Source organism: Streptomyces sp. DSM 118878, assembly GCF_052936595.1.
This window is the reverse complement of record NZ_CP193622.1, coordinates 1605166-1715688: the sequence shown is the minus strand read 5'-3', so window position 1 is coordinate 1715688 and position 110523 is coordinate 1605166. Positions and strand designations below refer to the sequence as shown.

Annotated in this window: 108 protein-coding genes and 3 pseudogenes (1 of these 111 only partly in view); 57 read left to right on the top strand and 54 right to left on the bottom strand. The window is 72.6% G+C overall.

Translation table 11 applies throughout. The features are described from left to right. A protein-coding gene (locus ACRAKF_RS07190) for an FUSC family protein (RefSeq protein ID WP_447036076.1) crosses the window boundary here: on the top strand, positions 1–1104 show its 3' portion. It extends 405 nt beyond the left edge of the window; the window shows 1104 of its 1509 coding nt (coding positions 406–1509); its start codon lies off the left edge, out of view; it ends in the stop codon at positions 1102–1104. Between the two features lie 319 nt (positions 1105–1423). After that, complete coding sequence (locus ACRAKF_RS07185) at positions 1424–2464, top strand: lactonase family protein (protein ID WP_447036074.1); 1041 nt, start codon at positions 1424–1426, stop codon at positions 2462–2464. A gap of 84 nt (positions 2465–2548) precedes the next feature. Here ACRAKF_RS07185 and ACRAKF_RS07180 read toward each other — a convergent pair whose 3' ends face one another. The 6 genes from ACRAKF_RS07180 to ACRAKF_RS07155 all read right to left on the bottom strand — a co-directional run bounded on the left by ACRAKF_RS07180 (position 2549) and on the right by ACRAKF_RS07155 (position 8430). Then, positions 2549–3493: a sirohydrochlorin chelatase gene (locus ACRAKF_RS07180; RefSeq protein WP_447036073.1), complete on the bottom strand. Its 945-nt coding sequence runs from the start codon at positions 3491–3493 to the stop codon at positions 2549–2551. An 84-nt stretch (positions 3494–3577) separates the two neighbouring features. Further along, entirely contained in the window at positions 3578–4579 is a 1002-nt protein-coding gene (locus ACRAKF_RS07175; RefSeq protein ID WP_447036072.1) for an N-acetylglucosamine kinase, read from the bottom strand. After that, positions 4576–5253, bottom strand: a complete 678-nt coding sequence (locus ACRAKF_RS07170; RefSeq protein WP_447036071.1) for a uracil-DNA glycosylase — start codon at positions 5251–5253, stop codon at positions 4576–4578. The genes ACRAKF_RS07175 and ACRAKF_RS07170 overlap by 4 nt, the downstream gene beginning before the upstream one ends. A gap of 33 nt (positions 5254–5286) precedes the next feature. Next, positions 5287–6372 carry a WD40/YVTN/BNR-like repeat-containing protein gene (locus tag ACRAKF_RS07165; RefSeq protein ID WP_447036070.1) on the bottom strand — a complete coding sequence of 362 codons (1086 nt, stop codon included), beginning with the start codon at positions 6370–6372 and terminating at the stop codon, positions 5287–5289. 134 nt (positions 6373–6506) lie between these two features. Then, positions 6507–7427 (bottom strand): homocysteine S-methyltransferase, encoded by a 921-nt coding sequence (gene mmuM / locus ACRAKF_RS07160; protein ID WP_447036068.1) that lies wholly within the window; start codon positions 7425–7427, stop codon positions 6507–6509. A 73-nt stretch (positions 7428–7500) separates the two neighbouring features. Further along, positions 7501–8430, bottom strand: coding sequence for an alpha/beta fold hydrolase (locus ACRAKF_RS07155; RefSeq protein ID WP_447036066.1), 930 nt, complete (start codon positions 8428–8430; stop codon positions 7501–7503). A gap of 156 nt (positions 8431–8586) precedes the next feature. On the opposite strand from ACRAKF_RS07155, the gene ACRAKF_RS07150 reads away from it, so the two are divergent. Further along, positions 8587–9354, top strand: a complete 768-nt coding sequence (locus ACRAKF_RS07150; protein WP_447036064.1) for an IclR family transcriptional regulator — start codon at positions 8587–8589, stop codon at positions 9352–9354. A 66-nt stretch (positions 9355–9420) separates the two neighbouring features. Here the strand turns inward: ACRAKF_RS07150 and ACRAKF_RS07145 are convergent, their stop codons facing one another. Then, positions 9421–10146: an SDR family NAD(P)-dependent oxidoreductase gene (locus tag ACRAKF_RS07145; protein ID WP_447036062.1), complete on the bottom strand. Its 726-nt coding sequence runs from the start codon at positions 10144–10146 to the stop codon at positions 9421–9423. Between the two features lie 141 nt (positions 10147–10287). Between ACRAKF_RS07145 and ACRAKF_RS07140 the strand changes: the two genes are divergently transcribed. Both ACRAKF_RS07140 and ACRAKF_RS07135 read left to right on the top strand, forming a co-directional pair. Next, a complete protein-coding gene (locus ACRAKF_RS07140; RefSeq protein WP_447036061.1) occupies positions 10288–11229 on the top strand; it encodes a helix-turn-helix domain-containing protein in 942 nt (313 codons plus the stop codon). A gap of 89 nt (positions 11230–11318) precedes the next feature. Next, complete coding sequence (locus tag ACRAKF_RS07135; RefSeq protein WP_447036059.1) at positions 11319–12134, top strand: transporter substrate-binding domain-containing protein; 816 nt, start codon at positions 11319–11321, stop codon at positions 12132–12134. A gap of 1 nt (position 12135) precedes the next feature. Here the strand turns inward: ACRAKF_RS07135 and ACRAKF_RS07130 are convergent, their stop codons facing one another. Beyond that, positions 12136–12414 (bottom strand): WhiB family transcriptional regulator, encoded by a 279-nt coding sequence (locus ACRAKF_RS07130; RefSeq protein WP_447036057.1) that lies wholly within the window; start codon positions 12412–12414, stop codon positions 12136–12138. A gap of 93 nt (positions 12415–12507) precedes the next feature. On the opposite strand from ACRAKF_RS07130, the gene ACRAKF_RS07125 reads away from it, so the two are divergent. Next, positions 12508–12891, top strand: a complete 384-nt coding sequence (locus tag ACRAKF_RS07125; RefSeq protein ID WP_447036055.1) for a VOC family protein — start codon at positions 12508–12510, stop codon at positions 12889–12891. 17 nt (positions 12892–12908) lie between these two features. On the opposite strand, the gene ACRAKF_RS07120 is transcribed toward ACRAKF_RS07125, so the two are convergent. Beyond that, entirely contained in the window at positions 12909–13988 is a 1080-nt protein-coding gene (locus ACRAKF_RS07120) for an NADH:flavin oxidoreductase/NADH oxidase (RefSeq protein ID WP_447036054.1), read from the bottom strand. A gap of 137 nt (positions 13989–14125) precedes the next feature. Here ACRAKF_RS07120 and ACRAKF_RS07115 point away from each other — a divergent pair, with 137 nt between their 5' ends. Then, complete coding sequence (locus tag ACRAKF_RS07115; RefSeq protein ID WP_447036053.1) at positions 14126–14506, top strand: ArsR/SmtB family transcription factor; 381 nt, start codon at positions 14126–14128, stop codon at positions 14504–14506. 24 nt (positions 14507–14530) lie between these two features. Here the strand turns inward: ACRAKF_RS07115 and ACRAKF_RS07110 are convergent, their stop codons facing one another. Next, the gene (locus ACRAKF_RS07110; protein ID WP_447036052.1) at positions 14531–15913 is read right to left on the bottom strand and encodes an FAD-dependent oxidoreductase; all 1383 of its coding nucleotides are present in this window, start codon (positions 15911–15913) and stop codon (positions 14531–14533) included. A gap of 108 nt (positions 15914–16021) precedes the next feature. Beyond that, positions 16022–16690: a DUF305 domain-containing protein gene (locus tag ACRAKF_RS07105; protein ID WP_447036050.1), complete on the bottom strand. Its 669-nt coding sequence runs from the start codon at positions 16688–16690 to the stop codon at positions 16022–16024. 157 nt (positions 16691–16847) lie between these two features. On the opposite strand from ACRAKF_RS07105, the gene ACRAKF_RS07100 reads away from it, so the two are divergent. Next, positions 16848–18350, top strand: a complete 1503-nt coding sequence (locus tag ACRAKF_RS07100) for an LVIVD repeat-containing protein (RefSeq protein WP_447036049.1) — start codon at positions 16848–16850, stop codon at positions 18348–18350. On the opposite strand, the gene ACRAKF_RS07095 is transcribed toward ACRAKF_RS07100, so the two are convergent. From ACRAKF_RS07095 to ACRAKF_RS07080, 4 genes and pseudogenes are all read right to left on the bottom strand, one after another. Continuing rightward, a complete protein-coding gene (locus ACRAKF_RS07095) occupies positions 18338–19003 on the bottom strand; it encodes a TetR/AcrR family transcriptional regulator (protein ID WP_447036048.1) in 666 nt (221 codons plus the stop codon). The genes ACRAKF_RS07100 and ACRAKF_RS07095 overlap by 13 nt on opposite strands. Positions 19004–19168: 165 nt before the next feature. Next, positions 19169–19861 (bottom strand): annotated as a pseudogene (locus tag ACRAKF_RS07090) (HAD family hydrolase); the annotation flags it as partial. 33 nt (positions 19862–19894) lie between these two features. Then, complete coding sequence (locus tag ACRAKF_RS07085; RefSeq protein ID WP_447036047.1) at positions 19895–20605, bottom strand: phosphatase PAP2 family protein; 711 nt, start codon at positions 20603–20605, stop codon at positions 19895–19897. A 54-nt stretch (positions 20606–20659) separates the two neighbouring features. Then, positions 20660–21595: a M56 family metallopeptidase gene (locus tag ACRAKF_RS07080; protein ID WP_447036046.1), complete on the bottom strand. Its 936-nt coding sequence runs from the start codon at positions 21593–21595 to the stop codon at positions 20660–20662. Positions 21596–21803: 208 nt separating this feature from the next. Here ACRAKF_RS07080 and ACRAKF_RS07075 point away from each other — a divergent pair, with 208 nt between their 5' ends. Further along, complete coding sequence (locus ACRAKF_RS07075) at positions 21804–22466, top strand: HAD family hydrolase (protein ID WP_447036045.1); 663 nt, start codon at positions 21804–21806, stop codon at positions 22464–22466. Here the strand turns inward: ACRAKF_RS07075 and ACRAKF_RS07070 are convergent. After that, positions 22456–23034 carry a DUF5134 domain-containing protein gene (locus ACRAKF_RS07070; RefSeq protein ID WP_447036043.1) on the bottom strand — a complete coding sequence of 193 codons (579 nt, stop codon included), beginning with the start codon at positions 23032–23034 and terminating at the stop codon, positions 22456–22458. The two genes, ACRAKF_RS07075 and ACRAKF_RS07070, sit on opposite strands and share 11 nt — an antisense overlap. Before the next feature lie 189 nt (positions 23035–23223). Here ACRAKF_RS07070 and ACRAKF_RS07065 point away from each other — a divergent pair, with 189 nt between their 5' ends. Together ACRAKF_RS07065 and ACRAKF_RS07060 are read left to right on the top strand one after the other, a co-directional pair. Continuing rightward, complete coding sequence (locus tag ACRAKF_RS07065) at positions 23224–24966, top strand: FUSC family protein (protein WP_447036042.1); 1743 nt, start codon at positions 23224–23226, stop codon at positions 24964–24966. Further along, on the top strand, positions 24963–25499 hold the full coding sequence (locus ACRAKF_RS07060) for a MarR family winged helix-turn-helix transcriptional regulator (protein WP_447036041.1): 537 nt from the start codon (positions 24963–24965) through the stop codon (positions 25497–25499). The genes ACRAKF_RS07065 and ACRAKF_RS07060 overlap by 4 nt, the downstream gene beginning before the upstream one ends. 31 nt (positions 25500–25530) lie before the next feature. On the opposite strand, the gene ACRAKF_RS07055 is transcribed toward ACRAKF_RS07060, so the two are convergent. Beyond that, positions 25531–26877 (bottom strand): NAD(P)/FAD-dependent oxidoreductase, encoded by a 1347-nt coding sequence (locus ACRAKF_RS07055; RefSeq protein ID WP_447036040.1) that lies wholly within the window; start codon positions 26875–26877, stop codon positions 25531–25533. 163 nt (positions 26878–27040) lie between these two features. Beyond that, entirely contained in the window at positions 27041–27433 is a 393-nt protein-coding gene (locus ACRAKF_RS07050; RefSeq protein ID WP_447036039.1) for a VOC family protein, read from the bottom strand. 69 nt (positions 27434–27502) lie between these two features. Between ACRAKF_RS07050 and ACRAKF_RS07045 the strand changes: the two genes are divergently transcribed. Beyond that, a complete protein-coding gene (locus tag ACRAKF_RS07045) occupies positions 27503–28084 on the top strand; it encodes a GNAT family N-acetyltransferase (protein ID WP_447036038.1) in 582 nt (193 codons plus the stop codon). Here the strand turns inward: ACRAKF_RS07045 and ACRAKF_RS07040 are convergent. The 3 genes from ACRAKF_RS07040 to ACRAKF_RS07030 all read right to left on the bottom strand — a co-directional run bounded on the left by ACRAKF_RS07040 (position 28074) and on the right by ACRAKF_RS07030 (position 30618). Next, the gene (locus ACRAKF_RS07040) at positions 28074–28757 is read right to left on the bottom strand and encodes a glycerophosphodiester phosphodiesterase (protein ID WP_447036037.1); all 684 of its coding nucleotides are present in this window, start codon (positions 28755–28757) and stop codon (positions 28074–28076) included. The genes ACRAKF_RS07045 and ACRAKF_RS07040 overlap by 11 nt on opposite strands. A 74-nt stretch (positions 28758–28831) precedes the next feature. Beyond that, positions 28832–28957 carry a hypothetical protein gene (locus ACRAKF_RS07035; RefSeq protein ID WP_447036036.1) on the bottom strand — a complete coding sequence of 42 codons (126 nt, stop codon included), beginning with the start codon at positions 28955–28957 and terminating at the stop codon, positions 28832–28834. 77 nt (positions 28958–29034) lie between these two features. Further along, positions 29035–30618 (bottom strand): phosphatase PAP2 family protein, encoded by a 1584-nt coding sequence (locus ACRAKF_RS07030; protein WP_447036035.1) that lies wholly within the window; start codon positions 30616–30618, stop codon positions 29035–29037. A gap of 139 nt (positions 30619–30757) precedes the next feature. Between ACRAKF_RS07030 and ACRAKF_RS07025 the strand changes: the two genes are divergently transcribed. The 3 genes from ACRAKF_RS07025 (at position 30758) to ACRAKF_RS07015 (ending at position 33814) form a co-directional block, all read left to right on the top strand. Further along, on the top strand, positions 30758–31129 hold the full coding sequence (locus ACRAKF_RS07025; RefSeq protein ID WP_447036034.1) for a DUF488 domain-containing protein: 372 nt from the start codon (positions 30758–30760) through the stop codon (positions 31127–31129). A gap of 160 nt (positions 31130–31289) precedes the next feature. Further along, entirely contained in the window at positions 31290–32294 is a 1005-nt protein-coding gene (locus tag ACRAKF_RS07020; protein ID WP_447036033.1) for an alpha/beta fold hydrolase, read from the top strand. An 80-nt stretch (positions 32295–32374) separates the two neighbouring features. Further along, a complete protein-coding gene (locus ACRAKF_RS07015) occupies positions 32375–33814 on the top strand; it encodes a diacylglycerol kinase family protein (protein WP_447036032.1) in 1440 nt (479 codons plus the stop codon). 20 nt (positions 33815–33834) lie between these two features. Here the strand turns inward: ACRAKF_RS07015 and ACRAKF_RS07010 are convergent, their stop codons facing one another. Further along, complete coding sequence (locus ACRAKF_RS07010; protein WP_447036031.1) at positions 33835–34629, bottom strand: MmyB family transcriptional regulator; 795 nt, start codon at positions 34627–34629, stop codon at positions 33835–33837. Positions 34630–34919: 290 nt separating this feature from the next. Here ACRAKF_RS07010 and ACRAKF_RS07005 point away from each other — a divergent pair, with 290 nt between their 5' ends. Next, a complete protein-coding gene (locus tag ACRAKF_RS07005; protein WP_447036030.1) occupies positions 34920–36641 on the top strand; it encodes a dihydroxyacetone kinase family protein in 1722 nt (573 codons plus the stop codon). Positions 36642–36686: 45 nt separating this feature from the next. Beyond that, entirely contained in the window at positions 36687–37583 is an 897-nt protein-coding gene (locus tag ACRAKF_RS07000) for a bifunctional helix-turn-helix transcriptional regulator/GNAT family N-acetyltransferase (protein ID WP_447036029.1), read from the top strand. A gap of 6 nt (positions 37584–37589) precedes the next feature. Here ACRAKF_RS07000 and ACRAKF_RS06995 read toward each other — a convergent pair whose 3' ends face one another. The 3 genes from ACRAKF_RS06995 to ACRAKF_RS06985 form a co-directional block, all read right to left on the bottom strand. After that, positions 37590–39185, bottom strand: a complete 1596-nt coding sequence (locus ACRAKF_RS06995) for an ABC transporter substrate-binding protein (protein ID WP_447036028.1) — start codon at positions 39183–39185, stop codon at positions 37590–37592. 6 nt (positions 39186–39191) lie between these two features. After that, positions 39192–41234: an ATP-binding protein gene (locus tag ACRAKF_RS06990; RefSeq protein WP_447036026.1), complete on the bottom strand. Its 2043-nt coding sequence runs from the start codon at positions 41232–41234 to the stop codon at positions 39192–39194. A gap of 97 nt (positions 41235–41331) precedes the next feature. Then, positions 41332–44553, bottom strand: a complete 3222-nt coding sequence (locus tag ACRAKF_RS06985) for an NACHT domain-containing protein (protein ID WP_447036025.1) — start codon at positions 44551–44553, stop codon at positions 41332–41334. A 255-nt stretch (positions 44554–44808) separates the two neighbouring features. Here ACRAKF_RS06985 and ACRAKF_RS06980 point away from each other — a divergent pair, with 255 nt between their 5' ends. The 3 genes from ACRAKF_RS06980 (at position 44809) to ACRAKF_RS06970 (ending at position 47029) form a co-directional block, all read left to right on the top strand. Then, positions 44809–45216, top strand: a complete 408-nt coding sequence (locus tag ACRAKF_RS06980) for an STAS domain-containing protein (RefSeq protein WP_447036024.1) — start codon at positions 44809–44811, stop codon at positions 45214–45216. A 115-nt stretch (positions 45217–45331) separates the two neighbouring features. Next, entirely contained in the window at positions 45332–46207 is an 876-nt protein-coding gene (locus ACRAKF_RS06975) for a SigB/SigF/SigG family RNA polymerase sigma factor (RefSeq protein WP_447036023.1), read from the top strand. 78 nt (positions 46208–46285) lie between these two features. Continuing rightward, on the top strand, positions 46286–47029 hold the full coding sequence (locus ACRAKF_RS06970) for a helix-turn-helix domain-containing protein (RefSeq protein WP_447036022.1): 744 nt from the start codon (positions 46286–46288) through the stop codon (positions 47027–47029). A gap of 32 nt (positions 47030–47061) precedes the next feature. Here the strand turns inward: ACRAKF_RS06970 and ACRAKF_RS06965 are convergent, their stop codons facing one another. Next, entirely contained in the window at positions 47062–47562 is a 501-nt protein-coding gene (locus ACRAKF_RS06965) for a hemerythrin domain-containing protein (protein ID WP_447036021.1), read from the bottom strand. Positions 47563–47718: 156 nt separating this feature from the next. On the opposite strand from ACRAKF_RS06965, the gene ACRAKF_RS06960 reads away from it, so the two are divergent. Continuing rightward, positions 47719–48291, top strand: coding sequence for an FABP family protein (locus ACRAKF_RS06960; RefSeq protein WP_447036020.1), 573 nt, complete (start codon positions 47719–47721; stop codon positions 48289–48291). 18 nt (positions 48292–48309) lie between these two features. Here the strand turns inward: ACRAKF_RS06960 and ACRAKF_RS06955 are convergent, their stop codons facing one another. Beyond that, the gene (locus tag ACRAKF_RS06955) at positions 48310–49404 is read right to left on the bottom strand and encodes a baeRF3 domain-containing protein (RefSeq protein WP_447036019.1); all 1095 of its coding nucleotides are present in this window, start codon (positions 49402–49404) and stop codon (positions 48310–48312) included. 142 nt (positions 49405–49546) lie between these two features. After that, on the bottom strand, positions 49547–50410 hold the full coding sequence (locus tag ACRAKF_RS06950) for an RNA polymerase sigma factor SigF (protein WP_447036018.1): 864 nt from the start codon (positions 50408–50410) through the stop codon (positions 49547–49549). A 234-nt stretch (positions 50411–50644) separates the two neighbouring features. On the opposite strand from ACRAKF_RS06950, the gene ACRAKF_RS06945 reads away from it, so the two are divergent. The 6 genes from ACRAKF_RS06945 (at position 50645) to ACRAKF_RS06920 (ending at position 54365) form a co-directional block, all read left to right on the top strand. Then, positions 50645–51058: an ATP-binding protein gene (locus tag ACRAKF_RS06945; RefSeq protein WP_447036017.1), complete on the top strand. Its 414-nt coding sequence runs from the start codon at positions 50645–50647 to the stop codon at positions 51056–51058. A gap of 476 nt (positions 51059–51534) precedes the next feature. Continuing rightward, a complete protein-coding gene (locus ACRAKF_RS06940; protein WP_447041852.1) occupies positions 51535–51900 on the top strand; it encodes a type II toxin-antitoxin system RelE/ParE family toxin in 366 nt (121 codons plus the stop codon). Further along, on the top strand, positions 51897–52235 hold the full coding sequence (locus ACRAKF_RS06935) for a helix-turn-helix domain-containing protein (protein WP_447036016.1): 339 nt from the start codon (positions 51897–51899) through the stop codon (positions 52233–52235). Before ACRAKF_RS06940 ends, ACRAKF_RS06935 begins: the two co-directional genes overlap by 4 nt. A 14-nt stretch (positions 52236–52249) precedes the next feature. Further along, positions 52250–52486, top strand: a complete 237-nt coding sequence (locus ACRAKF_RS06930) for a helix-turn-helix domain-containing protein (RefSeq protein WP_447036015.1) — start codon at positions 52250–52252, stop codon at positions 52484–52486. Positions 52487–52730: 244 nt separating this feature from the next. Further along, positions 52731–53054 (top strand): hypothetical protein, encoded by a 324-nt coding sequence (locus ACRAKF_RS06925; protein WP_447036014.1) that lies wholly within the window; start codon positions 52731–52733, stop codon positions 53052–53054. Positions 53055–53537: 483 nt separating this feature from the next. Beyond that, positions 53538–54365 (top strand): IS5 family transposase, encoded by an 828-nt coding sequence (locus tag ACRAKF_RS06920; protein WP_447036013.1) that lies wholly within the window; start codon positions 53538–53540, stop codon positions 54363–54365. 81 nt (positions 54366–54446) lie between these two features. Here ACRAKF_RS06920 and ACRAKF_RS06915 read toward each other — a convergent pair whose 3' ends face one another. After that, positions 54447–55193 (bottom strand): phosphotransferase family protein, encoded by a 747-nt coding sequence (locus ACRAKF_RS06915; protein WP_447036012.1) that lies wholly within the window; start codon positions 55191–55193, stop codon positions 54447–54449. A gap of 205 nt (positions 55194–55398) precedes the next feature. Beyond that, a complete protein-coding gene (locus ACRAKF_RS06910; protein WP_447036011.1) occupies positions 55399–55554 on the bottom strand; it encodes an integrase in 156 nt (51 codons plus the stop codon). A 312-nt stretch (positions 55555–55866) separates the two neighbouring features. Here ACRAKF_RS06910 and ACRAKF_RS06905 point away from each other — a divergent pair, with 312 nt between their 5' ends. The 4 genes from ACRAKF_RS06905 to ACRAKF_RS06890 all read left to right on the top strand — a co-directional run bounded on the left by ACRAKF_RS06905 (position 55867) and on the right by ACRAKF_RS06890 (position 59930). Continuing rightward, positions 55867–57270 carry a DUF6421 family protein gene (locus ACRAKF_RS06905; protein ID WP_447036010.1) on the top strand — a complete coding sequence of 468 codons (1404 nt, stop codon included), beginning with the start codon at positions 55867–55869 and terminating at the stop codon, positions 57268–57270. Between the two features lie 26 nt (positions 57271–57296). Further along, complete coding sequence (locus ACRAKF_RS06900) at positions 57297–58037, top strand: SDR family NAD(P)-dependent oxidoreductase (protein ID WP_447036008.1); 741 nt, start codon at positions 57297–57299, stop codon at positions 58035–58037. 86 nt (positions 58038–58123) lie between these two features. Beyond that, complete coding sequence (locus tag ACRAKF_RS06895) at positions 58124–59194, top strand: threonine aldolase family protein (protein WP_447041850.1); 1071 nt, start codon at positions 58124–58126, stop codon at positions 59192–59194. A gap of 130 nt (positions 59195–59324) precedes the next feature. Then, the gene (locus ACRAKF_RS06890) at positions 59325–59930 is read left to right on the top strand and encodes a transglutaminase domain-containing protein (RefSeq protein WP_447036007.1); all 606 of its coding nucleotides are present in this window, start codon (positions 59325–59327) and stop codon (positions 59928–59930) included. Position 59931: 1 nt separating this feature from the next. On the opposite strand, the gene ACRAKF_RS06885 is transcribed toward ACRAKF_RS06890, so the two are convergent. Continuing rightward, positions 59932–60660 carry a lysophospholipid acyltransferase family protein gene (locus tag ACRAKF_RS06885; RefSeq protein ID WP_447036006.1) on the bottom strand — a complete coding sequence of 243 codons (729 nt, stop codon included), beginning with the start codon at positions 60658–60660 and terminating at the stop codon, positions 59932–59934. Between the two features lie 196 nt (positions 60661–60856). On the opposite strand from ACRAKF_RS06885, the gene ACRAKF_RS06880 reads away from it, so the two are divergent. The 4 genes from ACRAKF_RS06880 to ACRAKF_RS06865 all read left to right on the top strand — a co-directional run bounded on the left by ACRAKF_RS06880 (position 60857) and on the right by ACRAKF_RS06865 (position 63926). Then, positions 60857–61213 carry a TlpA family protein disulfide reductase gene (locus ACRAKF_RS06880; RefSeq protein WP_447041848.1) on the top strand — a complete coding sequence of 119 codons (357 nt, stop codon included), beginning with the start codon at positions 60857–60859 and terminating at the stop codon, positions 61211–61213. Positions 61214–61346: 133 nt separating this feature from the next. Continuing rightward, positions 61347–61853, top strand: coding sequence for a flavin reductase family protein (locus ACRAKF_RS06875; RefSeq protein WP_447036005.1), 507 nt, complete (start codon positions 61347–61349; stop codon positions 61851–61853). Between the two features lie 230 nt (positions 61854–62083). Further along, positions 62084–62869 (top strand): electron transfer flavoprotein subunit beta/FixA family protein, encoded by a 786-nt coding sequence (locus ACRAKF_RS06870; RefSeq protein WP_447036004.1) that lies wholly within the window; start codon positions 62084–62086, stop codon positions 62867–62869. Positions 62870–62963: 94 nt separating this feature from the next. After that, entirely contained in the window at positions 62964–63926 is a 963-nt protein-coding gene (locus tag ACRAKF_RS06865) for an electron transfer flavoprotein subunit alpha/FixB family protein (protein ID WP_447036003.1), read from the top strand. Between the two features lie 59 nt (positions 63927–63985). Here the strand turns inward: ACRAKF_RS06865 and ACRAKF_RS06860 are convergent, their stop codons facing one another. Continuing rightward, positions 63986–64903, bottom strand: coding sequence for an endonuclease/exonuclease/phosphatase family protein (locus tag ACRAKF_RS06860; RefSeq protein ID WP_447036002.1), 918 nt, complete (start codon positions 64901–64903; stop codon positions 63986–63988). A 242-nt stretch (positions 64904–65145) separates the two neighbouring features. Between ACRAKF_RS06860 and ACRAKF_RS06855 the strand changes: the two genes are divergently transcribed. After that, positions 65146–66432 carry a DUF6986 family protein gene (locus tag ACRAKF_RS06855; protein ID WP_447036000.1) on the top strand — a complete coding sequence of 429 codons (1287 nt, stop codon included), beginning with the start codon at positions 65146–65148 and terminating at the stop codon, positions 66430–66432. Here the strand turns inward: ACRAKF_RS06855 and ACRAKF_RS06850 are convergent. After that, positions 66385–67956 (bottom strand): MFS transporter, encoded by a 1572-nt coding sequence (locus ACRAKF_RS06850; RefSeq protein ID WP_447035999.1) that lies wholly within the window; start codon positions 67954–67956, stop codon positions 66385–66387. The two genes, ACRAKF_RS06855 and ACRAKF_RS06850, sit on opposite strands and share 48 nt — an antisense overlap. Before the next feature lie 137 nt (positions 67957–68093). Here ACRAKF_RS06850 and ACRAKF_RS06845 point away from each other — a divergent pair, with 137 nt between their 5' ends. Next, positions 68094–69077: a TetR/AcrR family transcriptional regulator C-terminal domain-containing protein gene (locus ACRAKF_RS06845; RefSeq protein WP_447035998.1), complete on the top strand. Its 984-nt coding sequence runs from the start codon at positions 68094–68096 to the stop codon at positions 69075–69077. Here the strand turns inward: ACRAKF_RS06845 and ACRAKF_RS06840 are convergent. Then, the gene (locus tag ACRAKF_RS06840) at positions 69037–70077 is read right to left on the bottom strand and encodes a LacI family DNA-binding transcriptional regulator (protein WP_447035997.1); all 1041 of its coding nucleotides are present in this window, start codon (positions 70075–70077) and stop codon (positions 69037–69039) included. The two genes, ACRAKF_RS06845 and ACRAKF_RS06840, sit on opposite strands and share 41 nt — an antisense overlap. Positions 70078–70273: 196 nt before the next feature. Between ACRAKF_RS06840 and ACRAKF_RS06835 the strand changes: the two genes are divergently transcribed. Next, a complete protein-coding gene (locus tag ACRAKF_RS06835) occupies positions 70274–71296 on the top strand; it encodes an ROK family protein (RefSeq protein WP_447035995.1) in 1023 nt (340 codons plus the stop codon). A gap of 107 nt (positions 71297–71403) precedes the next feature. On the opposite strand, the gene ACRAKF_RS06830 is transcribed toward ACRAKF_RS06835, so the two are convergent. Continuing rightward, positions 71404–73506 (bottom strand): NPCBM/NEW2 domain-containing protein, encoded by a 2103-nt coding sequence (locus tag ACRAKF_RS06830; protein WP_447035994.1) that lies wholly within the window; start codon positions 73504–73506, stop codon positions 71404–71406. A 115-nt stretch (positions 73507–73621) separates the two neighbouring features. On the opposite strand from ACRAKF_RS06830, the gene ACRAKF_RS06825 reads away from it, so the two are divergent. Beyond that, a complete protein-coding gene (locus tag ACRAKF_RS06825; RefSeq protein WP_447035993.1) occupies positions 73622–73840 on the top strand; it encodes a hypothetical protein in 219 nt (72 codons plus the stop codon). 2 nt (positions 73841–73842) lie between these two features. Here ACRAKF_RS06825 and ACRAKF_RS06820 read toward each other — a convergent pair whose 3' ends face one another. Then, the gene (locus ACRAKF_RS06820; protein WP_447035992.1) at positions 73843–74538 is read right to left on the bottom strand and encodes a GntR family transcriptional regulator; all 696 of its coding nucleotides are present in this window, start codon (positions 74536–74538) and stop codon (positions 73843–73845) included. A gap of 99 nt (positions 74539–74637) precedes the next feature. Between ACRAKF_RS06820 and ACRAKF_RS06815 the strand changes: the two genes are divergently transcribed. From ACRAKF_RS06815 to ACRAKF_RS06800, 4 genes and pseudogenes are all read left to right on the top strand, one after another. Continuing rightward, positions 74638–75171 (top strand): YbhB/YbcL family Raf kinase inhibitor-like protein, encoded by a 534-nt coding sequence (locus tag ACRAKF_RS06815; protein ID WP_447035990.1) that lies wholly within the window; start codon positions 74638–74640, stop codon positions 75169–75171. 50 nt (positions 75172–75221) lie between these two features. Beyond that, on the top strand, positions 75222–76118 hold the full coding sequence (locus ACRAKF_RS06810) for an SCO6745 family protein (RefSeq protein ID WP_447035989.1): 897 nt from the start codon (positions 75222–75224) through the stop codon (positions 76116–76118). 15 nt (positions 76119–76133) lie between these two features. Then, positions 76134–76217: pseudogene (locus ACRAKF_RS06805) on the top strand (hypothetical protein); the annotation flags it as partial. 198 nt (positions 76218–76415) lie between these two features. Beyond that, a pseudogene (locus tag ACRAKF_RS06800) lies at positions 76416–76652 on the top strand (carbohydrate ABC transporter permease); the annotation flags it as partial. A gap of 167 nt (positions 76653–76819) precedes the next feature. Here ACRAKF_RS06800 and ACRAKF_RS06795 read toward each other — a convergent pair. Next, on the bottom strand, positions 76820–77011 hold the full coding sequence (locus tag ACRAKF_RS06795; RefSeq protein WP_447035988.1) for a CsbD family protein: 192 nt from the start codon (positions 77009–77011) through the stop codon (positions 76820–76822). A 123-nt stretch (positions 77012–77134) separates the two neighbouring features. Next, the gene (locus ACRAKF_RS06790; RefSeq protein WP_447035987.1) at positions 77135–77482 is read right to left on the bottom strand and encodes an STAS domain-containing protein; all 348 of its coding nucleotides are present in this window, start codon (positions 77480–77482) and stop codon (positions 77135–77137) included. 327 nt (positions 77483–77809) lie between these two features. On the opposite strand from ACRAKF_RS06790, the gene ACRAKF_RS06785 reads away from it, so the two are divergent. Then, positions 77810–78850: an NUDIX hydrolase gene (locus tag ACRAKF_RS06785; protein ID WP_447035986.1), complete on the top strand. Its 1041-nt coding sequence runs from the start codon at positions 77810–77812 to the stop codon at positions 78848–78850. A gap of 28 nt (positions 78851–78878) precedes the next feature. On the opposite strand, the gene ACRAKF_RS06780 is transcribed toward ACRAKF_RS06785, so the two are convergent. Then, entirely contained in the window at positions 78879–80234 is a 1356-nt protein-coding gene (locus tag ACRAKF_RS06780) for a M20/M25/M40 family metallo-hydrolase (RefSeq protein ID WP_447035985.1), read from the bottom strand. A 135-nt stretch (positions 80235–80369) separates the two neighbouring features. Here ACRAKF_RS06780 and ACRAKF_RS06775 point away from each other — a divergent pair, with 135 nt between their 5' ends. From ACRAKF_RS06775 to ACRAKF_RS06760, 4 genes are all read left to right on the top strand, one after another. Next, positions 80370–81572 carry a geranylgeranyl reductase family protein gene (locus ACRAKF_RS06775; RefSeq protein ID WP_447035984.1) on the top strand — a complete coding sequence of 401 codons (1203 nt, stop codon included), beginning with the start codon at positions 80370–80372 and terminating at the stop codon, positions 81570–81572. A 167-nt stretch (positions 81573–81739) separates the two neighbouring features. Then, positions 81740–83035, top strand: a complete 1296-nt coding sequence (locus ACRAKF_RS06770) for a sensor histidine kinase (RefSeq protein ID WP_447035982.1) — start codon at positions 81740–81742, stop codon at positions 83033–83035. Then, a complete protein-coding gene (locus ACRAKF_RS06765) occupies positions 83010–83675 on the top strand; it encodes a response regulator (protein WP_447035981.1) in 666 nt (221 codons plus the stop codon). Before ACRAKF_RS06770 ends, ACRAKF_RS06765 begins: the two co-directional genes overlap by 26 nt. Positions 83676–83801: 126 nt before the next feature. After that, a complete protein-coding gene (locus ACRAKF_RS06760) occupies positions 83802–84212 on the top strand; it encodes a MarR family winged helix-turn-helix transcriptional regulator (protein ID WP_447035980.1) in 411 nt (136 codons plus the stop codon). A gap of 11 nt (positions 84213–84223) precedes the next feature. Here the strand turns inward: ACRAKF_RS06760 and ACRAKF_RS06755 are convergent, their stop codons facing one another. Beyond that, a complete protein-coding gene (locus ACRAKF_RS06755) occupies positions 84224–84973 on the bottom strand; it encodes a maleylpyruvate isomerase family mycothiol-dependent enzyme (protein WP_447035978.1) in 750 nt (249 codons plus the stop codon). A 58-nt stretch (positions 84974–85031) separates the two neighbouring features. Beyond that, entirely contained in the window at positions 85032–86234 is a 1203-nt protein-coding gene (locus ACRAKF_RS06750) for an MFS transporter (RefSeq protein ID WP_447035977.1), read from the bottom strand. A gap of 274 nt (positions 86235–86508) precedes the next feature. On the opposite strand from ACRAKF_RS06750, the gene ACRAKF_RS06745 reads away from it, so the two are divergent. After that, positions 86509–87741: an ROK family protein gene (locus ACRAKF_RS06745; protein ID WP_447035975.1), complete on the top strand. Its 1233-nt coding sequence runs from the start codon at positions 86509–86511 to the stop codon at positions 87739–87741. A 21-nt stretch (positions 87742–87762) separates the two neighbouring features. On the opposite strand, the gene ACRAKF_RS06740 is transcribed toward ACRAKF_RS06745, so the two are convergent. The 4 genes from ACRAKF_RS06740 to ACRAKF_RS06725 form a co-directional block, all read right to left on the bottom strand. Beyond that, positions 87763–88977 (bottom strand): MFS transporter, encoded by a 1215-nt coding sequence (locus ACRAKF_RS06740; RefSeq protein WP_447035974.1) that lies wholly within the window; start codon positions 88975–88977, stop codon positions 87763–87765. 148 nt (positions 88978–89125) lie between these two features. Continuing rightward, entirely contained in the window at positions 89126–89725 is a 600-nt protein-coding gene (locus tag ACRAKF_RS06735) for a TetR/AcrR family transcriptional regulator (protein WP_447035973.1), read from the bottom strand. Between the two features lie 167 nt (positions 89726–89892). Further along, positions 89893–90486: a DUF4865 family protein gene (locus ACRAKF_RS06730; protein WP_447035972.1), complete on the bottom strand. Its 594-nt coding sequence runs from the start codon at positions 90484–90486 to the stop codon at positions 89893–89895. 57 nt (positions 90487–90543) lie between these two features. Continuing rightward, on the bottom strand, positions 90544–91131 hold the full coding sequence (locus ACRAKF_RS06725) for a TetR/AcrR family transcriptional regulator (protein ID WP_447035971.1): 588 nt from the start codon (positions 91129–91131) through the stop codon (positions 90544–90546). Between the two features lie 172 nt (positions 91132–91303). Between ACRAKF_RS06725 and ACRAKF_RS06720 the strand changes: the two genes are divergently transcribed. Genes ACRAKF_RS06720 through ACRAKF_RS06710 form a run of 3 tightly spaced genes read left to right on the top strand, consistent with a single transcriptional unit; the run spans position 91304 to position 94988 of the window. Next, positions 91304–91597, top strand: a complete 294-nt coding sequence (locus ACRAKF_RS06720; protein ID WP_447035970.1) for an SHOCT domain-containing protein — start codon at positions 91304–91306, stop codon at positions 91595–91597. Continuing rightward, positions 91594–92421, top strand: a complete 828-nt coding sequence (locus tag ACRAKF_RS06715; RefSeq protein ID WP_447035969.1) for an ABC transporter ATP-binding protein — start codon at positions 91594–91596, stop codon at positions 92419–92421. The genes ACRAKF_RS06720 and ACRAKF_RS06715 overlap by 4 nt, the downstream gene beginning before the upstream one ends. Next, complete coding sequence (locus ACRAKF_RS06710; RefSeq protein ID WP_447035968.1) at positions 92418–94988, top strand: ABC transporter permease; 2571 nt, start codon at positions 92418–92420, stop codon at positions 94986–94988. Before ACRAKF_RS06715 ends, ACRAKF_RS06710 begins: the two co-directional genes overlap by 4 nt. 68 nt (positions 94989–95056) lie before the next feature. Here ACRAKF_RS06710 and ACRAKF_RS06705 read toward each other — a convergent pair whose 3' ends face one another. After that, positions 95057–95530 carry an ATP-binding protein gene (locus ACRAKF_RS06705; protein WP_447035967.1) on the bottom strand — a complete coding sequence of 158 codons (474 nt, stop codon included), beginning with the start codon at positions 95528–95530 and terminating at the stop codon, positions 95057–95059. A 213-nt stretch (positions 95531–95743) separates the two neighbouring features. Further along, the gene (locus ACRAKF_RS06700) at positions 95744–96073 is read right to left on the bottom strand and encodes a hypothetical protein (RefSeq protein ID WP_447035966.1); all 330 of its coding nucleotides are present in this window, start codon (positions 96071–96073) and stop codon (positions 95744–95746) included. Positions 96074–96451: 378 nt separating this feature from the next. Here ACRAKF_RS06700 and ACRAKF_RS06695 point away from each other — a divergent pair, with 378 nt between their 5' ends. Continuing rightward, entirely contained in the window at positions 96452–97546 is a 1095-nt protein-coding gene (locus tag ACRAKF_RS06695) for a PLP-dependent cysteine synthase family protein (RefSeq protein WP_447041847.1), read from the top strand. Between the two features lie 3 nt (positions 97547–97549). Here the strand turns inward: ACRAKF_RS06695 and ACRAKF_RS06690 are convergent, their stop codons facing one another. Beyond that, positions 97550–98041: an SRPBCC family protein gene (locus tag ACRAKF_RS06690; RefSeq protein WP_447035965.1), complete on the bottom strand. Its 492-nt coding sequence runs from the start codon at positions 98039–98041 to the stop codon at positions 97550–97552. Between the two features lie 63 nt (positions 98042–98104). After that, positions 98105–98959 (bottom strand): DeoR/GlpR family DNA-binding transcription regulator, encoded by an 855-nt coding sequence (locus tag ACRAKF_RS06685; RefSeq protein WP_447035964.1) that lies wholly within the window; start codon positions 98957–98959, stop codon positions 98105–98107. A gap of 287 nt (positions 98960–99246) precedes the next feature. On the opposite strand from ACRAKF_RS06685, the gene ACRAKF_RS06680 reads away from it, so the two are divergent. Continuing rightward, the gene (locus ACRAKF_RS06680; protein WP_447041845.1) at positions 99247–101511 is read left to right on the top strand and encodes a hypothetical protein; all 2265 of its coding nucleotides are present in this window, start codon (positions 99247–99249) and stop codon (positions 101509–101511) included. Here ACRAKF_RS06680 and ACRAKF_RS06675 read toward each other — a convergent pair. The 4 genes from ACRAKF_RS06675 to ACRAKF_RS06660 all read right to left on the bottom strand — a co-directional run bounded on the left by ACRAKF_RS06675 (position 101471) and on the right by ACRAKF_RS06660 (position 106113). Further along, a complete protein-coding gene (locus tag ACRAKF_RS06675) occupies positions 101471–103882 on the bottom strand; it encodes a right-handed parallel beta-helix repeat-containing protein (RefSeq protein ID WP_447035963.1) in 2412 nt (803 codons plus the stop codon). The genes ACRAKF_RS06680 and ACRAKF_RS06675 overlap by 41 nt on opposite strands. Positions 103883–104047: 165 nt before the next feature. Continuing rightward, a complete protein-coding gene (locus ACRAKF_RS06670; RefSeq protein ID WP_447035962.1) occupies positions 104048–104653 on the bottom strand; it encodes an Rv1733c family protein in 606 nt (201 codons plus the stop codon). Positions 104654–104808: 155 nt separating this feature from the next. After that, positions 104809–105633: an MOSC domain-containing protein gene (locus tag ACRAKF_RS06665; protein WP_447035961.1), complete on the bottom strand. Its 825-nt coding sequence runs from the start codon at positions 105631–105633 to the stop codon at positions 104809–104811. Positions 105634–105678: 45 nt separating this feature from the next. Continuing rightward, a complete protein-coding gene (locus tag ACRAKF_RS06660; protein WP_447035959.1) occupies positions 105679–106113 on the bottom strand; it encodes a DUF6643 family protein in 435 nt (144 codons plus the stop codon). 282 nt (positions 106114–106395) lie between these two features. Between ACRAKF_RS06660 and ACRAKF_RS06655 the strand changes: the two genes are divergently transcribed. Continuing rightward, the gene (locus ACRAKF_RS06655; RefSeq protein ID WP_447035958.1) at positions 106396–107694 is read left to right on the top strand and encodes a TerD family protein; all 1299 of its coding nucleotides are present in this window, start codon (positions 106396–106398) and stop codon (positions 107692–107694) included. Between the two features lie 28 nt (positions 107695–107722). Here the strand turns inward: ACRAKF_RS06655 and ACRAKF_RS06650 are convergent, their stop codons facing one another. Then, entirely contained in the window at positions 107723–108898 is a 1176-nt protein-coding gene (locus ACRAKF_RS06650; RefSeq protein ID WP_447035957.1) for a glycosyltransferase, read from the bottom strand. Positions 108899–108956: 58 nt separating this feature from the next. On the opposite strand from ACRAKF_RS06650, the gene ACRAKF_RS06645 reads away from it, so the two are divergent. Further along, entirely contained in the window at positions 108957–109754 is a 798-nt protein-coding gene (locus ACRAKF_RS06645) for a glutamate racemase (RefSeq protein WP_447035955.1), read from the top strand. A gap of 101 nt (positions 109755–109855) precedes the next feature. Further along, positions 109856–110413 (top strand): hypothetical protein, encoded by a 558-nt coding sequence (locus ACRAKF_RS06640; RefSeq protein ID WP_447035954.1) that lies wholly within the window; start codon positions 109856–109858, stop codon positions 110411–110413. The last annotated feature ends 110 nt before the right edge of the window (positions 110414–110523 follow it).

The following is a 110523-nucleotide window of genomic DNA, read 5'->3' as shown; positions in this document are numbered from 1 at the left end:
GGCCAGCTCCCCGAGCTGTTCGCCGCCGTCCTGCTCTCGCTCTGCACCGCGGCGGCCGTCCGGTTCGGCGCCTGGTGCTACGAACGCCGGCTGCCCCCGGCCGCCGCCCCGCCGCCCCACCCCGGCACCGGACTCGCCCGTACGACGACACGGCAGGCCGTGCAGGCCGTCGCGGGCGGCGCCTTCGCGCTCGCCGCGGGCCAGGTGCTCTCCGAACAGCGCTGGTACTGGGCCGTGGGCGCCACCTGGTGGGTCTTCGTCAACACCGCCTCCAGCGGGGAGACCCTCGTCCGCAGCTTCCGCCGGGTACTCGGCACGGTCATCGGCATCGCCCTCGGCCTGGTCGTCGCCGTGCCGCTGCACGGGGCGCCCGTTCCCTCGGCGGTCATCGTCGCCGTCAGCGTCTTCGGCATCTTCTACACGGCCGCCGTCTCCTACACCTGGATGATGCTCGCGGTGACCGTCATGGCCGGCGTGCTCTACGGCCTGCTCGGCGTGCTCGACCCGGCCCTGCTCGCCCTGCGGGTGGCCGAGACCGGGGCGGGAGCCCTCGGCGCCGCCCTCGCGGTGCTGCTCATCCTGCCCGTGACCACGCATGCCACCACCCACGCCTGGATCGAACGCGCCCTGCGCTGCGTGCACGCCTGCACCGCCGAGGCCGCGGCCCGGCTCGCCGGTTCGGGGACGGCCGACCCCGCGCCCCGCGTCGCCGAGCTGGAACAGCTCCTCGGCAAGGTGCGCCTCTCCCTCGCCCCGCTGGTCCACCCGCTCAGCCCGCTGCGGGCCCGCAAGGAACGCGCCCGGCGGGTCATCGCCCTGCTCGACGCCTGCGCCGACGAGGTGCGCGGCCTTGCCTCGATCGCCGCGGACCCCGAGGCGTCCCACGACGACCGGCTCGCCGCCGCCTGCTGGCGCGTGGAGGCCGCGGTGGAGGCGCTGACCGGGCCCGCCGGAAGCGCTCGCGGAGCGGCCGGACCCGCCGAAGTGCCGCACGGCTCCGTCGCCGAACCGGCCCTCGCCCATCTGCACGGCCTGGAGAAGGCCCTGGCCGAGCTGGCCGACCCCCTGCACAGCTCACCGCGGACACCGCTGCTCGGAGCCTGATCGCGGAGACATCGCGGACACATCGCGGAGACAAAAAAGAGCCCCGGCTGGACGGGGGAGACCAGCCGGGGCGGCAGAGGGGTGGCGGGCGGAGGACGGTCGCCTCTCGGTGAGGGGCTTCGCGGCTCCGTGGCCACATATGGATGAACGGTGAACCAGTCAGGAATGTTCCGCCGCCCGCCCGCGCGGGAGAGTGAGCTGCGACACACGCGATGACCTCCACGGGCTCGCCCCCGCCCACCTGGTCTAGACCCACTGCTAGCGTCGGCCGCACGAGCGGCGCCCGGCACGCGGCGCCCCGGTCGAGAGGGGACAGCCAGTGGTCGTGGGCAAGCAGGCCGGACGGGCCTACATCGGATCCTTCACCGCCGCCGGAGGCTTCGGGGTCATCACCGCGGCCGTCGACGCGGACACCGGCGCGCTGACCGTCCTCAGCACCACCGACGCGGTCCCCGACCCGTCCTACCTCGCCCTCTCGCCCGCCGGGAACGTCCTCTACGCGGTCAGCGAGACGTCCGACGGCGCCGTCGCCGCGTACCGCCTCGACGGGGACAAGCCGGAGCTCGACGGCGAGCCCGTACCGGTCGGCTCGGCCCCCACCCACCTCGACCTGTACGACGGTCACCTGCTCACCGCCAACTACCGGTCGGGCAGCGTCACCGCCGTACCGCTGCGCGAGGACGGCGGCCTCGCCGCCACCCCGTCCAGCGAACTGCGGCACACCGGCTCAGGACCGCACCCGCAGCGCCAGCAGGGCCCGCACGCCCACCAGGTCCTCGCCGACCCCAGCGGCCGCTGGGCCGTCAGCGTCGACCTGGGGACGGACTCCGTGCGCGTCTGCGCGTTCGGCGACGACGGTCTGACCCTCCACCGCGAGGTCGCCGTGCGCCCCGGCTCGGGGCCGCGGCACCTCGCCTTCCACCCGGACGGCGACCGCGCCTACCTCCTCAACGAACTGACGCCCACCCTCACCACCTGCTCCTGGGACGCCGGGACGGGCGCACTCAAGCCGCTCAGCGAGGTCACCGTCCTCGCCGACGCCCCCGAGGGCGACGTCTACCCCTCCGAGGTCGTCGTCGCCCCCGACGGACGGTTCCTGTGGACCGCCACGCGCGGCACGGACGTCATCTCCGTCCTCGCCCTCGGCGGCCCCGACGAGGCGCCCCGGCTCGCCGCCACGGTGCCGTGCGGCGGGCACTGGCCGCGTGACCTGGCCATCCACCCCTCGGGCCGCCACCTCTACGCGGCCAACGAGCGCTCCGGTGACGTCACCTGGTTCACGATCGACCAGGACACGGGCATCCCCCGCAAGGCGGGCACGATCGACGCGCCCGCCGCCTCCTGCGTGATCTTCGGCTGAGCCCGCCCCGCCCGCGTACGCGAAAGGGCCCGCCCCCACATCGGGGCGGACCCATCCGCGTACGTACGAGAAGCGCACAGGCTCTCAGTGCACCGGCGCGCCCGAGGCCTGCTGCGGGGCGATGCCCAGGGCCGTCGTGTACTTCGAGAGCGCCAGCTTGCCGATCGCCGGGTAGGGGCCGAGCGGATCGGCGGACGAGCAGCCCGCTTCCTTCGCGGCCGCGTCGAGCAGCCCCTCGTCGAGCTCGGGGCCGATCAGGTACGGGGCCAGGGCGAGCTGGGCCGAGCCCGAACCGCGTAGCTGCTCGGCGATCGCCGCGACGGCGCCCTCCTGGTCGAGCGCGGCAGCCATCACCGGCACCGCGAGGCGCGCGGCGAGCAGCATGCCGGTGATCCCGGCGGCCTGCACGGCCTCCTCGCCGCCGACCGTGGCCAGGATGATGCCGTCCGCCGCGGTCGCCACCGTGAACAGCCGGGCCCGGTCGGCGCGGGCGAGGCCCGCCTCCGACAGGCGCACGTGCAGCGCCTCGGCGAGCAGCGGGTGCGGGCCGAGCACATCGGTCAGCTCGGCGGGGGCGTGGCTGTCCGCGACGGACTGCCGGATGCGCCCCATCAGCGCGCTGTCGGGGCCCGCGAGCAGCGGCACGACGACCGCGACGGGGCCCTCCGGCTCGGCGACCTCGGCGCCGGCCTCGCGCGCGCGCTCGAAGCGGGCGGTGCGCTCGGCCGTCGCGTGCGCGAGCACGGAGTGCAGCGAGGGGAACTCGGGGAAGGACGTGACGGTGGCGTCCTGCGTGCCGTCGAGGTAGCCGATCCTGGCGTCGAGGCCGGGCAGCTCGGAGCGGGCGATGCTCACGACCTCTTCGGCGAGGCTGCGCGTGGTGGTGCTGGGGGCGCCCGGCACGGCGAGAACCAGTGCGGGCGCGCCCTCAGGAGCCGCGACGGGCTCCGGACGGCGGTGCCGGCCCGGCTGACGGGGGCGCGGCATTCGTACGGGCAGGCCGGATGCGGGCCCAGTGGGGGAGCTCATGCGCCCGCATGCTACTGGCTTGCGGCCTTACGCTGTTCGGGGAGGGTGCAGGTGGGCGGTATAAGTCCGTTTTTGTCTGATGAATTACGCAGAGGTCAACTCCCCGCCCCGCCCGGCCTGCCCATGGACGGAGAGCATGCGCGCGTCGTGCGGCAGCAGCAGCCGGTCCGCCGCCAGATCGCCCGCGATGCGCAGGGCGCCGTCCAGCGGATCGCCCGCGGCGGGGACCTGCCGTGCCCGCGGCAGCGACTCCGACAATTCCCCGCGCAACGGGCCGAGCAGCGGCTCGCCCATCGCGAAGAGACCGCCGGTGAGCGCCACTTCGCTCACCACGTCCTGCGGACAGACGGCCGCGGCGGCCTCGGCGATATGCCGCGCGGCATCCCGGAGGATGCCGCGCGCCACCACGTCATCCGCCGCGCAGGCCGCGACCTCGGGCGCGAAGGAGGCAAGGACCGCGGGCCGGTCCGCCCGCGGATAGAGCTGTCCCGGCAGCCCGGCCGGCGGACCGAAGACGGTCTCCGCACGGTCCCGCAGCGCCCGCGAGCCGCCCCGTCTGCCGTCGTGCGCCCGCATCGCCGCTTCGAGCCCCGCGCGCCCGATCCAGGCGCCGCCCCCGCAGTCGCCGAGGAGATGCCCCCAGCCGTCGGCGCGACGCCACGTGGCGAGATCCGTGCCGACCGCGACCAGCCCGGTGCCCGCGGCCACCACCGCGCCGGGGCGGTCGCCCAGGGCACCCGCGTACGCGGTCACCGCGTCCGTGGCCAGCGCGACCCGCTCCACGTCCAGCGCCCGGCCGAACGTGCCGGGCAGCCGCGCCCGCAGGTCGTCGCCGAGCGTCGCCATCCCGGCGGCGCCGACCGCGACCGCGGAGATCCGCACGCCGCCCGCCTCCGCCAGGAGGGCCCGCACCATGGGCAGCAGCAACTCCATGAAGTGCCCGGCGTCGATGCCGCGCGGCCCGGTGCGCACCGGCTCGGCCGAGCGCACCGGCTCCGGGCACGGCACCCCCTCCGGAGTCCCGAGAGCGGCCCGCAGACCGGAGCCTCCCGAGTCGACGCCCAGTACGCACCCGGCCGCGGTCACGGCAGCCGCCAGTCCACCGGCTGCGCGCCCTGCCGTACGAGGAGGTCGTTGACCCGGCTGAAGGGGCGCGAGCCGAAGAACCCGCGGTCCGCCGACATCGGGGAGGGGTGCGAGGACTCCACCGACGGCAACTGCCCGAGCAGCGGCCGCAGATTGCGCGCGTCCCGTCCCCAGAGGACCGACACCAGCGGCTTGCCGCGCGCGGCGAGGGACCTTATCGCCTGCTCGGTCACCTCTTCCCAGCCCTTGCCGCGGTGCGCGGCCGGCTTGCGCGGGGCCGTGGTCAGCGCCCTGTTGAGCAGGAGCACGCCCTGCCGCGTCCACGGCGTGAGGTCGCCGCTGGCCGGCGGCGGCAGGCCCAGGTCGTCGCCCAGCTCGCGGTAGATGTTGATGAGGCTGCCGGGCAGCGGACGCACCTCGGGCGCGACCGAGAACGAGAGCCCCACCGCGTGACCGGGCGTGGGGTAGGGGTCCTGTCCGACGATCAGGACGCGGACGTCGTCGAAGGGCTGCTGGAAGGCGCGCAGGACGTTCGGGCCCGCCGGGAGGTAGGTGCGCCCCGCGGCGATCTCCGCGCGCAGGAAGTCCCCCATCCCGGCGATCCGTTCGGCCACCGGCTCCAGGGCCTTGGCCCAGCCTGGTTCGACGATCTCATGCAAGGGTCGTGGTGCCACGCCGTCACCCTACTGCCGCCACACGGCCCTCGATCAACCGATGGCCGCGGCCCGCACACAGAGCACGTCCGGCAGATGCGAGGCGAGCAACTGCCAGGTGTCGCCGTCGTCGGCCGACGCGAACACCTCGCCGTTGCGATTGCCGAAGTAGATGCCCGCCGGGTCATTGCCGTCGGTGCACATCGCGTCCCTCAACACCGTGCCGTAGTGGTCCTCCTGGGGGAGTCCCGCGCTCAGCGGCTCCCAGCTCTGGCCCGCGTCCGCCGTGCGGAACACCCGGCAGCGGTGGTCCGCGGGGACCCGGTCCATGTCCGCGTTGATCGGGAACACATACGCCGTGCCGCCGCGGTGCGGGTGGGCCACCACGGCGAAGCCGAAGTCGGAGGGCAGACCGCCGCCGATGTCCGTCCAGCTCGCCCCCGCGTCGTCGCTGCGATACACCCCCCAGTGGTTCTGGAGATACAGCCGGTCCGGGTCGGCCGCGTCCCGCGCCACCTTGTGCACGCACTGCCCGAACTCCGGGTCCTCGTCCGGCAGGAACACCGCGGAGACGCCCTTGTTCGAGGGGGCCCAGCTCGCCCCGCCGTCCTCGGTGCGGAACACCCCCGCAGCGGAGACCGCGACGGTCACGGAACGGGCGTCGCGGGCGTCGGTCAGGACGGTGTGCAGGCCCTCGCCGCCGCCGCCCGGCACCCACTGGGAGCGGGTGGGATGCTCCCACAGCGGGCGCACCAGCTCGAAGCTCTCGCCGCGGTCCTCCGAGCGGTACAGCGCGGCGGGCTCCGTGCCGGCATAGACCACGTCCGGTTCGGCCGCCGAGGGGTGGAGCTGCCACACCCGCTCCAGCGACGCGCCCGTGTCCTTCGGGAACTTCACCGCGGGCTTCGTGGGCTCCATCCACGTCCGTCCGAGATCGTCGGAGTGGAAGACGGACGGGCCCCAGTGCGCGCTGTCACCCCCCACGAGCAGCCTGGGGCGCGGGCCACGGGTGTCGATCGCGACGGAGTACACCGCCTGCGCGTTGAAGTACGGACTGTCGTCGAACTCCCAGGCGCCACCGCGCCTGCGGCCGATGAACAGGCCCTTGCGGGTGCCTACGGACAGAAGAACCTCGGCCATGGCGGCCACCTCCGCGACGTCGTTGTCTCAGGTATCCGTCAGTCTGCACCCCACCACTGACAGTCCTCCCCTCGACCGGCGTTCCCGCAGGTCGGGCACCGTGTCCCCGGACGCCGTGCCTCGGACGCCCTGTCTCAGGCGCCATGTCCCCCGGCCGCGCGGTCCGGCGGCGACAGTTCGGCCGCCGCCTCCGCGATCGCCGCGGGGCCCACGCGGCAGCAGCCGCCGATCAGCCGCGCCCCCGCAGCCCGCCACCCCGCGACCATGCCGGGTTCGAACCGCGCCGGGCCGCGCCAGGCCCGCGCCCCGGCGTCCCAGGCCTCCCCGCTGTTCGGGTAGACGACCACCGGCAGCCCGGTGACGCGCCGGGCCACGGCGGCCGCCGCCTCGACGTCACGCGGATCGCAGCAGTTCACGCCCACCGCGATCACCTCCTCGGCGTCCGCGGCGAGCGCGAACGCCTCCTCCAGCGGCTGCCCCGCGCGCGTGCGCCCGCCCGCCACGCAGTACGACAGCCAGGCGGGCACCCCGAGGCCGCGCACCGCCCGCAGCAGGGCCCGCGCCTCGTCGGTGTCGGGCACCGTCTCCAGGGCCAGCACGTCGGGCTCCGCCGCGGCGAGCGTCTCCAGGCGCGGCCGGTGGAAGCGCTCCAGGTCCGCCACGGTGAGCCCGTACCGGCCGCGGTACTCGGAGCCGTCCGCGAGCATCGCGCCGTAGGGCCCCGCCGAAGCGGCCACCCACACCTCACGGCCGAGGCCCGCGCCGGCCCGCCGCGCCAGCTCCACGCTCAGCCGGAGCAGCTCGGCGGTGCGGCGGGCGTCGATGCCGTGCCGGGCGAACCCCTCGTACGTCGCCTGGTAGCTCGCGGTGATGGCGACCTCGGCGCCCGCCTCGTAGTAGGCGCGATGGGCGGCCTCGATCGCCGTCGGCTCGTCGGCGAGCAGCCGCGCCGACCACAGGGCGTCGCTCAGGTCGTGCCCGGCGGCCTCCAACTGGTTGGAGAGGCCGCCGTCGAGCACGACAGGGCGGCGGTTCAGGGCATCCGCGAGTCTCACACCTCCGACGCTAGCCGAGGCGCGGCGGCCATCGTGCCGGGAGCCCGACCGCGCCTGCCCGCACGACAGCCGGTCACCCGGTCAGCGTGGCCGCCCACCGCGTGAAGATCTCGACGTACCGCGCCGGGTCGGACTGGTGCATCATGTGCGTCGCGTCCGGCACCGACTCGTAGTCGACCGTCACCCCCGCCGACTTCATCAAACGCATGGCCTGCGCGGCTTGTTCGTCGGAGAGCGCCCCGAGCAGGTCCCCGGTCTCCGGGTCGGTGCCGTGCACGTGGTGCGTGAGGAGCACCGGCGTTTTGACCTGGCCCAGCATGCGCTCGTGCGGGCAGTTCAGCCCGACGGTCCCCTCGTAGAAGGCCCGGGCCCATTCCGGGTCGTACTCCTTGAGGTGCTGCGGGATCACGTCCGCCACGAAGGACCGCGCCATCGGCGACGACGAGACTCCGGCCGCGCGGCAGAACCCCTCCCAGTCACCCACGCTCCACTGGTCGCCGAGGAACGTGCGGAAGAGCTCGAACACCGGCCCCACCGCCTGCCGGATCGAGTGACCGTGCGCCGGGACGAGTTCGGACGCGAAGAGCGGCGGGTCCTCGCACAGGACGCCCCGGAGCTGACCGGGCATGGAGTACGCCGACAGCCACGCCGCGAGGACGCCGCCGGAGGAATTGCCCGCGACGACGACGGGCCGCTTCACCACCAGAGCGATGAACCGGACCAGGTCGTTGCCGAAGTTGTCGAGGCTGTAGCGCTTCGGGGTCCAACTGCTGCGCCCCTGGCCCCGCAGGTCGACGGCGTAGACGTGGAAGTGCTCCGCGAGGAGGCCCATCGCCTCCTCGTACGACCACCAGGATCCCGTCTGCTCGGGGATCAGCAGCACGGCGGGCCGGTCCGGGTCACCGGCCTCGGCATAGTTCATGGTGATCTCGCCGAGATCGATCTGCCGTTCGGGATAGAGGTGCGGGACGTGGACGTCGCGCGGCGCGGGGTCGGTCACCATGGTGGTCTCCTCGGTCTGTGCTGCCCGTCGTTACGGGCGGACGGCGCTTCCTGCGGCCCGGCGCCGGTGATCCAGGGCCGGCGCCCGCCCTCACCGGGCGGGCACGTCACGAGTTATTGTTCGAACCGTGGCAGATGACGCGCACCGAGGATTCCGATGAGTGGAACACCGGTACAAGTCCCGCGCTCGGGCAGGCCGTCGCACGGCGAACCGATCCTGGAGCGGGCCTTCCGGGTCCTGGGTGCCTTCACCGAGGCCGGCGTGGGCCTGGCACTTCACACCATCGCGGCCCGGGCGGGCCTTCCGAAGAGCACCACGTCCCGGATCGCGTCCCAGCTCACGGACGTGGGAGCCCTCGAACGCCTCGACAACGGCGACTTCGTCGTCGGCCTGCACCTGCTCGAGATCGCCTCGCTGGCGCCCCGCGGCCACGGACTGCGCGCCGCCGCGTTGCCGTTCATGCAGGAGCTGCACCGGGCCACCGGCCAGCACATCCTCCTCGCCGTGCGCGACGGTGACGAGGCCGTTCTGGTGGAGCGGCTGTCCGCACGGGACGCGGCGGCGGTCAAGTACCGGGTCGGCGGACGCCTTCCCCTCACCGGGACCGGCATCGGCATCGCCCTGCTGGCGCACGCTCCCGAGCGGATACGGAAGGAAGCGCTGGCCGGCGCGGACGACGCGGCCCGCGTCCGCCGACTCCTGGCCACCGTCCGCAGCGACGGCGTCTGCGCCGTGACGATACCCAACCCACTGCGCTCCGGGCCCACCGCCATGTCGACCGTCGCCGCCCCGATCCTGAGCCGTCGCGGCGCCGCGCTGGGCGCGTTGTCGCTGGTCGCACCCGACGAGGGCGGACCCCGTACCGCGGCCGTGACGGCGCTGCGCAGGGCGAGTCTGGCGATCTCCCGGGCCGCGAGGCCGTGAACCACGCCTGCGCCGGGCAGCGGACCGGCGCCCACCGCCTGGCCCGGCCGTGCGGCCGCCGACTGCTCAGGGCTCGACGAACTTGTCCGCCAAACCCCTTTCCAGGTAGTCGTCCGGCAGATCCTGGATGACGAGCTCGGCTTCGGTGCGCCCGGTGTGCAGCCGCCAGTAGGCGTCGGCGATCGTCTGCGGCTGGGAGTCGTGGCCCCCTTGGCCGATGAAGGCGGCGATCGCCACGTGCGCGGCGTAGACGCCGGTGCCGGAGAGCGCCGCGTGCAGGTTGAGGATCCAGTTGCGCATCCCGCCGGTGGCGATCTGGACGTTCGCCACGTGCGGGGCGATCACCGGCCCCGACCCCGCCCCGCTGCTGACCAGGATCGTCCCCGTGCCGCGCTCCAGCATGCCGGGCAGGACGTGCTGCACCGCCGCCACGCCCCCGAGCAGATAGAGGTCCAGTTGGGCCAGCACCGAGTCGACGGTGACCTTCGTGGCCTCGACCAGCGGCGCCCGGCGCAGGTCGGCCAGGGACGGCGCGGGCGAGTACTCGAGTATGTCGATCGGTCCCAGCCGCTCCTCGGCGGCCGTGAGCGCCGCGTGCAGAGCGGGACGGTCGGTCACGTCGGCGGGGAACGCCTCGACCCGCACGCCCGTGTCCGACAGGTCGTCGGCCACCGCCTCCAGCGTCGTACGGCTGCGGGCGATCAGCGCCACGTCGACCCCCTCGGCGGCGAACCGCCGGCCGATGGAGCGCCCCAGTTGCGGACCTGCGCCCACGATCGCGAGCGTGCTCAATGCGCCACCTCATTACCCTGGTATCGACATTCCGGACCGCGGATGTCGGATCTTCGATGCATGCCGGAACAACCGTAGGAAGCGTGGGACCTCGGCGTCTTGGACCGGCGCGTCAGCCCGAACGGGAGATTCGCGACAACGATGAGTGGCACTTTCTCGGCGGACGTGAGCGGCGCGAACGCCTTCAGCGACTTCGCACACGAGTGGCGGAGCCGGATGGGCGAGCCCTTCGCGCTGGCGCCCTTCCGCCGGACGACCGTGTCCGGCTTCTCGGCGCGGTCCCGCGGTTTCAGGGTGCGGGACATGATGTTCAACCGCTTCGAGACCGCGGCCGCCCTGCGGACGGCGGGCCGACGGGTCGGGGCCGACGATCACGTACGCCTGTGGATCGTCCACCGGGGCGCCTGGCGGTTCGAGGAAACGTCAGGAGCCGAGCACACGGCACCGGCCGGCCGCCTGCTGGTACAGAGGGGAAGGCTGTCCCACTTCTCCGCGGCGCCGCACACCGTCGTGCGGGTACTCGTCCTGCCCGCCGCAGAGGTGCGGTCCGGACGGGGCGGGCCGGCCTCCGGTCCGGCCGATACCGCCGAGGTGCGGCTGCTGACGGCGCACGCCGCCATGGTGGGCCGGACGCTGGACCGTCTCGGGCCGGCCGGGGTCGACGCCGCCCGCAGCACCCTGGCCGAGTTGGCCCGGGCCGCCGCCGGGGGCGGCCTGGACGACGTGGAGCCCCTGTTGTCGCCGGCCCTGGCCCAGGCCGCGCGGGACCTGGCCGACCGCCGGCTCACCGACCCCGCCCTGTCGCCCTCGGCTCTGGCCCGGGAGCTGAACGTCTCCCCGCGTACCCTCCAACGGGCCTTCGCCAGGGAGGGCCTGCCGCTGAGCACCTACATCCGGCGCCGCCGCGTCGAGGAGGCATGCCGCGCGCTCGTCGCGTCGCACCGGCGCATGACCGTCACGGAGATAGCCGCCCGCTGGCAGTTCGCCGACAGTGGCCACTTCGCCCGTGCCTTCCGCAAGTACTACGGCCGGACCCCGACCGACTACGCCGCGACCGCTGCTCGTGAAACGGATGCCCCATAGCCGGGCGGGGCCGGTGCCGCCACCCGCCCACGGCAGGGCGTCTGCGAAGGTGATCCCTTCGAGCCGCTCCGAGCGCTGAGGAGACCCCCGTGAAGCGTGCCGCCACCCTGTCCGCCCTGGTCTGTCTGCTGGCCGTCACGGCCGCCGCCCCCGCCTCGCCCGACGCGGCCCGGCGGCCGGACCGCCCGCACGGCAGCCTCCTCGACACGGTGCCGGAGCGGGGCGTCCTCAAGGTCTGCACGACCGGTGACTACGCCCCCTTCACCAAGCGGGACCCGAAGGACGGCACGTATAGCGGCATCGACATCTCCATGGCACGTGACCTGGCGAAAAGCCTCGACGCCAGGCCGGAGTTCACCGCCACGACCTGGGCGAACCTCACCAAGGACGTCGCCGCGCGCCGCTGCGACATCGGCGTCGGCGGGGTGTCGGTCACCCTGCCGCGCGCCCGGCAGGTCTCCTTCGGCGAGCCCACGCGCGAGGACGGCAAGACGCCGATCGTGCGGTGCGCGGACAAGGACGAGTTCGGTGCGGGCACCCTCGCCGACATCGACGAGCCGGGCAGGACCGTCATCGTCAACCCCGGCGGTACGAACGAGGAGTTCGCCCGGGCGAACATCAAGCGGGCGACGATCAAGCTGCACCCGGAGAACACCACGATCTTCGAGGAGATCGTGGCGGGCCGCGCCGACGTGATGATGACCGACGCGAGCGAGACGCTCTACCGGTCGAGGATCCACCCCGAACTCTGCGCCCTCCACCCGGAGAAGCCCTTCACCTTCTCGGAGAAGGCCTACGCGACACCGCGCGGCGACCAGGACTTCAAGGAGTACGTCGAGCAGTTCGTGCACCTGGCCAAGCACGACGGCACGTACGCGAAGTACGAGGCCGAGTGGATGAAGTAGGTCATCCGGCGAGCCGCGCCGACGAGATCGCCGCCGCGGTCCGCTCCGCTCTCAGCGCTCTCCTGCGCAGCGCCGCTCGTTCCTCCTCGCCCGTGCCGCCCCACACGCCCGACGCCTGGCCCGTCCTGATCGCCCAGGACAGGCACTGCCCGCGCACGGGGCAGCGGGCGCAGACGCGCTTGGCGGCGTCGACATCCCGTAATGAGGGTCCAGCGGTTCCGACGGGAAAGAACAGGTCGGGGTTCTCGTCGGCACACGCGGCCCGTTGCAACCACTCCATGGCGAGGCGGGTGCCCCTGCCCTACGGACGGAAACTCCGGCCTGATCGGCCGGTGCGCGGTTTGGCCGGGGTCCGCGGGGACATCCGGAGGGAATGACCGTACAGAAGAACACCGTGCTGGTATTGGACTGTTCGGAGCCCGAGGCGCTCGCCGAGTTCTACGCCGGACTGCTCGGTGCGGAGGTGCGGCTGAGCAAGGACCCCGAATACGTGGAGGTCACCGGCGACAACGGAGTCTGCATCGCCGTCCACCGCGAGCGGGACTACATCCCGCCGAGCTGGCCCCGCCCCGAGGACTCGCAGCAGGCGCACCTGCGCATCATGGTCGCCCGGCAGGACATGGACGAGGCGGAGCGCGAGGTGATCGGCCTCGGTGCGCGTCCCGTGGACACCAAGAACAACCACGGGCCCCGGGACTCGCGCACCTACTCCGACCCGGCGGGCCACTCCTTCACGCTCGCGGCGATTCCGGAGTAGCCCGCGGGTCGGCGGGGTCAGACCGAACGGTGGTACTGGTCGGGCACGTTGACCTCGGCGCCGAGTTCGCGTGCCGCGCGACGCGCCCACGACGGGTCGCGGAGCAGCTCGCGGCCGAGCAGGACGGCGTCGGCCTCGCCGTTGGCGAGGATCTTCTCGGCCTGTGCCACCTCGGTGATCAGACCGACCGCGGCGACGGCGAGCTCCGTCTCTGCCTTGACGCGGGCGGCGAAGGGGACCTGGTAGCCGGGCCCGACGGGGATGCGCACGCCCGCGGCGTTGCCGCCCGTGGAGACGTCGAGCAGGTCGACGCCGTGCGCCTTGAGCTCCGCGGCGAAGCGGACGGTGTCGTCCGCGGTCCAGCCCGCCTCCTCCAGCCAGTCGGTGGCGGAGATGCGGAAGAACAGCGGCTTGTCCTCGGGCCACACGGCGCGCACGGCGTCGACGACCTCAAGGGCGAAGCGGGTGCGGTTCTCGTAGGAGCCGCCGTACTCGTCGGTGCGCTTGTTGCTGTGCGGGGAGAGGAACTCGCCGATGAGGTAGCCGTGCGCGCCGTGCAGCTCGGCGATCTCGAAGCCGGCGTCCAGCGAGCGGCGGGCCGCGTCGGCGAACTGCGCCACGATCTCGCGGATCTCCTCGACGCCGAGCTCCGTCGGCACCGGGTGGTGCTCGTCGAAGGCGACCGGGCTGGGGGCGACGGCCTGCCAGCCGTACGCGTCCGGGCCCACCGGGGCGCCGCCGACCCAGGGGCGGTCGGTGGAGGCCTTGCGTCCGGCGTGCCCGAGCTGGATGCCCGGGACCGTGTTCTGGCCCTTGAGGAAGTCGGTGATCCGGCGGAAGGCGGCGACCTGCGTGTCGTTCCAGATGCCGAGGTCGTAGGGGCTGATGCGGCCCTCGGGGCTGACGGCGGTGGACTCGACGATGATCAGGCCCGTGCCTCCCGTGGCCCGCGCCGCGTAGTGCGCGAAGTGCCAGTCCTGGGGCGCGCCCGCCTCCGGGCCCTCCGGCAGCGCCGAGTACTGGCACATCGGAGGCATCCACACGCGGTTGGGGATGGTCAGGGATCGCAGGGTGTAAGGCTCGAACAGCGCGCTCACGGCGGCCTCCATTCGTCACGGCTGGTGTGCTGCTCGTACGATAGACCTCGTAGTACGGTGGATGTCAAACTACGAAGGTTCTCGTACAATGCCGCAAGGGAGTACCGCAAGGGAGTACCGGACGAAGGGGAGCCGTTATGACGACCGCCGCGAGCAGGACGCTCGCCCACCCCGAAACCGGGGAGATCACGCTCGAAGGCGTGCTGCACGCCCTCGCCGACCCCATGCGGATGCGGGTGGTCCGGGACCTGGCGCGCGAGCAGGGCGCGGAGCTCTCCTGCTCCTACTTCGCGCTGCCCGTCAGCAAGTCGACGAGCACGCACCACTTCCGGGTGCTGCGCGAGAGCGGAGTGATCCGGCAGATCTACCGCGGCACCGCCAAGCTGAGCGTGCTGCGCCGCGACGACCTGGACGCGCTCTTCCCCGGCCTCCTGGACACGGTCCTCGCGGCGGCGTCCCGCCAGGCCGAGCGCCACGCCGAGCGCCAGGCCGAGCGGCAGCCCGCCGCCCAAAGCTGACCCGCGCCCGTCGCGGGCCCCGCCTCAGCCGGGCGTGGCCCGCTCCGCCGCCCCGCGCAGGCCCTCCCAGTCCGGGATCTTCACCACGCCCCTGCCGAGCGAACGCCCCAGCTCGGCCTCGGCGCGCTCGATGGCCAGCCACCCCGGCCACTGGACCGGCCGCAGTCCCGCCGCGCGCAGCCCCGCCGGCGGATCTCCCGGCAGCTCCCTGCGTACGAGGTCCGGGGCGTCGTCCAGGAGGGACTGGACCGTCTCCTTGGCGCAGGGACGGTTGGTCCCGATGACGCCGGTGGGCCCGCGCTTGATCCACCCCGCGACGTACTCACCGGCCGACGGCACCCCCTCGCGCAGCACCCGCCCGGCCGCGTGCGGCACCGTGCCCCGCTCCGGGTCGAACGGCAGCCCTTCGAGCGGCACTCCGCGATAGCCCACCGAGCGCAGGACGAGCTGGGCCGGGATGTCCTCGTACCGCCCCGACCCCGTGACCCCGCCCCGGCCGTCCGGCAGCGTGCGCTCGAACCGCGCCCCGGCGACCCGGCCATCGGCCCCCGCCGTCAGAGCGAGTGGACGCAGGAAGAAACGCAGCCTGATCCGCCGCGCGGGGCCGCTCGCGAGGCCGCTCGCGGGGCGCTCCGCCCAGCCGCGCAGCACCTCGACGTTGCGACGGCTCGCCGCGGGGAGACCCGAGGGGTCGGCGTACGCGGGGTCGAGCGCCAGCTCCGCCGGGTCCACGACGACCTCGGCATCCGGCAGCGAGCCGAGCTCCCGCAGCTCCTTGGTGGTGAACCGGGCCTGCGAGGGCCCGCGCCGGCCCACCATGTGCACCTCGCGGACCCGGCTGTCCGCGAGGACGCCGAGGGCCGCGTCCGGCATGTCGGTGGGCAGCAGCTCGGCGACGCCGCGGGCGAGGATGCGGGCGACGTCCACCGCGACGTTCCCCACGCCGATGACGAGGGCGGACTCCACGCCCCGCACGAAGCCGTCCGGGGCGAACCCCTCCGGCAGAGCGTCCGGATGCGCGCTGTACCAGGAGACGAACTCCGTCGCGGAGTGACTGCCCGGCAGCTCCTCGCCCGGCACCCCCAGCCTGCGGTCCGCCGCCGCGCCGACGCAGTACACCACCGCGTGGTAGAGGCTCAGGAGCCGGGCCGGCGGCAGGGTGTCAGGGCCGATCTCGATGCCGCCCAGGAACCGGACGCGCTCGTGTTCGAGCACCGCGCGCAGGTTGTTCTGGAGGGACTTGATCTTCTCGTGGTCGGGCGCGACCCCGTACCGCACCAGGCCGTACGGGCAGGGCAACCGGTCGAGCACATCGACCCGCACGTCCGGCACCTGGTCCTGCTGGACGAGCGACTGCGCGGCGTACACCCCGCTGGGACCCGATCCGACGACGGCGACGTGCAGCACTGTGGTGCTCCCTCCGCGAGGCGACCCCGGGACGGTTTCAGGATCGCATCCGGGGTGCGCCCTGTCAGGAGCGTGCGCGGCGCGGCATGCGTTCGCCGGGCCCGGGGTTCAGTCCATCTCCCGCATCCGGCTGATCTCGCTCGTCTGCTGGGCGATCACGTCGTTCGCCATCTCCTCGACCTGGAGGTTGTTTCCCTCGGAGAGCGCGTCCGCGGCCATCGTGACGGCCCCCGTGTGATGCGTGATCATCAGCTTCAGGAAGAGCTGGTCGAACGCCTCGCCCTTCGCGGCGCGCAACTGCTTGAGCTGCGTCTCACTGGCCATCCCCGGCATCGTCGCGTGGTCGTGCCCGTGCTGCTCGCGCGGTCCGCCGTGGCTCTTCAGCCACCGCTCCATGGCGCCGATCTCCGGTCTCTGGGCGGCGCCGATGCGGGCCGCGAGCCGCTTCACCTTGGCCGACTCGGCCCGCTTGGGGACAAGCCCGGTCATCGTCAGCGCCTGGCCGTGGTGCTCGATCATCATCTGCGTGTACGTGAAGTCGGCCGAGTTGGGTGTGTCGTCGTCGGTCCGCCGCTCCGCCGCTTCCTCCGCCGACAGCGTGGCGGCGCGCTCGCCCGGCTTTCCGGGGGCTATCACCGACGGTCCCGCCGAGGCCTTGCCCCGGGTGTCCGGTTTTGGGGCGGAGTCGCAGCCCCCCAGCGTGAGGACCGCGGCGGCCGCGAGCGCGGCGAGGGCGTACGTACGGCGGTTGGGGAGCACGGCGACCTCCGGTGACATACGGGCGAGTTGGGTCCGTCCTAGCACGTCGACGGGTGCTCGTGATCAAAAAACCGTATGACGATCATGTTTCCCTCTATTGATCTGAGCATGATGAGAACGATACTGCGGGTGTCCGTGAACCGTTCGACTGCGAACGGCGACAAGGGAGGACGCAGTGACCCTGTTGAACAATTCCCGAACCCGGCGCAGACGCCTGGGAGTCGGTGCCGTGGCGGCCGGTCTCCTCGCCACGCTGCTCACCGTGGCGCCTGCCGGAGCGACACCCGACCCGGGTGACTCCGAAGCCGCCCCCAAGAGTGTCTCCAAGAGCGACGCCGCCGCGGCGCGCAAGGCCATCGAGCGCGGCGAGATACCGGGGCCGGGCGAGATCGTCCACTCGGCCAACATCGAGCACGTGGCCAACATCCCCAAGGACGCGCTGCCCGGGACGAACACGGACATCGCCTTCCAGGGCCGTTACGCGTTCGCGGGCAACTACGACGGCTTCCGCGTCTACGACATCAGCGACCCGAAGGCCCCGAAGGTGGTCTCCCAGGTCCTGTGCCCGGGCTCGCAGAACGACGTCTCCGTCTCGGGGAACCTGCTCTTCCTGTCCACCGACTCCTCGCGCAGCGACAACTCCTGCAGCAGCACCTCGCAGCCCGCGACGGAGAAGTCCTCCTGGGAGGGCATGAAGGTCTTCGACATCAGCGACAAGGCGAACCCCCGGTACGTCTCGGCCGTCGAGACCGCCTGCGGCTCCCACACCCACACGCTGGTGCCCAAGAAGCGCGACGTCTACGTGTACGTCTCCTCGTACTCCCCGAACGCGGCGTTCCCCGACTGCAAGCCGCCGCACGACGGGATCTCGGTCATCAAGGTGCCGCGCAAGGCCCCGCAGCAGGCCGCGGTCGTGAACTTCCCCGTGCTCTTCCCCGGTGAGGGCCCCGACGGCGGCGGCAACCCGGGCGGGCCCACCAACCCGGGCGTCAGCAAGACCACCGGCTGCCACGACCTCACGGTGCTGCCCTCCAAGGACCTCGCGGCGGGCGCCTGCATGGGCGACGGCCTGCTGTTCTCCATCAAGGACCCGGAGAACCCGAAGATCATCGACCAGGTCCAGGACAACGAGAACTTCGCGTTCTGGCACTCGGCGACCTTCAACCAGAAGGCCAACAAGATCGTCTTCACCGACGAGCTCGGCGGCGGCTCCGGCGCCACCTGCGACGAGGCCACCGGGCCGAAGCGCGGCGCCAACGGCATCTACGACATCACGGGCAAGGGTGACAAGCGCAAGCTCGTCTTCCGCAGCTACTTCAAGATCCCGCGCCACCAGGCGGCCACGGAGAACTGCGTGGCGCACAACGGCTCCCTGATCCCCGTCAAGGGCAAGGACCTCATGGTCCAGGCCTGGTACCAGGGCGGCGTCTCCGTCTGGGACTTCACGGACTCCTCGAAGCCCAAGGAGATCGGCTACTTCGAGCGCGGCCCGCAGACCACCGACAAGATCACCTTGGGTGGTTCGTGGTCGGCGTACTACTACAACGGCTGGGTCTACTCGAACGACATCACCAAGGGGCTCGACGTCCTGAAGATCAACGACAAGCGGGTCAAGGCCGCGGAGCGCGTCCGTCTCGGCGAGCTCAACGTCCAGACGCAGCCCGACTACTTCGACTGAGGCCCCGCGGGCCGCTGAGGACGGAACGACAGCACAGAAGGTGTCCCGCCGGGCGGCGGCCCGTCCGGCGGGACACCGAGCTCCCACTCCAGGCCGTACCGCTGGAAGAGCTCGGCCCGCAGTGTCGCGAGCGGCATCGGGGCGCCCGGCATGAGCAGGGCGAAGACCGCGCCCATCAGCAGGGCGCGCAGCAGGGGATAGTCGCGGTCGACGTCGCACGAGCCGTACCGCTCGACGGTGTCGCGGAGCAGCTCCGCGAGGCGCTGCTGCTCGGCGCACTGCACGAAGCCCTCCACCTGGAGGATCCCTGCCATGTGCGTGCGCATGAGGAGCGGTTCGTCCCGGGCGAGGCCGAGGATCGCGTCGACCGCGCGGGCGAGGCGGTCCCGGCCGTCGGGCGTGCCGGGCCCGCGCTCCAGGGCGGCCTCCAGCGTGCGGTGCATCAAGCGGTGCACGGCCGACTGGAGGAGCCGGCGCTTGCCGGGGAAGTAGTACGACACCAGGCCCCGGGCCGCGCCCGCGCGGTCGGCGATGTCGCCGAGCGTCGTGGCTTCGTACCCGCGCTCGGCCACCAGCTCCACCGTCGCCTGCAACAGCCGCTCCCGCGAACGCCTGCGGAGCTCTTCATTGACCGACGGACTCCGCGGGGACATCCTGTAACTCCTGCGTTGACTGGCTCTGAGCCAATATACTCAGCGCGGGCCGGCCACGGGACCTTCTTCTGTCCCCCGGGGGCCGGACGGGTCTGGGGCAGGCAACACCGCGGGGGAGTGTTGCCTGCTCGCAGGCGGTTTCACGGCCGTGCGGGGGGCGTCGTGGCCGACGAGGCCGAGCACCGCACGCAGCGCGTCGGGCCGCTCGGCCACCGGCAGATGGGCCACGAAGTGCACCGCGCACCCCAGGCTCGCGGCCCCGCCGTCGGCCCGCCGGTCGTCGCCGACCATGAGCACCTCGCGCGGATCGGCCCCCAGCGCGTCGCAGGCCACCGCGAAGAGGCGCGGGTCGGGCTTCTGGACGCCGTGCTCGTACGACAGGACGTACGCGTCGATGTGGCGGTCCAGGCCGTGGGCGCGGAAGACGGGCCGCAGGTCCCAGCCGATGTTGCTGACCACCGCGACGCCGACGCCCCGCTCGCGCAGCCCGGCGAGCACCTCGCCCGCGTCGCCGTACGGACGCCACGCCCGCGGGCTCATGTGCCGGGTGTAGAGCGCGTCGTACAGGCGTGGGTCGGGCAGTGGCACCTCGCGGGCGAGCGCCGTGAACGCGGCCCGGTGCTGCTCGGCGCTGCGGTCCCGCGTCGCCCACAGCGCGGCCAGGTGACCGGGCACCTCGGCCGGGTGGGCCCCGCCCGGCAGCGCGCCCGCCCGCTCAAGGGCCGCGGCGGTCCGCGCCGACTCGCCCTCGGCCCACGGCAGTCCGAGGCCGTCGAGCCCGGCGCGCAGCCAGTCCTCGGCGGACTCGACGCGGAAGAGGGTCCCGGAGAAGTCGAAGAGCACGCCCCTGATCGTCATGAGCGGGATCCTCGGGGAGCGGCCGACGGGCGGTCAAGAGCGCCCCCGGGGCGTCGGCCGGGCACCGGCCGCCTCCCGCCGCGCGGGCCCGTACGCGTACGTCGTGACGGTGAGGGCCACCACGAGGGCGCCGAGCAGCCAGCCGCCGATGACGTCCGTGGGCCAGTGGACGCCCAGCCAGACGCGGGTCAGGCCCACCCCGGCGACGGAGAGCACGGCCAGGGCGAGGGCCGTGCGCCACAGGGCGGGGCCCGCGCCGTGCAGGCGCAGGAGCCACAGGAGGAGGCCGCAGACGACGGCCGCGGTCATGGCGTGGCCCGAGGGGAACGCCGCGTAGTGCGCGGAGTCCACCGGGTCCGGCCACACCGGGCGCGGACGGTCGAGCGCCGCTTTCAGCCCCTGCTGCACCGCTGAGGCCAGCAGGCAGGCGCTCGCCAGCCAGAGCGCGAGCCACCGGGTGCCGCGGGCCACCAGCCAGATGACCGCCACCGCGCACAGGGCGCGCATCGTCCACGGGTCCCACACCCAGTCCGTCAGGACGCGGAAGACCTGCGTGGTGTCGGGGTCGGCCACCGCCCAGCGATGCGTCGTCCGCGCGATGTCCTCGTCCAGGGTGAGCAGCGGGCCCCACTCCAGCTCCACGAGGAGCAGCAGCAGGAGCGCGGGCACGCCGGACACGGCGGCGATGAGCGTGGCCCGGCGGCCGGGCGGGTGGGTCGGGGAGTCGGTCGGCGCGGAGTGCATACGGTGATCCTTGCCGACGAGGAGGGCCCCATGCCATCCCCGGGACGGCAGACCCTAGCTCAGGGCGCGCAGGCCGGGGCCGAAGGTCATCAGGACCGGGATCGCCGGTACGAGCGCCGCGGTCGCCGTCAGGCGGAGCCTGTGCCCCGCGGTGAGGCGCGGGCGGGCGGAGAGCAGCCGGTGCACGCGCTGCGGGACATGGGCCTGCGGGGTCGGGCAGGGGCCGAACACCCCGCGGTCCTCGTTCAGTTCGACCAGGGCGAGCGCGATGGTCAGGCGGCCGAAGCGGCGCGAGGCCACGTCGTCCGCCGCGAGCTCCACCAGGCGGTGCATCTCGTCACGGAACGCCGCGAACACCCGCATCCGCGGGAACCCGGCGGCCAGCGCGCCGGAGCAGTGCAGCAGCCAGTCGTGACGGGCCTGCGCGTGGCCCTGCTCATGGGCGAGCACGGCATCGAGCTGACGGCCCTTCAGGCGGCGCAGGGCGGCCGTCGTGACGACCAGTCGCGGGGCCTGGCCCGGCAGCCACCACGCGTCGGGGCGCTCACCCTCCAGGACGACGAGCCGATCCGCGCCCGGCTCCTCACCGGGCAACAGGGGGGCGCGGTCGCGCAGTTCGGTGCGGCGCGCCGAGCGCCGGAGCCGCGCGAGGGTGATCTCGCGGGTCAGCATCGCGGCGCTCCACACCCCGCCGCAGGCGAGCAGCACGGCGGTGGCCGCGGCCCAGGGGCCGGGAGCCTGGAGGGCGTAGGCCTCGACCACGGCGTGCGGCGCGGGGGCGAAGAGGTGGCCGCGCACGGCCTGCCACGCGGCGGCCGCGCTCAGGGCCATCGAGAGCGCGCAGCACAGGAGGACGGCGGCGATCACGCACTGCCAGGCCCACAGCGCGACCACGGGTTCGCGCTCCGGCCAGTCGGTCCGCGCGAGCATGCGCGGTGCGACGACGGCGGTCAGGGCGCCCAGCAGCAACAGCGCGACGGGGACCATCATGGCGTCAGCCTATGAGGGCGGGGCCCGTGGAGGGTATGGCTTTCCTCGGCAAGTGACGGACGCCACGGCGGACACATGGGGCGCCGGCGCCGGAAAGGGGCGGACAGACGTCCGAAAGCAGTAGCGCCGTTTCCCCGATCGGGTCGCCCGCCGGGAGCGTCGAGTGGCGTGCGTCCCGGTGGCCGAGGGGCGCCGTAGTGTCCGGACGATGATCGAGACCATTGTGTTCGACGTGGGGGAGACCCTCACCAAAGACGACCGCTACTGGACCTCCTGGGCCAACTGGCTGAAGGTCCCGAGCCATACCCTCTCCGTGCTCGTCGGCGCCGTAGTCGCGCAGGGCAGGGACGGCAGGGACGCCCTCAAGCTCGTCAGTCCCGACATGGACGTCGAGTCGGCGGAGGGTGCGCGCGAGGCCGCGGGCCGGGGCGAGCACATCGGCGAGGCCGATCTCTATCCGGACGTGCGGCCGGCCCTCGGCGCCCTGCACAAGCTCGGCATCCGCGTCGTCGTCGCGGGCAACGGGACCGCGCGCGCCGCCGAACTCCTGCGCGACCTCGATCTGCCCGCCGACGTGGTCGCCACCTCGGGGGAGTGGGGCGTGGCGAAGCCGGACCCCGCGTTCTTCTCGCGGGTGCTCGAAGTCGCCCAGGCGGGCCCCGCCGAGACGCTCTACGTGGGTGACCATCCGGCCCACGACGTCTTCCCCGCCCGGCAGGCGGGCATCCGCACCGCGCATCTCCGCCGGGGTCCCTGGGGGCACCTGTGGGCAAACGATCCTGCCGTGGCCGAAGCGGCGGACTGCCAGCTGGACAGCCTCACCGCGCTCGCCGCGATGATCGCCCAGAGGACCGCATCGGTCAGAGTGTGAGCAGCATCGCCAGCATGCCGATGCCCATCGAGAGCCGGCACGCGAGCGCCAGCTCGGGCCTGTCCCCCCACCCGAGCACCGGCGGCCCGCCGGCCGGGCCTTCCCCCGCCGCGACCGCCCGGGCGGGGGCGAGCCGTACGCCGGACCGCAGGACGTACACGGCGAAGTAGAGCAGGAGGACGCCGGTCAGCAGGGGCAGGCCCGCGCTGCCGTGGCCCGCGTGCCCGCCCGGCGTCGTGATCATCGCCACCGACATGTAGACCATGGCCGAGGCGCCGATCAGGTGGTGGACGTGGTGAGGGTCCCTGCGTGCCGCCGCCACGGAGTGCCACAGGCCGTGCAGCGACGCGGCGCCGAACACCGCCGCGCTGACGAGCCAGGTCCAGCGCGGCAGGGCGACCACCGCCGCGGGCACGGCCATCACCGCCATGCCGAAGCCCATGAGCGCCTCACCGCCCGCGGTGCGGCGCTGTTCCTCGATGCGGCTGCGCATCCGCAGCAGACAGTAGGCCCCGGTCGCCGCGCACAGCGCGACGAGCAGCCAGGCGGCCTGTGCCGGTCCGTGCACCGCGCACCTCCCCCGGTCGACGGTGTCGTCGGGTCGATGCCCAGGGCCGTGCAGGCGTATGCGGGCGCAGGGGGGTGCACGGGAAGCACACGGGAGGTGAGACGGGAGGTGAGGCTCCGGTTCAGCCGCTCGGGCGCCGGCCGCCTGGCGCGATCTTTTGCAAGTAAAACACTTGCTAAGGTTTTAGGTATGAGCAGTAGTACGCCGTCCTCCCCGCCCTCGCCCACCGCGCCGCACCCCTCCCACCGTCCCGCCCGCGTCCGGCGGCTGCCGCTCGCCGGGGTGCTCCGCGCGAACAAACCGTCCGACATCTGGTTCAAGCCGGCGTGCAGCGTCGTCGTCGCCACCGCGATCCCCAATCTGACGCTGCTGGCGCTCGGACGGCTCGACCTGGTGATGTTCACGATGGCCGGGTCGTTCTGCGCCCTGTACACCCACCACCTCCCGTACGCCGCCAGGGCGCGCGCCCTGGCCTGGGTCGTCGCCGGGATGGCGGCGGGCGTGGCCGTCGCCCTCGTCACCGCCTCGCTGACCGGCTCCGCCGTGGTCCTCGTCGCGGTCGGCGCGGTGCTCGCCGCCCTCCAGAAGACGCTGTGCGACGCGACCCGCATCGGACCGCCGGGGCACCTGATCTTCACCTTCATCAGCTCGGCGACGCTCTTCGCCCCCAGCACCCTCGGCCAGGTCCCCGCCCACCTCGCGCTCACCCTCGCCGGCGGCGCCGTGGCCTGGCTGGTCGGCATGGCGCCCGCACTGGTGCGCCCGCACGGCCCCGAGCGCCGGGCCACCGCCCGCGCCCTGCGCGCCGCCGCCGCGTACGCGGACGCCGCCGGGGCCGACGGTGAAGGACCCGCCGCCGAGCGGGCCCGCTCCGCCGCCGCGGGAGCCGTGCACGCCGCCTGGCAGTCGCTGCTCGCCACCGGCAGCCGCACCGCCGAGGCCCGCCGCGCCCTGGGCAGCCTCGTCGTCCGCGCCGAGGAGGCCCTCGCCGCGCCCGCCGCCGCGGACCCCGAAGCGCTGCGCACCTGGGCCGCGAAGCTGCGCGGGACGAGCGCCGTGCCGCGCCCCGGTGACATGCGCCCCGGTGAGCGGGACGAACTCCTCGGCGTCGAGGCCGAACTGGCGGGGCCCGCCGTGCCGCTGTGGCGCCGCCTCGGGCCCGGCTCCCCGCTGCTGCCCATCGCGCTGCGCACCGCGGTCGGCTGCGCGCTCGCCGGCTACGGATCACTCGCCCTCGGCATCGGCCGCCCCTACTGGGCCCTGGTCACCGCCGCCTCCCTCTACCAGGCGAACGTCACCCTCACCTGGAACCGCGGCGTGCAGCGCGTGGTCGGCAACCTCATCGGGGTGCTCGCCTTCGCCGCCATCGCGCCCTTCGCCCACCTCGGCCACGCGGAACTCATCGTGAGCTGCCTCGCGCTCGCCTTCGGCGCGGAGGCGCTGATCAGCCGGAACTACTGGATGGGCAGCGTCTGTGTGACGCCCATGGCGCTCCTGGTCACCGAGTTCGCGCGGTTCCAGCAGCCGGGCGAGCTGATCCTCGACCGCGTCGTGGACACCCTCGTCGGCGCCGTGCTCGGCGTCGCCGCCGCGGTCCTCGTCACCAACCGCCGCGCCACCGACCACATCGAACGCGCCCTCGCCACCGCCGAGCGGGCCAGGGAGCAGGCCGAGGCGGGCCTCGCGGCGGGCACGGGCCCGGTCGAGCCCGCGCGGCGCCGGCTCACCGCCGCCCTGGTCGAACTGCGTGCCGCCGCCGACGCCGCGGCGGGGGAGTGGTGGCAGCGCGCCCTGCCCGAACAGCGGGTGGTCGCCGCCGAGCGCGCCGGACACCGTACGCTCGCGGCGACAGTATGGCGAAGCCGCGGGAACGGTCCGGCGGCGCGGGTCGGCGAAGGGGCCCCCGACGCCTGGGAGGGCGCACCAGCATGAGAGCAGAGAACGACCCGGCGGCGCAGGTCGGCGGCGACACCGTGGCCGCGGTGGTGCGGCAGTGGCGGGCGGTGCGTCCCGACATCGACACCGCCCCGATGGAGGTCATCGGCCGCATCAACCGCTGCGCGGCCCTCCTCCAGCAGGCCGAGGACGCCCCGCTGCGCCGCGCGGGCCTGACGCGCGCGGAGTTCGACCTGCTCGGCGCGTTGCGCCGCACCGGGCACGAGCTGACGCCCGGCGAACTGGCCCGCGAGACGTTCTCCTCGGGGGCCGCGGTCACCAAGCGGCTCAAGCAGCTCCAGGAGCGTGAGCTCGTCGAGCGCAGGGCCGACGCGCGGGACCGCCGGGTCGCGCACGTCCGGCTCACCGACGAGGGGCGCGACCTCGTCGACACGATCCTGCCGGAGCAGCTCTCCTACGAGACGGTCGTGCTGTCCGTGCTCGACGGCGCCGACCAGGAGCGGCTGAGCGCACTGATGGGCGAGCTGCTCGCGCGGCTCGAAGGGCGGCTCGGGGTGTGGCGGGGCTGATCCGCCGGGCCCGGGGCCGCCGCCCGGGGCGTCAGGCCGCGGCCACCCGCTCCTTGATCTCCTCCGGCGACAGGTACGCGTCCGTCATCTCGAAGTCCTTCAGCGTGGCGGGGCGCTGCGCCTGGAAGCCGGTGCGGACGTAGTCGTCGCCCGCGAGCGCGTTGAGACCCCAGTTGGCGGCCGTACGGAAGCGGGCCGTCACGGTGCGCAGCGCGCCCAGGTGGTAGCCGCGCGCCACGATCTGCGCGGGCAGCCCGGAGAGCTGGACGCCCAGCGGCTTCGACACCGCCTGGATGCCGCCGAGGTCCACGACCAGGCCCATGTCCTTGTGCCGGTAGTCGGCGAGCGGGATGCCGCGCAGTGCGGCGACGACGTTCTTCGCGGCGGCCCAGCCCTGGCGCATGGCGTGCTGCGCGGTCGGCGGGCAGATCGCGTCGCCGCCCTTGGCGAGGTCGGGCACGGCCGCCGCGTCGCCGAGCGCGTAGACCCCGTCCAGGTCCGGCACCGTCAGGTCGGGCCGGACGACGAGCCGGCCGCGGTTGGTGTCGGCTCCGAGCGTCGCGATCAGCGGGCTCGGCGCGACCCCCGCGGTCCAGATCAGCGTGCGGCACGGCAGGACCCGGTCGTCGGTGAGCGTGACGGTGTCCTCGGTCACCTTGGCCACGGACACCCCGAGCGAGACGTTCACGCCCCTGCGCCGCATGATCTCCATGGCCTTGTCGCCGAGCGGCCCGCCCAGCTCGGGCATCAGCTTCGGCGCGATGTCCACCAGGTGCCACTTGATCTGGGAGACGTCCAGACGCGGGTAGCGCTTGACCGCCGCGCACGTCAGGCGCTGGAGGTAGGCGGCTGTCTCGGTGCCCGCGTAACCGCCGCCGACCACGACGAACTGGAGCCGCTGCGCGCGCTCCTCGCGGGACGAGCTGGCCGCGGCCAGGTCGAGCTGGGAGATGACGTGGTCGCGGATCCAGGCGGCCTCGGCGAGCGTCTTGACGCCCACCGCGTACCTGTCGACACCGGGGATGTCGAACTGCCGCGTGACACTGCCGGGCGTCAGGACCAGGTGGTCGTAGCGCTCCACGACCTCCTCGCCGTTGATCTTCCGTACGAACACCGTCTTGGTCTTCGGGTCGATGCCGATGGCGCCGCCCGGCACGATGACCGTGCGGCGCAGCATCCGGCGCAGCGGCACCGCCACCGACTGCGGGGTGAGCACGCCGGCGGCGACGTGCGGGAGGAGAGGGAGGTAGAGCTGATGATCCATGGGGCTGATCAGCCGCAGCTCGGCCTCGTGAGGGGCGAGCGTCTTCTCCAGCTTGTGAGCGCACTCCATGCCGGCGAAACCGCCGCCGACGATGAGGATCCGGGGAGCTGCCATGTGATGTCTCTCCAAGGGAGTGGGAGATCGTCTTCAGGGCCGTGGGGGGCGTCGAGGAGTCGTCATGGATCTTCTGGACCGTACCTGTGGCCGTGTACCCCTGCATCCCGGATGGATTGGTCGTGTGACGTGGCTCACGTCGACGACGTCATGACGCAGGCTCTCAGATCCCGGGGCGGTAGCGGATCGGGTGGTCGTGGGGGACCTCGACGAGGACGATCCTGAGCCCGTCGGGGTCGTCGATCCACATCTCGATCAGCCCCCACGGCTCCTTCACCGGCGGCCGGACCACCTCGACACCGCGCTCCACGAGCTCCGCGTGCGCCGCGTGGACGTCGGGGACCTGGAGCCAGAGCCGCAGCCCGGCGGGGAACGGCGCCCCGGAACGCCCGGAGAGCTCCAGGAAGCCGCCGCCGAGGAAGTAGACCGTGCCGCGCTCGGGGCCGGTGCCGAACTCGCGGTACACGGCGAGACCGAGCGCCTCGCCGTAGAACGCGCGCGAACGCTCGGGATCGGTGGGGTGGAGGAGGGTCCGACTGCTCAGTACATGCACCATGCGGCCGCACCCTAGCCGCGCGTTAGGCTCGGCGGTGCACCGTGCCGCGCCGAGATCGGAGAACAGTCGATGGACACCGCCCCGCGTCCGCGCACCGGAGAACTGACCTTCCGTGACGCGGAACCCGCCGACGCCGACGCCCTCGTGACGCTCATCGAGTCGGCGTACCGCGGCGACGCGAGCCGCGCCGGGTGGACCACAGAGGCGGACATCCTGGAGGGGCAGCGCACCGACCCCCAGGGCGTCATCGAGGTCATCGACTCGCCCCGGAGCCGTCTGCTGGCGGTCGAGCGGGACGGCGCGCTCATCGCCTGCTGCCAGCTCGAACACCGCGGCGAGCACGCCTACTTCGGCATGTTCGCGGTGAGCCCCGCCCAGCAGGGCGCGGGCCTGGGCAAGGTCATCATCGCCGAGGCGGAGCGCGTGGCCCGCGAGGAGTGGGACGCCCGCGAGATGCACATGACCGTGATCTCCGTACGCGACGACCTCATCGCCTGGTACGAACGGCGCGGCTACCGCCGTACGGGAAAGATGACGCCCTTCCCGTACGGCGACGAGCGCTTCGGCATCCCGCAACGCGCCGACCTGGAGTTCGAGCTGCTGGTCAAGGATCTGGTCCCGGACATGGGCGAGGCCGGGGCTAGGCCGTGAAGCGGCCCGTGCGCTTGATCTCGGGGTAGTCGGTGGTCGCGCCGTCGAGCTGGAGCGCGCGCACCAGACGCAGGTCGTCCTGGGTGTTCACGACCCAGCCGATGATCCGCAGGTCGGCCTTCCTGGCGCGCTCGACGATCTCCAGGGTGAGGCGCCGGATGTTGAGCACGAGGGTGGTGGCGCCGACGGCCGTGGCGCGCTCCACGACGTCGGTGCCGTAGCGGCTGGCGACGAGCGCGGTGCGCACCCCGGGCACCAGGCGCGCGATCTCGGCGATCGCCTCGTCGTGGAAGGAGATCACCTCCACCCGGGCGACCAGATCGCGGCGGTGCATGACCTCCGCGAGGGCGCGCGCGGCGGCCACGTCCTTGATCTCGGCCTGGAGCGGCGCACGCACCGCGTCGAGCACATCTTCGAAGACGGGCACGCGCTCGCCGCGGCCCGCGTCGAGCTCCCGCAGTTCGGCGAGCGTCTTCTCGGCGATCGGCCCCTTGCCGTCGGTCGTACGGGCCACGTCGGCGTCGTGCATGACGACGAGGGCTCCGTCCTTGCTCAGGTGCAGGTCGAGCTCGATGAGATCCAGGCCCGCGGCTTGCGCGGCGATGAAGGAGCGAAGGGTGTTCTCGGGTTCGACACCCATGACCCCGCGATGACCGATGGTGAGGAAGTTCAAGGTTCACTCGCTTCCGTCGACGGCGGCTTGGTGGCCGCGGGGCGGGGGGAAGTGCCGCGCGGCACTGCCGCAGCCTAACGGCCCGCCTCGGCGAGGGAACCGGTCGTACGAGGGTGTGTGGCGGCGTCCGCCCTGGTCCCCACGATGCCGAGGACGAGGCCCGTGACGAGGGCGGCGACAAGGACTGCACGGGTGCTCAACGGTGCGCTGCTCCCTGCGGCGGTGACGGCTGACCCCGCCCGTCCTACCGGTCGGGGGCCCGCCACCGCGAGCCGCTTCACTCGCGGGTGGGCGCGTCCTTTTGGGGTTGACCGGCGGGCGGGGGACGGCGTCTCGCCGCTGCCGCCCGGGAGGCGGTCCTGGCGAACAGGGTGATCTCGTCCGGCGGGGCGGCGGGGCTGTAGACCGTCAGCGCGCCCTGCCGCTTGTCCAGCAGCAGGGTGGCCGGCGCCGACGCGGTCTCGCCGTCGTACGCGAGGTCGGAGACGTCCTCAAGGCCGCTGATCCGCAGCCGCTCGACGCGCTCGGTGCGAAAGACCCGCGAGCGCCGCAGCGCCCCGCCGAGGGAGGAGAGGCTGAGCCGCGTACGGGCCAGCGGCGCCCGGGCGTCGACCGTGCGGATGTCGAGGAGCCCGTCGTCCAGATGAGGCCGGTGCGAAGGAGCGAGGCCGTCCGGGACGTAGCGGCCGTTGCCCGCGAAGAGCAGCCACAGGACGCGGTCGTGGCCGTCGAGCCTGACCCGCAGCGGTGTCGCCTCGCGCAGCACGGCGAGGAGGGACACGGCCGCCGCGGGCCACTTGCCGATGCGGCCCTCCAGCTTCTCGCGCCTGCGCACCAGTTCGGGGTAGAGGCCGATGCTGAAGGTGTTCACGAAGCCCGCGACGACCGTGCCGTCGCCGTCGTGGACCGTGGCCAGGTCCACCCGCACGGCCTCGCCGCGCTCCACGGCGTGCGCGGTGTCCTCGAACGTGGCCGTCCCCGCGTCGAGGGCGAAGTGGTTCAGGGTGCCCCCGGGAAAGACCGCCAGCGCGAGCCCCGCCGCCACGGCCCTGCGCGCGGCCGCGTTGACCGTGCCGTCACCGCCGCAGACGCCGAGCGCCCCGCCCGCCCCGGCGGCGAGCGCCACCCCCTCGTCCAGGGTCCTGCCCAGGTCGTCGCCCGGGCCGCAGCCGAGGATCTCGGCCTTCGGCAGCAGCAGTTCCAGATGCTGCCCGGCGGGCAGCCGGCCCGGCACGCCCTTGCCCGAGCCCGAGTTGAGGACGATCACCAGGCCCTCGCCCTCGGGCAGTGCGGGCGCCGTCACGCGGGTCCGCCCGTCCCGTTCGGGTCTCGGGCGCGGCGGCCACCAGTAGCAGGTCACCGCGGCGGCGGCGGCGCCGAGCGCACAGCCCGCGAGCACGTCCCCGGGGTAGTGGGCCCCCACGTAGACGCGGGAGAACGCCACGGCCGCGGCGACCGGCGCGACCACGGCGCCGTACCGCGACGACTCCAGGGCCACCCCCGTCGCGAAGGCGGCCGCCGATGCCGCGTGTCCCGAGGGGAACGACGACGTCCGCGGCGGCTTCGCCAGGCGCCGCACCAGCGGCACCGCGGCGGGCCCGGGGCGGCCGCGGCGCACGGCGCACTTGGCGACCACGTTGGTGGTCAGCGAGGCCAGGGCCAGCGCGCCCACGCCCCGGCGCGCGGCACGCCCGGCCACGGGACCGCCGATGAGCGCCAGTGCGGCGGCCGAGCCGAGCCACAGCCGTCCGCGGTTCGCGGCGGTGCTCAGCAGCGGCAGCACCCGGTCGGCGCCGGCCGGCCGCGCGGCCGCCACCCGGTCGAACCACCGCCGGTCGATCCTGCCGATGCGTCCGGTCATGGCCTCACTGCACCAGGGCATGGGGAACGGGGCCCGCGCTGCTGGCCCGAACGGGTCAGACGCGCGCGAGCCCACCGCCCGACGGAGAATGTCGCCATGGCGACAGAGCCGACATGGCGACAGAGGGGAGAACGCTGACATGACGAAGGGCCGCTCTCTCGACATCCAGGTCAAGCGGGTCTACGACGCCGCGGAACCGGACGACGGCTCCCGCGTCCTCGTCGACCGGCTGTGGCCGCGCGGAGTCTCCAAGGACCGCGCGGAACTCCAGGGCTGGGACAAGGAACTGGCGCCCTCCACCGAACTGCGCCACTGGTACGGCCACGACCCGGCCAAGTTCGACACGTTCGCCGAGCGCTACCGGCAGGAGCTCGACGACGCCGGCCGCGCCGCCGACCTGGAGCGCCTGCGCGGCCTCGCGCGCTCGGGCCGGCTGACCCTGCTCACGGCGACCAAGGACCTGCCGCACGGACATGTGCGGGTCCTGGCCGACGTCCTGCGGTCGGAATGAAACGCAGCCCCCGTAGCACCCGTAGCCACGTAGTCCCGTAGCCCGTGGCCCCGTGGAGTTTGCCGGGTCGGCAACAAACGTCGGTCGTGGCGTCGCGCCCGCCGCATGATCGTCGTGCACGCCACCGCTACCGGTTCGTCGAACGCCCCCGGGAGGGCCCATGCCGCAGACTCCGACCGCCGCTGCTGTCGCCGCCGAGCGCACGCACCGCCTCGTCCCCTCGCCCGCGGGCCGCGTCCACCTGGTGGAGCAGGGCTCGGGGCCGCTGGTCCTGCTGGTGCACGGCTTCCCCGAGTCCTGGTACTCCTGGCGGCACCAGTTGCCCGCCCTGGCCGCGGCGGGGTACCGGGCCGTCGCCGTCGACGTACGCGGATACGGGCGCTCCAGCCGGCCCGATGACGTGGCGGCGTACCGGATGCTCGAACTCGTCGAGGACAACGCCGCCGTGGTGCGCGCGCTCGGCGAGGAGAGCGCGGTGGTGGTCGGGCACGACTGGGGCGCGACCATCGCCGCCCACTCCGCGCTGGTCAGGCCGGACGTCTTTCGCGCGGCAGCCCTCATGAGCGTCCCGTACACGCCGCCCGGCGGCCCGCGCCCCAGCGAGGTGTTCGCGGGCATGGGCGGTGAGGGAGGGGACGAGTTCTACGTCTCGTACTTCCAGGAGCCCGGCCGGGCCGAGGCCGAGATCGAGCCGGACGTCCGCGGCTGGCTCGCGGGCTTCTACGCCGCGCTCTCCGCCGACACGATGCCCGCCCCCGGCGCCCCGGACCCGCACTTCACCGCGCCCGGCGGCACCCTGCGCGACCGCTTCCCCGCCGGAGCCATGCCCGGCTGGCTCAGTGAGGGCGAACTCGACGTGTACGCGGGGGAGTTCGAGCGTACCGGCCTGACCGGGGCGCTCAACCGCTACCGGAACATGGACAGGGACTGGGAGGACCTGGCCCGCTTCGCGGGGGCGCCCCTCACCGTGCCGAGCCTGTTCATCGGCGGCGCTCTCGACGCCACCACGACCTGGCTGGCGGACGCGATCAAGGCGTTCCCCGACACTCTGCCGGGGCTGAGCGGCGCGCACATCCTCGACGGCTGCGGCCACTGGGTGCAGCAGGAACGGCCCGCCGAGGTGAGCCGGCTCCTGACCGACTGGCTCGACTCCCTGCCGGCCTGAACCACCGCTTCCGATCGTGATTCCGCGCACTGCTCGGGCCCGTCCGGCCTTTCGGGCGGCAACCGGGGTAGACGGGGGTCATGAAAGATCTCCTGAGGCATCGCGCCCGACGTCTGCTCGACGCCGACCACCGGCTGCTGTTCTGCTCGGTCGCCGCCGGGATGTGGGCGTTCGGCGGGGTGCGGGGGCGGCGCGCGGCGGTGCGGGGCCTCACGTCCATGGGCCTGGCGACGGCCACCGTCAACACCCTGAGCAGGGGCGCGGTGGGCCGCTCACGCCCGGTCCACGAGGCGGCCCCCCTGCTCCGACGCCTGCCCCGCAAGCCGCTGACCGGCCCGTACCCCTCGGAACGCGCGGCCTCCGCGGCGGCCTTCGCGGCGGGCGCGGCCCTGGAGGCGCCCGGCTGGGGCGCGGCCCTGGCCCCGGTCGCGGCGTCCATGGCGTACGCCCGTGTCCACGGCGGCGCCCGCGCCCCGCGGGACGTCCTGGTGGGCGCGGCCCTCGGGATAGGCGCCGCCTACGCGGTGCGCGGCATGGTGCCCACCCGCGCCCAGCTTCCACCGCCCGCCCGGCCCCGCGTCGACGCGCCCGCGCTGCCGGAGGGCGAGGGCCTGATCGTGGTCGTCAACCCGTCATCGGGAGCGCAGCCCCAACTCGCCGACCCCGTACGGCAGATCAAGGGCGCCCTGCCGCGCGCCGAGGTGGTCCTCCACGACGAGGAGGCGGGCGCCCTGCCCAAGGTCCTTGAGGAGGCGGCCAGGGAGGCGGCCCGGCGCGGCGGCGTCCTCGGGGTGTGCGGCGGGGACGGCACGGTCAACGCCGCCGTCGCGCCCGCCCTGCGGTTCGACGTGCCGCTGATGGTGCTGCCCGGCGGCACGTTCAACCACTTCGCGGCGGACCTGGGCGTCGACACCATCGCGGACGCCTGTGTCGCCGTGGGCCGGGGCAGCGCGGTCCGCGCCGACGTGGGCCGCATCAAACCGCTGGCCGGGCTCGGCCCCGCGGGCAGGACCCACACCGAGGAGGCCCACTTTCTCAACACCTTCAGCCTCGGCAGCTACCCGGAGCTCGTCCGCAGCAGGGAACACTGGTCCCCGAAGATCGGCGGCCCGCCCGCCACGCTGCTCGGCGTCGTCCGCATCCTGCGTACGGGCCGGCCGCTGCGCGCCGTGGTGAACGGCCGCCGCCGCTCCATGTGGCTGCTCTTCGCGGGCAACGGCGCCTACCGCAGCGTCGGCATCGCCCCGGTGCGCCGGCACGACCTGGCCGACGGGCTGCTCGACGTCCGCATCGCGCACGCGGGCCGCTTCGCCCGCAGCAGGTTGCTCGCCGCCGCCCTCGCGGGCCAGCTCGCCCGCACCCGCGTCTACGCCGCCGCCAAGCCGCAGCGCCTGATCATCTCCGGGCTGCCCGAAGGCACCCACATGGCATACGACGGCGAGGTCACGCCCGCCCCGCCGGCGCTCCTGATCGACAAGCTCCCCGAGGCGCTCACCGTGTACCGCCCGACGGCCGACTGACCCGGCCGGGGCCCGCGCACTCAGGGGAAGGTGACCGCCGGGTCGACGGGCGTCAGGACGAGCCAGCGGTGCGCCGTGTCGTCGAAGCGCCCGTACGTCATGACGCGTACGTCGACCGGGTCGGGCGCGACCAGCGGAAAGTACACCGGCCGGGGCTCGGCGCCGAGCGGCGTGAGGTCGGTCGCGGCATCCCACAGCGCCGCGACGCCGGGCTCGGCGCGCACGGCCGTCACCACCTCGGCCAGACGCTCGTTCTCCGGCCAGCGCTGCCAGGCGAGGCGCAGCCGGCCGAGCAGCGGCCCCGCCCACTTCGTCTCCCACTCCCGGAGCTGATAGCGGGCCTGAGGCGAGAACGCCCAGGTCATGACGTTGGCGCCGGGGTGCATCAGCCAGGGGCAGTGCCGTGCGGCCACGATGTTGGCGGCGACCACGTCCCACGCCTGGTCGCAGATCCAGCTCACGCGCCGCTGCTGGTGCAGCAGGTCGAGCATCGCCTCGTCGGGCGGCGTCGAACCCGGCGGGCGCGTCGGCGGCCGGAGCCCCGCGCCGCGGTACAGGGCGTCCGCCTCGGCCGGACCGAGGGCGAGGAGGCGGGCCACACCGGCGACCATCCCGGGCGCGTAGGCGCGGTCCTCGCCGCGCTCCAGGGCGCGGTACCAGCGTTCGGAGACGCCGAGCAGCAGCGCCATGTCGAGCTGGGTGAGGTAGCTGCGGTGGCCCCGGAACGGCACGGGGCCCGGCAGTTCGGCGGGGTCCCGCGCCATCCGCCAGGCGCGCAGCATCCGGCCGAGGTCCTCGCGTCGCGGGTCGGGCACGGGTAAAGACCTCGCAAAGATGGGGTGGCCTGCCGGTGGCTGCCGCGTGCCCTGCGTGTTTCGTCGGCCGGGCGGGTGCAGGTTGACAGCGTCGCACAGGAGGCGACGGAGAGCGGAACCGCGGAGTGCCGGTACTCCGGAATGCCGTTCTTCGGAGGCGCTCGACGGCCAGGGTGAGCCACGGCCGCCGCGTCTCTCCGACCTGGCCGGACCATCCCGGCACCGCCGGCCCCGCAGCCCCGCACGCAAGAACCCCCAGACCGCAGCCCCGCACCCTACGGAGAACGCGCATGAGCTACTTCCTCCCGGAGAACGATCCCGTGCTGACCGCGGCCCGCGGCCTGGCGCTCGCCCATCCCGGCATGATCGAGGTGAACAGCGGGCCGCTGTACCTGCGTGCGCGCGACCCGCACCCCGACCGCACGGTCGCGCTGGTCTCCGGCGGTGGCTCCGGCCACGAACCCCTGCACACGGGGCTGCTCGGGCGCGGCGGCCTGGACGCCGTCTGTCCCGGCGAGGTCTTCGCCTCGCCGCACAACCGGCAGATCTACGAGGCCAGCGCCGCCGCGGCCAAGAGCGGCGGTGTCCTGCACATCGTCAAGAACTACACCGGCGACGTCATCAACTTCCAGATCGCCGCCGAGCGCCTGCGGCACGACGGCATCCCGGTGGCCACCGTCCTGGTCGAGGACGACCTGGCCACGGACAGCGCCGACAGCGCGACCGGCCGCAGGGGGACCGCCGCCACGGTGGTCGTCGAGAAGCTGCTCGGCGCGGCGGCCGACCGGGGCGCGTCCCTGGAGGAGCTGGCCGACCTGGGCCGGCGGATCGTGGCCCGCTCCCGCAGCATCGCGGTGGCCGCCCGCGCCCAGACCTCGCCCACGACGTTGGCCCCGGCGTTCACCCTGGACGAGGGGACGCTGGACTACGGCGTCGGCATCCACGGCGAGCGGGGCATCCGCACCATCGCCCGCCCCGCCGTCGGCGACCTCGTACGGCGGATGACCGACGACCTCCTCGACGCCCTGCCCGAGGGCCCCGGCGAGGTGCTCGCCCTGGTCAACGGCCTCGGCGCCACCACGGAACTGGAGCTGAACGCCATCGGCGTCCTGCTGCGCGACGAGCTGACCGGCCGCGGCCTGACCCCGGTCTTCGTCGTCCCCGGCACCTTCACCGCGGCCCTCGACATGGCGGGCTTCTCCCTCACCCTGACCCGCCTGGAGGACGGCTGGGCCGATCTCTGGACGGCCCCCACCCGCACCCCGCTCGTCCTGCCCCGCCCGCTCGGCGGCGCCCGGGCCGCCGAGGAGACGGCCGCGAGCACGCCGGTCCAGGCCGCGCAGGCCGCTCCCGCCGAGGGCGTCGGCGGCGACCGCGCCCTCCTCGACCGCTACGCGGCCACCGTCGCCCAGGTGCGCGACAACCTCACCAAGCTCGACCAGCTCGTGGGCGACGGGGACTTCGGCGACAACCTGACCGGCGGGGTGCGCCGCGCGGTGAAGCTCGCCGACGAGCGCGGCCTCGACGGCACGTCCGCCCTCGCCGAAGCCTTCCTCAACGATGTCGGCGGCACCAGCGGACCCCTCTTCGGGCTGCTCTTCCAGCACCTGGCGTCCGCCGTGCCCGCGGACGGCGGGGCGCCGGAAGCTGGTGCGCTGGCCGAGGCCGCGCAGGCGGGCTTCGCCGCCATCCACCGGGTCGGCGGCGCGAGCCCCGGCGACTGCACGCTGGTCGACGCCCTCGCGCCCGCCGCCGAGTCGCTCGCCGCGTCCGCCGAGGACGGCGCCGAGGCCCCCCTCACCGAGGCGGCCCAGGCGGCCATCCGCGGCGCCCTGGCCACCGCGGCCCTGCGGCCCCGGCGCGGCAGGGCCAGCTACGTGGGGGACCACGCCCTCGGCGTCCCGGACCCCGGCGCGCTCGCCGTGGCCCTGCTGTTCATGGCCCTGGCCGACATCCACGAGCCCGCCACGGCGCCCCGGCTGCCCGCGCCGGGCCACATCACCCAGCCCTGACCCGGGCTCTGTACGCCTCGTCCATTCTCTGACTACAGTCAGGGAATGGACGAAGCTCAGGTCGAGCAGGTACGGCGGTTCAACCGCACCGTCACCGAACGCGTGGGCGTGCTCCACGACCACTACCTCGGCGGTCACCGGCCCGTCGGCGAGGCCCGGCTGCTCTGGCAGATCGGCGAAGCGGGCCAGGACGTCCGCGAGCTGCGCGAGCGCCTGGGCCTCGACTCCGGGTACGTCAGCCGACTGCTGCGCGCCCTGGAGGCCGACGGCCTGGTGACGGTGGAACCGCTGCCGGAGGACCGGCGGGTGCGCACCGTCAGGCTCACCGAGGCGGGCCGCGCGGAGTGTGCGCTGCTCGACGCCCGCAGCGACGACCTCGCCGAAGCGCTCCTGGCCCCGCTCGACGAGGGCCGGCGGGCCAGGCTCGTCGAGGCCATGGCCGAGGTCGACCGGCTGCTGACCGTCGCGGCCGTCACGCTGGACGTCGTCGACCCCGGCCACCCCGACGCCCGGAGCTGCCTGCTCGCCTACTTCACCGAACTGCGGGGCGCCTTCGAGACCGGCTTCGACCCCGCGCGCAGCCTGCTGCCCGACGCGGGGGAACTCCGGGCGCCGCACGGCCTGTTCCTCGTGGCCCGCGCCCGGGGCGAGCCCGTCGGCTGCGCGGGCCTGAAGCTGCCGGCCGGCGCCCCGGCGGAGATCAAGCGCATGTGGATCGCGCCCCGGGTCCGGGGCCTCGGCCTCGCCCGCCGCTTCCTGACCGCACTGGAGGAACAGGCGGCAGAGCACGGCCGTGACGTCCTGCGCCTGGACACCAACAAGGCGCTCACCGCCGCGATCGGCCTCTACCGCTCCCACGGCTACCGGGAGGTCCCCGCCTTCAACGACGAGCCGTACGCACACCACTGGTTCGAGAAGCGCGTCGCACCAGAAGCCTCCTAGCCACCGTCAGGCCGGGCAGGCGGTCTTCCCGGCGCCGCGGAACGTCCGGTACAGGGGCAGGTCGCGGTCCCGCGCGGTGGCCGGGTACTCGACGACCGGCACCGGCTTGCACACCGCCCACTGGTCGTTCACCCCGGGCCCCTCGAACCCGTACGCGCCGGCCGCTCCCCGCAGGCAGTTGCTGCAACCGGACGCGGTGATGCTCGGCATGATCAGGGTGTTGTAGACGTCGTTCTTCGTCAGCTTCAGCGGGGCCTTGCCGCCCTTGCCGTCGTCGCCCTCGGCGTTCTCGCGGTCCTCGTTGAACTCGCTGTACGTGCGGTCGACGGCGTCGGCGAGGAGCGTGAACGCGTCGTAATACATCACCGCGTAACCGTCGTCCAGGAACTCGGCGTCGAAGCCGTGCTTCTTGTCGAGCGTCCTGTAGCGGTCCATGAAGCGGCCGAGCGCCCGCGGCGGATCGTGCTTGCCCTGCCACCAGGCGGGATCCACCGACGAGGCGGCGACGATCGTCGCCTCCGCCTCCTTGAGCCAGCGGCCGGTCCCGTACGTGGTGAGGGTCGGTTCGAGCCCGATGCCCACCTTGAGCAGCCGCAGCCGCCCGCTGCGTCCGCAGTCGCCCTCCTGCGCGAGACGCTTGACGAAGGCGGGCAGGTCCTGGTCGCGCCCGGCGAAGAAGACGGTGTCCGAGCGGGCCGCGCAGATCTTCTGCGCGGCGTCGGTGAACCGCCGGGGGATGCCCTTGTCCATGCCCGAGGAGCCGGTGAAGTTGGAGTTGTTGCCCTTGAAGTCGTACGCCTTGCCGAAGTGCTTCTCGAAGACCTCGCGCAGGTTCTGCGAGTAGACGTCCTCACTGCGGTTGTCCCAGACGAGGAACCCCTTCTTCGTCTGCGGCTCCTCCTTCAGGTACTGCTTCAGGGCACCGGCGAACTGCTCGTTGTTCGGCGAGGTCTTGAAGAACTGGTCGGAGTTCATGTCCGCCGCGGTGATGACGGGCCCGATGGTCGGAATGCCGGCCTTGCTGAGCGCGTCTATGGCCTGCCGGGTCTCGGGCGTGCTGCTGGGAATGCCGGTGACCCCGACCAGCGGGGCCTCCTTGGCCGCGGCCAGCTCACCGAGCCGCTTGACGACGGGATCCCACTGTTCGAGGTTGCGCCCGTCCGGCGCGAGCAGCAGCTGATAGTGCGGACCGCTGGCGCTGTTGGCCTCCTGCTGGGCGGCCAGCGCCCCGGCCAGCCCCCGGCGGATCATGTCCGTGGTCATCGCGCTGGACTCGTCCGCGGTAAAGGGCATCATCAGCGCGATGCGTACGTACGGGATCCGGGCGCCGTTGTCGGTGGGGGAATCGGCGTCCCTGCGTACCTTCTCGTTCTCGGCGGCGACCGCCTCGATCAGGCTCCGCAGGCGTGGATCGGCGTCGAAGGCGCGCGCGGTGACACCGATGCAGTCGTCGCCGATCTCGGCCAGGTCGTCACCGCACCTGCCGGGCCCGCGTGCCCCGAGGGCGAGAAGGACGGTCACCACTGCGGCGATCACGGCGAGGCCGAGGACACCGGCCCACTCGATCGGTCCCCACTCGCGGGGATGACGACGGAACAGCATGCTGCCTCACTGTCCTGGTATCGGAAGGGGGCGCTTGTCGCGGGCCGAGGCGGGCCACCTGCGGGCCGCCTGGCCGAGCGCGACGCGCCAGGAAGGGTGGCGCAGCGAGAGATAGGCCAGCTCGTGCTCGATGGCGGCGCACGTGTCGGGGTCCGGCTCGGTGTGCGGCTCCGAGAGATACCACAGGGCGTGCAGCAGGCGGTTGACGCAGCGTTCGACGTCGTCCAGGTGGGCGTAGCGGCCGTCGTGCGCGCCGAGTGCCGTCCGCAGGCGGTCGTCCTCCCAGTCGCGGGCGGGCGGCGTCGGCGCCGTGGCGGCGTACTTCAGGCACAGCAGCCAGTGCCCCGCGCCCCGCTCGTCCTGCTCGGACTGGAACTCCTCCGCGAGGGAGGCCACCACCGTCTCCACGCCTCCGGCGGCGAGCATGTGCCGCAGGGCGTCGGCCTCGCCGCCCTCACCGCGCTGGGCGTGGTGGTTCTGGAGGAAGCGGTGGATCTCCTGCCAGCCGCGGCTGTCCTCGGGCCCCGGCGAGAGCCTGCGGGCCTCGTGCACGAGGAGCGTCCGCAGCAGCGGATCCGTCACCAGCGGGCTCTCCGGAGGCGTCAGGCGCTGCCAGTGCTGCTGTTCCAGGTAGTCGGTGACGGCGTTCGCGGGCAGTTGCTCGGGCCCTTCGAGACGCAGCCGTGTCGCGAGGGCCTCGGCGGCCGTGCTGTCCCTGGCGAGGGAGAGGAGGGTGAGCCGGTCGCGCTGGCGGCGGTCGGGCAGCAGCCGTTCGAGCAGCACCTCGCCGACGGGGCGGCCGTCCTCGGCGCACAGCTCCAGGAGGTCCCGCGGGGCGACGGCGCGGCCCGCGTGGGTCGCGGCGCGGACCGCCGAGCACAGCGTGGTCGTGGCGGCGGGGTGGCCGCCGGTCAGGGTGTGCAGGGCCGAGGCGAGATACGGGTGGAGCGGGGCGCCCGCGGAGCCGGCCGCGAGCAGCGGCAGCACGTCGTCGCGGCTCAGCGGCGTCAGGGGGACGGTGAGCAGCCCCGCCGACGGCGAGGTGCCGAGGCGCTCCCAGCCGGAGGAGACGGTCAGGTCCGCCAGTTCGCGCCGGACGGGGCCGGGGTCGCTCCGCGGCGCCTCGCCGAGCCGGGTGGCCACCACGACCAGTTCCTCGCGCTCCGGGGACTCGGTGTGGGCGCGGTGTTCGAGGAGCAGGTCGAGGAAGCGCCGCCCCGCGGGCAGGTGCACGTCGTCCAGGAGCACCAGCGGCCAGGGCTCGCGGTTCCAGCGCTGCAACCGGCCGTACGAGCCCGCGACGTCGTGCCGCAGCGCCGCCATGAGCGTCTGCTCGACCGCGTGCCGGTAGTCGCCGCCCTGGTGGTACCAGTCGCCGAGCAGCTCCAGGGGGTCGGTGCCCTCGTCGAAGCGGGGGAAGCGCCCCCGGTACCAGTCGCGCTCCGCTCCGGCCCGGTGCTGGTCGGTGTAGGCGCCGTGCAGGGCGCGGGAGACGGCCGCCGGTCCCGCCGCCGGGTGCCCGGTCCGTGCCTCGGCCGCGCCGGCCCAGGTCTGCCGCAGCTCCTGCTCGGGCCCTTCGGCCAGCCGGCAGGCGATCAGGAGCCGGGCGAGGCGCAGACACACCGCGTCCCGCTCCGAGTCGTCCCCCGGCTCCCAGCTCGACACGGCGAACAGACCGGGGAGGAGGACGGGAAAGGGCCGCCGGTAGGACGGCGCGAGCTGCCGTGCCAGCTCGGTGAGGACGCCCACCAGATCGGTGGCGACGGCGGCGTCCCCGTCCGCTGCGGCCGCCGCGAACGCCGGGGGGCCGGGCGGAGCGACACCGACGTGGGCGAGAGGCAGCCGGTTGCGGTAGTGCGCCGCCAGTTCCCGCAGGACCGCGGTGCGCCCCATGCCGTGACGGCCCGTCACCAGGACGACGGGCAGGTCGTGCTGGAACTCCCTGGCGGTACGGGCCCGCTCGTCGTACTTCAGGCCGGTGAGCCGGGGGATGAGCGCGCGCAGGAGGGGGTCCCTGCCGTACAGCGGGGTGTCTTCCGCTCTGCTCATCCGACTGGTTCCCGCCTCCGTGGTGTCGATACCTGTGCCAACCGTGCTTGGGGGGTCAGAACTTACCGTGGGCGACAGACCGTTTCCAGTCCGTTGATCAGGCCTGTGGATAACGGGAGAGCTCGACGTGGCCGGGCAGCGTATCGGCGCCCCGCACGTCGCCGGGATAGGTCAGGCGGACCTTGCGCAGCCGGGGCAGCGAGGCGAGCGAGGCGAGGTCGACATCGGCGGCCTCCGCGATGTGGACCTCCTCGAGGCCCGGCAGCCGCAGGGCGATCTTGCGCAACGGCACGGCGGTTCCGGTCCCCGCGTGCACGTCCAGGCGGGTCACCTGGGGCAGCCGCGTGCGCGGCGCGAACAGCAGGGCGCTGAGCTGAGCCGCGGTCAGCGCGAGCGTACGCAGCTCGGCGAGCTCGCCGAGCAGGGCTCCCCAGGAGTCGGGCGCGAGCCGCTCGCTCGCCTCTTGCAGGCGCAGTTCCCTCAGGTCGCGGCAGGCCACGATGTCCGCGAGGCGCGTCGCGGTCGGCGGCAGCGACAGCACCCGCAGCCGGTCGGGACCCGGCAGGTCGGCGAGGCCGCGCCACGGCACGTCCGCGCCGATGAGCAGCGTGTCGAGCCGCGGGCACCCGGCCAGCGCGTGCAGCGGCTCGAAGCGCGGCAGGTCCCGCAGTTCGAGGCGCCGCAGGCGGGGGAGCCGGGTGAGCGCCACGGGGTCCTGGACGTTGCGGCACCCGCGCAGCCCCAGCGACTCCAGCTCCGCGAAGCCGTCGAGGACGTCGAGGGAGTCCAGGGAGAGCGCGTCGCGCAGCAGCAGTTCCCGCAGCCGTCGGGGGTCGAGCGCGGCGCGGATGTCGGCCGCCGAGAAGTCACCCTGAAGGCTGACGCGCCGACAGCTCCGCATGGACCCCAGCGCCTCGAGCTGCTCGCGCGAACGGACCGTCACCCGGTCGTCCGGCGCGATGTCCAGGAGCGGACCCACGACCTCCTCGGCGTATGTCGTGGTGTCGAACCGGTCCCAGTGGTTCAGCAGTTGCGCGCGTACGGCGGGCTGGCCCGTGTGCAGGAACTGCCGCAGGCGGGGAATGGCGGCGTCCCCGCCGATCTGGCAGATCGCGTGCACGGTGGCCAGCTCCTCGTCGCCCGTCACGGCGTCCGCGGCCGGCAGCAGGCCGAAGAGCAGCGGCCCCGTCCGGGCCAGCGCCCTGGCCTCGCGCAGGCTGCGGGGCGGCAGGAGCCGCGCGGCCTGGCTCTCGATCGCCTCGCGCACGGCGGGCGCGACGCTGGTGGCCTGCTCCAGCGAGGCGAGCGCGAGCAGCCGAAGCCGTGCCTGGACGGCCGGGTCCTTCTCCCGCTCGCCCCGCTCGCGCAGCCGGGTGAGCAGCTCGCCGCGCTCGTGGTGGCGGGCCTGGGCGACGACCATCTGCACGACGTCCTCCCACTGCTCCAGGTGCGCGTTGTTCACCAGCATCCCCATGTCGCGCTCTTCGAGCACGGCCTGGGCGCCCAGGAAGTCCTGGAAGGTGCGGTGGATGAAGTCGACGGCCCCCGGGCCCGGTTCGCGGAGCAGCCCCGAGCGTTCGAGGAGCAACTGGAGGACGTCCTCGGCCTCACCGAGTTCCGTCAGGCGCTCGACCGAGGGCATCAGGCGGCGTACGACGTCGACGGCGTCCGCACGGTCGAGCTGGGTCCGTTCGTTGCGGATCAGCCAGTAGGCGAGGCGCCGCAGCGGTTCCGTGGCGGACTTCTGGTCGAGCTGCGGGGTGTCGCCGCCGTTGCCGTAGACCTCGCGCTCGACGTCCCGCCGCTCCAGGAGCATGGCCAGGGCGGCTTCGTAGAGCGAGGCGCGGCCACGGGGCAGGAAGCCGCGGCGCTCCCGGTGCAGGGCGCAGATCAGCCCGCACATCAGCGGGTTCGTCGCGAGGCGGCTCAGCTCCGGCCTGCTGCGCAGGGCGAGGGTGAGCGATTCGCCGAGCCGGGCGGGCGCACCGGCCGCCGCGTGCCAGCGGTCGATGAAGAGCCGCATGTCGGCGGGGCGCATCTCGCTCAGCGCGAACTCCCGGAAACCCTCACGCTTCAGCCAGCCCTGTTCGAGGGCGGAGGGTCGCGAGGTCAGCAGCCACAGGTTGCCGGGGAAGACCGCGAGGAGTTTCTTCAGCCAGGCCTTGACCCGGTTGCGCTCGCCCTTGGGGATCTCGTCCGCCCCGTCGATGAGCATCACCGCGCGGCCGTGCCGCAGCACGCGCGCGGCCCAGCCGTCCGGCTCGGTGCCGACCAGGGGGCAGTCGATCCAGTGCAGGAAGTCCTGCGGCATCGGTAGCCCGGCGCCCTTGCGGGTCAGGGCGCGCAGCGGCATCACGAACGGCACGCGCCCCACGAGCTGGGACAGGCCGCCCGGCACCCGGTCCTGCCGTGCGGTGGTGAGGGCGAGCCACTGGACGAGCGTCGTCTTGCCGGTGCCCGCCACGCCGCGCAGCAGGACCCGGTCGTGGGTGGCGAGGGCGGCCTCCACCGGAGCCGGCGTGCGCTCGGGCGACTCGCGGTCCGTGCCCGGTTCGCCGTCGGCCGCCGCCGCACCCTCGCCGGGGCCACGGGCCGGGACGGCCTCCAGGCTGAGGTAGGCGCTCTCCAGCGGCCACTCCTGGCCCTCGGGCTCGCGCAGGTCGACGCCGTGGATGGTCAGCCTGCCGTGACTCTGGACCACGTAGCGCGCGTACTCCTCCTCGAAGCGGGTGTCCTGCACCGAGATGTCGGGGAGGCGCTCCAGAATCCGCTGGAGCCGTTCGCTCTGCTCGCGGATCTCCCGGCTCTGCTCGACCTGGGTGCGTGCCGCGAACCCGGGCTGCTCGCTGAAGAACCGCACCACGTGTACGCAGGACGTCTCCAGGAGCCGGTCGTGGAAACGGGCGGCGTCGTCGCTGAGGAGCGTGCGGGTCTCCGGGCCCGCCCGCCGCGACAGCTCCTCGGCCAGCTTCTCGGGTCCGAGCGCGAAGGCCTGTACGTCGCTCATGTCGAGGTCGCCGAGGGCGTGCAGCGTGCGGGTCAGCGCGAGGCCGACGGCGTCCTTCTCGTCGGCGCCGACCGGCGGGTCGTGCGGACCGGCCGACCGCACGGCCCTGCGCACCAGCTCGCGCGCGACGCGGTGCAGATCGTCCTCGGTGAGGGTGCGGTGCTCGCGGGAGAACGCCATGAGACGCCGTATGGGGACGGGGCGGTCCCCGAACTCCGCGCCGGGCACCTTCGCGGCCGGCAGCAGCAACCGTTTGAGCAGGGGGGCGATCACCGCCGAGGCGATGCGCAGCCCTACCGTGCCGCCGTCCACGCGCTCCCCTTCCACCGCTGTGCCCCCGAACTCCTCGCCGTCCGCGGGCCGATGACCGCACAAGCGTAGCCGCGGGAGCCGCCGGAGTATTCGAACGGCGTGATCGCTCAGCGCTGTTGGGGCGCCGCGGGCGGCGTGAGCGAGAAAACGCAATCGCTCCGCTGCCCGGCGAGATGCGGGGCACAATTCCCCGTAGGAGTGCCCATCACCGGACACCGCGAGCGGTGCGGCGCCGCGGGGAGCAGGGAGGCGCCGATGTCGACGCAGGCGCACCGTCTGATCATCACGCAGCTCGCGAGCTGCGACGACTGCGCTGTCCTGCGGGTCACCGGCGAACTCGACCGGGGCGCAGAGGAACTCTTCATGGGCACGCTGGGAGCGTGCGTCGACGCGGGCCACCGGCACCTGGTCCTGGACACCACCGCCCTGTCGTTCTGTGACTCGCGGGGCCTCAACTGCCTGCTCGCCATGCGGTGGCTGCTTCAGCGCCGCGGCGGCAAGCTGCTGCTCGCGGGCGCGGGGCGGCGGCTGACCGAACTCCTCTCCCGTACCGGCAGCACCGATCTGATCCCCAGTCACCGCACCGTCGGCCTCGCCCTGGGCGAGCTGCCGGAGGCGCACCGTCCGGTCTGGCCGCCGACCGCTCCGGCGCGCGAAGCGTGACGGCCTTCTCACAGAGCGTGAAAAACGAGTGAATGTGACGGAGGATCGGGGGTACCTGGCAGTCCACGACGTGCTTCCCGCCAGGGAAGTGTCCTGGATCGCCTCAGGAGCGAGGATGACGACAACGACCGGTGCGGGCGCAGGTGGCACGGCCTGCGCCGAACGCGGGACCGCCGCCCCGCGCGCGGACGGGGCGGCGCGGCCGCCCGAACTGCCCGCCCCCGCCGCCTCGGTGACCGCCGCCGACGCCAAGGAGCTCTCCAAGGCCCTCTTCGCGCGGCTCGGCGCTCTCCAGGAGGGCACGCCCGAGTACTCCTACGTGCGCAACTCGCTGGTGGAGCTCAACCTCGCCCTGGTGCGTTACGCCGTACGTCGCGTGGGGGCGCGCGGGGAGTCGTACGAGGACGTCGTGCAGGTCGGCACCATCGGGCTCATCAAGGCGATCAACCGGTTCGACCCGGGGCGCGGCATCGAGTTCCCGACCTTCGCCATGCCGACGGTCATGGGCGAGATCAAGAGGTACTTCCGCGACGCGACGTGGGCCGTCCACGTCCCGCGCCGCCTTCAGGAGCTCCGCTCCGACCTGAGCAGGGCCACCGCCGGCCTGGAACAGGAGTACGGGCGGACGCCGACCGCTGCCGAGATCGCCCGGTACCTGGACCTCGACGCGGAGACGGTGGCCGAGGGGCTGATCGCCGCCAACGGCTATGCCAGCACCTCCCTGGACCAGCCGGTCGACTTCGAGGGCGCCTTCTCCGACCACATCGGACGCCCGGACGCCGGCCTGGAGAGGGTCGAGGACCTGCACGCGCTCAAGCCGCTCATCGCCGAACTCCCCGATCGCGACCGGCACATCCTCGCCATGCGGTACTCGGCGGAGATGACCCAGAGCGCCATCGGCGAGGAGCTGGGCATCTCCCAGATGCACGTCTCCCGCATCCTGACCCGTACCCTCGCGAGGCTGCGGGCGAAGCTCACCACGCTCCGCTAGGGGGCCCCGCCGGCCGTCTCGCGAAGCACTTCCAAGATCCTCACCGGGCGTGGCCCGGGGCAATCGTGAGGAGAGATCTTGCAGGACTCGACGCGGAAGTCCCCTAACGGACCCACGCTCATCGGTTCGGTCCAGCGTGCCCTGCGCCTGCTCTCGGCGCTGGAGCACCACGGGGGCCGGGCGACGGCCAAACAGCTGGCCCGTGACACCCGGCTGCCCCTGGCCACCGCCTACCACCTGCTGCGCACGCTCCAGCACGAAGGGGCCGTGTTCAACGAGTACGGGCACTACCTCCTGCCCCCTCCGGTGGTCACGTCCGCCCCGAGCAGGGAGTTCGTGCAGACCTGGCTCGACAGCGTCGGCAGGGACCTGCACACCGTCACCTACCTCGTGGTGCACCGGGCCGGCGACATCGAGGTCACCGCGGTCTCCTGGCACCCGCTCTGCGGTTTACCCGCCGACCCGGAGCGGCTCTCCGCCACCGCCTACGCGCATGCCGCGGGGCAGAGTCTCCTCGCCCGCCTCGGGGAGGAGCAGCAGCGGGCGCACCTGGCGCGCCACCCCGTGGAGCCGCTCACCCCCCATACGGCGCCCGACACCGAGGCGGCCCTGCGCAAGCTGGCCCGGATTCCGCCGTTCTCCCCGGTGGTGGAGCTGGAGGAGCTCGCCACCGGCTACGCGTCCGCCGCGGTGCCGGTCTCCGTCGGAGCGGTCCACGCGGCGGTGGCCTTCTCGGTGCGCATGGACCGTTCCGGTGAACTGGGCAGCATGACGGCCTGGTTGAAAGCGCGCACGGAGGACGTGCTGCGCTCCCTCGCTTAGGACTTCACGACTGCTCAGGACGTCACGACTGCTCAGGACTTCACGACGCGGCGGACGTTCTCGACGCGACCGCAGTTCTGTTCGAGCTGCTTGGCGCGTTCCTCGGCGAAGGCGGCTCCCAGCTCCTCGCGGCGCTCCGCCGCGACGTTCTCACGCGCGCCGTTGAGGATCGTCCGCTCCTCCTCGTCGGCGTGGTGGGTCACCGCCTCGACGAGCTTCTCCAGCTTCTCGTCCCACTCCTCGGAGCCCACCTCGTCGACCTCCAGGAGGGCGAGCAGCGCCTCGTTGCCCTCCTCGTGCTCCTCGACTCCGTGCTCGACCTCGCCGTTCTCGATGTCCCGGTACCGCTTGAGCGCGGGGTAGACCTCGGCCTCCTCGGCGAGCGCGTGCGCGATGAGCAGGTCGGCGAACTCGCGCAGCGCCGCCGCCCGGTCCTCCTCGACGCTGCGCATGAGACGGAAGAGGTCCTCCATCCGCCGGTGGTCCCGGAGAATCAGGGCGACGACGTCACCCGACCCGGCCTTCTTCGCCATGGCTGTGCTCCTTCTCGGTTCACGCGGTGATGCGCCCGGTGCGCCCGATGGTGCGTGTGGTGCGCCCGTGCGGTGGTGCTCCGAGCGATGAGTACCCCGGACGCGGCCCTAGGCTTCCTGTCCTGCCCCCCACTACCCCGAATTCAGGAGCACACCGTGTTCGATCCCGCCCCCGGGCATCCCTACCCCGACGGCCTCCACGCGGACGAGGCGCCCACCGCGCACGCCCTGCTGGCGCCCGTGCTCGGCCTCCTCGGCACCTGGCGCGGCACGGGCCGCGGCGAGTACCCGACCCTCGACCAGGACTTCACCTACGAGCAGGAGGTCACCTTCAGCCATGACGGGCGCCCCTTCCTCCGCTACGACTCCCGGGCCTGGCTGACCGACGCCGAAGGACGGCCGCTGCGCCCCTCGGCCAGGGAGAGCGGCTGGTGGCGGCTACAGCCCGAGGGACGGGTGGAGGCGCTGATCACGCAGCCCACCGGCATCGCGGAGATCTGCGTCGGCCACGCCGCCGACGGCACGGTCGACCTCGCCACCCATGAGGTGGCCCTCACCCCCACGGCCAAACAGGTGGACGCCACGCGCCGCCGCTACACCCTGGCCGGGCCCGGCACGCTCACCTTCGAGCACGACCTCGCGGCGGTCGGGGTCGCGCTGCGCCACCACCTGGCGGCGCGGCTCACCCGCGGCGGCCACCCGGCGCCCACGCCCGGACCGAAGGGGTAGGCCGGGCCGCCGCCGTGTTCAGTAGCGCAGGGCGGCGACGATCCGGCCCTGGTCGGCGAGGGCGTCCGCCGGCACGAAGCGGACCTGCGCGCCCGTTTCCATGGCGTGCTCCACCACTTCGTCGACGATGTCGTCGTGGGCGTCCAGATCGTCCGCTTCGGCCGGTACGAGATGCCCGCCCGCCTCTCGTACGGTCGCCCGGTAGGTGTCCTCCACGGCGAGCAGCCGCACCCGTCCCTCCGTGGCGTGGTGCCAGACCTCGTCGAGCCCCGCGGCGAGCCGCTTGTGGTCGCGGGCGTCCTCCAGCTCGCGGAGCGTGGTGCCGAGCTCCGACTCGTCCCGCGCGGCGAGCAGGGGCGCCATCGCCTGCCGCACCTCCGCCGCCGTGCCCCCGGCGAGCCCGCTGTGCGGGACCGGTGTGGCCCCCTCGGTGAACATGCCGAGTTCGTCGAGGAGAGAGAGGGCGGCGGCCTCCCCGGCGACGTACACGGGACGGGGCCGGACGGCCAGGATGCCGCTCACCGCCCGGACCGCCCCGCGCAGGAAGCCGCGGGCGCGCTCGGAGCGGAAGGTGCTCGGCAAATCCCCGATCCGTTCCTTGCGCTCGGCGTCGGGGTCGGCGAGGTCACGGGTCAGCGGGAAGCCGTCGGCCGTGTGCTCGGTGACGTCCGCCGCCGAGCCGTCCCACAGCGTGACGCGGCCGGCGGCGACGGCGAGCAGCCAGTAGGCGCGCTCGGCGGCCTGGGCCGCCACGAGGTTGCGGGTCAGGAAGGTGTCCGAGAGCACCACGCGCGCGGGCACCGTGCGGGCCAGCGACCACACCTGGTGTTCGCCCGGCGCGGCGAAGAGCGCGAGGCCGTCCTCGGTGCGCACCGGGTCGATCTCGGCCACCGCGCGGTCCAGCGCCGTGGCGACCTCGGCCCGGCGTTCCCGGGTGACGGCGGGATCTTCCTGGAGCCGCTTCCCTGCCTCGGCCACCAGATTGCGCAGCCGCACGGCGTTCTGTGCCTTCTCCGGTCCCGCGCGGTGCGTGGGCAGCAGCACCGTGACCGCGGGATAGGCCCGCGGCCTGCGGAGGTCGGCGAGTACGTCCGGGGTGAGGGAGGGGTGCATGGCGGCCTTCCGGAAGGGGGCGGCGGCGACGAAAGCACCATATGCCGGACATGGGGCCCTCGCTTCCCGGATCGGCCCGCAGGGTGAGCGCTACGGCGGACGAGCGCTCACCCGGGCGATGGCCGACACGGGGCCGCCGCTCTCAACCGGCGGCGGGGAGCATGCCCTCGCGCAGGTTCGACAAGGTCCGGGAGAGCAGCCGGGACACCTGCATCTGGGAGACGCCGAGGTGCTCGCCGATCTGGGACTGGGTCAGCTCCTCCACGAAGCGCAGGTGCAGGATCTCCCGGTCGCGCTCGGGCAGCTCCGCGATGAGGGGCGCGAGCGCGTGGAAGTCCTCCACCAGCTCCAGGCCGGGATCGACCTCGCCTATGAAGTCGGCGAGCGGCGTCTCGTCGGTGGAGTCGCCGTGCAGGACCGCGTCGAGAGAGGAGGAGTTGTAACCGTTGGAGGCGAGGCGGGCCTCGATGACCTCTTCGGGGGTCAGGTTCATCAGCGCGGCCAGCTCGTCGACCGTGGGGGAGCGGCCGAGGCGGCTGCTGAGCTCCTCCGTGGCCTTGGCGAGTTCGACCCGGGCCTCCTGGAGGCGGCGGGGAACGTGCACGGCCCAGGACGTGTCACGGAAGAAGCGCTTGATCTCACCGACGATGTAAGGGACCGCGAACGTGGCGAACTGGACCTCGCGGGAGAGCTCGAAACGGTCGATGGCCTTGATGAGGCCGATCATGCCGACCTGGACGACGTCCTCCATCTCGTCGCTGCGGTTGCGGAACCGCCCGGCGGCGTAACGGACCAGGGACATGTTCAGTTCGATCAGCGTATTGCGGACGTACTGGTGCTGATGTGTCCCCTCCTCCAACACGGCGAGCTGGTCGAAGAACAACTGGGACAGGGCGCGGGCGTCCTTCGGCGACACCGCCTGGGGGTCGACGATCTCCGGCAGGTCCGTGACCGCCGGCACCTCCGCGACGCCGGTATCCGTCTTTGTTCCGATGGCCATCGTCATGTCAACCTCTCAGTTCGCCAGCCGACGTCCTCTCCTACGGGCTGGTGGCGCCCGGTTACCCCTCCTTCCGCGCTTCATGTCCCCGTCGACGGTGCGAAGTCGGGTGACGTGGGACACACGGTTCCCCTGCGGGGGTTACGGAGGGCCGACATGGGGCGGCCGTGCGCGTTAAGGACCCGGTTTCGGGGGCAAGAGGGCCTTTCGTACAGTCCACCCCTGAACGAGGAGGGGCGTATGCGGACGGACCATGCACGGCACAGTGTCAGGCCGTTGGACCGCGCGGTCTTCGGCAACCGGCCGGAAGTCGTGGCCCAGGCGCGGGATTTCGCCCGTGCCTTTCTCGGCGGACTCAGTCCGGCCCTGGAGGAGCAGGCGGCGGCGAGCGTCGAACTCACCGTCTCCGAACTCGTCACCAACTCGGTGCGGCACGCCCACGGCACCTCGTGCTCGCTGCGGCTGGCGGCCGACCGGGAGACGGTGACGGTAGCCGTCACCGACGCGGACCCCCGCCCCCCACGCGAGCGCACCCCGGACCTGGCGGGCGCCACGGGCGGCTTCGGCTGGCCCATGGTCCGCGGCCTGTCCAGGGCGGTAACGGTCAGCACGGGGCCCCAGGGCAAGACGGTACGGGCGCACTTGCCGCGGTAACTGAGGCGAGATATGCCCCTCTCCCGGGGGGACATATCGGTTGACGGGAGCGCTGTCCGCGGACATCACGAGCGTCGACGCGGTGACGTCCGACACCGACCACAGCTACGGCGTGTCCGGCAACGTCACCTCGATCTCCGACACCCCGACGGGCGGCCAGGCGGACGTCCAGTGCTTCCGCTACGACTGGCAGCGCCGCCTGACGCCGGCTTGGGCGACGGCCGACCCCGCCGATGAGGCCGCGGGCACCGACAAGCAGAACAAGGCGTGTGCGAGTGACGCCTCGGCCTCGACGCTGGGCGGCCCTGTCGCCTACTGGCAGGACTTCGACCCCGACGCGTCGGGCAACCGCAGCAAGCAGGAGCTGCACGGCGCGGGCGGCAAGCCGGACGTGACGCGGACGTACACGTACGGCAAGGACACCGACGGCAACGGAGGCCCGCACACCCTCACCAAAAGTGGTGCGCTCGGGCCCGATCCCGCCGGAAGAGGCAGACTCCGCGCCGCCCCGGCCGGTTGCCGCCGGTTTGCACTACAAGCAGGCCGAACGCGTCGCCGACCTGCTCGCCGAGCAGCCCACCACGCTCGACGAACCGCACTCCCGCCATCTGGGCGGCAAGCTCCGCGAGCTGTGCTTCCGCCTCGGCGATGCCCATCAGCGGATCACCTACTGGCTGGCGCCCGGCCGATGTGTCGTGCTGCTCACCGTGTTCCGCAAGACCAAGATGCGCGAGCAGGCCGAAGTGGACCGCGCCCACGCCGCACAGCGATTGTGCGAGGCAGAGCATGAAGCCGCCGCCGTACACGACCTCTACAGCCGCAACCTCAAGGAGAACCGATGAACCACAGCGAATGGAGGACCCGTCGCCACCGCCGGCTGCTGGGCGAGCACCTGGACGCCGACCCCGAGTACGACCGGGTCTACGAAGAGGCCGGTCTCGCCATGACGTTGGGCAAAGCCGTCTACAACCGGCGTAAGCAGTTGGGCCTGAGCGAGGCCGACCTCGCCGAGCGTATGCACGTCGACGTCGATGACATCGAAGGCATCGAGACAGCCACCGAGCTGCCGCCCATTGCGGTCATCATGCGCCTGGCCCGCGCGCTGGACCTCACGGTGGACGTGCACCTCGCCAGCGGAGACGAGCCCACCGTCACCATCGTCGCCCCAGCGGCCTGAGGCGGGGAGGAACCATGCAGGACCCGCCTTCCGCGCTCGCCCGTGAGCTCGGGCAACTCGTCCACGACCGGCGCATCGAGCTCGGGCTGTCCCAGGCCGAGCTGGCCGAGCGGTGCGGGATGAGGCAGCCGCAGATCTCCCGCTTCGAAGGCGGCGGGACCGTGCCCACGCTTCCCCTCCTGCGCCGTCTGGCTCAGGCTCTCGGCGCCGACCTGACCATCAGCCTCACCCCGCACGACAAAGCCGCTTGACAAGCGGTCATAATTCCTGGAATTCCCCAGGCGGCATAGACCACTGACGGCAGTAGTGACGGCAAAACCAGCAGACTCCAGCGCGCGAGCACGAACATCCGGTGACTGCCAAATGGCCTGCTGGCCAGCAAACTTGCGGGTAGGAGTGGCCTGGCCTGCACACGTACTATGTGCTCGCGGGGGCCACTCCGGTAGTCGTTCATAATTCCGGGGCTGTCCGACCGTTGGGTCCGTCGATGGTCTCATGAAGAATCTCGACGACGACGTGATCTTCCATTCCTCGGACCAGAAGGGCTACGAGGGGATCCTCGGATCTGGGACGATTCGAGCGGATCCAAAGGGGTGTGCGTACGTTACCCAGGAGATGGTGTCGCCTGGTGATATACGCAACGTTCTCTTAGCCGATAACCCTGCCTATGCAGGCAAGGGCGGCTTCGTGATCGCAATTCGAAGGCGGGAGGGTGTGTCTCTCCGAGTAGGAGAGCAGCCTAACGAGCTGATACACCAGGGGTCGTTGAGGTTTGACCGATCCGACGTGTTGTACGCCGGCCCGAACCCGTTTGGCTAGGAGAGGTTTATGCAGGTAGGGCTGGCACTTGAGGAGCTGGAGACGCTGGCTTCAGCGTTGGTGCGCTTGAGTTCGAAGACGAGGAACCTCCCGAACCGTATTTTGGTAGCCCCAGACTTGCGGCAGCACATCGCCGAATCGTCGATTCGATCATATTGGAAAGTGAGCGAATCCAGGATTCGCGTCGGGTGGCGCGCTGGGAATCCTGGCGAAGGTGGTCTACGAGAGAGTACGAGAGGGGCGTGATCGCTCGATGCGCCTCATCGTTGGAAGTATGGGATGAGTGGGGAGTCAGTCAGAAGATTGAGGTCTTGAAGACCTGCTCTGCGCCGTTCGAGCCAAACGAAGAGGAGCTGGAGGAGGTTCGCAACGAGATCGATGCGAGGCGTAAAGGTCAGTAACAAAAGGAGGCTTCTGAGCCTCCAGGAATGAGGGTGTGTCAGTCCTTGTTAATGCTGGCTGAAGGGGGGCGAGCCAGTCGAGATGAGGAAGACCGCTGCCAGACCGTGGGAAATCGACGACGAGTTGTGGGCGCGTATCGAGCCGTTGCTGCCGGTTGTCCCGCGTAATCCGTGGCGTCCTGGTCGTAAGCGTCTGGATAGTCGCAGGGTGCTGTGCGGGATCCTGTTCGTGCTGTACACCGGGATCCGCTGGGAGTTTCTGCCCCATGAGCTGGGCTTCGGCTCGGGGATGACCTGCTGGCGACGGCTGCGGGACTGGAACGAGGCCGGGGTCTGGCAGCGCCTGCACGAGTTGCTGCTCTCCGAGCTGCGGGCCGCAGACCTGCTGGACTTCTCCCGCGCCGCGGTCGACTCCAGCCACATCCGCGCGATGAAGGGCGGGCCGGCCACCGGCCCGTCTCCGGTGGACCTGGGCAAGGCCGGTAGCAAGCACCACCACCTGATCGTCGAGGCGCACGGCATCCCGGTCGCCGCGATCACTACCGGCGGCAACCGAAACGACGTCACCCAGCTGATCCCGCTGATCCAGGCCGTCCCGCCGATCCGCGGCAAACGCGGCCAGCCACTGCGCCGCCCCAAGCACCTGTACGCCGACCGCGGCTATGACCACGAGGTCTACCGGAACAAGGTCCGCCGGTTCCAGATCACCCCGCACATTGCCCGGCGCGGTACCGGGCACGGCTCTGGCCTGGGCGTGTACCGCTGGGTCGTGGAAGGAGCGATCGCGCTGCTGCACTGGTTCCGCCGCCTGCGTATCCGCTGGGAGATCCGCGACGACATCCACCACACGTTCGTCACCCTTGGCTGCGCCGTCATCTGCTGGCGACGACTGCGCACCACACTTTGTTGAGGGTGAGGGCGGGCGATCGCCCCAGGGGATAGCCCGCTCGATGCGTCAGAACGCATTCGTAGCAGCCGTACCCGCACAGCCTCACATCCGGGATCTCAGCACGTCGACCTCACAGCCCGGCGCGAAGGGGTCGAAGCCGTGCTCGATCAGCCAGCGAACTGCCAGCAGGCTTCGCAGCGACCACCACGCGTGGATCACGTTGAGGTCGACGTCGGTGCCGTAGCCGGCGAGGACGTCGTCGAGGTGTTCCTCGTGTCCGAGCGTGAAGGTGGCGAGGTCGTACAGGGCATCACCCTGGCCCGCCTCGGACCAGTCGATGATGCCCGTCACCTTGTCGCCGTCGACGAAGACGTGCGCGATCTGCAGGTCGCCGTGTGTGAACGCCGGGGTCCACGGCCGGAGCGCGGCCTCGGCGACCCGGCGGTTGCGGGTGACCAGGTCGGCGGGCAGGAGGCCGTTCGTCACGAGCAACTCGCACTCGTCGTCGAGTTCCTGCGCCAGCGCGACGATGCTCCGCCCGGCTCGGCCGGACCGGGGCGGCAGCGGCGCGTCGTGCAGCTTCCGGATGGCGGCGCCCGCCGCGGCCCACGCCGCCGGTGACCCGGTCGAGGGCCCGCCGAGGCGCCCGAGCGTCGTCCCCGGGAGCGCGGCGATCGCAAGCACGGACGGCTTGCGCCACAGGACCTCCGGCGTCGGGACCGGCGCGAGGGACATCGCCTCGACCTCGACGTCGATACGCGCCTGATCGGCGTCCACCTTCAGGAACACGTCGCCGACGCGCAGGGTTGCGCGCTCGGAATGGGCGACGACGACTTTGACCTCATCCATGGCCGACCAGTATCCCGGAGGTGATCGCCGACGTCGCCAGATTTATCGCATGCGATTACACAGCTGACCGCATTCCGCTACCCGGCGGCCTCGTGCACGACACCGACCTCTGACCAGGTCAGCCCACCACTTTTGTTAGGAGTCGTAACTCCTCCAGCTCCGACAGCCCCTCACGAGGCGCTTGACGGCAACGCTGACGGCAACGTCAACGGACGGCTACCGATGCGGGCGGCGGCTCCTCGGAGTCGTCGCCCGCAGCCAGTGCGTTGCCCGGGGTGTAGATGCCGTGGCGCTGGATGCGGAGTCGTGCGTGGGCGTAGACGCCGGCGGTGACGCCGTGCTCCAGGGCGGACCTGAGCACGGGGTGGGCGTAGGTGATCGTCGGTGGCGAGACAGCTTGTGGCGGCGCTGGTCGGCGGCGCAGCGGCGGGGCCGGTCGTGCCGGGCGTCGATGCCGCGCGGGCAGCGCCGGCAGGTCGTGCGGAGCTGCCGTCTCGCCGAACCGCCGCCCCCGCCGGCGTGGCAGAAGCGGCTGTCCCAGCCCCGTCAGGCAGGAAGAACAGCGGTGAAGTAGGGAGTACGCAGGACACTTTCCCGGACGACCCCCCTTGTCGTGGAGAACCGTGCACGCATACGGTGTCCATACGCGAGGTTCTCCCGTGGAAGGTGGGTCATGACGGAAATTCTTGTGCAGGCGGGTACGGAGGGTGCGGTTCCTTCCGCTGAGGAGCGGGTGGTGGACCACCCGGCGTGGCCGGTGCTCAAGGAGGCCGTGGAGGAGATCAGGCCCTGGCAGTCGCAGGACGGCTCCATCGACTTCGACGCGGAGGGCGCCCCGGCGAAGGCCGCCGCCGAGCTGGTCGTGGACCGCGTCGTCTCCGCGATCGAGCAGCTCGCCCCGCTGCTGCCGCACGACGCCGCGTACCACAAAGCCCTCGTGGGCGACCTGCGCCGCTGGTCCGACGGCGGCTTCGAGGTGCCGGACTTCCTCGACTCGCTGCTGGCCTTCCAGCCCGCGGCGCACCGCGAGGACGGCCTCCAGCACCTCGTCGTCTTCCCGATGTACACGCAGAACGGCAACCCCGACCGCAACCTCGAAGCGGTCGTGCTGCGCATGGTCTGGCCCGAGTGGCTGGCCGAGCTGGAGCGGACCCGGTACGACAACCCGCTGTTCTGCGGCATCACCTTCGAGGACTTCACCTCCGGGTACGACACCAACTCGGCGGTTCTCTTCCCGGAGACCATCGCGGTCCGCGAGGCGCCCGAGCGCTTCTCCTGGGGCGGCATCTTCTGCGACCGCGAGGCGGCCCGCTTCCGCCGTGTGACCGAGGCCGCCGTGGACCTGCTCGGTCTGGAGCTGCCCGAGGACATCCGCGCGATGGTCGGCGACCAGGACCGCTGCCAGCAGGCGTTCGTCCTGTGGGACATGGTCCACGACCGCACCCACAGCCACGGCGACCTGCCCTTCGACCCCTTCATGATCAAGCAGCGCCAGCCGTTCTGGATGTACGGCCTCGAAGAGCTGCGCTGCGACCTCACCGCCTTCAAGGAGGCCGTGAAGCTGGAGGCCGACGGCGTCCCGCAGGGCCGCGACGTGCAGTACGCGGTGCTCTTCGACCGGATGTTCCGCTTCCCGGTCACCGGTGAGCGCGTACGCAACTACGACGGGCTCGGCGGCCAGCTCCTCTTCGCGTACCTCCACAAGCACGACGTCGTCCGCTGGACCGACAACCAGCTCAGGATCGACTGGGAGCGCGCCCCGCAGATCACCAACCAGCTCTGCGCCGAGATCGAGGACCTCTACCGCGCGGGCATCGACCGCCCGAAGCTGGTCCACTGGTTCGCCGCGTACGACCTGGTCTCGACGTACCTCGCCCCGCACCCCGGATCCCGCTGGGCCAAGGGCCCGGATGCCCTGGACACCTCGCTGCCGCCGCGCAAACTGGTGGACGAGGTGCTTCCCGACGAATTTCCGCTCAGCATGTTCTATGAGGCGCTCTCCAAGAAGCTGAAGCACGTGATCGCCTCCACCAAGGGGATCACCGCTTCCTCGGGCGCCGAGAAGGTCGCCGCGTGAGCGGCCGCCAGGAGGAGGCGAGGAAGATGTCCGCACTCGATGGGGCCGTGGTCGCGGTGGCCGGAGCCGCAGGACCCGCCGGACGAGCCACCCTGCTGAGGCTCGCTGAGGCGGGAGCCACGGTCGTGGCCTCCGACGCCGACCCGGTCCGCCTCGCCGAAGCGGTGGACGCCGCCCGGTACGCGCACGGCGGCGCCACCGTCATAGGCGACACGGTAGATCTCCTGGACCTGGACGCGGCCCGGGAGTGGGCGACGCGCACGGAGAAGGAGTTCGGGCGGATCGACGGCCTGGTCCACCTCGTCGGCGGCTGGCGCGGCAGCAAGAGCTTTACCGAGACCGACCTCGCCGACTGGGACTTCCTGGAGAAGCTCCTGATCCGCACGGTCCAGCACACCACCCTCGCCTTCGAGGAGGGCCTGCGGCGCAGCGACCGCGGGCGCTACCTGCTCATCAGCGCGGCCGGCGCCTCCAAGCCGACCGCGGGCAACGCGGCGTACGCGGCCTCCAAGGCGGCGGCCGAGGCCTGGACGCTCGCCCTCGCCGACGCCTTCCGCAAGGCGGGGGGCGAGCAGGGCCCGCGTGCGGCGGCTGCCATCCTGGTGGTCAAGGCGCTGGTGCACGACGCGATGCGCGCGGAGCGGCCCAACGCGAAGTTCGCGGGCTTCACGGACGTCAAGGAGCTGGCCGATGCCATCGCCGACGTCTGGGAGCGGCCCGCCGGTGAAGTGAACGGAAACCGCCTGTGGCTGACAGAGAAGCCGTGACCGCACGCGACCGGGCCGCCGTGACCGCACGCGACCGGGCCGCCGTGACCGAACGCGACCGCGCCGCCAGGGAAGCCGGGCAAGCCGTGAACCCTCCGAAGACCGACGCCCGGCGTCACCACGACGCCGGCCTGCGCGGCTTCGCGAGCGACAACTACGCGGGCGCGCACCCCGAGGTCATGGCCGCCCTGGCGCTGGCCAACGGCGGCCACCAGGTCGCGTACGGCGAGGACGACTACACCGCCCACCTCCAGCAGGTGATCCGCGGCCACTTCGGACCCACCGCCGAGGCGTTCCCGGTGTTCAACGGCACGGGGGCCAACGTCGTCGCGCTCCAGGCGCTCGCCGACCGCTGGGGCGCGGTGATCTGCGCCGAGTCCGCGCACATCAACGTGGACGAGGGCGGTGCCCCCGAGCGCATGGCGGGGCTCAAGCTGCTCACGGTGCCCACGCCGGACGGCAAGCTCACGCCCGAGCTGATCGACCAGCAGGCGTTCGGCTGGGACGACGAGCACCGGGCCATGCCGCAGGTCGTCTCGATCGCGCAGAACACCGAGCTCGGCACGCTCTACACGCCCGACGAGATCCGCGCGATCTGCGACCACGCGCACCAGCTCGGCATGAAGGTGCACCTCGACGGCGCCCGGATAGCCAACGCCGCGGCGGCTCTCGACGTGCCCATGCGGACGTTCACGAACGCGGTCGGCGTCGACATCCTGTCGCTCGGCGGCACGAAGAACGGCGCGCTGTTCGGCGAGGCCGTCGTCGTCATCAATCAGGACGCGGTGCGCCACATGAAGCACCTGCGCAAGATGTCGATGCAGCTCGCCTCGAAGATGCGCTTCGTCTCCGTCCAGCTGGAGGCGCTGCTCGCCAAGGACCTGTGGCTGCGCAACGCCCGGCACGCCAACGCGATGGCGCAGCGCCTCGCGGAGGGCGTCCGCTCGGTGCCCGGCGTGGAGATCCTCCATCCCGTACAGGCCAACGCCGTCTTCGCCCGGCTGCCGCACGACGTGAGCGAGCGGCTCCAGAAGCGCTACCGCTTCTACTTCTGGGACGAGGCGGCCGGCGACGTGCGCTGGATGTGCGCGTTCGACACGCGCGAGGAGGACGTCGACGGGTTCCTCGCGGCGCTCAAGGAGGAGATGGCGGGCTGACCACCCTGACCACCTGACCCACCCTGACCACCTGACCACCGCGCCACCGCCCGGCAAGGCGCTGCATAGTTATACGGCCGACCGTAAAGTCATTGACTGACGATGGGTCGTATTCCTATGCTCGCGTGCCATGCAGCTCATCCAGCGAGATCCCGACCTGTCCGCGTATCTGGCCGCCGACGAGGTCATCGACCACCAGCACCCCGTCGTACGCGAGACCGCCGCGCGCCTGGTGAGAGAGGCCACGGATTCCTACGCATACGCCCGCGCCGCCTACATCCACGTACGGGACACCGTTCCGCACTCCGCGGACACCGGCGACATGCGCGTGACCTGGCGGGCCTCGGACGTCCTCGAACAGCGCACGGGCATCTGTCACGCCAAGGCACACGCCCTGGCCGCGCTGCTGCGCGCCGAGGACATCCCGGCCGCGCTCTGCTACCAGCGGCTGGCCCACGACGCGGGAACCGGGCACTGCCTGCACGGGCTCGTCGCCGTGCGGTTCCGGGGCGCCTGGCACCGGCAGGACTGCCGCGGCAACAAGCCGGGCGTCGACGCGCGGTTCTCCCTGACGGGGGAGCGGCTGGCCTGGACGCCGGATGCCGACGCGGGTGAGGTGGACCACCCGGGCCTCTACGCCGTGCCGGACCCGGGCGTCCTGCGGGTCATGCGGAGCGCCCCGGACAGGTCCTCCCTGTGGGAGAACCTGCCCGACACGCTCCGGGCGCCCGAGTGACTCAGCCGGCCTCCAGGGCCTTCACCTCGGCAGGGGTCGGCGCCGTCCCGCCGAGGTGCGCCGGCATCCACCACGTGTCGTCGGGGCCCTTGGGGCGTACGGGGTAGGCGCGCTGGGCGGCTTCGAGCAGCTCCTGGCACCGCTCGCGCAGCCGCCGCGTGATCGCGCCCGCGTACTGGTCCTTGGGCGCTTCGATGGGCTCGCCCACCCGGATCGTGATCGGCGTGTGGCTGCGCTTGAAGTTGCGCGGCTGGCCCTTGGTCCACAGCCGCTGCGTGCCCCACAGTGCCATCGGGATGAGCGGGACGCCCGCCTCCTGGGCCATGCGCGCGGCGCCCGACTTGAAGGACTTCAGCGTGAAGGACTGCGAGATCGTCGCCTCGGGGAAGACGCCGATGATTTCCCCGGAGCGCAGCGAGTCGAGCGCGTGCGCGTACGCCGTCTCGCCCTGCTTGCGGTCGACGGGGATGTGCTTCATCCCACGCATCAGCGGCCCGGAGATCTTGTGCCGGAACACCGACTCCTTGGCCATGAAGCGCACAAGACGCTTCTGCGGCAGGGCGGCGAGGCCGTCGAAGATGAAGTCGAGGTAGCTGATGTGGTTGCTGACGAGGACCGCGCCACCGGTGCGTGGGATGTTCTCCGACCCCTTGCAGTCGATCTTCAGGTCCCATGCCTTGAACAGCGTTTTCGCGGCACCGATGACCGGACGGTAGACAAGCTCTGCCATGGGTGGGGAGGGCCCTTCGTGTCTGCCTGGGGAGGGGGCTCCCGGCGGGAGGTTACGCAGCCGTAGGTTTTTCGGCGTTGCGCAGATCGTGCCCCAAGAACGGACGAGTGACCACCCTTGGTGCCGTCAATCCGGGAGATTCTCGTCACGTCGGAATTCTTACGGCCGCACAAGCGCTGAACTGGGACGGAACCGGATCAAGAAATGTGCGGGCGGGAGGCAGTACGTGCCAGGAGGCGACATCGGGCAACGGCTCGGCGCGGCGGACATCGGGGAGGAATTGGGGGAACGGGCGACGCTCGTGCAGTTCTCCAGCGCCTTCTGCCGGCCCTGCCGCGCCACTCGCGCGGTCCTCGCGGACGTGGCCGGAATGGTTCCCGGCGTGGCCCACGTGGAGATCGACGCAGAGGAGCACCTCGCACTCGTACGGGAGCTGCGGGTCGAGAAGACGCCGACCGTGTTCGTCCTCGACGCGCTGGGCCACGTGGTGCGCCGAGCCGCGGGACAGCCCCGCAAGGCCGATGTGATCGCCGCGCTCGGGGAGGCCGTGTGACCCTCGGTCGCCCGAGCGGCGGACGGCCGGTCCGTGACGCATCTTTCATCCCCGGGGCTGGGCTTGACTGGATGAGCCGACTCTCGCGAGCCTGCTCACATGTCCCGGGCCCCCCTTCCATAAGGACGATTCAGTGACGGCATCGCCCGCCATCGGCGCCCGCACGGCCACCCCCGACCTGCTGCGCTCGGTCTTCCGGCGGCACGCGGCGGGGGTCGCCGTGATCACCGCGGCCCACGGCGGCCGCCCCGTCGGCTTCACCGCCACCTCGCTCACCTCGGTCTCCGCCGAGCCCCCGATGATCTCCTTCGGCATCGGTACGGGCGCGTCGAGCTGGCCCGCCGTCAGCGCGGCCGAGCACATCGGCGTCCACATACTCGGCGAGCACCAGCGGGAGCTCGCCGGCACGTTCGCGCGCAGCGGCGCCGACCGCTTCGGCGCGCCCACCGAGTGGCACGAGGGGCCCGAAGGGGTGCCGGTGCTCGACGGCACGCTCGCCTGGATGGTCTGCCGGATCGTGGCGCGGGTGCCCGCGGGCGACCACCGGCTCGTCCTCGCGGAGGCCGTGGCGGGCGACCCGGCGGGTGAGGGGCGGCCGCTCCTGTACCACCACGGACGCTTCAACGCGCTGCGCGACTGAGAGTTCCCGGAAACGGGGGTTCGGGGCCTTTCGCGCGGCGTTGGGAAGGTCACAGTTCAAAGCGCTTGCTCAGCGGGAATGAACTGGGTGTACTCATGAGTAATATTTCGACGGAGCAGGGGCCTCCCCGACCGGAGTCCACCGCTTCAGGCGCCTATGCTGCCTGCAAGAAGGCAGTGGCCGAAGCCAAGGCAGCAGCCCAGTAAAGACGATGCAGTAGGAGAGCCGGCGTGAGCTTGAGGATCGTTGTCTGTGTGAAGTACGTGCCCGACGCCACCGGCGACCGGCACTTCGCCGATGACCTGACCGTCGACCGGGACGACGTCGACGGCCTGCTGTCGGAGCTCGACGAGTACGCCGTCGAGCAGGCGCTGCAGATCGCCGACGAGGCGGACGACGCGGAGATCACCGTGCTGACCGTCGGCCCCGAGGACGCCAAGGACGCGCTGCGCAAGGCGCTCTCCATGGGCGCCGACAAGGCCGTCCACGTCGAGGACGACGACCTGCACGGCACCGACGTCATGGGCACCTCGCTGGTGCTCGCCAAGGCGATCGAGAAGACCGGCTTCGACCTGGTCATCGCCGGTATGGCCTCGACCGACGGCACGATGGGCGTGCTGCCGGCGATCCTCGCCGAGCGCCTGGGCGTCCCGCAGGTCACCCTGCTCTCCGAGGTCTCCGTCGAGGACGGCGTCGTCAAGGGCCGCCGTGACGGTGACGCCGCCTCCGAGCAGCTCGAGGCGTCCCTGCCGGCCGTCGTGTCCGTGACGGACCAGTCGGGCGAGGCCCGCTACCCGTCCTTCAAGGGCATCATGGCCGCCAAGAAGAAGCCGGTGCAGGCGTACGACCTCAGTGACCTGGACATCGAGGCCGAAGAGGTCGGCCTCGAAGGCGCCTGGACCAAGGTCGAGTCCGCCACCGAGCGTCCGGCCCGCACGGCCGGCACGATCGTCAAGGACGAGGGCGAGGGCGGCAAGCAGCTCGCCGAGTACCTCGCGGGCCAGAAGTTCATCTAGCCGCCGCGGCCGCCCGTCCAGGGCCGGCCCAGAGGCTCGAAGAGCCCGCCAACCGCCTCCCAGATTCTTCGCACTCGCAGGAGATTGAAGTCCCATGGCTGAAGTTCTCGTCTACGTCGACCACGTGGACGGCGCCGTCCGCAAGCCCACCCTTGAGCTGCTGACCCTGGCCCGTCGCATCGGCGAGCCCGTCGCCGTCGCCCTCGGTGCCGGCGCCGAGGCCACCGCCGCCACGCTCGCCGAGCACGGCGCGGTCAAGGTCCTCACCGCCGACGCCCCCGAGTTCGCCGACTACCTCGTCGTACCGAAGGTGGACGCGCTCCAGGCCGCGTACGAGGCCGTCTCCCCGGTCGCCGTGCTCGTGCCCTCCTCGGCCGAGGCCAAGGAGATCGCGGGCCGCCTCGCGGTCCGCATCAAGTCCGGCATCATCACCGACGCCATCGACCTGGAGGCCGGTGACGAGGGTCCGGTGGCCACGCAGTCCGTGTTCGCCGCCTCGTACACCACCAAGTCCCGCATCTCGCAGGGCACCCCGGTCATCACGGTCAAGCCGAACTCGGCCGCCGTCGAGGCCGCCCCGGCCGCGGGCACCGTCGAGGCCCTCGGCGTCTCGTTCTCCGAGAAGGCCACCGGCACCAAGGTCGTCGCGCGCACGCCGCGCGAGTCGACGGGACGCCCCGAGCTGACCGAGGCCGCGATCGTGGTCTCCGGCGGCCGTGGCGTCAACGGCGCCGAGAACTTCTCGATCATCGAGAACCTCGCCGACTCGCTCGGTGCCGCCGTCGGCGCCTCCCGCGCCGCCGTCGACGCCGGCTGGTACCCGCACTCCAACCAGGTGGGCCAGACCGGCAAGTCGGTCTCCCCGCAGCTGTACATCGCCTCCGGCATCTCCGGCGCGATCCAGCACCGCGCGGGCATGCAGACCTCGAAGACCATCGTGGCCATCAACAAGGACGCCGAGGCCCCGATCTTCGACCTGGTCGACTACGGCGTGGTCGGCGACCTCTTCGAGGTCGTCCCCGCGCTCACCGAAGAGGTCAAGACCCGCAAGGGCTGATCCCGTCGTGTGTACGAGGCCCCCGTCCCGCCCGTGTGGCGTGACGGGGGCCTCGCGCGTCACAGCGTCAGGGTCGCCTGCACCGGCAGATGGTCGCTCGGGTACTGCCCGCCGAGCGTGAACGTGTTCATCGACACGGCGTGGACCCGCGCCGTGGGCCGCGTCAGAATCCAGTCGATGCGGTTGCCGTTCGGCGTGAGCGGCTTGTAGCCGTGGTACGTGGCGTACGCCTTGCCCCGCTGCTTCGCCGCGTCCCAGGTGTCGACGAGACCGGCGCGCAGCAGCGTGTCGTGGACGACGTTCTTGTGGGCGGTGGCGTTGAAGTCGCCGGTCACGACGATGGGCAGGGAGGCGTTGAGGCGGCCGACGCGTTCGGCGATCAGCGTCGCCGAGCGGGCGCGCGCGTTCTGGCTGATGTGGTCCAGGTGCGTGTCGAGGACGTACAGCTGGCCGCCGGTGTTCAGGTCCTTGAAGCGGACCCAGGTGGCCATGCGGACCGAGCGGCCGCCCCAGGTGTTGGAGGCGATGACGTTCGGGGTGTCCGAGAGCCAGAAGTGCTCGTACTCCAGCGGGAGGAGCCTCTTGGTGTCGTAGAAGACCGCCATGAACTCGTCGCGGCTGCCGCCCCCGCTGCCCGTGCCGATCCAGTCGTAGTCCGCGCCGAGATCGGACTCGATGTCGCGGAGCTGCGAGTAGAGGCCCTCCTGGGTGCCGATGATGTGGGGCTTGGCGCGGAGCAGCAGCTCCTTGGTCACCGGGCGGCGCTGGGCCCAGGTGTGCGGCGGCTTGTCGCTCGCGAAGCGGAGGTTGAACGTCATGACCTCCAGGCGGGCCCCCGGTGCCTGCGCGCGGGGCCGCGCCCGCGCCGCGTACGCCGGACCGCCGGACAGTGCTCCGCCGGACAGGGGGAGCGCCGCTGCCGCGGCGAGCGCGGCCCGCAGACCGGTACGGCGCGAGAAGCGGGAGTCGATCGGCACACGGTCTCCTTCGGTTCGGGCCGCGCGGTCCTGGCCGTGGCCGCGCGGGGTTGGGGCCACACTGACCAAGAGGGCCGCCCGCGCGGTCCGGGACACGCGTGAACCGCCGCGGTCCGCTACGGATGCAGGACACGGAAGGGTGTTGACCAGCACCAAGGTCACGGATAACTTCGCTATACGGATTAATGATTCCGTGGAGCGGAAACGCCGGGCGCGGCACCGAGTGTGTGGAGGATGCAGCAATGGGTCAGCAAGAGCAGGTGGCGACGAGCCTCGCCGGCGCGGTCAGCGAGGGCATCAGCGCTTCCCTCGCCCCCGTGGACGCGGAGCTCGACCGCCGCTACCCCGGAGACCCCGGCACCCGCCAGCCCGTCCACACCGTCTACGTTCCCGGCGAGCAGTTCACCGCCGAAACCATCCGCGGCTGGGGCGACCAGGCGCTCGCCATGCTCGACGAGCACGCACCGGACGCCGCGACCCTCGCCTCGGTGCTCGGCCTGGGCGACGACCTCGCCGAAGCCGTCCACACGCGCGTGCGCGCCAAGCTGGAGCGCGAGCCGATCGAAGACCTGCGCATCGACTTCGAGGACGGCTACAAGGGCGCCGACGAGGACCAGGACGCCGCCCGCGCGGCCCGCCTGGTGGCCGAGGCCTACAAGAACGGCACGGCCGCCCCGTACATGGGCATCCGCATGAAGTGCATGGAGGCGGCCGTGCGCGACCGCGCCATCCGCACGCTCGACGTCTTCCTCTCCGGCCTCATGGAGGCGGGCGGCCTGCCCGACGGCCTCGTCCTCACGCTGCCCAAGGTGACCTACCCCGAGCAGGTCACCGCGATGGTGCGCCTCCTGGAGGCGTTCGAGAAGGCACGCGGCCTCGAAGCGGGGCGGATCGGCTTCGAGATACAGATCGAGACCAGCCAGTCCATCCTCGCCACCGACGGCACCGCCGCAGTCGCCCGCATGATCCAGGCCGCCGAGGGCCGCGCCACCGGCCTGCACTACGGCACCTTCGACTACAGCGCCTGCCTGGGCGTCAGCGCCGCCCACCAGGCCAGCGACCACCCGGCCGCCGACCACGCCAAAGCCGTCATGCAGGTCGCCGCGGCGGGCACCGGGGTGCGGGTGTCCGACGGCTCCACCAACGTCCTGCCCGTCGGCTCCACCGAGCAGATCCACGACGCCTGGCGGCTGCACCACGGCCTCACCCGGCGCGCCCTGGCCCGCGCCTACTACCAGGGCTGGGACATGCACCCCGGTCACCTCCCCACGCGCTACGCCGCCGTGTTCGCCTTCTACCGCGAGGGCTTCGAGGCCGCCGCCGCGCGCCTCGCCGCCTACGCCGGTCACCACGCGGGCGGCGCCGTCGCCGACGAGCCCGCCACCGCCAAGGCCCTCGCCGGATACCTGCTGCGCGGCCTGGACTGCGGCGCCCTCGACGCGGGCGAGGTCACCCGTCTCACCGGTCTGACCCTGGCCCGGCTACAGGGCTTCGCCGGCCCGCGCCGCGGCGACCTCACGGGCAAGTGATTCCGCCCGCTGCTTCGTCGTGCCCGCACCCCTCAGCCAGGTGAACGAGAAGAGGGCGGCCGCGGCCATGACGACGGCCGCGCCGACGGCCGCGAAGGCCATCCCGTGTGTGAAGGCGTCGCGTGCGGCCGCCAGAACGGCAGTGGCGGTCTCGTCGGGCAGTCGGGCCGCGACGGCCGTCGCGCCGCCCAGCGTTTCCCGTACGGCTTCGGCCTGCGGCACGCCGGAGGGCAGCGCGTCGGCCATGTCCCGGCTGTAGACCGCTGCCCCGATGGACCCGAGGATCGCCATGCCCAGCGCTCCGCCCAGCTCCTGGCCGGACTCCAGCACGGCCGCGGCCGATCCGGCGCGCTTCGGTGGGGCCGCGCCGAGGGCGAGTTCGTTGGCGAGGGTCATGGCGGCGACCAGGCCGCCCGCGTACAGGGAGGCGCCGACGAGGGTGGACCAGAGAGCCGAGTCGGCGCGTATCTGGCTCAGCCAGAGGAATCCGCAGGCGGAGAGGAGGAAGCCGCCACCCATGACGTACGCGCGGTCCACGCGCTGTGCGAGCACGGCTCCGGTCGGGGCCATGACGGCCACTCCAGCGGCCGGTACCAGGCTCCACAGCGCGGCGTTGAACGGGCTCCGGCCGAGGACGGACTGCAGATACTGGGTGAGGAAGACGGCCATCCCGACCGTGGCGAACATCGCGAGGAGGTTGGCGAACACCGGGCCGCCGAAGTCGCGCCGGCCGACCAGGCCGAGGTCGATCATCGGATGAGTGAGGCGCTTTTGCCGTCGCACGAAGACGAAGCCGAGCAGGAGCCCCACGCTGATGCCGAGAGCGGGCAGCGGCTCGTACCCGTCCCGGGCCCACTCCTTGATGCCGTAGATGACCATGAGCAAAGCGCCGAGGGACAGCGCCGCGCTCAGCAGGTCGAAGCGCCCGCGCTTCGCCGCCTTGAACTCCGGCACCAGGAAGGGCACCAGCACGAGCAGCAGCACCATCGCGGGCAGGTTGATCAGGAAGACCGCACCCCACCAGAAGTGCTCCAGCAGCAGCCCGCTGACCACGGGCCCCAGAGAAATGCCCGTCGTCATGACAGCCGTCCACAGGGTCACCGCCTTGCCACGCTGCTTCTCGTCGTGGAAGAGGTTGCGGATCAGCGCGAGAGTCGAGGGCATCAGAGCGGCGCCGCCCAGGCCCAGCAGTGCCCGTACGGCGATGAGCAGTTCAGCCGTGTGCGCGTACGCGGCGGCGGCCGAGGCCGCTCCGAAGACCACCGCTCCCGCGAGCACCAACGCGCGCCGTCCGACCCGGTCGCCGAGCGCACCCATCGTGATGAGCAGCCCGGCGAGGACGAAGCCGTATATGTCGAGGATCCACAACTGCTGCGTCGCGCTGGGCTCCAGATCGTGACTCACGTAGGGGATCGCGAAGTACAGGACCGAGATGTCCATCGAGACGAGGAGCAGGGGCAGCATCAGGACGCCGAGGGCGGTCCATTCCTTGCGCCCCGCGCGGGGGCCGGTGGGATTCTCCATGGCGGCAGGCAACCGGGAGCGCGGCGTACACCGCAAACACATGCCTAGTGCACTCCGCCATCTCACCGTCATCTCACGGTGGTGAGCAGCCTGAACGCGGCCTGAATGCCAGGTGAGTGCACTAGTACAGTGCACTCATGGCCCTGGAACCGCCCTACCTCCGCATCGCCGGCGACATCCGCCGGCGTATCGCCTCGGGTGAGCTCGCGCCCGGTACCCGAGTTCCTTCCACCCGGCGCATCACCCAGGAGTGGGGCGTCGCGATGGCGACCGCGACGAAGGCGCTCGCCACCCTGAATCAGGAAGGCCTGGTGCGGGCCGTGCCCGGCGTCGGCACCGTGGTCGCCGAGCCGGGACGAGAGAGGCCCGCGACTCCCCGCCACGGACTCACCCGGGATCGCATCGTCCGCGCCGCGATCGCTCTCGTCGACACCGAAGGGCTCGCCGCGCTCTCCATGCGCCGCGTCGCCACCGACTTCGGCGTCTCCACCATGGCGCTCTACCGCCACGTCCCGAACAAGGGCGAGCTCGTACGCCTGATGTCGGAGGCGGTGTTCGACGGAGAACCACCGGGGCCGCGACCGCCCGGCTGGCGTGAGCAACTGGAACGGGAGGCGCGGTGGTTGTGGGGCCGGTACCAGCGGCATCCCTGGCTGGCGCGGGCCATGGCCGCTCTCACCCGGCCGATGGCCTCACCCCACGCGATGCGCTACACCGAGCGGGTCCTCAGCGCCCTGAACGGCCTCGGGCTGACACCGAACCAGATCATCCACGTCCACCTCGCTCTTCTGGGGTACGCCCAAGGCGTCGCGGCGGCCGTCGAACTGGAGTCGCAGGCCCGGCAGGACACCGGAATGACCTCCGAGGAGTGGATGGCCACCAACGAACCGCGGTGGGAGACGATCCAGGCCGCCGGGTCCTACCCGACCCTCTCGACTCTCTTCGCCCAGGAGGAGTTCGACCTCGAACTCGTCACGCTCTTCGAATTCGGGCTCGCGCGGATGCTGGACGGAGTCGCCTCGCTCATCGAGAAGACCGGAGGCCAGGACCGATCACCGGCCCATTTGCCCCCCGCGCTCCTCAGCCCGCGGGCGGCAGCTCGCCCGAGCCGCGCTGGATGAGCCGCGTCGGCAGCTCGACCCGCTCCGGAGCCCCGGACGCGCCGTCGAGCTGCCGGAAGAGCCGCTCCGCCGCCGTCCTGCCGAGCTGCGCCGCGTCCTGCGCGACGACGGTCACGCCGGGGTCGAGCAGATCCGCGAGCTCGATGTCGTCGAAGCCGACCAGGGCCACGGGGCGGTCGAGAGCGGCCAGGACCCGTACGACCGTCACGGTCACCCGGTTGTTGCCCGCGAAGATCGCCGTCACGGGATCGGGGCCGCCCAGCATCTTCTCGGCCGCCGTCCGCACCCGCTCCGGATCGGTCACGCCGAGCGAGACCCACGCCTCGTCGACGGGGATCTCCGCGTCCTCCATCGCGGCACGGTAGCCGCGCAGCCGCTCTATCGCGGTGTGGATGCGCGGCTGGTCACCGATGAAGCCGATGCGGCGGTGCCCGTGCCCGATGAGGTGCGCCACGCCGTCCCGCGCCCCGCCGAAGCTGTCGGAGAGCACCGCGTCGGCGTCGATCTTCCCGGCGGGCCGGTCGACGAAGACGGTCGCGACACCGGCGGCGATCTCCGGCTCCAGGTAACGGTGGTCGTCACCGGCCGGGATGATCACCAGGCCGTCGACCCGGCGTGCGCAGAGCGCGAGTACCAGCTCCTGCTCGCGGTCCGGGTCCTCGGCGCTGGACCCGTTGATGAGCAACGCCCCGTGCGCCCGCGCGACCTCCTCGACCGCGCGGCTCAGCGGGCCGTAGAACGGGTCGGCGAGGTCCTCCAGGACGAGCCCGATGCTGGCGGTGCGGCCCTTGCGCAGCACGCGCGCGCTGTCGTTGCGCCGGAAGCCGAGCGCCTCGATGGCCTCCTGCACGCGGCGTTCGGTGTCGGGGGTGACGCCCGGTTCGCCGTTCACGACGCGGGAGACCGTCTTCAGGCCGACTCCCGCACGTGCGGCGACGTCCTTCATGGTGGGACGGTTGCCGTAGCGGCCGGCGGGTCGTCGGGCGGCGGTCTCTGCCACGGTGCGCTGTCCTGTCCTGTCGTCACTGGGTGGTCACTGGGTGGACCATGGGCGGCCCCTGGGGCGTCCGTGGGGCGTCCGCGGGTCCTCCATGGGGGTGTGGCGTCGAGCATAGGGCCTGGACAACGTTGTCAGATGCGAGGGAGACTGACCTTCGCACTCTCCGGCCTGCTCATACACAGGAGACCCGACACAGATGCACATGGACCTCGTCGCCGCACTCGACATCGGCGGCACCAAGATCGCCGGCGCCCTGGTGGACCGCGGGGGGCGCATACTGCTGCGCACCCAGCGGCCGACGCCCGCGCGCGAGGACGGCGACACGGTGATGCGGACGGTCGAGGAGGTCCTCGGCGAGCTGACCTCCAGCGGACTGTGGGGCAGAGCGTCCGCCGTCGGCATCGGCAGCGCGGGCCCGGTGGACGCGTCGGCCGGCACGGTCAGCCCCGTCAACGTCCCCGGCTGGCGCGGCTACCCCCTCGTCGAACGGGTCCGAGCGGCGACCGGCGGCCTCCCCGTCGAACTGGTCGGCGATGGCGTGGCCATGACCGCGGCCGAACACTGGCAGGGCGCCGCCCGGGGCCACGACAACGCGCTCTGCCTGGTCGTCTCCACGGGCGTGGGCGGCGGCCTCGTCCTCGGCGGCAAGCTCCGCCCCGGGCCCACGGGGAACGCCGGTCACATCGGTCACATCAGCGTCGACCTCGACGGCGACCCCTGCCCGTGCGGTGCCCGCGGCTGCGTCGAACGCATCGCCAGCGGCCCGAACATCGCGCGCCGCGCCGTGGAGGGCGGCTGGCTCCCCGGCCCCGACGGCGACGCCTCGGCGGCGGCGGTGGCCGACGCCGCCCGCGCGGGCGACCCGGTGGCCATCGCCTCCTTCGAACGCGCGGCCAAGGCACTCGCCGCCGGTATCGCCGCCACGGCCACGCTCGTCGAGATCGACATCGCGGTGATCGGCGGGGGAGTGGGCAAGGCGGGCGACGTCCTGTTCACTCCCCTGCGCCGGTCGCTGCGCGAGTACGCCACGCTGTCCTTCGTACGGGGCCTCACCGTGGCGCCCGCGCTGATGGGAACGGACGCGGGACTGGTGGGAGCGGCCGCGGCGGCGCTCAGCGGTGGGGCGAGTGGCGGGGCGAGTGGTGGGGCGAGTGGTGGGGCGAGCGGGGCGAGTGGGGCGACGGAGACGGTGGGGGTGCGGTCCGCTGTAGGGGGCTGACACATGTGGGCCTGGGGCACATACGAGTGTGCCCGGGTCACATACGAGACCCGGGCACACATGTAACTCGGTCACATCGCAGCCGCCACGCTCAGCCGCCGCCACGCTCAGCAGCTGAGTGTCGCCTCCGCCCAGTCCGCGTGGTCCGAGTCTCCGCCGTCACCGCCGTCCGTGACGACGAGGCGTACGACCTGTGCGCCGCTCACGTCGGCCGACAGTTCCTGTGCCGGCATGGCGTTGGTGAGGACGCCGGTGGAGGCGACCTTCTTGGTGTCCGCCCAGATCTCGAAGGCGACCGTCCCCCGCGTCAGCTTCTCGTCGTCGACGCCGACGGCGGCCGTGACCTTCTCGCAGGCCGCGCCCGCGTAGTACTCGACGCTGCTCGGCGCGTGGACGCCGAGGCCCTTGGCGTAGGTGGTGCCGCCGATGGTGAGCGGGTTGCCGTCGCCCGCGGCGTTCTCGCCGTTGCTGGTGTTGCGTTCCACGGGGCCCCAGCCGTTGAACGCCGAGATCCACGGCAGGTCGCCGAGCGCGGAGCTGCCCGCGGGTGGCGCGACGACGACGTTCGCCGTCAACGGCAGCACGTGCTCGGCCCGGGTGCCCTGCGGTGAGCGGTAGGTGACCTTCAGGGTGAGGTCGTACGCCCCCGGGGACGTGCCCGCGGGCGCGGTGACCGCCCAGGCCGTGGTGAGTTGTTTGCCCGTACGCAGCGAGCCCGCGGTGGTGGACGAGGTCGCCTTCAGGCGCCAGCCGGAGGGTCCGGCGAGCGTGACGGAGACCCGGTGCGCGGAGGTGCGGCCGAGGTTGGTGACCTCGGAGGTGAGCACCGTCCGCTTGCCGGCCTCCACCATCGCCGCGCCTCGCGCGCCGAGTTCGACGGCCGGCGGCTGCTTCGCCCACTCGCCGTCGGCCGCGACGCGCAGCAGGACGGTGCCGTGCGCGGGCACGGTCGCCGAGATGCGGCCCGCGGTGTTGTAGCTCTTGTGCCGCCACAGATCGCGCATCGTGTACCCGTCGGCGTCCCGCAGGCCGACCGCCTTCGCGGTCGTGGAGATGGACTGGGCGGTACCGGTCTCGTTGAACAGGGCGACGGCACGGCTGCCGTCCTTCATCTCCTTGGCCACGACCCAGCGCCCGTCCTGCGACGAGAGCACCTCGCCCTGCCTGCCCAGCGGGTCCTGGTCGACGGCGATGACCTCTTCGTTCCCGAGGATCTCGAAGGTCTCGGGAGAGGCCTTGCGCAGGTCGGAGCCGATGAGCAGCGGCGAGGCCATGATCGACCACATCGAGAAGTGGGTGCGGTACTCGGTGTCGGTCATGCCGCCGTTGCCGACCTCCAGCATGTCCGGGTCGTTCCAGCGCCCGGGCCCGGCGTACTTCGCGAGCGGCAGGTTCTGCTTCATGATCGACAGCATGGAGCCCCAGCTGTCGCTGATGTCACCGGTGGTGCGCCACAGGTGCCCGACGTCGGCCGCCCACTCCCAGGGTTTGTTCTCGCCCCACTCGCAGATGCTGTAGACGATGGGCCGTCCGGTGGCCTCGGAGGCGTCCCTCAGCGCGTCGCGCATCGCGGTGTACCGCTGCTTGGCGTCGACGCCCTGGTTGTTGCAGTTGTCGTACTTGAGGTAGTCGACGCCCCACTCCGCGAACTGCCGGGCGTCGCTGCGCTCATGGCCGAGCGCGCCGGGGAAGCCCGCGGAGTTGCAGGTCTTGGTGCCCGCGCTGGTGTAGATGCCGAGTTTCAGACCCTTGCCGTGGACGTAGTCGGCGACGGCTTTGATCCCCTGCGGGAAGCGCTTGGGGTCGGGCACCAGCTTGCCGTTCGCGTCACGCTCGGGCAGGGCCCAGCAGTCGTCGAGGTTGACGTATTCGTAGCCCGCGTCCTTCAGGCCCTTCTCGACGAAGATGTCCGCGATTCCCTTGACCATCGCCTCGTCGAACTCGGCTCTGCAGTGCGTGGCGTTCCAGTTGTTGAAGCCCATGGGCGGGGTGGCCGCCAGGCCGTCGGGGAGCTTTACGCCGGGGCCGGCGGCTGCCTGCTTCACGCCGGGGCCGGCGGCGGCCCGCGCCGCGGGGGTGTCGGGGGTGGCGGACCGCTCGCCGCCGTCACGCGCGACGGCTGGAGCGGCGAGCCCGCCCGCACACAGCAACACCGCGGCCAGCGATCCGACCACTCTTCGGCCGGTGGTACGACATGGGAGATGACGCATCGTTACGTTCCTCCGTACGCGCTCAAGGTGAGGGTATGCATGTACGTGTCACGCGGTGCGCGCTTACGGTAGGCCGTGTTGGACTCTGTTGGAAGGGGAGCGAAGGGGAGGGGGCATGGCGCAGTCATCGTTCAGCGCCACACCGGACGACGTCCTCACGCGGTTTCTCCTGGGCCCTGTTCTCCCGAAGCTGCCGCAAAGTGACAAGTGGCCGAAGCGGCTCACCGACGCCGACCGGCGGGCTCTGGCCCCGTTGTTCTGGACCCCCGTGAACCCCTACGGCCGGTTCGAGCCGGACAGGAAAGCTCACCTCGACCTCGCTGCTGTGGCGTAAGCCTAGGTGGCCTGGCCTGGATCGTCGGTCAGAGCAGCCGCGGTCAAAGTGAGGTGCTGGACCAGGACGGCGGCTGCGGTGTCGGCGTCGCGGGCCAACACCGCCTCCTCCAGCCTGCGGTGTTCCTTGGCGCCGTCCCGGTCGGGGTTGCGGTGCGCCGACCAACGGCGGGCCAGCTCACTCTGGGTCCACAACCGGTCGAAGGTCTCCAGCAGCGCGCGGTTGCCACACCCCTCCAGCAACGTGCGGTGGAAGGCTCTGTGCGCTTCGGCCCAAGCGCCGGTGTAGTACTCGCTCTCCTCCGGCGCGTATGCCGGAGTGCGCACCAGACGATGGTGGGCGGCCCGCACGCGGGCCTCCCAGTCGACGTCGCCGCGCTCGATGGACATGCGTAGTACGACCGGTTCGACGGTCCGACGGGCTTCCGCGATCTCCTGCCAGCGGCGGTCGGAGAAGGACGGGACGGCGAAACCGCGGTTGGGCAGCCGGTCGGCGAGCCCCTCGCCGACCACCCGCACGAGCGCCTCGCGCACCACAGCCAGGCTCACGCCCTGCTCCTTGGCGAGATCCTGCGGCTTGAGAGGGGCGCCAGGGAGGTGGTCCCCACGCATGATCGCGTCCCGCAGGTGTGCGTAGACCTGCTCGGAAAGCATCTGCTTCCCCGGCGGGGCCGAGGAGTGCGCCATCTGATGATCCATGAGCCCATCCTAGATGTTCCCCGAGATAATCGATTATCAGTGTTATGGTCGATTCAGTAGTGGATGAGGACGTCCTCGTCCCGGAAAGGAACGACCGCTGTGCCTGCCAACGACCCCTTCGCCCGCCTCCCTCGGGCGGCCTCGTTCACCGTCACCAGCACCACCGTCACCGACGGCGCCGCGTGGCCGCCCGAGCAGCACTCCTCCGGCCTGCCCGGCGGGAAGGACACATCCCCGCAGCTGTCCTGGAGCGGCGCCCCGGACGGCACCAAGAGCTATGCCGTCACCGTCTACGACCCCGACGCCCCCACCGGGTCCGGGTTCTGGCACTGGGCGGTCGCCGACATCCCTGCCACCGTCACCGAGCTGCCCGAGGGCGCCGGCGACGACACCGGCTCACAGTTGCCCGAGGGCGCCTACCAGTTGCCCAACGACGCCCGCGTGGCCCGCTACATCGGCGCCGCCCCGCCGGCCGGACACGGCCCGCACCGTTATTTCGTCGTCGTGCACGCCCTCGACATCCCCTCGACAGGCGTCCCGGCCGACGCCACACCGGCCGTCCTCGGCTTCACCATGGCCGGTCACACCCTTGGACGCGCGGTGTTGACCGCCACCGCTGAAACACCCGCCTGACAGCGCCACCCGCCTGACAGCGCCACCCGACTCCAGGAGAGACCACCGCCATGCACCTCGATGCCCTTCCCGACTCCGCCCGTACCGGCGACGGCCCGATGGACCTGAACGCCGTCCGTGATGTCAGCCGCGCCATCAGCGCCGCTCACCTGTTCATATATCTCGTCCCCGAGACCGCCGAGGAGGCGGCCGAGCTCGGCGTGACCGACCGCGGGGCGACGTATCTGGCCTTCCGGTCGGCCGCGATGGGCGCAGTTCCGTGGCAGGTCACGCTCGCGGCCTTCTACAATTTCAGCCCGCGGGCAGCGCGGGCCATGGCGGGCGTATGGGACGCCGCGCCGCCCGAGCGGTGGCAGGCCGCCCGCTTCCTGGCCGCCGGCCGGGCGATGCGGCGCGTCGACGTACCTCTCATCGACGACCACCTTGCCGAGGCGCGCTCGCTGATCGACCCGGTTCTCGCCGGTGCCGATTACGCCGGCAAGGTGCTGGCCGCCGCGAACGCCTCGGTCGCGCTTCCCACCGATCCTCTCGTCGCACTCTGGCAGCAGATCACGGTGGCGCGCGAGTGGCGCGGCGACGCCCATCTCGTCGTACTCGCCGACAACGGCCTCGGGCCGTGCGACTGTCTCGTTCTGCACACCGCGACCGGCCGCCTCCCGGCGGCTCTGGCGCGAGCGACCCGCCGGTGGGACGACGAGGAGTGGAGCGCGGCGACGGCACGCCTCGTCGCGCGCGGCTGGCTCGACTCCCACGGCGTGGTCACCGACGCCGGCAGCGCGGCGCGCGAGCGCATCGAAGTGGAGACAGACCGGCACTGCGCCGCGCTATGGGCACCGATCGGCAACGCAGGCGCCCGCCGCTTCGCCTCGCTCATCGCGCCGATCACCAACGCATTCACCGCAGCAGGGACGTTTCAGGCCGTTCGCGGACAGTCTGATCTCGCGTAAACGGTCCTTTCCCAGATCACGCAAGAGCGGGCGAGGTGCGCGGCCGCACCGGGATCGCCGTGCCGCTCGCGCGGCGGCGCGGTCGCCGGGACGTACCACATCGGCCGGTTCACCAAGGTGCCCCGGCCCGCGAAGCTCCCGCGGGTCCAGACCCCGGCCGACCGCGGGCCGGGGCAGCCGTGGCGGTCCACTCCCGGCTCGACGCCCTTGCCGAGCACGGCGTCCCGCGAGAGAAGGTCTTCAGTCAAGGCCCTGATTACACGCTCGGACGGGCATGGTCGTCACGGACAGGACGCGGTGGAGGCACCGTTCGACGGATTCCTCAGCGCCGACAAGGCCAAGAACGCTGCTCCAGGGAACCGCCCCTTCTTCGCGCCCCTGTTCGCGCCCCTGCCGCTCGCCGTCTACGCCTCGCTGCGGCCGTACGAGGAGACGGCGGAGCGCGGCTACTTCTCCTGGCCGGACCGGCTCTCCTTCGGTAACTACCGCGAGGCCTACACCGAATCCGGTACGGGCACGTACTTCACCAATACGTCGGCGTGGCCGACCGCACGGGCGAGTGGCGGCTGACGTAGAACCGTTCCCCGGGCGCCGGACACAGCCGTGCCCCCGGCGTGCGGACACTGTGGGGAAACGTGTCGCGCGGCAGGGGGCACGAGAGGGCCGTAGGAGCCGGAGGACCGGCAGGCCGAGGGGCAGCGTCAGGAGTCGTCGCGCTTCATCGAGCCCCGCACGCCCTTGGCCTTGTCACGGGCGGAGCCCATGGCGTCCTTGGCCTCGCCCTTGGCGCGGTCCGCCTTGCCCTCGGCCGCGCGCCGGTCGTCACCGGTGACCTTGCCGGCCATCTCCTTGCCCTTGCCCTTGAGCTTGTCCATGCCACCACGTTCACCCATGACTACTCCTCTGATCGCACTGGGTGTTACGTGCTCAACGTAAGACGGCGTGTCGCGGCGCGCGCGTTCAACCGTCACCCTGTGTGACGGTGGCTGTCGCGGGCCGGGGGCAGCGGTCGCCGGCTACTCCTCCTCCGGAGCCAGCAGAGCCGCGCGCAAGGTCGGGGCGGGGGCGAGGACTTCGGTGAGGTGCGTCAGGCGCAGCATGCGCAGGGTCAGCGCGTTCGTGCAGACGATGCGCATCGTGCCGCCCCGGCCCGTCACGCGGCGGTGCACCCGCGTCAGCAGGGAGATTCCGGAGCAGTCGAAGAAGGTGACCTCACTGAGGTCGATGATCACGACCGCTTCGGGTCCGGCGGCCACGGCGTCCAGCAACGGGAACGTGCGCTGATACGTCACGAGGTCGATCTCGCCGTGCAATTCGACGACGATGGCGCGGTCGATTCCGTACACCCGGGGCGGCCGATTCATCTCGTCGCAGATATATTCGCTCAGTTCACTCTGCCGCATCCATACCCCCAGTGTCGGTGCCGCTCTGCCCTGGGGCGGGCAGCTCGACGGGAATGCCTCTGCAGGCCACCGGGGACTAGGGCGGCTATCCGGGTGACGCTAGCGGGGACTTGGGTGTTCTGGAGTGAGGGAACGATTCATGAAAGCCCGGTACCACGCCTTGGGGTGAACTTGGCGCCAATCGCTTGACATGGTTTCCGGCTGCAGAGTTGCCCCTCTGGCAGCGCTTGGTTTCCGTGGCAGGGTGTTGCGGGCAAGCCACAGGGGGCCGACGGAAGAGGGGGAACCGTGATCGTCTGGATCAACGGCGCGTTCGGTGCGGGCAAGACCAGTACCGCACGGGAACTGATCGAGCTGATCCCGAACAGCACACTCTTCGACCCCGAGATCATCGGCGGCGCGCTGTCACACTTGCTGCCCGCCAAACACCTGGCGGAAGTCGGCGACTATCAGGACCTGCCGATCTGGCGCCGCCTCGTCGTCGACACGGCGGCCGCGATCCACGCCGAAGTGGGCGGCGTCCTGGTCGTCCCGATGACCCTGCTGCGCCAGGAGTACCGCGACGAGATCTTCGGCGGTCTCGCCTCGCGCAGAATTCCCGTGCGCCACATTCTGCTCGCCCCCGAGGAAACGATCCTGCGGGCACGGATATCCGGGCGGGCGGTGCCGCCGGACCTGCCCGACGGCGATGTGCGCGTACGGCAGTGGTCGTTCGACCACATCGAGCCCTACCTGACGGCCCTCGCGGAATGGCTCGGCGCGGACGCCCACCGCGTCGACACCAGCTCGCTCACGCCCTGGGAGACCGCGGCCCGCCTCGCCGAAGCCGTGCGGAACGGGGAGGCGTCCGTCTGCGACATCGTGCAGACGCCGGAGCCCACCGCGGAGACCCTCGCCGCCGGAGTGCTGCTCTTCGACGAGCAGGACCGGGTACTGCTGGTCGACCCGACGTACAAGGCCGGGTGGGAGTTCCCCGGCGGCGTCGTCGAACCGGGCGAGGCCCCCGCGCGCGCGGGCGTACGCGAAGTGGCCGAGGAGACCGGCATACAACTGCACGGACTGCCCCGCCTGCTCGTCGCCGACTGGGAGCCGCCGCAGCCGCCCGGCTACGGCGGCATGCGGTTCCTCTTCGACGGCGGCAGGCTCGACAGCGCCGACGCCGACCGCGTCCTGCTGCCGGGCCCCGAACTCCGCGGCTGCCGCTTCGTCACCGAGGGGGAAGCCGCCGACCTGCTGCCCTCGGTCCGCTACGAACGGCTCCGCTGGGCCCTGCGGGCACGCGAACGCGGTGCGCCGCTGTACCTGGAGGCGGGCGTCCCGCTCGGCTGACGGGCGGGCGCCCCAGGCCCCCGGGTCGTCAGCTCGCCGCGTACTTCCGCAGGAACAGCGCCTCGGCCACGGAGAGCCGCTCCAGCTCCTGGGGAGACACGCTTTCGTTGGCCGCGTGGATCTGCGCCTCCGGCTCGCTCAGGCCGATCAGCAGGATCTCCGCCCGCGGGTAGAGCGTGGAGAGGGTGTTGCACAGCGGGATCGAACCGCCCTGGCCCGCGTACTGCATCTCCTGGCCCGGGTAGGCCTCACTCATCGCCTCGGCCATCGCCGCGTAGGCCGGGCTCGTGGTGTCGGCGCGGAACGGCTGGCCCTGCCCGATCTGCTCCGTGTGCACCCGAGCGCCCCACGGCGTGTGCGACTCGATGTGCGCCTGGAGCAGCTTCGTCGCCTCGGCGGCGTCGACGCCCGGCGGCACCCGCAGGCTGATCAGCGCCCGCGCGCCCGCCTGCACGGAGGGCGTCGCGCCGATCACCGGCGGGCAGTCGATGCCGAGGACGGTGACGGCGGGGCGCGCCCAGATCCGGTCGGCGACCGTGCCGCCACCGATCAGGTCCACACCGTCGAGGACCTTGGCGTCCTTGCGGAAATCGTCCTCTTCGTACTGAAGGCCGTCCCAGACGGCGTCACCCGTGAGGCCGTCGACCGTCGTCGAGCCGTCCTCGGCGCGCAGCGAGTCCAGGGCCCGCACCAGCGCCGCGAGCGCGTCGGGGGCGGCGCCGCCGAACTGGCCCGAGTGCAGGTTGCCCTCAAGCGTGTCGACCGTGACGCGTACGAGCGTCATGCCGCGCAGCGTCGACGTCACCGTCGGCAGGCCGACCCGGAAGTTGCCCGCGTCACCGATGACGATCGTGTCGGCGGCGAGCAGCTCGGGGTGCTCCTCCGCGTACCGCTCCAGACCGCCGGTGCCCTGCTCCTCGGAGCCCTCGGCGATGACCTTGACGCTCACCGGGACGCCGCCGTTCGCCTTCAGGGCGCGCAGCGCGAGCAGGTGCATGATGACGCCGCCCTTGCAGTCGGCGCTGCCGCGGCCGTACCAGCGGCCGTCCCGCTCGGTCAGCTCGAACGGCGGAGTGGCCCACGCGGCCTCGTCCAGCGGCGGCTGCACGTCGTAGTGCGCGTAGAGCAGGACCGTCGGGGCGCCCTCGGGGCCCGGCAGGAAGCCGTACACCGACTGCGTGCCGTCCGGGGTGTCGAGCAGCGCGACGTCACGGAAACCCTCGGCGCGCAGCGCGTCGGCCACCCAGTTCGCCGCGGCCTCGCTCTCGCTCCTCGGGAACTGGCCGAAGTCCGCCACCGACTTGAAGGCCACCAGTTCGGTGAGCTCCGCCTTCGCCTTCGGCATGAGTGAGGCGATGGTTCCGGCGATCGGATCCCGCGACATGGGCACGCTCCTCGTAGGTGCGACGTTGTACGTGTGGGTATATGTGATCCTCCCACAAGAGGGACCCCGAAGCCTCCGCCGTAGGATGCCTCGGGAAAGCGCGGCCAACAGCGGGATCAGGAGCGGTAGACCAACGTGAGCAGCGAGAACTCAGCGGACGACGCCCGGCACGTGTGGGACGTCGTCGTGGTCGGAGCCGGCCCCGCCGGAGCCTCGGCGGCGTACGCGGCGGCCGTCGCGGGACGCAGCGTGCTGCTCCTGGAGAAGGCCGACCTGCCGAGGTATAAGACATGCGGCGGCGGCATCATCGGCCCCTCGCGCGACTCCCTGCCTCCCGGCTTCGAGCTGCCCTTGCGCGACCGGGTGCACGCGGTGACGTTCTCCCTCGACGGCAAGTTCACGCGCACCCGCCGCTCCCGGCAGATGCTCTTCGGTCTCATCAACCGCCCCGAGTTCGACCAGCAGCTCGTCGAGCACGCGCAGAAGGCGGGCGCCGAGCTGCGCACCGGCGTCACCGTCGCGCGCGTGCAGCAGCACGGGCCCGACGTGCCCGACCGGCGCACCGCCGCCGTCGTGCTCCAGGGCGGCGAGACCGTCCTGGCCCGTGCCGTGGTCGGCGCCGACGGCAGCGCGAGCCGCATAGGGGCCCATGTCGGCGTCAAGCTGGACCAGGTCGACCTCGGCCTGGAGGCGGAGATCCCGGTGCCCGCGACCGTCGCGGAGGACTGGGCGGGCCGCGTGCTCATCGACTGGGGCCCGATGCCGGGCAGTTACGGCTGGGTCTTCCCCAAGGGCGACACCCTCACCGTCGGCGTGATCTCCGCGCGCGGAGAAGGCGCCGCCACCAAGCGGTACTTGGAGGACTTCATCGCCCGGCTCGGCCTCGCGGGGTTCGAGCCCAGCATCTCCTCCGGGCACCTCACCCGCTGCCGCAGCGACGACTCGCCGCTCTCGCGCGGCCGGGTCCTCGTCTGCGGCGACGCGGCCGGACTTCTCGAACCGTGGACCCGCGAGGGCATCTCCTTCGCGCTGCGCTCCGGGCGGCTCGCGGGGGAGTGGGCGGTCCGCATCGCCGAGGCGCACGACGCGGTGGACGCCCGCCGCCAGGCGTTGAACTACGCCTTCGCCATCAAGGCGGGCCTCGGCGTGGAGATGAGCGTCGGGCGCCGCATGCTCAAGGTCTTCGAGCGCCGCCCCGGCGTCCTGCACACGGTTCTCACCGGCTTCCGCCCCGCGTGGAACGCCTTCGCGAGGATCACCCGCGGCTCGACGACCCTGGGCGAGCTGGTACGGACGCATCCGCTGGCGGGCCGGGCGCTGAACTCGCTGGACCGCTAGCGGGCCCCGGCCGGGGAGCCTCGCGGTACGTCGGGCCCCGCCCGACCGTGACCGCCGGGAGCGCGCCGGGCCTCGGCTGAAGGGCGGCGGCTACTCCCGCGGGAGTACGCGTGATCACCTCGCCCGGCGGACGCCGCCGGCGCGCCCCGCGGTCTAGCGTGACCGCCATGGACGAACAGCGCGACAGCGGACCCGGCGGTCCGTTCCCCGCCCGGGGAGGACCGTGGCGGCAGGGTCCGCCCTGGCGGAACCGCGGGCCGTGGGACCGCACAGGCCGCCGGCTGCCCTGGCTGACGACGCTGGCGCTCACCGCGTTCGTCCAGATCGGCTCCGGCTTCGCCGCGCACGGCCAGCCCGACCGGGAGCCGCTGACCCCCTTGGCCCGGGTGCTGCTGCTCCTGGCCACGGCAGTGCTGCTGTTCCGCCACCGCCACCCGGCCGCCGTCGTGTCCGCCGCCGCCGGGCTCACGCTGGTCTACCTCGGCGCCGGTTTCGCGTACGGTCCCGTGCTCCTCGCCGTCGCCGTGGCCTGCTTCGCGGCGGTCGTCGCGGGACACCGGCGTGCGGCGTGGGGAGCCGTCGGCGCGCTCTGGGCCGGGCATCTGCTCCTCGCGCACTGGCTCTACCGGTGGCTGCCGCCCGGCGACGACGGGGCCCGCTCCTGGAGTCAGGAGGTCGTGGGCGCCGTCTGGGTCGTCGCGATCGTGGCTGTCTCCGAACTCGGCCGCGTACGCCGTGAACAGTGGGCCAAGGAGCGTGCCGAGCGGGCCCGGGCCGCCGAGCGGCGTGCGGACGAGGAGCGGATGCGCATGGCGCGCGAGCTGCACGACGTCCTCGCGCACAGCATCTCCGTCATCAACGTCCAGGCCGGCGTCGGCCTCGCCCTGCTCGACTCCGATCCCGAACAGGCCCGCACCGCCCTGACCACGATCAAAGCCGCCAGCAAGGAGGCGCTGGGCGAGGTGCGGCAGGTCCTGACCACCCTGCGCGCACCGGGTGAGGCGCCGCGCGCCCCGGCCCCCGGGCTCGACCGGCTCCCCGAACTCGTCGAACAGGCGGGGAGCGCGGGACTGACCGTGGACGTCACCACCGAGGGCGCCCCGGCCAAGCTGCCGCCGGGCATGGACCTGGCCGCGTTCCGCATCGTCCAGGAGGCGCTGACCAACGTCGTACGGCACTCCGGTTCACGCCACGCGCGCGTGCTGGTGCGCCACGCGGGGGCCGCGCTCACCCTGCGGGTCGACGACGACGGGCCCGCCACGGGTGCCGAAGCGGGCGGCAGCGGCAACGGACTTGCCGGGATGCGGGAGCGGGCCGCAGCCCTCGGTGGCACGATCGAGGCGGGCCCGCGCCAGGACGGCGGCTTCCGGGTCACCGCTGTGCTGCCACTGCCTCCGGGCCGGGGCGCGAAGACCCGTACCGCACCCGGGAGGACCAGTGATCCGCGTACTGCTCGCCGATGACCAGTTGCTGGTCAGAGCCGGTTTCAAGGCGCTCCTCGACGCCCAGCCGGACATCGGGGTGGTGGGCGAGGCCGCGGACGGCGAGGAAGCGGTGCGGACGGTGCGCGAGCTGCGTCCGGACGTGGTCCTCATGGACATCCGCATGCCGGTGCTCGACGGCCTCGCCGCGACGCGCCGGATCACCGGGGAGCCCGGCCTCGACGCCGTGAAGGTCGTCATGCTGACCACCTTCGAACTCGACGAGTACGTCTTCGAGGCGCTCCGCGCCGGGGCGTCCGGCTTCCTGGTCAAGGACACCGAGCCGGACGAACTGCTGCGCGCGGTGCGGGCGGTGGTCGAGGGCGACGCGCTGCTCTCGCCCGGCGTGACCCGCCGTCTGATCGCCGAGTTCGCCGCCCGCTCCAAGGAACCGGCCGCCGCCGATGCCCTCGCCGCGCTCACCGAGCGGGAGCGTGAGGTGATGGCGCTGGTCGGCATCGGACTCTCCAACGAGGAGATCGCACGCCGCCTGGTCGTCAGCCCGCTCACCGCCAAGACCCATGTGAGCCGCACCATGGTGAAGCTGGCCGCCCGTGACCGCGCCCAGCTCGTCGTCCTCGCCTACGAGTCGGGCCTGGTCCGGCCGGGCTGGCTGGGCTGAGCCAGAGCCGCCGCGAGAGCGGTTGAGTCAGTGTGCGGACAAGACCTATGCGTGCGTGCGCATGTACTGCATGTGCAATTGATTCCGATGCAACAAACGGCGTCTTCTCTGCTACCGTGCGATGTCATGGCGGCGAAAACGGCCGAGCAGGGGCTCGTGGACCAGTGGCGCGACATCCTCGCGGTGCACGCGCGCACCCTGTGCGAGCTCGACCGTGAGCTGCATCCGCACGGCCTCGGGGCGAGCGACTTCGAGGTGCTCGACGTCCTGGCCGAGGGCTCGTCGGACGACGGCGGCCGCACGTTCCGCGTGCAGGAGATCGCCTCCCAGGTGCACCTGAGCCAGAGCGCGCTCTCCCGTCTCATCGGACGTCTGGAGAAGGACGGCCTGGTGGAGCGCTGCATGTGCAGCGAGGACCGCCGGGGCGTACGCGTCTCCCTCACCGACAAGGGGCGCGCGCTGCACCGCGAGGTGCGGCCGTTGCAGCGGGCGGTCCTGAAGCGCATGCTCACCACCGGCGGCGCCCCGACGGTCTGAGCCCCTGGGGCTCACCGCATCACGATGGCCGACTTCTCCCGCCACAGCGCGGCGAGCGAGGGGTCGCCGGACACCTCGGGGAACGGCAGCCGGTTCCACAGCGCGAGGTAGAGCCGGGCCGCCTGCCCCGACACCTCGCAGTCGGCGTCGGCCGTCGCGCCGCGCTCCGTCACGGGCGGCCCCTCGGAGAGCCGTACGGTCCACGTCCACTCGGCGGGCGCGTCCGTGGCCCGCACCCTCAGCACCCGGGGCCGGGCGGTGCGGACCTGGCTCTTCTCCCGGCCGTGCAGGCCGAGGAGCAGCTCCTCGATGCCGTCCACGGCGAACTCCGCGTCGATCGGCGACACCGTGTCGCCGCACGCGGACTCGGCGTCCGTGCGGTGCACCGTCGTCTCGTGCGCCTGCCGCCGGGCCCAGAAGGCGAGGGGCGAGGGGGCGGGCAGGAAGGTCCAGCACTCGGCGTCGGGCGGCGTGGCGGTGAGCGTGTCGACCAGCGCGGCGTGCCCCTCGCGGAACCAGTCGAGCAGTTCGGCGCCGTCCAGCTCGGGCAGCTCCCCGCCGAGCCGGAACTCGGTGCGCCGCTCGGCCATGAACGCGGTGGCCCAGCGGTGCACCATCCCGGTGTGCCGCACCAGGTCCCGCACCTCCCACTCCGGGCAGGTGGGCACCTTGGCCCCGGGCCCGGCCTCCTCGGCCGCCCGGGCCAGCAGAAGGCCCTCGTCGCCGACCGCGCGTATGTAACGGGAAACGGAAACGTCCATGCGGGGATTGTGCCGGACGGCGCGGACGCGCGAGGCGGAGGCGGTCACCGCGCGGTCGTCAGTGTCGGCGCGTCGTGAAGCCGATCGCCGCGGCGATCGCGGCCAGGGCGGCCACGCTCGTGAGCGCCGTCGGCAGCGTGAACCAGTCCGCCATGAAACCGATGGCCGGCGGGCCGAGCAGCATGCCGCCGTAGCCGAGCGTGGACGCGGTCGCCACGCCGCTCGGCCCGGCCAGCGCGCCGGCCCGTTCGATGGCCACGGGGAAGATGTTGGCCAGCCCGAGCCCCGTGACCGCGAAGCCGACGAGCGCCGCCCAGACGGCGGGGGCGAGCGCCCCGAGCAGCATGCCGCCGGCGGCCGTGACGCCGCCCGCCACGAGCACGCGGGTCTGGCCGAGCCGTTCGAGCAGGACGGTTCCGCTGAGGCGGCCCACCGTCATCGCCAGGGCGAAGCACGAGTAGCCCGCGGCGGCGACCCCGGGATGGGCGGCCAGATCCTCTTCGAGGTGGAGCGCGCCCCAGTCGGCCAGCGCCCCCTCTCCGTACGCGGTGCACAGCGCGATGAGCCCGAAGACGATGACGAGACCACGGGTACGGGCGTCGAGACGGCGGGGGGCGCTGTCCTTGGAGTCCTTGGACCGGACGTCGCTCGGCGGGGCCGGAGGCTCCATCCGCAGCAGGGCGCGCCCCGCGACGGCGGTGACGAGCAGGCCGGTCACGGTCAGGCCGAGGAGGTGGCGGGTGGGGGAGAGCGACCCCGCGATGAGCCCGCCGATACCGGCGCCGACCATGCCGCCCAGGCTGAACGCCGCGTGGAAGCTGGGCATGATCGGCCGGCGCAGCGCGGCCACGAGGTCGACGGCGGCGCTGTTGAACGCGACGTTGATGCCGCCGTACGCGGCGCCGAAGACCAGGAGCACCGCGGCGAGCGCTGCCGCGGAGTGGGTCAGCGGCGGCAGGGCGACGCTGAGCGAGAGGAGTACGCCGCAGACCACGGTGACCCGGTGGCTGCCGAAGCGGCGGCAGAGCCGTCCGGTCAGCATCATCGTGATCACCGCCCCGGCCGAGACGCCGAGCAGCGCGAGCCCGAGCGTGCCGGTCGACGCGCCCGTCTGTTCCTTGATGGCGGGGATGCGGACGACCCACCCGGCGAAGATGAAGCCGTCGAGCGCGAAGAAGACGGTGAGCACGATCCGCAGGCGGCGGAGGTCGGGGACGGCGGGCCGCGACGCTGCGGTCCCTAGTTTGTTTAGTAGCGGCACAAAGTGAGGGTAGAGTGCGCATGGTTGTCGGAGCAAGGAGTTACGGGCACCGCATCGAGGCGCACGGTGCCGCGGGGCAAGGCGTATGAGCCGCGGGGCAAGGTGTACGGGCTGCGGGGCAAGGTGTACGGGCCGCGGAGGCAAGGCCCGCCGGTCGCGGACGCAAGATGTACCGGCCGCGGAGCGGCTCGCGGCGGTGGCGGTTCCTCGGAAGGAACGAGCGGATGACGTCCGAACGGCCTGGCCATGTACGGACCATGGGAGACTCCCCCTCATGAACGGCAAGGCTGACCCCCGCGCCGAGGGGGAAGTGACCACCCGCACCCGCCTGGAGCGAGGCCGCGGCGCGCTGGGACCCGCGCTCGAACTGGTGCACACTGGGCGCGCCCCCACGCGCGCCGTGCTCACCGCGGAGCTGGGCGTCACGCGCGCCACCGCGGGTGCCGTCGCCGCCGAGCTGGAGGCGCTCGGCCTGATCCGGATCGACGCGAAGCCGAGCGCCGCGGCAGGGTCGCAGGGCCGGCCCTCGCACCGCCTCTCCGTCGCGGAGGACGGCCCCGTGGTGCTCGCCGCGCAGGTGCACGCCGACGGCTTCCGGGCCGCTCTGGTCGGCCTCGGCGGGCGCATCGTCGCGACCGCGCCCGGCTGCGAGACCATCGCCGCCGACCCCGCCCAGGTCCTCGGCTCCGTCGTCGAGGCGGGCGCGCGGCTGCTGCGGGAGACCGGAAGGCGCTGCGTGGGGGCGGGCCTGGCCGCGCCGTCCGCCGTCGCCGAGCCGGAGGGCACCGCGCTGAACCCGCTGCACCTGGCGTGGCCCGCGGGTGCCCAGGTGCGGCAGATCTTCACCGACTGCGTACGCGACGCGAAGATCGCGGGCCCCGCCTTCGCCGCCAACGACGTGAACCTCGCCGCGCTCGCGGAGCACCGCCACGGCGCTGGCCGCGGCGCGCGGGACCTGCTCTGCGTGGCGACCGGACACCGCGGTGTCGGCGGCGCGCTCGTTCTGGACGGCCGTCTGCACACCGGGAGTTCGGGCCTCGCCCTGGAGGTCGGCCACCTCACGGTGAACCCGGAGGGGCGGCCCTGTTACTGCGGCAGCCGCGGCTGTCTCGACGTCGAGACCGACCCGCTGGCCTTCCTGACGGAGGCGGGCCGCGAACCCGGCCCCGAGGGGCTGCTCGTGCAGGCCCGTGAACTGCTGCGCGACGCCTACGGCGATCCTGCCGTGCGTACCGCCGCCGAGGCGCTGATCGACCGGCTCGGCCTCGGGCTCGCGGGCCTGGTCAACATCCTCAACCCGGACCGCATCATCCTGGGCGGCCTGCACCGCGAACTCCTGGAGGCGGACCCCGAGCGGCTGCGTGCCGTCGTCGCGGACCGGAGCCTGTGGGGACGCAGCGGCGGCGTACCGATCCTGGCCTGCACGCTGGACCACAACAGCCTGGTGGGCGCCGCCGAGCTGGCCTGGCAGCCGGTGCTCGACGACCCCTTGGGCGCGCTCGGCTAGACGCCCCCTGTATGCCCTCGGCTACAGGGTTGCCGCGAGGTCCGGCGCGGGTTTCCGCTCGGCGGCCGGAACCGGCTCCGGCCCGGCCTCGCCACCGGCCCGGCGGCGCAGCACGTCCGGCACCAGGGTGCCGAGACCGAGCAGGGCGAGGCCCGCGCCGATCCACAGCGGTGCCCGCAGCCCGAAGGCGTCGATGGCGGGGCCGCCGACGGAGGTGGCGATGATGATGCCGAGCGTGATGAACGACGAGTGGACGGTGTTGACCAGCGGCCGGGCGTTGCCGACGCGCTGGACCCGGGTCACCAGGGCCGGGTTCATCGTGACCCCGACCAGGCCGATGCCCATCATCAACACCACGGCGGGCACGGAGAGTTCGGCGAAGAGCGCGAATCCGGTGAGGAAGGCCAGGTTCAGCGCGAGGCCGATCAGGAGCACCGGGATCGTACGACGGTCGGCGAACCGTCCCACGACCGTGTTGCCGACGACGGTGGCCGCACCGTACGCGATGAGGAGCAGCGGCACGGTTCCCGTCGAGAAGCCGGTGATCTCGGTGAGGATCGGGTTCAGGTAGCTGAAGGCGGAGAAGGTGGCGCCGATGACGAAGGTGCTGGTGGTGAGCGTGAACCAGAGCCGCGGGTTGCGGAAGGCGCCCAACTCCTGCCGGAGGCCACCACTCTCCTCGGCGTCGCCGTCGGTGCCCGGCACTCCGGCGAGCGTGGCCAGGGCGGCGAGCACGGTCAGTGCCGTGATGGCCCAGAACGCCGCGCGCCAGCCCAGGTGTTCACCGATGACGGTGGAGATCGGCAGGCCGAGCAGCGTGCCGAGCATCAGCCCGTTGAGGGCCACGGCGACGGCACGGCCACGCACCGCGGGCCCGGTGATGCGGAAGACCAGTGAGAGGGAGACGCCGAAGAAGGCCTGTGACGCGATGCCGGTGACCACGCGGGCCACCAGCATGGTGGGGTAGTCGGGCGCGAGGGCGGCGAGCACGTTGCCCGCGAGGAAGATGCCGAAGAGCAGCATCAGCGCGTTCTTCTGACGCAACCTCAGGAGTGCGACGGTGAGGAAGGGGCCGCCGAAGGCCATCGCGGCGGCGAAGGCGGTGATGAGGTAGCCGATCTCGGGGATGGTGGCGTCAAGGCCGTCGGCCATCTGGGGCATGAGACCTGCGACGACGAATTCGCTGGTCACCATGGTGAAGATGCCGAGGGCCAGTACGTATACGGCGCGGGGCATGGCGTCGTACTCCTGTCAGGTGTCAGGTGGTGGGACCGAGGTTAGTTTTAGATAGGTCAGTACAAAACAAGGTCAGTAAAAAACAAGGCCAGGGCAAACAAGGGCATGGGTGAGTCACCCGTGGTGGTGCGGGGTGGGGCGGGCCCTGTCAGCGCACCGTCAGCGCGTCGAGCGCCGTCTCGGCGATGGCCTCCAGGGTGGTCCGGTCGGCACCGCCCTGCGCGGAGACGCGCATGCCGCCGATGACGGCGTTGAGGTACCGCGCGAGGGTCTGGGCGTCCCGGCCCGAGGTGATGTCACCGTCCCGCTGACCGGACCGGATGGCGGCCTCCATCGCGGCGAGCCGTTGCGCGAGGTCCCGCTCCAGCATTCCGGCGGCTTCGGGGTCACGCGCGGCGAGTTCTACGGTGGTGTTGACGGTGAGGCACCCGATGCTGTGCCCGTCCTCGCGCTGCGCGAACTCCCCGTCGATCACCCGGGTGAACAGGGCCCGCAGCCGCGCGGTGGCCGGGCGCTCCACGTCCTCCAGGATGTCGAGCTGGCCGGCGTTCATGGCCTCCATGTAGCGGGCGAGGGCGCGCCGGAACAGGTCGTGTTTGCTGCTGAAGGTGTTGTAGATGCTGCTGCGGCCCAGGCCGGTGGCTTCGCAGAGGTCCTGGGTCGAAGTGGCCTCGTAGCCCTTCACCCAGAACGCGCGCATCGCCGCGTCCAGGGCCCGCTCCTCGTCGAAAGTCCTCGGTCGGGCCATGTGGGGAACCGTACAGGTTTTGGAATGAGCAGTGCAATACGAGAGGTGAGCCGGGAAGGGAATGTCCCCCAAGGCGGTGTGGACCGTTGCCTAGGGGACTGCCCAGGTAGCTGCCTAGGGGACTGTCCAGGGGACTGTCCAGGTGACGGGAGCCGGGCCGGGTGGCGTCACCACTGCCGCCCCCGCGGCAGCTTCGGCCGCTCCGGTGCCGAGACGTGCAGCACCTCGAAGACGTCCCCGGCGCCCCGCGGTGCCTCGTGCTCCCAGAGGGAGAAGTGCACCGCCTCCCAGGTCCGCGGGTCGAAGGCCGTGAGCGCGGACAGCGCGCCCTCCTCGCGGGTGAACCGCTCGGCCTCGTCCGCCAGTTCGGCCGCCAGTGCCGGCAGTGGTGTCGCCGCGGGGATCGGCCGGCGGTGGCGTACCGCCGCCCTCGGCGTGGCCGCGCCGCCCGCCGCGACGGGCGACTCCTCGTACGAGAGAGTCGTCCAGTGCTGCACCACGGGACGCCCGAAGTCCTCGGCGAGGCCCTGGAATCCGGGACCGCAGAGGAAGGAGTTCATGCCGTGGGCGGTGTTCCAGAGGTAGAACGGCGCGTACTGGTTGACGGGGGAGCCGTCCCTGCCGCGCTCGCGCATCAGGTACGCCTTGAAGCCGAGCCCGGGGAACGCGTCGAGCAGATGGCCCTTCGTCGCGACGCGGCGCCGGATGACGTCCATGTCGTAGTCGGCGGGCAGCGTGATCTCGTACTGCATGGCGTGCATCGTGTGCTCCTTCGGCCGAGGTTGAGGTTGAGGCCGCGGCTGCGGCTGATGGCTCACTCACTCGGCGGCGGGCATGGCCGACGCGAGGAGGGCGAGCAGGCCGCGCGTGCCCGCATCGAAGGCGGCCGGCGAGCCGGAGGCGCGGGCCAGGACATAGCCGCCCTGGACCGTCGCCACGATCGCCGACGCGGTCTCGCGCGGGTCGAGCGACGCCGCGAACTCGCCCCGCTCGCACCCCTCCCGCACGATCGCGGCCAGCCGGTCGCGCAGCCAGTCGAGCGTCTCCGTCACGGGCGCGCGCAGTTCGTCGTCGGCGATGACGTCCGGGTCCATCGTGAGCCGACCGAGGGGGCAGCCCCGCAGTACGTCGCGCTCGCGCAGGAGGTATGCCTCGATGCGCGCGTACGCGGGTCCGTCACCGCCCAGCACGTCATCGACCGTGCGGCGCAGCTCGTCGGCGGTGCGCCGGATCGCGGCGAGCGCCAGGTCGGGTTTGCCCGTGAAGTGGTGGTACATACTGCCTTGTCCGGCGCCTGCTTGCCGCTGGATCGCCTTGGGGCTCGTGCCCACGTAACCGCGCTCCCACAGGAGCTCGCGCGTGGCCTCGATCAGACGCTCGGGAGTGCTCATGAAGCCACTGTACATACTAGTAGGTACAGTGGATGCAGGTGGTACGGAGTGCCGTGGAGCAGTCGCTCGCCCTCCGCGTACTCCCGCCGTGGTACGCGCGGTGACGCTGGCCGTACGACGACTCGGCATGCCTTGCGGAGCCAGTCTCGGAGTGTCGTTCGAGAACCCTTCCGAGGAGTTGACTCCCATGCAGACCCTGGCGCACTGGGACGGCGGGCCCGGCCCGTGGATCCTGTTCTTCCCGCTGATCTGGGCGGCCGTCGTGATCGGCGCCGTCACCCTCCTCCGCCGAGCCGGATGGCGTGGCGGGCGTGGACCGTTCCGATCCGCCGGGCGCCGTGACGTGGTCGCGGCGGACTCGCCCGTCGCCGCCCTCGGGCACCGCTTCGCGACCGGCGAGATCGACGAGGACGAGTACTGGCGGCGCCTCTCCGTCCTGAACGAGGAGTTCGGCCGTACGCCCAAGGGCGGCGCCGCATGAGCACCGCGACCGGACGTCCCGCGGACACCGCGCACACCGCGGACGCCGCCCGGGTCGCCGACGCCGTGAAGGTCTACGGCAGCGGCGACACCTCCGTAAGGGCCCTGGACGGGGTGAGCATCGGCTTTCCTGCCGGGCGGTTCACCGCGATCATGGGCCCTTCGGGCTCGGGCAAGTCCACCCTGATGCACTGCGCCGCGGGCCTCGACACGCTCACATCGGGCGCCGCCTTCATCGGCGACACGGAGCTCGGGACGCTGGACGACCGGCGTCTGACGCTGCTGCGCCGCGACCGCGTGGGTTTCGTCTTCCAGGCCTTCAACCTGGTGCCGACGCTGACCGTCGCCGAGAACATCTCGCTGCCCATGGACCTCGCGGGCATCCGCGGCGACCGCGAGTGGGCCGACTCCCTGATCGACGTCGTCGGGCTGCGCGACCGGCTCGGCCACCGGCCCTCCGAACTCTCCGGCGGGCAGCAGCAACGCGTCGCCGTGGCGCGGGCGTTCGCGGGCAGGCCCGATGTGGTCTTCGCCGACGAGCCGACCGGCAACCTCGACTCGCGCTCCGGCGAGGAGGTCCTGAACCTGCTCGGCCGGGCGGTGCGCCGGATGGGCCGCACCGTCGTCATGGTCACCCACGACCCGGTGGCCGCCGCCCACGCCGACGAGGTGGTCTTCCTCGCCGACGGCCGCCTCGTGGACCGGATGGTGGCCCCGACGGCCGACCGCGTCCTCGACCGGCTCAAGGCCTTCGACGCGGACCACGCGGGCGACGGGCCCGCACACCACCCGGACGCCCATCCCGTACGAGGAGCGCGGCCATGATGTCTCTCGGAGCCTCCACCCGCATCAGCCTGTCCTCGCTGCGCGGCCACAAGCGCCGCTTCGCCGGCACGTTCCTGGCCGTCATGCTCGGCGTCGCCTTCCTGGCGGGCACGCTCGTCATGGGCGACACCCTGCGCGCGAGCTTCGACACGATGTTCGGCGACGCGACCAGCGGCACCGACGCCGTCGTCCGCAGCGCGAACGCCGTCACCACCCCGGACGACAGCCAGGGCACCCGGCAGCCGGTGAAGACCTCCCTGGCCGACGAGATCGAGAAGGTCGACGGAGTCGCCGCCGCCGCGCCCGGCATCCAGGGCGCGGGCCAGCTCCTCGGCAAGGACGGCGAACCCATCGGCGGCCAGGGACCGCCCACCCTCGCCGGCAACTGGATGGCGGACACCGGCCTCAACGCGTACCAGCTCGCCCAGGGGCGCGCCCCGGAGCGGTCCGGCGAGGTCGTCGTCAACCGCGGCGCGGCCGAGGCCGGTGACCTGGAGATCGGCGACACGACGACGCTGCGCACGCCCGATCCCGTACGCGTCACCATCGTCGGCCTGGCCACGTTCGGCGGCGAGGACGGCATGGCGCAGACCACCTTCACCGGCATGACCCGGGCCGACGCAGAGAAGTACCTGACGCCGAGGCCCGGCGAGGCGGCGACCATCCAGGTGCGGGCGGGCCCCGGCGTGAGCGAACGCCAACTCGTCGAGCGGCTGGACCCCGTACTGCCCGAGGGCGTCGAGGCCATCACCGGCGAGGCCTTCGCCGCGGAGAACACGGACAACGTCTCCGGTCAGTTCCTGACGCTCTTCACCGGCTTCCTGCTGGTCTTCTCCGGGGTCGCCCTGCTCGTCGCCACCTTCAGCATCCACAACACCTTCGCCATCGTCGTCGCCCAGCGCACCCGCGAGAACGCCCTGCTGCGCGCGCTCGGCGCGTCCCGCCGCCAGGTCACCGCGTCGACGCTCGTCGAAGCGGCCGTCGTCGCCGTGGTGGCGTCGGCCGCGGGGCTCGCGGGCGGCATCGGCATCGCCGCCGGGCTCCAGGCGCTCTTCCCCGCCATCGGCTTCCCCTTCCCCGAGGGCGACCTGGTGGTCGGCGCGCTCTCCATGCTGCTGCCGCTCGCCGTCGGCGTGGTCGTCTGCCTCGGCTCCGCGCTGCTGCCCGCCGTCCGGGCCGGGCGCACCGCGCCGCTCGCCGCGCTCCGCGAGAGCGCGGTCGACCACTCGGGGGCCTCCCGCGGCCGGGCCGTCGCGGGACTCGGCCTCGCGTCGCTCGCCGTCGGCCTCACCCTGGCCGGCGTGCTGGTCAGCCCGTCGGTCTGGCTCGCAGGGGCCGGGGCGGTGCTCGCCCTCGCCGCGTTCGTGGTGCTCGGCCCCGTCGCGTCGTCGCGGGCGGTACGGATACTCGGCGGGCCCCTCGACCGGCTGCGCGGCGTGACGGGCGGCCTCGCCAGGCGCAACGCCCTGCGCAACCCCGGGCGGACCGCCGCCACCGCGAGCGCGCTGATGATCGGCGTGGCCGTGGTCTCGCTCTTCACGGTCTTCGGCGCCTCGCTGAAGGCGACCATGGACCAGACGGTGAACCGCTCCTTCGCGGGCGACGTCGCGGTGAGCACCCCCGGCTTCGGCGCGGGCGGCAGCGGCCTCAGCCCCGCGCTGGCCCCCGCGCTCGCCGAACGGCCCGAGGTGGCCACCGCCGTCGGCCTCGGCAAGGGCGCCGCGGAGATCAACGGCGAGGGACGCGCCCTCACCGTCACCGACCCCGTCTCCTTCGCCAGGTCCTTCGACCTCGGCGAGGTCGAGGGATCCCTGCGGGCGCTGGGCGACGACGGCATCGCGATCACCCGCACCGAGGCGGAGAAGCAGGACCTCGACGTCGGGTCACGGGCCGAACTGGCCTTCCCCGACGGCAAGGCGGCGTCCTTCGAGGTCCGCGCCGTGTACGACAGGTCGGAGCTGGCGGGCGACTACGTCATCACCCGCGAGGCCTGGGCGCCGCACCGGGCGCAGGACGCCGACAGCCTGGTCTCCGTCACCTTCAAGGACGGCGTCGGCGCCGCCGAGGGCGAGGCGGCGGTCGCCGAGACCGCCGAGAAGTACGGCAACCCGGACGTGCAGACCCGCGAGGAGTACGCGCAGTCCGCCGCCGGCGGCATCGACATGATGCTCACCCTCGTCTACGCCCTGCTCGCCCTCGCGGTGCTCATCGCGCTGCTCGGCATCGCCAACACACTGACCCTCGCCGTCCACGAACGCACCCGCGAGCTCGGACTGTTGCGGGCCGTCGGGCAGACCAGGGCGCAACTGCGGGCCATGGTCCGCTGGGAGTCGGTGCTCGTGGCCGCCTTCGGCACGGCGGGCGGGCTCGCGCTCGGCGGCTTCCTGGGCTGGGTGCTGGTCAAGGCCTCCGACGGGGCCACGGACAGCGCCTTCGCGTTCGCCCTGCCGCCGGGGCGGCTCGCGGTGGTCGCGGGGGTGGGCCTGGCCGCGGGAGCCTTGGCGGGGCTGCGCCCGGCGCGGCGCGCGGCGCGCCTCGACGTGCTGCGCGCCATCGCCACCGAGTGACCCCACCGGCGTACGCGCGAAGGCGTATGCCCGGTGCGGGACAGGAACGGGGGACGATCACCGCCCGGTCAGCCGGCAACGGCCGACCGGGCGGGAGTCTTCTCGGTCATCCCGTACACGGGGCGAAGGGGGACGGGCGCCGCGGGATCGGGGGCGGGGATCGTGAACCACACGACTTTTCCCGACTCCCCCTGCGGGCGCGCGCCCCAGCTCTCGCTCACCGCCGCGACCATCGCGAGGCCGCGGCCACAGGTCGCCATGGGCTCCGCCTCGTGGAACACGGGCAGCCGGGGATCGTGGTCGTGGACGGAGACGGTGAGCCGTTCGAGGAGCAGCTCGATCTCCACGGTGCAGCCCTTGTCCGGTTCGGCATGCCGGTGGACGTTGGTCAGCAGCTCGGTCACGCCGAGTGCGGCCTGGTCGATCAAGGGGTCGAGATGCCAGTACCGCAGTTGCGCGGAGATGATGCGGCGGACCTGGCGGATCCGCGACGGCAGGGCCTGAAGCTCCACCGTGCAATGCCTGCTTGGTTTGCTGATCACGGCTGCGACTCCCCGAATTGAGGTCCGGAAGAAGGCGTCGTTCGGATCCAGCAGGTGGCCGCTTGGTCTGCCGCCTACTGCGTGCCGGCGGCGGGCTGGTTCGCAGCGTCATCGCCGGTAAACCCAGAGTGATGTGAGACCAGAGTGACCCAGGGGGAACGGGCGTGCAACTCGCGCGGGCGGATGGAGTCCGTTCGGCCCGGTGCGGACCGTTCAGCTTCGTGCACGCCGTCCCGCGGCGCCGCGTACCGCCTCGATGAACCTGCGCACGGTCGGGGGCCCGGCCTGGCCGGGGGCCGGTTCGCGCCCGCCGAGAGTGAGTCGGTAACGGATGCCGTTCACCTCGGCCAGGGCGCGGTCCTCCGAGGCGAACCAGGGTTTGCCCGCCCGTACGGCCTGCACCGGAGCGCTGTCGATCTCCGTGCCGTAACTGGTGAGCAACTCCAGCCTGCCGTCGGCGATCCGGACCTGTCCCGCGCGCGTGAGGGAGCGCAGGCGCCGACCGATCCGCACACCCGTCGCCGTGAACTCCGGCTCAGCCATGACATAAGCCCCCTCGCGCGCTTCGGTGACATCGCTCCGTCCGGGACAGTGTCCCGTACTCCCGCCCGGGACAGTGTCCCGCACTCCCGTCCGGGCCATGTCCGTGACGTGCAGTCTGCCCGCCGTGGGCGTCGAGCACCAGTGCGCATTGGAGACGTCGGGAAACGCCGTCGACGCGGCGCCCCGGCCGCCCGCCGAGCCCGTTGCCATCGGCTGGGCCAGCAGTGCCTTTGAGGTGCTCAAAGGCATGTTTATGCAGGTGAGAAGCGTGCGAGGGGTGTTTAAGATCGAGGTGTACGGCCGCGTCGAATCGCGTCCGGCACGACGCGAAGGAGCCCCGCGGTGGACACCCCACAGCAATTTCGAGCCGACGGGCCGATGCCGACGCTCGACGTCGACCACAGCGACGCGGAGTACCGCGACTGGCTGAAAGAAGCCGTCCGGAAGGTCCAGGCCGACGCGAACCGCTCGGCCGACACCCACCTGCTGCGCTTCCCGCTGCCCGAGCGGTGGGGCATCGACCTGTACCTCAAGGACGAGTCCACGCACCCGACCGGCAGCCTCAAGCACCGCCTGGCGCGCTCGCTGTTCCTCTACGGCCTCTGCAACGGCTGGATCAGGCCGGGCCGCCCGGTCATCGAGGCCTCCAGCGGCTCGACGGCCGTCTCCGAGGCGTACTTCGCGAAGCTCATCGGGGTGCCCTTCATCGCGGTGATGCCGCGCACGACCAGCGCCGAGAAGTGCCGCCTGATCGAGTTCCACGGCGGCCGGTGCCACTTCGTCGACGATTCGCGCACGATGTACGCCGAGTCGGCGGCCCTCGCCGTCGAGACCGGCGGCCACTACATGGACCAGTTCACCTACGCGGAACGGGCCACCGACTGGCGCGGCAACAACAACATCGCCGAATCGATCTACCAGCAGCTCCGTCTCGAACGCTACCCGGAGCCCGCGTGGATCGTCGCCACGGCGGGCACCGGCGGCACATCGGCCACCCTCGCGCGCTACGTCCACTACATGCAGCACGACACCCGCATCTGCGTCGCCGACCCGGAGAACTCCTGCTTCTTCGACGGCTGGACGAAGAACGACCCGGACGCGACGAGCGACTGCGGCTCCCGCATCGAGGGCATCGGCCGCCCCCGCATGGAGCCCAGCTTCGTGCCCGGCGCGATCGACCGCATGATGAAGGTGCCGGACGCGGCGTCCGTCGCGGCGGTGCGCGCCCTGGAAGCCGCCATCGGCCGCAAGGCGGGCGGCTCGACCGGCACCGGCCTGTGGAGCGCCCTGAAGATCGTCGCCGAGATGGTCGCCGAGGGCCGCCAAGGCAGCGTGGTGACGCTGCTCTGCGACCCCGGCGACCGCTACCTGGACAAGTACTACTCGGACGCGTGGCTGGCCGAACAGAGCCTGGACATCACGCCGTACGCGGCGGCGATCGAGACCCTGCTGGCCACGGGGGAGTGGCGGTAGGCCCTAGCCGCGGTCCGGCTCCGCGGTCGCCGTGAGCCGGCGGTCCAGGTTCGTCACGGCGTCGCGGAAGGACCGGCCAAGACCGGCGCGGCCGGCCCTCAGCAGGAAGCGGAACGGAGCGGGGCCGTCCGCCGCGACGGTCCACTGAACACGGGTGCCGGTCACCGCCGGGCTGAGCAGCCACTCCTCCATGAGGGCGCGGGGGCCCGGCGCGTTCGTCTCGTCGACGCGATAGGCGTAGCGAAACGGGGCCTCGGCGGCGAGGATCGTCTCACGGAAGCGGGTGCCGCCCTTGAGGCGCACTTCACGGCCCTTGCCGCCGTCGACCGGGCGGCACAGGGTGACCGCGGTGAACCACCTCGGCCAGTCGGTCAGGTCGTCGGCCAGCGCCCGGTGGACCGCCGCCGGCTCCGCGCTCACCTCGCGCGCGAAGACCAGGCGCAGCGGTGCGGACTCGGCGAAGTCGAGCTTCACGGGCTTCAGACGGCGTGCCATCGAACGCTGCCCCCAGGAGAACGGGCGGGTTGACCGGGCACGGTCACCATAGCTGGCGGGCCGTCAGTTGTCCGCGGGTCCTTCCACGGCCTCGGGCTCGCCCGCGACCACGAGCCTGCGCAGCTCCTCGGAGATCTCCGCGCGCGCGTCCGCCGGCAGCCCCGCGTCCGTCACCAACGTGTCGACCTGCGAGAGCGCGGCGAACGAACTCAGCCCCACCGTCCCCCACTTGGTGTGGTCCGCGACCACGATCACGCGCCGCGCGGACTGCACAAGGCGCCGGTTCGTCTCCGCCTCGGCCAGGTTCGGCGTCGACAGGCCGGCCTCCGCCGATATGCCGTGCACACCGAGGAAGAGCACGTCGAAGTGGAGCGCCCCGATCGCCTGGTCCGCGACCGGACCGACCAGCGAGTCCGAGGGAGTGCGCACCCCGCCGGTCAGCACCACCGTGGCCGCGCCCTGCCGCTGCCCGGAACCGCGCTGTCCGGAACTGCGCTGCGCGGAGTGGAAGACGTCCGCCACCCGCACGGAGTTGGTCACCACCGTCAGATCCGGCACGTCCAGGAGGTGGTGCGCCAGCGCGTACGTCGTCGTGCCGCCGGACAGCGCGATCGCCGAACCCGGGGCCACCAGGGACGCCGCCGTCCGCGCGATGTCCTCCTTGGCGCTCAGCTCAAGGCCGGACTTCGCCTCGAAGCCCGGCTCGTGCGTGCTCGCCTCGACCACCGGCACCGCGCCGCCGTGGACCTTCTCCAGGACGCCCTGCCGGGACAGCGCGTCCAGATCACGGCGGACCGTCATGTCGGAGACACCGAGCTTGCGGGTCAGCTCATTGACGCGGACACCGCCCCTGCGGCGCACCTCGTCGAGGATGAGGGCACGGCGCTGCTCGGCGAGGAGGTTCTGATTCTCACTCACGCCAGGCCCCGGCCTTCTGCCTCGTCACACCCGCCACGCCCCTGCGGCGCGCTGCGCATCATCCTCGCACGCGCCTGTGACAGGCGGGCCACCGCCCGCCTTGTGGTTCCCGGCCGCTCGTACGGGGGAGATTCAGTGACGGAGGGTGCGCACCGGCTCCTCAGCCGAGATCCTTGCCCCCTCACCACGCTCTTCTCGGGGGATGCCGAACAGTGGACCGTGCGACGAAGGACGAGACCGCCCTGGAACTCCTGGTGCACGGGGTCGGCGGCACCACACCACAGGACATGCTCGACGATCCGCGGACCGTGCGGATCTCCGGCGACGAGACGGCGGCCGTCTTCCGCCGCACCGAGGACGCCGACGCCGAGCGGCGCCCCGACGACTACCGCGGCAAACCGGTGCCCGAGGCGTACGTGTGGTGCAACCTCACCTCCGGCAACGGCTCGCGCGCCCTGTGGCTCCTGCTGCTGCCCTTCATGGTGGTCAACCTCGCCCACTGGATGCGCCCCACCTCGCGCCGCCGCCGACGGCTCGTGCGTACCTACGGCCTCCTGGTACGGCTGATCGGCCTCACCCTCACGGTGCTCCTGACCGCCGCCGCCTGCGAGGTCGCGCTCGACCTCACCGCCTGGCAGTGCGCGGGCACCCCCGCGTGCTCCGCCGACCGCGCCTGGCTCGGCTTCCTCGCGACCGACGGGGCGGGGCACGGCGGCTGGTGGTCGCAGCCGGGCCGCCGGCTCGCCCTCGCCGCCCTGGCGCCCGCCGCGCTCACCGGCCTGCTCTGGTACCTCTCCCACCGCACCTGGAGCGCCTACGAGTCCCAGCGGCCACTGCCCCACCAGCCCGACCCGGAGGAGGAGACCCACCGCTCCGCGCTCGCCAGGCCCGGCTTCTGGTACGGCCGCCGCCTCGTCGCCCGGCTGCGCGCCGCGCACACGGCCGCCGGGCTGCTCACCGTCGCCGCCGCCGTCGGCGCCGCGGCCGCGCGGCACGACCGCCGCCCCGGCGGCCCCGCCCTGCTCGACACCCTCGGCTGGGTCCTGGAAGCCGTGCTCGTCGTGGGCGGCATCGTCGTCGTGTGGGTGGTGTGCCGCAGGGGGCGCAGCGAGAACCGGCTCGACCGCAGGCTCGACAGGGTCCTGGTCCGGCGCCTGCCCCAGGCCGCGCTCGCCGTCCTCGTCCTCACCCTGCTCTACGCGGGCGTCTCACGCCCCGGCTGGCGGTCCGCGGGCAGGCTGCCGGGCGACGCCACGTTCGGCGGCATCGCGCTGGTCCAGGGAATCCTCGTCATCTGCCTCGCCGCGGTCGCGCACGCCCTGTACCGCTCATCGCCCAGCTCCCGCACCGCCATCCGCGGCCTCGCGGGACCCGCGGTCGCCATGCTCTCCTGCGCGCTCGGCGGGGTGATGTCCGGCGGCGGCGCCCAGCGCGTGGCCGACTGGCTCGACGGCACCCACGGCTCGATAGCGGGGCCGCCCGTCCTGCTCACCTGGCAGGCGTCCGTGATCCCGCCGCTGATCGTCGTCGTCGCGGTGCTCTGCGCCTGGCTCGGCGCGCAGACCGTCCGCCGCAAGCGCCGCGAGCAGGCGCAGGTGCCGCTCGACTACCCCGGCGAGCCCAGGGACCCGGCGCGCACCCGCCGCATCGCGGCCACGCGCGCGCGAGCCGCCCTCACCGACCGCGCCCCCCTCGTCGTCGGCGTCATCTCGGCCGTGACGCTGCTGCTCGGCGCGGGCGCCATCGTCGGCGCCCGGCTCACCGGGAAGGTACCGGCCAAGGCCGCCCAGGGGATGCCCGACGTCGTGGAGGGCGCGGCGGAGACCTCGCAGGCGCTCGGGTCCTGGCTGATCGGCTTCGGTTTCATACTGTTCGTCACCTGGGGCCGCCGGGCCTACAAGGACGCGTCCGCCCGCCGCACCATCGGCATCCTCTGGGACGTCGGCACGTTCTGGCCCCGGGCCGCCCACCCCTTCGCCCCGCCCTGCTACGCCGAGCGCGCGGTCCCCGACCTGACCTGGCGCATGGCGGCCTGGACGCGCGCGACCAGCGCCACGGGCGGCCGCCTCGTCATCTCCGGGCACTCGCAGGGCAGCGTCCTGGCCGCGGCGGCCGCCTGGCAGCTCCGCCCCTCCGTGCGCAAGCGCGTCGCCCTGCTGACCTACGGCTCACCCCTGGAGCGCCTCTACGGCCGCTGGTTCCCCGCCCACTTCGGCCCCGCGGCCCTGTCGTCCCTGCACCGCGAGGTCGACTGCTGGCGCAATCTGCACCGCGCCACCGACCCGATCGGCGGTCCCATCAACCTGCACGGCGACTGCGGCCCCCAGGTCGACCGCGCGGCCCTCAAGGATCCCCTGGCCTACGGGCGTACGGACGCCCATCCGCTCCCGGCGCCGATACGGGGCCACGGCGACTACCAGGCCGACCCCGCCTTCGCCGAGGAGCGCGCACGGCTCCTCGCGCGCCTGAAGGCGGCCGTGCCGGCACCGCGGCCCGCGGCCGCCGAAGCGGTCACACCAGCTCCGGCAGATCCTCCGGATACAGCAGGGTGAGCTCGTCCGTGCTCGGATCGGGCACCTGGGCGACGCGGCCGGCGTGCCGCTCCACCATCGCCTCGAAGGTCTGCCGCGCGGTGCGGCCGTTGCCGAACCCGGGCCCCTTCGGCAGGGCCGTGAAGTACTTCAGGAGCGCCTCGGAGGCGCCCGTGCCCAGGCTGTACTCGTGCTCCTCCGCCTGCTGCTCCACGATCCGGAGCAGCTCCTCGGGCGCGTAGTCGCCGAAGGTGATGGTGCGTGAGAAGCGGGAGGCCACGCCGGGGTTGACGGTGAGGAAGCGCCGCATCTCCTCGGTGTAGCCCGCGACGATCACGACGACGGCCTCGCGGTGGTCCTCCATCAGCTTCACGAGCGTGTCGATGGCCTCGCGGCCGAAGTCGCGCCCGGAGTCCTCGGGGGAGAGCGCGTACGCCTCGTCGATGAACAGCACACCGCCGCGCGCCCGGTCGAAGGCCTCCTGGGTGCGGATCGCCGTCGAACCGATGTGCTCACCCACCAGGTCCACCCGGGACACCTCGACGAGGTGGCCGCTCTCCAGGACGCCGAGCGAGGCGAGGATCTCGCCGTAGAGCCGGGCGACGGTCGTCTTGCCGGTGCCGGGTGAGCCGGTGAAGACCAGATGGCGGCGGACGGACGCGGCCTTCAGACCGGCAAGCTGCCTGCGCCGGCCGACCTCGATCATGTCGGTGAGCGCCCGCACCTCGCGCTTGACGCTGTCCAGGCCGACCAGGGCGTCGAGCTCGCCGAGCACTTCCTTCGAGGCGCGGACGGCCTGCTCCGGAGCCGGGGGCGGCGTGGTCTGCTGGGCGGGGACGGAGCCGAGCAGCCCCGTCGTCTGCGTGGCCGTGCGCACGGCGGGCGGCTCCGGCGCCGCAGCCGTGGCCGTCGGCGTACGCAGCCCCCCGCTCTCGTCGCTCGCGCAGTCCTCGACGAGCGGGCCCTCCTCGGAGAACTCGAAGCCGCCGCGCGCGCACCGCTCCGTGCGGCACTTGCGCAGCGTCGTACGGCAGCCGTCGATGACGTGGAAGCCGTAGCCCCCGCTGCCGCTGACCCGGCAGCCCTGGAGGGTGCCACGGCCGCCCGCCGATACGTAGAAACCCGCCTCGGCGGGCGAGGTGACCGTGCACCGTTCGACGGCGGGGTCGGCGCCCTTGGTGATGATCACGCCGGTCTGGACGCCGTCGACCGTGCAGTTCGCGAGGGTGCCGCCGCTGCCGTGGTCGCGGAACCACGCGCCCGTGGCGGCCTCGCGGATGCGGCAGTCGTCGAGCTCCGCGGTCGCGCCGTCGCTCACCGACACCGCCGTGTTGCGCACCTGGCTGATGTCACTGTCGACGACGTCCGCGCGGGAGCCGCGGTCCAGGACGAACAGCGCGTCCGGCACGTCGTGCACCCGGCACGACTCCAGGACGGCGGTCGCGCCGTCGCTGACCCAGACCGCCGGATAGTCGCCCGTACTGTCGTGGATCTCGCACTGGTTGGCGTCCACGCGCGTGCCGGGGTCCCACACCGAGAGGCCGTTGCGCCCGAACCGGCTCACCGTGGAGCGGGTCAGGGTCAGCACGGAGCGCGAGCGCAGGTCGACCGCGTTCTCCGGGATGTCGTGGATGCGGCAGTCGGCGAGGGTCAGCACGGCGTCCGTGTCGAGCGTGACGCCGTCGGACGTGGTGCGGTGCACGTCGCAGTCGGTCAGGTGCGCCGCGGCCCGCGCGGTGACCTGCACGCCCGAGCCCTTGACCTCGTACACCTCGCAGCCGATCGCCTCCAGGCCGCTGTTCTCGCCGGTCACCGAGAGCCCGGCGCCCGAGGCGTGGTGCACGCGGCAGCGCTCCAGGCGGGGGTGTCCGCCGCCGCGCACCGCCACGCCGGACTGGCCCGCCGCGACGATCTCGCACTCCTCGAAGACACCGCCGCCGTCGTCGAGCACGGCGATGCCGATGCCGCCGGGGTTGTCGACCGTGCAGCGGCGCACCGTCGGGCGGGCGCCGCCGCGCACCTCGATGCCGGCGGCGGAGCGGGTCACCACGCGGATGCCGGTCAGCTCAGGGGCACCGTCCTCGACGAGCAGCGCGGGCGCGGAGGAGTCCTGCCCCTCGATGTGCAGGTCCTGCACGGTGGCGGAGGCGCGGACCGTGAGCGGCACGCCGTCGGGCGGCGCGATGCGCACGGAACCGGGCGCGCTGTCCGGGCCGCGCAGCGTCACCGCGCGCTGGACCACGAGGTTCTCGCGGTAGGTGCCCGCGGCGACGGTCAATATGTCCCCGTCGCCGGCGGCCTCCAAGGCAGCGGCGAGCGAGGCGTATTCGCCGGTGCGGCGCCGCCACCGCGACGTGCCGGTGTGCGTCACCTGGACCGTGCCCTGTGCCATGGAGTTGCTCTGCCCCCACCTCGTCGTACGCGGGATCCTGCGTCGATGTGCCGTCTCGATGCGCAAGGAGCCGAAGAGTTCGGCCGGTCCACCGTAGCGCGCGTGCGCAGGGCCAGTTGACCCGAACGCCAGGCTCTCACCTGCACGGGCCGCCCCCGTGGGGGTTCAGGAGCCGGTGCCGGTCCTGCCCCAGTCGGGTCCCGCCCTGTCCCAAGCCTGGTCCCATCGGGCATAACGCCCCCGCGCGATGCGCCAGAGGACGAGCCTGCGGGTGCCCTCTATGAGCCCGACGCCCGCCGAGGCCGCGCCGAATCCGGCGAGCACGGCGTGCGTGGTCGCGGTCGCGGTGTCCAGCGGGCGCCCGACCACCCGGCCGCGCTCGTCGGTCCACAGCCTGAAGTGGTCGCCGGGGCCCGGGGCGTCGAGGTCGGCGACGACGACGCCGGAGCGGCCGGTGCCGTCCGGGCCCGTCCAGCGCGCGAGGACGCGGCTGTGAGCGTCGCGGGCCGAGGAGGTCTCGGGATCGGGGTCGAGCGGGGGAGCGGAGAGCTTCCGCACGACCGTGCCGACGACGGCATGGCGGGCCTCGTGCTGCTCACGCACCGAGGCGAGGAGGGTGTCCCGGGTCAACTCCGTGGTGACCACGCCGACGACGGGGGCGGCGGCGACGATCAGCACCAGAGCGGCGAAGGCCACCCACGACTCCAGCAGGTCGGTCCCGCGGCGCACCGGATTGTGCCGCCAACGCCAGAGCCCGACGACCGCTCGCACCGCCCTGCACCCCCTTACGCGTCCGTCATCACCGGTGACGGGCACGGCTACGGCTCACGCGCGGGCGGCGAGAAGAGAGAGCGACATCACCCGCGGGAAGCCGGCCCGCGAGGGTCCGTCCGTGCCCCGCCGTCGAGTTCCCACCGTGATGCCGGTCATTCGAGGATCTCGAACGTGTCTCCGGCGCGGATCCGCCCGGTCGTTTCCGGCACCAGGTTCTGCCCGAAGACGAGCAGGTCGCCGAAGCGGCGGTGGTGGGCGAGCGTGCGCAGCGGCTCCTTGCCGCGCTCCCCGGTGTTCTGGTCGGTCGTCGTCACGACGCAGCGCCCGCACTTCTTCGTGACCCGGAAGACGACGCCGCCGATGGCGACGCGCTTCCAGTCGTCCTCGGCCCAGGGCGGGGTGCCGTCCACGACGACATTGGGCCGGAAGCGGTTCATCGGCAGCGGTCCCTCGTCGGCGTGATCCCCCTGGGCGATCAGCGAATTGAGGGCGTCCAGCGAGGACGAGGCGGTGAGCAGCAGCGGAGAGCCGTCCGCGAAGCTGACGGTCTCGCCTTCCCCGCCGTACGCCGGATCGATCGGGCGGCGCGTGGCGGGGGCGTCGAGGTGGACGAGCCGCACGTCCATGCCGAGGTGGGCGCTGAACCAGGCGTGCGCGGCGGCGTCGGCGGGCACCGCCTCGACCTCGTCCCGCCCGACCTCCACCCGCACCGTCTCGCGCTGCTCCGGCACCGCCGCCATGAGCGTCCTGCGGCCGGGCGCGGACACGCGGATGCCGCCGCCCGGCAGAGGTTCGGCGGCGACCATCGCCATGCGCGGATACGGCCGCTGGGACACGAACCGCCCGTCACCGTCGACCAGCATCCAGCGATGGTCCCCCACGAGCCCCCAGGGCTCCACGACGGCCTCACGCGGTGCGTGTCCCTGAGCCGCCTTCAGCGGGTGGACGTGGATCGACCGCAAGGCTGGATTCGACATGCGGACATCCTGCCAGCAGCCACCGACAGGAATGCCCGCGGTCGGTCAGTACCCGCGATAGGGACGGTTGTACGGGTCCTCGTACGGACCGGGGGCCGGACGGGGCTGCGCGGGGCGCATCGCCTCGTACCCCGTGCCGGGGGCGGGGCGCTGCTGCTGGGCCCCCGGATACCCGCGCGGGCCCGCGGTCTGCTGCGGGATGTACGGCGCCGGAGCCTGTTGCAGCGGGGCGTGCTGCTGGGGCTGCGGATAGCCGTACGCGGGGTTCTGGTGGTGGGAAGGGGCGGCCGGCAGGGCGGGCAGCGCGGCCGGGAGTGCGGGCAGATGGCTGTGGCTGCCCGTGTCGTACGCGGAGGGAACCCGGATCGGGGCGATCTGAGGAGTGCCCCGCTCTGCGACGAGGGAGTCGTAGATCGGAGTGTCCGGGAAGGACGGCGCGGAGTAGTAACCGCCGCCATAGGTGGAGCGGGGGGAGGTCATGCTTCATAAGTTAAGCCCTTGATGTGCTGATTGGGGAGACCGATAAGAGGGTTGTTTTCCGTGTCGGCAGTGGCGACGGATCCCCAATCCGAGCGAACTTGGGAAAATCGGTCGTCGGATGACGTACTGATCATGTAAGAGCCGAGTTCCCGGCGGGTTACCCGCGGTCGTTTCGGCGGTGACGGAGGAGGCGCGTGGCACGGGCGTGGGCCTCCCGGGGCTCCGGGTAATAGGTTGGGCCGGGAACGGAATCGGCGGCCCTGCCGGACACGGCCACTTACGATGGGGGCGGACATGACAATGCCTAAAGGATCGAATGTTCCCGTGCCGGCACCCGCCGTGCGCATCGAATTGGGGTGGGGCTCGGGTGCCGGTGTGCCCGATGTCGACGCGTCCGCACTGTTGTTGGCGTCTTCCGGGAAGGTGCGCTCCGACGCGGACTTCGTCTTCTACAACGCGCCCGAGCATTCCTCCGGCGCCGTGCGGCACGAGGGCAAGCAGCGCGCGGGCGGCGGCGTCACCGATGTCCTGACCGTCGACCTCGCGCGCGTGGAGCCCGCCGTGGAGCGGGTGGTGATCGCCGCGTCGGCCGACGCCGGCACGTTCGGGCAGGTGCCCGGCCTGTACGTCCGGGTGCTCGACGCGACGGGCGGCACGGAGATCGCGCGCTACGACAGCGCGGACGCCACCGTGGAGAGGGCCTTCGTCCTCGGCGAGCTCTACCGGCGCCAAGGCGCGTGGAAGTTCCGCGCCGTGGGCCAGGGGTACGACAGCGGCCTCGAAGGCCTCGCCACGGACTACGGGATCACGGTGGACCAGCCGCCCCAGACCGCCACTCCCGCTGCTCCTGCTGCTCCCGCAACTCCCGCCGCTCCCGCCCCGCAGACCGCTCCCGCCCCGCAGACCGCTCCCGCCCCGCAGACCGCGCCGCCCGCCGAACCCGTCCGTCTCACCAAGGTCACACTGACCAAGGACGCCCCTTCGGTCTCCCTGACGAAGCAGGGCGGCACATCGGGCTCCATGCGCGTGAACCTCAACTGGCAGACCCGCAAACAGTTCAAGGGATGGGGCGCGAAGCTCGGCAGAGCCGTCGCCATGCACGCCGACCTGGACCTGGACCTCTGCGCGCTCTACGAACTCACCGACGGCCGCAAGGGCGTCGTCCAGGCGCTGGGCAACGCCTTCGGGTCGCTGCACCAGCCCCCGTACCTGCTCCTCGACGGCGACGACCGCACCGGCGCGGTCGATACGGGCGAGAACCTCACCATCAACCTCGACCACATCAAGGACTTCCGCCGCATCGTCATCTTCGTGACCATCTACGCGGGCGCGCGCAGCTTCGCCGACCTCAATGCCACGGTCACCCTCCAGCCGCAGCACGGCGCCGCGGTGGACTTCTCGCTCGACGAGTGCACGGTGCCCTCGACGGTGTGCGCGCTGGCCCTGCTCACCAACACCGGCGGCGACCTCGTCGTACAGCGCGAGGCCCAGTACCTCGTGCCCGAGCGCGGCGTGAGCCCGCAGCGCACCATCGACCGCGCCTACGGCTGGGGCATGAACTGGACGCCGGGCAGGAAGTGAGCGCCCGCCCGGTACGGGCCCTGACCGCTCAGCGCTGCTCGGGAGCCGGCTCGGGACGCGCGTACGTACGGCCCTTCCAGGCGGCGCCGCGCCCCCTGTAGTGCCGCACCGCCGAGTCCACGGTCATCAGGAGGTACAGAAAAGCGGTCCAGGGCAGCGACAGGGCGAGCCACGGCGGCTGCCGGTAGTAGCCGAGCATCGGCAGGTAGGTCGCGGTCATCACCAGCCAGGCGAGGCCGCCCGCCACCGCGGCCGGCAGGTCCCCGGTGGCCGCGCCCGCGAGCAGGGCGAGCGGCGGCGCCAGATAGACCAGGGCCAGGCCCGCCACGGTCCCGGCGAGCAGCAGCGGACTGTGCCGCAGTTGGGCGTACGCGCTCCGCGACACCATGCGCCACAGGTCGGCGAGGCGCGGATAGGGGCGCACGCTGTCGACGCGTTCGGCGAGGCCCAGCCAGATGTGGCCCCCCGAGCGGCGCACCGCCCGCGCGAGCGCCACGTCGTCGATCACCGCGTGCCGGATGGCGTCGGGAATCCGCGCCCGCTCGGCGGCGTCGGCGCGCAGCAGGACACAGCCGCCCGCCGCCGCCGACGTACGCGCGCCCCTTCGGCCGATCCACCGGAAGGGGTAGAGCTGCGCGAAGAAGTAGACGAACGCCGGGACCACCAGGCGCTCCCAGGCGCTCTCCACCCGCAGCCGCGCCATCTGCGAGACCAGGTCGAAACCGCCCGCGTGCGAGGCGGCCACCAACTCCCGCAGGGAGTCGGGAGCGTGCGCGATGTCCGCGTCCGTCAGGAGCAGGTACTCCGGTTCGCGGGCGCGGGCCAGGGCGATGCCGTGGCGCACGGCCCAGAGTTTGCCGGTCCACCCGGCCGGCGGCTCACCGGGCGAGGCGACGGTCAGCGGCAGCCCGCCGTGCCGCTCGGCGAGGTCCCGGGCGAGGTCGCCCGTGCCGTCGGTGCTGCCGTCGTCGACGAGGAAGACCTCCCCCCGCCCGGGATAGTCCTGCGCGAGCAGCGAGGGCAGGCTCTCGGGCAGGACGGCCGCCTCGTCCCGCGCGGGCACGACGACACAGACCGACGGCCACTCGGCGGGCTCCCGGCGCGGCGGCAGACGCACGTCCGTGCGCCAGAAGAAGCCCTGCCCCAACAGCAGCCACAGCCATGCGGCAAGCGATCCGGCGGCGATCCACGCGAGGGCGCTCATCCGACGAAGTCTGCCCCACGGGCCGGGCCCTGGGAGGGCGATCGACTATGGTGACCGGGTGAAGATCGCGCTCATGGACTCCGGAATCGGACTGCTCGCCGCGGCGGCCGCGGTGCGGCGCCTGCGGCCCGACGCCGATCTCGTGCTCTCCTCGGACCCCGACGGCATGCCGTGGGGCCCGCGCACCCCGCAGGACCTCACCGGCCGCGCCCTCGCCGTCGCCGAGGCCGCGGCCGCGCACCGCCCCGAGGCGCTGATCGTGGCCTGCAACACGGCCTCCGTGCACGCGCTGCCCGCGCTGCGGGCCCGCCTGGAGCCGCTGATCCCGGTGATCGGGACCGTACCAGCGATCAAGCCCGCCGCCGCGGGGGGCGGCCGGGTCGCCATCTGGGCCACGCCCGCCACCACCGGCAGTCCCTACCAGCGCGACCTCATCCAGCGGTTCGCCCACGACGCCGACGTCACCGAGGTGCCCTGCCCGGGTCTCGCCGACGCCGTGCAGTACGCGGACGAGCAGGCCATCGACGAGACGATCGCCGCCGCCGCTGCCCTCACCCCGCCCGACGTAAGGGCCGTCGTCCTGGGCTGCACCCATTACGAGCTGGTCGCGGAGCGCATCCGCGCCGCCGTTCAGCAGCCGGACCGGGCGCCCCTCGTCCTGCACGGTTCGGCCGGGGCGGTCGCCGCGCAGGCCCTGCGCAGGATCGGCCGGCTCCCGGGATCCGGTCCCGCGGGCCCGGCCGGGGCTGCTCCCCTGCTCACCGTCCTGCTCAGCGGGCGCGAGGAGCGGCTGCCGGGGGCGGCACTCACGTACGCCGAAGGGCGCCTGCTCACGGCGGTCAGCCCCGCCCACTGAGAACCCTCCCGAGCGCTGCCGCTCCCGCCCCTGAACGCGCTCCGGTGCTCACGCACGGTGACGCGGTGGTGTCTCGGGGGAATCTGAGTAGTCTCGAAGGCATGAAGGACCCAGCCGAAGAGGAGCGCGACGAGCGAGCCGACTCCGGCAGCCCGCCGGCGGTATGGACCGGTCGCGCGACCAACCGCGTGCAGTGGCTGCTCGCCTGCGGAGGCGCCGCCTGCCTGGCGCTCGGCATCGTGATCGCGGTCGAATCCATGTGGACCTCGGGCATCGCGGCCCTGGTCATGTCGGTGGTGGGCTGCATCGCCGCCGGACTCCTGATCCTCTTCGGGACGCTCGCCTTCGTCCATGTCGCCGTCAAGGTCGACGACGACTGCCTTGAGGTGCGCTGCGGTCATCTCGGCCTGCCGCGCCGCCACATCCCGCTCTCCCATGTCGTCGGCGCCGACTTCGTGCCCGCCGTCACGCCGCGGCAGTGGGGCGGCTGGGGCTACCGCTGGCGCCCGGAGAAGGGCACCGCCGTCGTCGTACGACGCGGCGAGGCGCTGGTGCTGCGCCTGGGGGACGGCCACAAGTTCACGGTGACCGTGGACGACGCGGAGTCGGCGGTCCGCGTGATCAGACAGCGCCTCCGACGCCGGGACACGGCGCTCTGACACCGGACGCTCCGAGACCGAAGACCGAAGACCGAAGCCCGATGACCGAAGCCCGCAGACGGTTGGGCGGGAACGATACTGCCGAGGCCAGGGGTCCGTCGCCCCGCGGA

Bases quoted from the DNA above. Each gene is read 5' to 3' on its own strand.
- ACRAKF_RS06780 (WP_447035985.1), bottom strand. From the start codon at position 80,234: ATGTCGCGGGATCCGATCGCCGGAACCATCGCCTCACTCATGCCGAAG.
- ACRAKF_RS06700 (WP_447035966.1), bottom strand. From the start codon at position 96,073: ATGGCTGAGCCGGAGTTCACGGCGACGGGTGTGCGGATCGGTCGGCGC.
- ACRAKF_RS07045 (WP_447036038.1), top strand. From the start codon at position 27,503: ATGGACACCGCCCCGCGTCCGCGCACCGGAGAACTGACCTTCCGTGAC.
- ACRAKF_RS07060 (WP_447036041.1), top strand. From the start codon at position 24,963: ATGAGAGCAGAGAACGACCCGGCGGCGCAGGTCGGCGGCGACACCGTG.
- ACRAKF_RS06695 (WP_447041847.1), top strand. From the start codon at position 96,452: ATGCCGACGCTCGACGTCGACCACAGCGACGCGGAGTACCGCGACTGG.
- ACRAKF_RS06980 (WP_447036024.1), top strand. From the start codon at position 44,809: ATGTCGACGCAGGCGCACCGTCTGATCATCACGCAGCTCGCGAGCTGC.
- ACRAKF_RS06905 (WP_447036010.1), top strand. From the start codon at position 55,867: ATGACGGAAATTCTTGTGCAGGCGGGTACGGAGGGTGCGGTTCCTTCC.
- ACRAKF_RS07075 (WP_447036045.1), top strand. From the start codon at position 21,804: ATGATCGAGACCATTGTGTTCGACGTGGGGGAGACCCTCACCAAAGAC.
- ACRAKF_RS06655 (WP_447035958.1), top strand. From the start codon at position 106,396: ATGGGGGCGGACATGACAATGCCTAAAGGATCGAATGTTCCCGTGCCG.
- ACRAKF_RS06850 (WP_447035999.1), bottom strand. From the start codon at position 67,956: ATGGAGAATCCCACCGGCCCCCGCGCGGGGCGCAAGGAATGGACCGCC.
- ACRAKF_RS07105 (WP_447036050.1), bottom strand. From the start codon at position 16,690: ATGTCACCGGAGGTCGCCGTGCTCCCCAACCGCCGTACGTACGCCCTC.
- ACRAKF_RS06835 (WP_447035995.1), top strand. From the start codon at position 70,274: ATGCACATGGACCTCGTCGCCGCACTCGACATCGGCGGCACCAAGATC.
- ACRAKF_RS06990 (WP_447036026.1), bottom strand. From the start codon at position 41,234: ATGAGCAGAGCGGAAGACACCCCGCTGTACGGCAGGGACCCCCTCCTG.
- ACRAKF_RS06810 (WP_447035989.1), top strand. From the start codon at position 75,222: ATGCACCTCGATGCCCTTCCCGACTCCGCCCGTACCGGCGACGGCCCG.
- ACRAKF_RS06660 (WP_447035959.1), bottom strand. From the start codon at position 106,113: ATGACCTCCCCCCGCTCCACCTATGGCGGCGGTTACTACTCCGCGCCG.
- ACRAKF_RS07050 (WP_447036039.1), bottom strand. From the start codon at position 27,433: ATGGTGCATGTACTGAGCAGTCGGACCCTCCTCCACCCCACCGATCCC.
- ACRAKF_RS06955 (WP_447036019.1), bottom strand. From the start codon at position 49,404: ATGCACCCCTCCCTCACCCCGGACGTACTCGCCGACCTCCGCAGGCCG.
- ACRAKF_RS06925 (WP_447036014.1), top strand. From the start codon at position 52,731: ATGAAGAATCTCGACGACGACGTGATCTTCCATTCCTCGGACCAGAAG.
- ACRAKF_RS06650 (WP_447035957.1), bottom strand. From the start codon at position 108,898: ATGAGCGCCCTCGCGTGGATCGCCGCCGGATCGCTTGCCGCATGGCTG.
- ACRAKF_RS07165 (WP_447036070.1), bottom strand. From the start codon at position 6,372: ATGGCCGAGGTTCTTCTGTCCGTAGGCACCCGCAAGGGCCTGTTCATC.
- ACRAKF_RS06820 (WP_447035992.1), bottom strand. From the start codon at position 74,538: ATGGATCATCAGATGGCGCACTCCTCGGCCCCGCCGGGGAAGCAGATG.
- ACRAKF_RS06915 (WP_447036012.1), bottom strand. From the start codon at position 55,193: ATGGATGAGGTCAAAGTCGTCGTCGCCCATTCCGAGCGCGCAACCCTG.
- ACRAKF_RS07005 (WP_447036030.1), top strand. From the start codon at position 34,920: ATGAGCTACTTCCTCCCGGAGAACGATCCCGTGCTGACCGCGGCCCGC.
- ACRAKF_RS06755 (WP_447035978.1), bottom strand. From the start codon at position 84,973: ATGGACGTTTCCGTTTCCCGTTACATACGCGCGGTCGGCGACGAGGGC.
- ACRAKF_RS06900 (WP_447036008.1), top strand. From the start codon at position 57,297: ATGTCCGCACTCGATGGGGCCGTGGTCGCGGTGGCCGGAGCCGCAGGA.
- ACRAKF_RS06950 (WP_447036018.1), bottom strand. From the start codon at position 50,410: ATGACGATGGCCATCGGAACAAAGACGGATACCGGCGTCGCGGAGGTG.
- ACRAKF_RS07015 (WP_447036032.1), top strand. From the start codon at position 32,375: ATGAAAGATCTCCTGAGGCATCGCGCCCGACGTCTGCTCGACGCCGAC.
- ACRAKF_RS07150 (WP_447036064.1), top strand. From the start codon at position 8,587: ATGAGTGGAACACCGGTACAAGTCCCGCGCTCGGGCAGGCCGTCGCAC.
- ACRAKF_RS06770 (WP_447035982.1), top strand. From the start codon at position 81,740: ATGGACGAACAGCGCGACAGCGGACCCGGCGGTCCGTTCCCCGCCCGG.
- ACRAKF_RS06885 (WP_447036006.1), bottom strand. From the start codon at position 60,660: ATGGCAGAGCTTGTCTACCGTCCGGTCATCGGTGCCGCGAAAACGCTG.
- ACRAKF_RS06845 (WP_447035998.1), top strand. From the start codon at position 68,094: ATGGCCCTGGAACCGCCCTACCTCCGCATCGCCGGCGACATCCGCCGG.
- ACRAKF_RS06945 (WP_447036017.1), top strand. From the start codon at position 50,645: ATGCGGACGGACCATGCACGGCACAGTGTCAGGCCGTTGGACCGCGCG.
- ACRAKF_RS06830 (WP_447035994.1), bottom strand. From the start codon at position 73,506: ATGCGTCATCTCCCATGTCGTACCACCGGCCGAAGAGTGGTCGGATCG.
- ACRAKF_RS07095 (WP_447036048.1), bottom strand. From the start codon at position 19,003: ATGTCCCCGCGGAGTCCGTCGGTCAATGAAGAGCTCCGCAGGCGTTCG.
- ACRAKF_RS06740 (WP_447035974.1), bottom strand. From the start codon at position 88,977: ATGCCCCGCGCCGTATACGTACTGGCCCTCGGCATCTTCACCATGGTG.
- ACRAKF_RS06935 (WP_447036016.1), top strand. From the start codon at position 51,897: ATGAACCACAGCGAATGGAGGACCCGTCGCCACCGCCGGCTGCTGGGC.
- ACRAKF_RS06825 (WP_447035993.1), top strand. From the start codon at position 73,622: ATGGCGCAGTCATCGTTCAGCGCCACACCGGACGACGTCCTCACGCGG.
- ACRAKF_RS06890 (WP_447036007.1), top strand. From the start codon at position 59,325: ATGCAGCTCATCCAGCGAGATCCCGACCTGTCCGCGTATCTGGCCGCC.
- ACRAKF_RS07030 (WP_447036035.1), bottom strand. From the start codon at position 30,618: ATGACCGGACGCATCGGCAGGATCGACCGGCGGTGGTTCGACCGGGTG.
- ACRAKF_RS07000 (WP_447036029.1), top strand. From the start codon at position 36,687: ATGGACGAAGCTCAGGTCGAGCAGGTACGGCGGTTCAACCGCACCGTC.
- ACRAKF_RS06710 (WP_447035968.1), top strand. From the start codon at position 92,418: ATGATGTCTCTCGGAGCCTCCACCCGCATCAGCCTGTCCTCGCTGCGC.
- ACRAKF_RS06920 (WP_447036013.1), top strand. From the start codon at position 53,538: ATGAGGAAGACCGCTGCCAGACCGTGGGAAATCGACGACGAGTTGTGG.
- ACRAKF_RS07140 (WP_447036061.1), top strand. From the start codon at position 10,288: ATGAGTGGCACTTTCTCGGCGGACGTGAGCGGCGCGAACGCCTTCAGC.
- ACRAKF_RS06735 (WP_447035973.1), bottom strand. From the start codon at position 89,725: ATGGCCCGACCGAGGACTTTCGACGAGGAGCGGGCCCTGGACGCGGCG.
- ACRAKF_RS07130 (WP_447036057.1), bottom strand. From the start codon at position 12,414: ATGGAGTGGTTGCAACGGGCCGCGTGTGCCGACGAGAACCCCGACCTG.
- ACRAKF_RS06995 (WP_447036028.1), bottom strand. From the start codon at position 39,185: ATGCTGTTCCGTCGTCATCCCCGCGAGTGGGGACCGATCGAGTGGGCC.
- ACRAKF_RS06715 (WP_447035969.1), top strand. From the start codon at position 91,594: ATGAGCACCGCGACCGGACGTCCCGCGGACACCGCGCACACCGCGGAC.
- ACRAKF_RS06855 (WP_447036000.1), top strand. From the start codon at position 65,146: ATGGGTCAGCAAGAGCAGGTGGCGACGAGCCTCGCCGGCGCGGTCAGC.
- ACRAKF_RS06795 (WP_447035988.1), bottom strand. From the start codon at position 77,011: ATGGGTGAACGTGGTGGCATGGACAAGCTCAAGGGCAAGGGCAAGGAG.
- ACRAKF_RS06640 (WP_447035954.1), top strand. From the start codon at position 109,856: ATGAAGGACCCAGCCGAAGAGGAGCGCGACGAGCGAGCCGACTCCGGC.
- ACRAKF_RS07025 (WP_447036034.1), top strand. From the start codon at position 30,758: ATGACGAAGGGCCGCTCTCTCGACATCCAGGTCAAGCGGGTCTACGAC.
- ACRAKF_RS07055 (WP_447036040.1), bottom strand. From the start codon at position 26,877: ATGGCAGCTCCCCGGATCCTCATCGTCGGCGGCGGTTTCGCCGGCATG.
- ACRAKF_RS06760 (WP_447035980.1), top strand. From the start codon at position 83,802: ATGGCGGCGAAAACGGCCGAGCAGGGGCTCGTGGACCAGTGGCGCGAC.
- ACRAKF_RS07020 (WP_447036033.1), top strand. From the start codon at position 31,290: ATGCCGCAGACTCCGACCGCCGCTGCTGTCGCCGCCGAGCGCACGCAC.
- ACRAKF_RS06665 (WP_447035961.1), bottom strand. From the start codon at position 105,633: ATGTCGAATCCAGCCTTGCGGTCGATCCACGTCCACCCGCTGAAGGCG.
- ACRAKF_RS07080 (WP_447036046.1), bottom strand. From the start codon at position 21,595: ATGATGGTCCCCGTCGCGCTGTTGCTGCTGGGCGCCCTGACCGCCGTC.
- ACRAKF_RS06730 (WP_447035972.1), bottom strand. From the start codon at position 90,486: ATGCACGCCATGCAGTACGAGATCACGCTGCCCGCCGACTACGACATG.
- ACRAKF_RS06720 (WP_447035970.1), top strand. From the start codon at position 91,304: ATGCAGACCCTGGCGCACTGGGACGGCGGGCCCGGCCCGTGGATCCTG.
- ACRAKF_RS06865 (WP_447036003.1), top strand. From the start codon at position 62,964: ATGGCTGAAGTTCTCGTCTACGTCGACCACGTGGACGGCGCCGTCCGC.
- ACRAKF_RS06790 (WP_447035987.1), bottom strand. From the start codon at position 77,482: ATGAATCGGCCGCCCCGGGTGTACGGAATCGACCGCGCCATCGTCGTC.
- ACRAKF_RS07115 (WP_447036053.1), top strand. From the start codon at position 14,126: ATGACGACCGCCGCGAGCAGGACGCTCGCCCACCCCGAAACCGGGGAG.
- ACRAKF_RS06930 (WP_447036015.1), top strand. From the start codon at position 52,250: ATGCAGGACCCGCCTTCCGCGCTCGCCCGTGAGCTCGGGCAACTCGTC.
- ACRAKF_RS07180 (WP_447036073.1), bottom strand. From the start codon at position 3,493: ATGAGCTCCCCCACTGGGCCCGCATCCGGCCTGCCCGTACGAATGCCG.
- ACRAKF_RS07125 (WP_447036055.1), top strand. From the start codon at position 12,508: ATGACCGTACAGAAGAACACCGTGCTGGTATTGGACTGTTCGGAGCCC.
- ACRAKF_RS06690 (WP_447035965.1), bottom strand. From the start codon at position 98,041: ATGGCACGCCGTCTGAAGCCCGTGAAGCTCGACTTCGCCGAGTCCGCA.
- ACRAKF_RS07085 (WP_447036047.1), bottom strand. From the start codon at position 20,605: ATGCACTCCGCGCCGACCGACTCCCCGACCCACCCGCCCGGCCGCCGG.
- ACRAKF_RS06680 (WP_447041845.1), top strand. From the start codon at position 99,247: ATGCTCGACGATCCGCGGACCGTGCGGATCTCCGGCGACGAGACGGCG.
- ACRAKF_RS06965 (WP_447036021.1), bottom strand. From the start codon at position 47,562: ATGGCGAAGAAGGCCGGGTCGGGTGACGTCGTCGCCCTGATTCTCCGG.
- ACRAKF_RS06725 (WP_447035971.1), bottom strand. From the start codon at position 91,131: ATGTACAGTGGCTTCATGAGCACTCCCGAGCGTCTGATCGAGGCCACG.
- ACRAKF_RS06975 (WP_447036023.1), top strand. From the start codon at position 45,332: ATGACGACAACGACCGGTGCGGGCGCAGGTGGCACGGCCTGCGCCGAA.
- ACRAKF_RS07065 (WP_447036042.1), top strand. From the start codon at position 23,224: ATGAGCAGTAGTACGCCGTCCTCCCCGCCCTCGCCCACCGCGCCGCAC.
- ACRAKF_RS06745 (WP_447035975.1), top strand. From the start codon at position 86,509: ATGAACGGCAAGGCTGACCCCCGCGCCGAGGGGGAAGTGACCACCCGC.
- ACRAKF_RS07155 (WP_447036066.1), bottom strand. From the start codon at position 8,430: ATGGTGACCGACCCCGCGCCGCGCGACGTCCACGTCCCGCACCTCTAT.
- ACRAKF_RS06675 (WP_447035963.1), bottom strand. From the start codon at position 103,882: ATGGCACAGGGCACGGTCCAGGTGACGCACACCGGCACGTCGCGGTGG.